General features: G+C 67.3%; 104 protein-coding genes, 1 other RNA gene, 1 pseudogene and 1 riboswitch (2 of these 107 running past the window's edge). Of the genes and pseudogenes, 61 read left to right on the forward strand and 45 right to left on the reverse strand.

All coding sequences use genetic code 11. The features are described 5' to 3' along the window. A protein-coding gene (gene waaA / locus HH110_RS03010; RefSeq protein ID WP_176988257.1) for a lipid IV(A) 3-deoxy-D-manno-octulosonic acid transferase crosses the window boundary here: on the forward strand, window positions 1-561 show its final stretch. The gene continues 738 nt to the left of window position 1, outside the view; the window shows 561 of its 1,299 coding nt (coding positions 739-1,299); its start codon lies beyond the left edge, outside the window; it ends in the stop codon at window positions 559-561. A 48-nt stretch (window positions 562-609) separates the two neighbouring features. Here the strand turns inward: waaA and mgtE are convergent, their stop codons facing one another. The 5 genes from mgtE to HH110_RS03035 all read right to left on the reverse strand — a co-directional run bounded on the left by mgtE (window position 610) and on the right by HH110_RS03035 (window position 6,030). Then, on the reverse strand, window positions 610-1,992 hold the full coding sequence (gene mgtE / locus HH110_RS03015) for a magnesium transporter (protein WP_176988258.1): 1,383 nt from the start codon (window positions 1,990-1,992) through the stop codon (window positions 610-612). An 87-nt stretch (window positions 1,993-2,079) separates the two neighbouring features. Further along, window positions 2,080-2,748 carry a hypothetical protein gene (locus HH110_RS03020; RefSeq protein WP_176988259.1) on the reverse strand — a complete coding sequence of 223 codons (669 nt, stop codon included), beginning with the start codon at window positions 2,746-2,748 and terminating at the stop codon, window positions 2,080-2,082. A 462-nt stretch (window positions 2,749-3,210) separates the two neighbouring features. Then, the gene (locus HH110_RS03025; RefSeq protein WP_176988260.1) at window positions 3,211-4,569 is read right to left on the reverse strand and encodes a TolC family outer membrane protein; all 1,359 of its coding nucleotides are present in this window, start codon (window positions 4,567-4,569) and stop codon (window positions 3,211-3,213) included. Between the two features lie 16 nt (window positions 4,570-4,585). Next, entirely contained in the window at window positions 4,586-5,233 is a 648-nt protein-coding gene (locus tag HH110_RS03030; protein ID WP_176988261.1) for a protein-L-isoaspartate O-methyltransferase, read from the reverse strand. Window positions 5,234-5,364: 131 nt separating this feature from the next. Beyond that, window positions 5,365-6,030: a TetR/AcrR family transcriptional regulator gene (locus HH110_RS03035; protein WP_176988262.1), complete on the reverse strand. Its 666-nt coding sequence runs from the start codon at window positions 6,028-6,030 to the stop codon at window positions 5,365-5,367. Between the two features lie 122 nt (window positions 6,031-6,152). Between HH110_RS03035 and HH110_RS03040 the strand changes: the two genes are divergently transcribed. From HH110_RS03040 to HH110_RS03050, 3 genes are all read left to right on the forward strand, one after another. Then, entirely contained in the window at window positions 6,153-7,289 is a 1,137-nt protein-coding gene (locus HH110_RS03040) for an efflux RND transporter periplasmic adaptor subunit (RefSeq protein ID WP_176988263.1), read from the forward strand. Between the two features lie 4 nt (window positions 7,290-7,293). After that, window positions 7,294-10,464, forward strand: a complete 3,171-nt coding sequence (locus tag HH110_RS03045; protein ID WP_176988264.1) for an efflux RND transporter permease subunit — start codon at window positions 7,294-7,296, stop codon at window positions 10,462-10,464. Between the two features lie 114 nt (window positions 10,465-10,578). Beyond that, window positions 10,579-11,622 carry a hypothetical protein gene (locus HH110_RS03050; RefSeq protein ID WP_176988265.1) on the forward strand — a complete coding sequence of 348 codons (1,044 nt, stop codon included), beginning with the start codon at window positions 10,579-10,581 and terminating at the stop codon, window positions 11,620-11,622. A gap of 27 nt (window positions 11,623-11,649) precedes the next feature. Here the strand turns inward: HH110_RS03050 and gdhA are convergent, their stop codons facing one another. The 9 genes from gdhA to ilvC all read right to left on the reverse strand — a co-directional run bounded on the left by gdhA (window position 11,650) and on the right by ilvC (window position 22,030). Beyond that, entirely contained in the window at window positions 11,650-12,993 is a 1,344-nt protein-coding gene (gene gdhA / locus HH110_RS03055) for an NADP-specific glutamate dehydrogenase (RefSeq protein ID WP_176988266.1), read from the reverse strand. A 108-nt stretch (window positions 12,994-13,101) separates the two neighbouring features. Continuing rightward, entirely contained in the window at window positions 13,102-14,163 is a 1,062-nt protein-coding gene (gene leuB / locus HH110_RS03060; protein WP_019183805.1) for a 3-isopropylmalate dehydrogenase, read from the reverse strand. After that, a complete protein-coding gene (gene leuD, locus HH110_RS03065) occupies window positions 14,153-14,731 on the reverse strand; it encodes a 3-isopropylmalate dehydratase small subunit (protein ID WP_176988267.1) in 579 nt (192 codons plus the stop codon). Before leuD ends, leuB begins: the two co-directional genes overlap by 11 nt. Then, the gene (leuC, locus tag HH110_RS03070) at window positions 14,731-16,152 is read right to left on the reverse strand and encodes a 3-isopropylmalate dehydratase large subunit (protein ID WP_176988268.1); all 1,422 of its coding nucleotides are present in this window, start codon (window positions 16,150-16,152) and stop codon (window positions 14,731-14,733) included. Before leuC ends, leuD begins: the two co-directional genes overlap by 1 nt. A gap of 39 nt (window positions 16,153-16,191) precedes the next feature. Then, entirely contained in the window at window positions 16,192-17,739 is a 1,548-nt protein-coding gene (locus HH110_RS03075; protein WP_176988269.1) for a 2-isopropylmalate synthase, read from the reverse strand. Window positions 17,740-17,741: 2 nt separating this feature from the next. Next, on the reverse strand, window positions 17,742-18,839 hold the full coding sequence (locus HH110_RS03080; RefSeq protein WP_176988490.1) for a threonine dehydratase: 1,098 nt from the start codon (window positions 18,837-18,839) through the stop codon (window positions 17,742-17,744). A 204-nt stretch (window positions 18,840-19,043) separates the two neighbouring features. After that, window positions 19,044-19,298, reverse strand: coding sequence for an ACT domain-containing protein (locus tag HH110_RS03085; RefSeq protein ID WP_019183810.1), 255 nt, complete (start codon window positions 19,296-19,298; stop codon window positions 19,044-19,046). Continuing rightward, a complete protein-coding gene (gene ilvG / locus HH110_RS03090) occupies window positions 19,282-21,015 on the reverse strand; it encodes an acetolactate synthase 2 catalytic subunit (RefSeq protein WP_176988270.1) in 1,734 nt (577 codons plus the stop codon). The genes HH110_RS03085 and ilvG overlap by 17 nt, the downstream gene beginning before the upstream one ends. A 40-nt stretch (window positions 21,016-21,055) precedes the next feature. Continuing rightward, window positions 21,056-22,030 carry a ketol-acid reductoisomerase gene (gene ilvC / locus HH110_RS03095; protein WP_070473592.1) on the reverse strand — a complete coding sequence of 325 codons (975 nt, stop codon included), beginning with the start codon at window positions 22,028-22,030 and terminating at the stop codon, window positions 21,056-21,058. 659 nt (window positions 22,031-22,689) lie between these two features. Here ilvC and ggt point away from each other — a divergent pair. Beyond that, the gene (gene ggt, locus HH110_RS03100) at window positions 22,690-24,408 is read left to right on the forward strand and encodes a gamma-glutamyltransferase (protein ID WP_176988271.1); all 1,719 of its coding nucleotides are present in this window, start codon (window positions 22,690-22,692) and stop codon (window positions 24,406-24,408) included. A 645-nt stretch (window positions 24,409-25,053) separates the two neighbouring features. On the opposite strand, the gene HH110_RS03105 is transcribed toward ggt, so the two are convergent. Beyond that, complete coding sequence (locus tag HH110_RS03105) at window positions 25,054-26,622, reverse strand: BCCT family transporter (RefSeq protein ID WP_102788207.1); 1,569 nt, start codon at window positions 26,620-26,622, stop codon at window positions 25,054-25,056. Window positions 26,623-26,914: 292 nt separating this feature from the next. Continuing rightward, window positions 26,915-27,016, forward strand: a riboswitch (TPP riboswitch). A 141-nt stretch (window positions 27,017-27,157) separates the two neighbouring features. Between HH110_RS03105 and thiC the strand changes: the two genes are divergently transcribed. The 6 genes from thiC (at window position 27,158) to HH110_RS03135 (ending at window position 36,697) form a co-directional block, all read left to right on the forward strand. Then, window positions 27,158-29,035 (forward strand): phosphomethylpyrimidine synthase ThiC, encoded by a 1,878-nt coding sequence (gene thiC / locus HH110_RS03110; protein WP_176988272.1) that lies wholly within the window; start codon window positions 27,158-27,160, stop codon window positions 29,033-29,035. 97 nt (window positions 29,036-29,132) lie between these two features. Beyond that, on the forward strand, window positions 29,133-29,810 hold the full coding sequence (locus HH110_RS03115; protein ID WP_176988273.1) for an ion channel: 678 nt from the start codon (window positions 29,133-29,135) through the stop codon (window positions 29,808-29,810). A 250-nt stretch (window positions 29,811-30,060) separates the two neighbouring features. Then, window positions 30,061-32,400 carry a winged helix-turn-helix domain-containing protein gene (locus HH110_RS03120; protein ID WP_176988274.1) on the forward strand — a complete coding sequence of 780 codons (2,340 nt, stop codon included), beginning with the start codon at window positions 30,061-30,063 and terminating at the stop codon, window positions 32,398-32,400. A gap of 114 nt (window positions 32,401-32,514) precedes the next feature. Further along, window positions 32,515-33,396: a helix-turn-helix transcriptional regulator gene (locus HH110_RS03125; protein ID WP_176988275.1), complete on the forward strand. Its 882-nt coding sequence runs from the start codon at window positions 32,515-32,517 to the stop codon at window positions 33,394-33,396. 68 nt (window positions 33,397-33,464) lie between these two features. Continuing rightward, entirely contained in the window at window positions 33,465-36,317 is a 2,853-nt protein-coding gene (locus HH110_RS03130) for a TonB-dependent siderophore receptor (RefSeq protein WP_176988276.1), read from the forward strand. A gap of 173 nt (window positions 36,318-36,490) precedes the next feature. After that, on the forward strand, window positions 36,491-36,697 hold the full coding sequence (locus HH110_RS03135; RefSeq protein WP_176988277.1) for a hypothetical protein: 207 nt from the start codon (window positions 36,491-36,493) through the stop codon (window positions 36,695-36,697). Between the two features lie 55 nt (window positions 36,698-36,752). Here the strand turns inward: HH110_RS03135 and HH110_RS03140 are convergent, their stop codons facing one another. After that, window positions 36,753-37,871 (reverse strand): HDOD domain-containing protein, encoded by a 1,119-nt coding sequence (locus tag HH110_RS03140; protein WP_176988278.1) that lies wholly within the window; start codon window positions 37,869-37,871, stop codon window positions 36,753-36,755. Between the two features lie 153 nt (window positions 37,872-38,024). Continuing rightward, window positions 38,025-38,561 carry an inorganic diphosphatase gene (ppa, locus tag HH110_RS03145; protein ID WP_019183821.1) on the reverse strand — a complete coding sequence of 179 codons (537 nt, stop codon included), beginning with the start codon at window positions 38,559-38,561 and terminating at the stop codon, window positions 38,025-38,027. A 168-nt stretch (window positions 38,562-38,729) separates the two neighbouring features. Here ppa and HH110_RS03150 point away from each other — a divergent pair, with 168 nt between their 5' ends. The 5 genes from HH110_RS03150 to HH110_RS03170 all read left to right on the forward strand — a co-directional run bounded on the left by HH110_RS03150 (window position 38,730) and on the right by HH110_RS03170 (window position 44,599). Next, the gene (locus tag HH110_RS03150; RefSeq protein ID WP_241696374.1) at window positions 38,730-39,281 is read left to right on the forward strand and encodes a hypothetical protein; all 552 of its coding nucleotides are present in this window, start codon (window positions 38,730-38,732) and stop codon (window positions 39,279-39,281) included. A gap of 42 nt (window positions 39,282-39,323) precedes the next feature. After that, window positions 39,324-39,800 (forward strand): hypothetical protein, encoded by a 477-nt coding sequence (locus tag HH110_RS03155; RefSeq protein WP_176988279.1) that lies wholly within the window; start codon window positions 39,324-39,326, stop codon window positions 39,798-39,800. A 99-nt stretch (window positions 39,801-39,899) separates the two neighbouring features. Further along, window positions 39,900-40,400, forward strand: a complete 501-nt coding sequence (locus tag HH110_RS03160) for an RNA polymerase sigma factor (RefSeq protein ID WP_176988280.1) — start codon at window positions 39,900-39,902, stop codon at window positions 40,398-40,400. Window positions 40,401-40,535: 135 nt separating this feature from the next. Further along, window positions 40,536-41,492 carry a FecR family protein gene (locus tag HH110_RS03165; RefSeq protein WP_241696375.1) on the forward strand — a complete coding sequence of 319 codons (957 nt, stop codon included), beginning with the start codon at window positions 40,536-40,538 and terminating at the stop codon, window positions 41,490-41,492. 191 nt (window positions 41,493-41,683) lie between these two features. Beyond that, window positions 41,684-44,599 carry a TonB-dependent receptor gene (locus tag HH110_RS03170; RefSeq protein ID WP_176988282.1) on the forward strand — a complete coding sequence of 972 codons (2,916 nt, stop codon included), beginning with the start codon at window positions 41,684-41,686 and terminating at the stop codon, window positions 44,597-44,599. Between the two features lie 93 nt (window positions 44,600-44,692). On the opposite strand, the gene HH110_RS03175 is transcribed toward HH110_RS03170, so the two are convergent. Next, window positions 44,693-44,950 (reverse strand): DUF2789 domain-containing protein, encoded by a 258-nt coding sequence (locus HH110_RS03175; protein WP_176988283.1) that lies wholly within the window; start codon window positions 44,948-44,950, stop codon window positions 44,693-44,695. 163 nt (window positions 44,951-45,113) lie between these two features. Between HH110_RS03175 and HH110_RS03180 the strand changes: the two genes are divergently transcribed. The 6 genes from HH110_RS03180 to HH110_RS03205 all read left to right on the forward strand — a co-directional run bounded on the left by HH110_RS03180 (window position 45,114) and on the right by HH110_RS03205 (window position 49,125). Further along, window positions 45,114-45,701 carry a biliverdin-producing heme oxygenase gene (locus HH110_RS03180; RefSeq protein WP_176988284.1) on the forward strand — a complete coding sequence of 196 codons (588 nt, stop codon included), beginning with the start codon at window positions 45,114-45,116 and terminating at the stop codon, window positions 45,699-45,701. 49 nt (window positions 45,702-45,750) lie between these two features. Further along, window positions 45,751-46,143, forward strand: coding sequence for a YbaN family protein (locus HH110_RS03185; protein WP_176988285.1), 393 nt, complete (start codon window positions 45,751-45,753; stop codon window positions 46,141-46,143). Between the two features lie 124 nt (window positions 46,144-46,267). Beyond that, window positions 46,268-46,999, forward strand: coding sequence for a tonB-system energizer ExbB (gene exbB, locus HH110_RS03190; RefSeq protein WP_176988286.1), 732 nt, complete (start codon window positions 46,268-46,270; stop codon window positions 46,997-46,999). A 9-nt stretch (window positions 47,000-47,008) separates the two neighbouring features. Beyond that, window positions 47,009-47,434 carry a TonB system transport protein ExbD gene (exbD, locus tag HH110_RS03195; RefSeq protein WP_176988287.1) on the forward strand — a complete coding sequence of 142 codons (426 nt, stop codon included), beginning with the start codon at window positions 47,009-47,011 and terminating at the stop codon, window positions 47,432-47,434. Continuing rightward, window positions 47,431-48,159, forward strand: a complete 729-nt coding sequence (locus HH110_RS03200; RefSeq protein WP_176988288.1) for an energy transducer TonB — start codon at window positions 47,431-47,433, stop codon at window positions 48,157-48,159. Before exbD ends, HH110_RS03200 begins: the two co-directional genes overlap by 4 nt. Before the next feature lie 156 nt (window positions 48,160-48,315). After that, complete coding sequence (locus HH110_RS03205; protein WP_176988289.1) at window positions 48,316-49,125, forward strand: DUF5694 domain-containing protein; 810 nt, start codon at window positions 48,316-48,318, stop codon at window positions 49,123-49,125. Between the two features lie 62 nt (window positions 49,126-49,187). Here the strand turns inward: HH110_RS03205 and HH110_RS03210 are convergent, their stop codons facing one another. After that, entirely contained in the window at window positions 49,188-51,215 is a 2,028-nt protein-coding gene (locus tag HH110_RS03210; RefSeq protein ID WP_176988290.1) for a sodium-translocating pyrophosphatase, read from the reverse strand. A gap of 362 nt (window positions 51,216-51,577) precedes the next feature. Between HH110_RS03210 and HH110_RS03215 the strand changes: the two genes are divergently transcribed. Next, window positions 51,578-52,081 carry a hypothetical protein gene (locus HH110_RS03215; RefSeq protein ID WP_176988291.1) on the forward strand — a complete coding sequence of 168 codons (504 nt, stop codon included), beginning with the start codon at window positions 51,578-51,580 and terminating at the stop codon, window positions 52,079-52,081. Between the two features lie 234 nt (window positions 52,082-52,315). On the opposite strand, the gene HH110_RS03220 is transcribed toward HH110_RS03215, so the two are convergent. Then, entirely contained in the window at window positions 52,316-53,572 is a 1,257-nt protein-coding gene (locus HH110_RS03220) for a 6-phosphofructokinase (RefSeq protein WP_176988292.1), read from the reverse strand. Window positions 53,573-53,713: 141 nt separating this feature from the next. Here HH110_RS03220 and HH110_RS03225 point away from each other — a divergent pair, with 141 nt between their 5' ends. The 3 genes from HH110_RS03225 to HH110_RS03235 all read left to right on the forward strand — a co-directional run bounded on the left by HH110_RS03225 (window position 53,714) and on the right by HH110_RS03235 (window position 56,567). Continuing rightward, entirely contained in the window at window positions 53,714-54,277 is a 564-nt protein-coding gene (locus HH110_RS03225; RefSeq protein ID WP_176988293.1) for an adenylate kinase, read from the forward strand. Window positions 54,278-54,611: 334 nt separating this feature from the next. Beyond that, window positions 54,612-55,976 (forward strand): UDP-N-acetylmuramate:L-alanyl-gamma-D-glutamyl-meso-diaminopimelate ligase, encoded by a 1,365-nt coding sequence (gene mpl, locus HH110_RS03230; RefSeq protein ID WP_176988294.1) that lies wholly within the window; start codon window positions 54,612-54,614, stop codon window positions 55,974-55,976. A gap of 12 nt (window positions 55,977-55,988) precedes the next feature. Beyond that, a complete protein-coding gene (locus HH110_RS03235) occupies window positions 55,989-56,567 on the forward strand; it encodes an LON peptidase substrate-binding domain-containing protein (protein WP_176988295.1) in 579 nt (192 codons plus the stop codon). 51 nt (window positions 56,568-56,618) lie between these two features. On the opposite strand, the gene HH110_RS03240 is transcribed toward HH110_RS03235, so the two are convergent. Further along, window positions 56,619-58,622, reverse strand: a complete 2,004-nt coding sequence (locus tag HH110_RS03240) for a bifunctional DedA family/phosphatase PAP2 family protein (protein ID WP_176988296.1) — start codon at window positions 58,620-58,622, stop codon at window positions 56,619-56,621. A gap of 102 nt (window positions 58,623-58,724) precedes the next feature. Between HH110_RS03240 and HH110_RS03245 the strand changes: the two genes are divergently transcribed. From HH110_RS03245 to HH110_RS03265, 5 genes and pseudogenes are all read left to right on the forward strand, one after another. Then, entirely contained in the window at window positions 58,725-59,387 is a 663-nt protein-coding gene (locus HH110_RS03245; protein WP_176988297.1) for a serine/threonine protein kinase, read from the forward strand. Next, a pseudogene (locus HH110_RS03250) lies at window positions 59,384-59,737 on the forward strand (DUF2867 domain-containing protein); the annotation flags it as partial. The gene HH110_RS03245 and the pseudogene HH110_RS03250, both read left to right, overlap by 4 nt. A 12-nt stretch (window positions 59,738-59,749) precedes the next feature. Further along, a complete protein-coding gene (locus HH110_RS03255) occupies window positions 59,750-60,235 on the forward strand; it encodes an Imm26 family immunity protein (protein WP_176988299.1) in 486 nt (161 codons plus the stop codon). Window positions 60,236-60,318: 83 nt separating this feature from the next. Next, window positions 60,319-60,822 (forward strand): hypothetical protein, encoded by a 504-nt coding sequence (locus HH110_RS03260; RefSeq protein ID WP_176988300.1) that lies wholly within the window; start codon window positions 60,319-60,321, stop codon window positions 60,820-60,822. 32 nt (window positions 60,823-60,854) lie between these two features. Continuing rightward, complete coding sequence (locus tag HH110_RS03265) at window positions 60,855-61,217, forward strand: DUF4288 domain-containing protein (protein WP_176988301.1); 363 nt, start codon at window positions 60,855-60,857, stop codon at window positions 61,215-61,217. Between the two features lie 32 nt (window positions 61,218-61,249). Here the strand turns inward: HH110_RS03265 and HH110_RS19350 are convergent, their stop codons facing one another. Beyond that, complete coding sequence (locus HH110_RS19350; protein ID WP_241696376.1) at window positions 61,250-61,765, reverse strand: hypothetical protein; 516 nt, start codon at window positions 61,763-61,765, stop codon at window positions 61,250-61,252. A gap of 33 nt (window positions 61,766-61,798) precedes the next feature. After that, window positions 61,799-61,993 (reverse strand): hypothetical protein, encoded by a 195-nt coding sequence (locus HH110_RS19355; protein WP_241696377.1) that lies wholly within the window; start codon window positions 61,991-61,993, stop codon window positions 61,799-61,801. An 84-nt stretch (window positions 61,994-62,077) separates the two neighbouring features. On the opposite strand from HH110_RS19355, the gene HH110_RS03275 reads away from it, so the two are divergent. Both HH110_RS03275 and HH110_RS03280 read left to right on the forward strand, forming a co-directional pair. Then, a complete protein-coding gene (locus HH110_RS03275) occupies window positions 62,078-62,920 on the forward strand; it encodes an NAD(P)-dependent oxidoreductase (RefSeq protein WP_176988302.1) in 843 nt (280 codons plus the stop codon). Between the two features lie 90 nt (window positions 62,921-63,010). Beyond that, window positions 63,011-63,976 carry a YiiG family protein gene (locus HH110_RS03280; protein ID WP_176988303.1) on the forward strand — a complete coding sequence of 322 codons (966 nt, stop codon included), beginning with the start codon at window positions 63,011-63,013 and terminating at the stop codon, window positions 63,974-63,976. A 42-nt stretch (window positions 63,977-64,018) separates the two neighbouring features. Here HH110_RS03280 and HH110_RS03285 read toward each other — a convergent pair whose 3' ends face one another. Then, on the reverse strand, window positions 64,019-64,891 hold the full coding sequence (locus tag HH110_RS03285) for an ion transporter (RefSeq protein ID WP_176988304.1): 873 nt from the start codon (window positions 64,889-64,891) through the stop codon (window positions 64,019-64,021). A 65-nt stretch (window positions 64,892-64,956) separates the two neighbouring features. On the opposite strand from HH110_RS03285, the gene HH110_RS03290 reads away from it, so the two are divergent. Then, the gene (locus tag HH110_RS03290; RefSeq protein WP_176988305.1) at window positions 64,957-66,186 is read left to right on the forward strand and encodes an acetylornithine transaminase; all 1,230 of its coding nucleotides are present in this window, start codon (window positions 64,957-64,959) and stop codon (window positions 66,184-66,186) included. Window positions 66,187-66,225: 39 nt separating this feature from the next. Here HH110_RS03290 and HH110_RS03295 read toward each other — a convergent pair whose 3' ends face one another. Then, window positions 66,226-66,837: an HAD-IA family hydrolase gene (locus tag HH110_RS03295; protein WP_176988306.1), complete on the reverse strand. Its 612-nt coding sequence runs from the start codon at window positions 66,835-66,837 to the stop codon at window positions 66,226-66,228. Between the two features lie 126 nt (window positions 66,838-66,963). On the opposite strand from HH110_RS03295, the gene azu reads away from it, so the two are divergent. Further along, on the forward strand, window positions 66,964-67,410 hold the full coding sequence (gene azu, locus HH110_RS03300; protein ID WP_176988307.1) for an azurin: 447 nt from the start codon (window positions 66,964-66,966) through the stop codon (window positions 67,408-67,410). Between the two features lie 47 nt (window positions 67,411-67,457). Here azu and hemL read toward each other — a convergent pair whose 3' ends face one another. Together hemL and thiE are read right to left on the reverse strand one after the other, a co-directional pair. Beyond that, entirely contained in the window at window positions 67,458-68,747 is a 1,290-nt protein-coding gene (hemL, locus tag HH110_RS03305) for a glutamate-1-semialdehyde 2,1-aminomutase (protein WP_176988308.1), read from the reverse strand. Then, window positions 68,744-69,388 (reverse strand): thiamine phosphate synthase, encoded by a 645-nt coding sequence (gene thiE, locus HH110_RS03310; protein ID WP_176988309.1) that lies wholly within the window; start codon window positions 69,386-69,388, stop codon window positions 68,744-68,746. The genes hemL and thiE overlap by 4 nt, the downstream gene beginning before the upstream one ends. A 72-nt stretch (window positions 69,389-69,460) precedes the next feature. Here thiE and HH110_RS03315 point away from each other — a divergent pair, with 72 nt between their 5' ends. Continuing rightward, window positions 69,461-69,652: a rubredoxin gene (locus HH110_RS03315; protein WP_037553342.1), complete on the forward strand. Its 192-nt coding sequence runs from the start codon at window positions 69,461-69,463 to the stop codon at window positions 69,650-69,652. Window positions 69,653-69,694: 42 nt separating this feature from the next. Here the strand turns inward: HH110_RS03315 and HH110_RS03320 are convergent, their stop codons facing one another. From HH110_RS03320 to HH110_RS03355, 8 genes are all read right to left on the reverse strand, one after another. Continuing rightward, the gene (locus HH110_RS03320; RefSeq protein ID WP_176988310.1) at window positions 69,695-70,540 is read right to left on the reverse strand and encodes a SirB1 family protein; all 846 of its coding nucleotides are present in this window, start codon (window positions 70,538-70,540) and stop codon (window positions 69,695-69,697) included. 62 nt (window positions 70,541-70,602) lie between these two features. Further along, complete coding sequence (locus HH110_RS03325; protein WP_176988311.1) at window positions 70,603-71,055, reverse strand: DUF192 domain-containing protein; 453 nt, start codon at window positions 71,053-71,055, stop codon at window positions 70,603-70,605. 46 nt (window positions 71,056-71,101) lie between these two features. Continuing rightward, on the reverse strand, window positions 71,102-71,749 hold the full coding sequence (rpiA, locus tag HH110_RS03330) for a ribose-5-phosphate isomerase RpiA (protein WP_176988312.1): 648 nt from the start codon (window positions 71,747-71,749) through the stop codon (window positions 71,102-71,104). A 27-nt stretch (window positions 71,750-71,776) separates the two neighbouring features. Next, entirely contained in the window at window positions 71,777-72,253 is a 477-nt protein-coding gene (locus tag HH110_RS03335; RefSeq protein ID WP_176988313.1) for an EVE domain-containing protein, read from the reverse strand. A 13-nt stretch (window positions 72,254-72,266) separates the two neighbouring features. Beyond that, window positions 72,267-72,866 (reverse strand): 5-formyltetrahydrofolate cyclo-ligase, encoded by a 600-nt coding sequence (locus HH110_RS03340; protein WP_176988314.1) that lies wholly within the window; start codon window positions 72,864-72,866, stop codon window positions 72,267-72,269. Window positions 72,867-72,945: 79 nt separating this feature from the next. Next, window positions 72,946-73,130, reverse strand: a non-coding RNA gene (ssrS, locus tag HH110_RS03345) — 6S RNA. A gap of 130 nt (window positions 73,131-73,260) precedes the next feature. After that, complete coding sequence (locus HH110_RS03350; RefSeq protein ID WP_176988315.1) at window positions 73,261-73,560, reverse strand: cell division protein ZapA; 300 nt, start codon at window positions 73,558-73,560, stop codon at window positions 73,261-73,263. Next, window positions 73,557-73,778, reverse strand: coding sequence for a TIGR02449 family protein (locus HH110_RS03355; RefSeq protein WP_019183857.1), 222 nt, complete (start codon window positions 73,776-73,778; stop codon window positions 73,557-73,559). Before HH110_RS03355 ends, HH110_RS03350 begins: the two co-directional genes overlap by 4 nt. 165 nt (window positions 73,779-73,943) lie before the next feature. Between HH110_RS03355 and HH110_RS03360 the strand changes: the two genes are divergently transcribed. Then, on the forward strand, window positions 73,944-74,492 hold the full coding sequence (locus HH110_RS03360; protein ID WP_176988316.1) for a UPF0149 family protein: 549 nt from the start codon (window positions 73,944-73,946) through the stop codon (window positions 74,490-74,492). A 7-nt stretch (window positions 74,493-74,499) separates the two neighbouring features. Next, a complete protein-coding gene (locus HH110_RS03365) occupies window positions 74,500-75,825 on the forward strand; it encodes an aminopeptidase P N-terminal domain-containing protein (protein WP_176988492.1) in 1,326 nt (441 codons plus the stop codon). 211 nt (window positions 75,826-76,036) lie between these two features. Here HH110_RS03365 and pepQ read toward each other — a convergent pair whose 3' ends face one another. The 7 genes from pepQ to rph all read right to left on the reverse strand — a co-directional run bounded on the left by pepQ (window position 76,037) and on the right by rph (window position 83,347). Next, entirely contained in the window at window positions 76,037-77,365 is a 1,329-nt protein-coding gene (gene pepQ, locus HH110_RS03370) for a Xaa-Pro dipeptidase (protein ID WP_176988317.1), read from the reverse strand. 82 nt (window positions 77,366-77,447) lie between these two features. After that, on the reverse strand, window positions 77,448-77,798 hold the full coding sequence (locus HH110_RS03375; RefSeq protein ID WP_176988318.1) for a PilZ domain-containing protein: 351 nt from the start codon (window positions 77,796-77,798) through the stop codon (window positions 77,448-77,450). Beyond that, window positions 77,795-80,296 (reverse strand): DUF1631 domain-containing protein, encoded by a 2,502-nt coding sequence (locus HH110_RS03380; protein WP_176988319.1) that lies wholly within the window; start codon window positions 80,294-80,296, stop codon window positions 77,795-77,797. The genes HH110_RS03375 and HH110_RS03380 overlap by 4 nt, the downstream gene beginning before the upstream one ends. Window positions 80,297-80,425: 129 nt before the next feature. Beyond that, a complete protein-coding gene (gene hemW / locus HH110_RS03385; RefSeq protein WP_241696378.1) occupies window positions 80,426-81,643 on the reverse strand; it encodes a radical SAM family heme chaperone HemW in 1,218 nt (405 codons plus the stop codon). Then, complete coding sequence (gene rdgB / locus HH110_RS03390) at window positions 81,643-82,236, reverse strand: RdgB/HAM1 family non-canonical purine NTP pyrophosphatase (protein WP_176988320.1); 594 nt, start codon at window positions 82,234-82,236, stop codon at window positions 81,643-81,645. Before rdgB ends, hemW begins: the two co-directional genes overlap by 1 nt. After that, window positions 82,233-82,622, reverse strand: coding sequence for a VOC family protein (locus HH110_RS03395; RefSeq protein WP_176988321.1), 390 nt, complete (start codon window positions 82,620-82,622; stop codon window positions 82,233-82,235). Before HH110_RS03395 ends, rdgB begins: the two co-directional genes overlap by 4 nt. Next, window positions 82,619-83,347: a ribonuclease PH gene (gene rph, locus HH110_RS03400; protein WP_176988322.1), complete on the reverse strand. Its 729-nt coding sequence runs from the start codon at window positions 83,345-83,347 to the stop codon at window positions 82,619-82,621. The genes HH110_RS03395 and rph overlap by 4 nt, the downstream gene beginning before the upstream one ends. A 121-nt stretch (window positions 83,348-83,468) precedes the next feature. Between rph and HH110_RS03405 the strand changes: the two genes are divergently transcribed. The 9 genes from HH110_RS03405 (at window position 83,469) to HH110_RS03445 (ending at window position 93,368) form a co-directional block, all read left to right on the forward strand. Further along, a complete protein-coding gene (locus tag HH110_RS03405; RefSeq protein WP_176988323.1) occupies window positions 83,469-84,329 on the forward strand; it encodes a YicC/YloC family endoribonuclease in 861 nt (286 codons plus the stop codon). Then, window positions 84,326-84,991, forward strand: a complete 666-nt coding sequence (gmk, locus tag HH110_RS03410; protein ID WP_176988324.1) for a guanylate kinase — start codon at window positions 84,326-84,328, stop codon at window positions 84,989-84,991. The genes HH110_RS03405 and gmk overlap by 4 nt, the downstream gene beginning before the upstream one ends. A 112-nt stretch (window positions 84,992-85,103) precedes the next feature. Beyond that, window positions 85,104-85,403: a DNA-directed RNA polymerase subunit omega gene (rpoZ, locus tag HH110_RS03415; protein WP_176988325.1), complete on the forward strand. Its 300-nt coding sequence runs from the start codon at window positions 85,104-85,106 to the stop codon at window positions 85,401-85,403. Window positions 85,404-85,560: 157 nt separating this feature from the next. Further along, entirely contained in the window at window positions 85,561-87,720 is a 2,160-nt protein-coding gene (locus HH110_RS03420; protein ID WP_176988326.1) for a bifunctional (p)ppGpp synthetase/guanosine-3',5'-bis(diphosphate) 3'-pyrophosphohydrolase, read from the forward strand. 151 nt (window positions 87,721-87,871) lie between these two features. After that, window positions 87,872-88,264: a RidA family protein gene (locus HH110_RS03425; RefSeq protein ID WP_176988327.1), complete on the forward strand. Its 393-nt coding sequence runs from the start codon at window positions 87,872-87,874 to the stop codon at window positions 88,262-88,264. A 1-nt stretch (window position 88,265) separates the two neighbouring features. Continuing rightward, the gene (gene recG / locus HH110_RS03430) at window positions 88,266-90,377 is read left to right on the forward strand and encodes an ATP-dependent DNA helicase RecG (protein WP_176988328.1); all 2,112 of its coding nucleotides are present in this window, start codon (window positions 88,266-88,268) and stop codon (window positions 90,375-90,377) included. An 88-nt stretch (window positions 90,378-90,465) separates the two neighbouring features. Further along, window positions 90,466-91,401, forward strand: a complete 936-nt coding sequence (locus tag HH110_RS03435) for a nucleoside hydrolase (RefSeq protein WP_176988329.1) — start codon at window positions 90,466-90,468, stop codon at window positions 91,399-91,401. A 112-nt stretch (window positions 91,402-91,513) separates the two neighbouring features. After that, the gene (locus HH110_RS03440; protein WP_176988330.1) at window positions 91,514-91,774 is read left to right on the forward strand and encodes a type B 50S ribosomal protein L31; all 261 of its coding nucleotides are present in this window, start codon (window positions 91,514-91,516) and stop codon (window positions 91,772-91,774) included. 316 nt (window positions 91,775-92,090) lie between these two features. After that, complete coding sequence (locus tag HH110_RS03445) at window positions 92,091-93,368, forward strand: citrate synthase (protein WP_088432680.1); 1,278 nt, start codon at window positions 92,091-92,093, stop codon at window positions 93,366-93,368. Between the two features lie 104 nt (window positions 93,369-93,472). Here the strand turns inward: HH110_RS03445 and HH110_RS03450 are convergent, their stop codons facing one another. Next, on the reverse strand, window positions 93,473-94,258 hold the full coding sequence (locus HH110_RS03450) for a helix-turn-helix domain-containing protein (protein WP_176988331.1): 786 nt from the start codon (window positions 94,256-94,258) through the stop codon (window positions 93,473-93,475). Window positions 94,259-94,354: 96 nt separating this feature from the next. Here HH110_RS03450 and HH110_RS03455 point away from each other — a divergent pair, with 96 nt between their 5' ends. Beyond that, window positions 94,355-95,119: an alpha/beta fold hydrolase gene (locus tag HH110_RS03455; RefSeq protein WP_176988332.1), complete on the forward strand. Its 765-nt coding sequence runs from the start codon at window positions 94,355-94,357 to the stop codon at window positions 95,117-95,119. Window positions 95,120-95,142: 23 nt separating this feature from the next. On the opposite strand, the gene HH110_RS03460 is transcribed toward HH110_RS03455, so the two are convergent. Together HH110_RS03460 and HH110_RS03465 are read right to left on the reverse strand one after the other, a co-directional pair. Next, window positions 95,143-95,790 (reverse strand): hypothetical protein, encoded by a 648-nt coding sequence (locus HH110_RS03460; RefSeq protein ID WP_176988333.1) that lies wholly within the window; start codon window positions 95,788-95,790, stop codon window positions 95,143-95,145. Window positions 95,791-96,023: 233 nt separating this feature from the next. Beyond that, window positions 96,024-98,456 carry a penicillin-binding protein 1A gene (locus HH110_RS03465; RefSeq protein WP_176988334.1) on the reverse strand — a complete coding sequence of 811 codons (2,433 nt, stop codon included), beginning with the start codon at window positions 98,454-98,456 and terminating at the stop codon, window positions 96,024-96,026. A gap of 223 nt (window positions 98,457-98,679) precedes the next feature. On the opposite strand from HH110_RS03465, the gene HH110_RS03470 reads away from it, so the two are divergent. The 13 genes from HH110_RS03470 to tkt form a co-directional block, all read left to right on the forward strand. Further along, window positions 98,680-99,738: a pilus assembly protein PilM gene (locus HH110_RS03470; protein WP_019183880.1), complete on the forward strand. Its 1,059-nt coding sequence runs from the start codon at window positions 98,680-98,682 to the stop codon at window positions 99,736-99,738. After that, window positions 99,738-100,544 carry a PilN domain-containing protein gene (locus HH110_RS03475; RefSeq protein ID WP_176988335.1) on the forward strand — a complete coding sequence of 269 codons (807 nt, stop codon included), beginning with the start codon at window positions 99,738-99,740 and terminating at the stop codon, window positions 100,542-100,544. The genes HH110_RS03470 and HH110_RS03475 overlap by 1 nt, the downstream gene beginning before the upstream one ends. Continuing rightward, window positions 100,541-101,215: a type 4a pilus biogenesis protein PilO gene (locus HH110_RS03480; RefSeq protein ID WP_176988336.1), complete on the forward strand. Its 675-nt coding sequence runs from the start codon at window positions 100,541-100,543 to the stop codon at window positions 101,213-101,215. Before HH110_RS03475 ends, HH110_RS03480 begins: the two co-directional genes overlap by 4 nt. Continuing rightward, window positions 101,212-101,748 carry a pilus assembly protein PilP gene (locus HH110_RS03485; protein ID WP_176988337.1) on the forward strand — a complete coding sequence of 179 codons (537 nt, stop codon included), beginning with the start codon at window positions 101,212-101,214 and terminating at the stop codon, window positions 101,746-101,748. Before HH110_RS03480 ends, HH110_RS03485 begins: the two co-directional genes overlap by 4 nt. Window positions 101,749-101,768: 20 nt before the next feature. After that, the gene (locus tag HH110_RS03490) at window positions 101,769-103,757 is read left to right on the forward strand and encodes a type IV pilus secretin PilQ (protein ID WP_176988338.1); all 1,989 of its coding nucleotides are present in this window, start codon (window positions 101,769-101,771) and stop codon (window positions 103,755-103,757) included. A 138-nt stretch (window positions 103,758-103,895) separates the two neighbouring features. Further along, window positions 103,896-104,918, forward strand: a complete 1,023-nt coding sequence (locus tag HH110_RS03495; protein ID WP_176988339.1) for a MoxR family ATPase — start codon at window positions 103,896-103,898, stop codon at window positions 104,916-104,918. Between the two features lie 5 nt (window positions 104,919-104,923). Continuing rightward, window positions 104,924-105,847 (forward strand): DUF58 domain-containing protein, encoded by a 924-nt coding sequence (locus HH110_RS03500; RefSeq protein ID WP_176988340.1) that lies wholly within the window; start codon window positions 104,924-104,926, stop codon window positions 105,845-105,847. Further along, a complete protein-coding gene (locus HH110_RS03505) occupies window positions 105,844-106,305 on the forward strand; it encodes a DUF4381 family protein (protein ID WP_176988341.1) in 462 nt (153 codons plus the stop codon). Before HH110_RS03500 ends, HH110_RS03505 begins: the two co-directional genes overlap by 4 nt. Next, a complete protein-coding gene (locus tag HH110_RS03510; RefSeq protein WP_176988342.1) occupies window positions 106,302-107,309 on the forward strand; it encodes a VWA domain-containing protein in 1,008 nt (335 codons plus the stop codon). Before HH110_RS03505 ends, HH110_RS03510 begins: the two co-directional genes overlap by 4 nt. After that, the gene (locus tag HH110_RS03515) at window positions 107,306-109,057 is read left to right on the forward strand and encodes a VWA domain-containing protein (RefSeq protein ID WP_176988494.1); all 1,752 of its coding nucleotides are present in this window, start codon (window positions 107,306-107,308) and stop codon (window positions 109,055-109,057) included. The genes HH110_RS03510 and HH110_RS03515 overlap by 4 nt, the downstream gene beginning before the upstream one ends. Further along, on the forward strand, window positions 109,054-110,757 hold the full coding sequence (locus HH110_RS03520; RefSeq protein WP_176988343.1) for a BatD family protein: 1,704 nt from the start codon (window positions 109,054-109,056) through the stop codon (window positions 110,755-110,757). Before HH110_RS03515 ends, HH110_RS03520 begins: the two co-directional genes overlap by 4 nt. 67 nt (window positions 110,758-110,824) lie before the next feature. After that, on the forward strand, window positions 110,825-112,174 hold the full coding sequence (locus tag HH110_RS03525) for a dicarboxylate/amino acid:cation symporter (protein WP_176988344.1): 1,350 nt from the start codon (window positions 110,825-110,827) through the stop codon (window positions 112,172-112,174). Window positions 112,175-112,325: 151 nt separating this feature from the next. After that, window positions 112,326-112,871, forward strand: the start of a protein-coding gene (tkt, locus tag HH110_RS03530) for a transketolase (protein WP_176988345.1). It continues 1,464 nt past the right edge of the window; 546 of the gene's 2,010 nt are visible here — the first part of the coding sequence; the start codon lies at window positions 112,326-112,328; its stop codon lies beyond the right edge, outside the window.

Genomic DNA, 112,871 nt, shown 5'->3' on the forward strand with positions numbered 1-112,871 from the left:
ACGCACGAGGGCGAGGAGCAGGCCACCATCGATCTGCACCGCCGCCTGCGCGAGGCGGTGCCGGGGCTGCTGCTGTTGTGGGCGCCACGGCATCCCGAGCGCTTCCCGCGGGTGGAGGCGCTGGCCCGCGAGCAGGGCTGGAAGGTCGCCACGCGCCGCCAGCAGCAATGGCCGCAGGCCGATACCGATGTGTTCGTGATCGATACCCTCGGTGAGCTGATGTCGTTCTATGGCTGCGCACAGGTGGCCTTCGTCGGTGGCAGCCTGCAGGCCATCGGCGGGCACAACCTGCTGGAACCGGCGGCGATGGGCACCGCTGCGGTCACCGGGCCGCACCTGCACAACTTCGCCGAGATTTCCCGGCGCATGCGCGAAGCAGGGGCCGTGGTGATCGCGGAGGATGCCAACGGTGTCGGCGACGCGTTGCTGACCCTGCTGCGCGATCCCCAGGCGCGCGAAGACATGGCCCGCGCCGGCTGTGCCCTGGTGAGCAACGGCCGTGGCGCGTTGAAGCGCACCGTGGCCCTGATCGCGCCGCAGCTGCCGCCGCCGGTGGCCTGACCGGCGCAGGCCTGATCGCCCTGCCGGGTGACCAGACCTGACCACGCCTCAGCCTGCCGCGACCAGCAGGTCGCCCAGGAAGGCGTACGCAAACCCGAAGTAGATGAACACCCCGATCAGATCCATGACCGAGGTGATCATCGGTGCCGACAGCGTGGCCGGGTCCGCGCCGATGCGGCGTGCGGCGAACGGCAGCAGCGCGCCGATGATGCCGCCCAGCGCGGTGCACACCAGCATGCTCGAGCCCACCACCAGCAGCACGTCCATGCCCACGCCTTTGCTGAAGTACGCCAGGATCGCTTCGAGCAGGGCGATGGTGATGCCCAGCGCCGCGGCCACCGGCAGTTCGCGCTTGATGACGAAGCCCACATCGCGCCAGCGCAGTTTCAGCTCGCCCAGCGCCATGCTGCGGATCACCAGCGTGGCCGACTGGCTGCCGGTGTTGCCGCCCATGTCCACGATCGGGGCGATGAAGGCGGCGAGCACGATCACCTGCGACAGCAGTTCCTCCTGCGCGGCGACAAAGGTGCTGGTGACGATGCCGAAGCAGGTCAGGATCGCCAGCCAGAACACACGCACCCGGAACATCTGCTTCAGCGGCGTGCTGCGCACGTCCAGATCGTTGCCATGCGCACTCACAGTGCCGCCGAAGCGGGCCAGCTGCGAAGCAGCCTGTTCCTTCTCGATGTCCATCGCATCGTCGACGGTGACGATGCCGATCATGCGATCGCCGCCGTTGGTCACCGGCAGGGCCAACAGATCGTAGCGGCGGATCAGCTCGGCGGCCTGCAGCCGTGGCCAGTGCGCCTGCGCGGACACCGGCTGCTTCTGCATGATCGAGGCGACCGTACTGTTCTCGTTGGCCAGTACCAGGTCGCGCAGCGCCACGGTACCGCGCAGGCGCAGCGTGCGGTCGAGCACGAACAGGGTGTTCACCGTTTCGCTGTGCAGCGCGGTGGCGCGGATATGCGTGAGAGCCTGCGCCACGGTCATTTCCGGAGATACCCAGACATAGTCGGAGGTGGTCGCCGAGCCGACCGTGCCTTCGGGATAGGACGCCATCTTGAGGATGTCATCGCGTTCCGCCTTGGTCAGCGCGGGCAGCAGTTTCTGCTTGGCGTCATCCCCCAGCCGGTTGAACAGATCGGCGCGATCATCCGATGGCATGTGCTCGAACAACTGCACCACCGCCTCGCGCGTCATCGCGGCCAGCAGCTGATCCTGGCGGATCTCGGCGAAGTGCGCGAACAGCTCGGCGCGTGCCTGGGGATCGAGCAGCATCAGCAATGGCAGTGTCTTCTCCACGCTCAGTGCATCGAATGCATCAACCAGATCGGAGGGGGGCGTGGTCGCGGCGATGCTGACGAAGCCAGCCGCGTCGAGGGAGAGCGAGAGGGTGCGGATCGAGAACAGGAGGTCTTCGCGGTTCATGGTGGTGCTCCAACAGGCGGCGCAGTGCAGTAGCGATGCGCGGTAAACACGGATGCGGTTGTGTCAGTCGATGAGGTCAGCCGGCAGTCACGGCGCAGCGGCGAGAGTGATGCCGAGCGTGATCCAGTGGCCGTCGCGCTGGTGATGGACGCGTCCAGCGAGCAGGTCCACGCTGGCACCCCGCCAGAGCGCATGGCGCACGCCGAACTGACTGCTGCGCTGGCGCGTGGCATCGCGCGCGGTTTCAGCCAGCAGCGACCACTGCGGGGCGGTGTTGATTTCCATGCCGATGCCCTCGGTGCGACCGCGTGCCGCGGCCGTGCGCGCCCAGCCCAGGTTGACGTGCAGCAGGGTGTGATCGCTGGCCCCGAGTGCGATGGTCAACGGCGCATTGATGCCCCAGTCGTCGCCACGCAGGCGGTGCCAGTCGTTGCCGACACCGGCACTGAGCGCCATGCCCCAGCGTCGCTGGTCGATGTCGCGCAGCACGCGCTTGGCACCCAGCGCCCATTGCGTGTCCGAAGCAGCGCGTTGATGGCTGACACCGAGCGACCATTCGGTATCGGCGAAGGTGCAGGCTGGTACGGCGGTCCACTCGGCCCCGGCATGGGTATGACGGCCCCAGCTTTCCAGCTGGCAACGACCGACATCGGTGATGGAGGCGTCGTCCACCATCAGGCTGGCGGCGGCGCGGGTGTCGAACGGAAGCATCGCCACGGCCACGAGCGGCAGGGCGAACAGACGGGAAGCGTGCATGGGCAATCTCCAGGCAATCGGAAACGCCAGCGGCACCCCTCTCTTGGGGTCGGATGGAACTGCGGTGCGGATGATGCGAGGCGGGCGAGCGTGTCAGCTGCGCCGGAAGGCCCCGTCCTGTGCGGACGGAACCGACCTTGGGGTCAGTGGGTCCGTCGGCTCAGGAGCAGCAACGAGATCGACTATGACTGTCCAAGGAGGGCGCCTCTGGAGGGAAAGGGAAGGTGGTGCGGGGCGGACCATAGTCGTCCCCCGCCGAAGGGTCAAGCCATTTTCCACGACAGGTGCCGGGCGGTGGACCGGTTCACGGCGGAGAGTGTGCACGGGCAGTCGTTGCACGCGGCATCCTGCGTGGCGTTGATCGCGTGTGCGCCGCGTGCGGTGTGTCGCGATCGGCATGTTGCACGCAAAAAAAAACCACCCGCAAGCGGGTGGTTTTTCTGTCTCGCCGTGCGCCGTCGATCAGTTGACGGTGGTGCTCGGCGTGGCGGCCTTCTGCGTCAGCAGGCGGTTGATGTCCTGCAGTTCGGCGATGTCCAGCGTGCCGACGGCCTGGCCCAGCTGCAGGCGGTTCTGCAGGAAGGTGTAGCGGGCGTTGGCGTAGTCCAGCTGCGCGGAGAACAGGATGCGCTGGTTCTGGATCACGTCCAGCACGGTACGCGTACCGACTTCCAGGCCGACCTGCGAGGCGTCATAGGCGCTCTGTGCCGAGACCACCGCCAGGCGACGCGCTTCCACTTCGCTGATGCCCGCGACCAGGGTCTGGTAGGCATTGCGGGTGTTGCGGTCCAAGGCACGCTTCTGCTGCTCGTAACCGTCCTGGGCGATGTCGCGCTGGGCCAGGGCCTGGCGCACGCCGGACTGGGTGGCGCCACCGGAGAAGATCGGCACGTTCAAGGTCAGGCCGACGCTGTTGGTGCGACGGTCCGGGCTGAAGCTGTCAGCGCCGACCACATCACCCCAGCTGGCCGACTTGCCGGCGGTGGCACCGAGCGACAGGGTCGGGTAGTGCGCGCCGCGGGCGGCCGAGACGCCGGATTCGGCGGCGTTGACCTTCAGTTCCTGCGCCTTCAGCGCCGGGTTCTGCGCGACGGCTTCGGACACCAGCGTATCGATGGTGGCGTACTTGGCCGGCAGCTCCGGACGGAAATCGGCGGGCAGGGCGCGCAGGTCGGTGACCGGCTGGCCGGTCAGCTCGGTCAGCGCCTGGTAGGCGTCGGCCAGCGTGTTCTGCGCGATGATCGTGTTGGCGCGTGCCTGGTCGTACTGGGCGCGGGCTTCGTGCACGTCGGTGATCGGGGCCAGGCCTACTTCCAGGCGCTTGTCGGCGAAGTCGAACTGCTTCTTCGCCGCCGCTTCGTTGGTCTGCGCGGCCGACAGCGATTCGATGCCCACCAGCACGTTGAAGTACGCCGCCGAGGTGCGCACGATCAGGTCGTCGTTGGCCGAATCCAGGGTGAAGTCGGCCGCCTGGCTCAGCTCGCGCTGCGAACGCAGGTTGGCGAACTGGGTGAAGTTGAAGACCGTCTGGCTGCCGTTGATCGTGTAGTTCCGGCTCTTGGTGGTGAACGAGCTGGAGGTCAGATCATGGTTCGGGTTGGTGCGGGTGCGGTTGAGCGAGGCCTCGCCGTTGAGCTGCGGCAGCAGGGCGGCACGCGCCTGCACGGCGCCTTCCTTGTCGTACAGGCGGGTCGACTCGGCAGCCGAGAGCTGCGGATCGCCATTGCGCGCCATTTCGTAGACCTGCAGCAGGTCGGCGGCAGAGGCGGTCATCGGCAGCAGGGCGGCGGCCAGCGCAAGGGCGAGGGATCGGCGGATCATTGCGGCTTCCTTGGACTCAGAGTTGGAACTGGGGTGCCGGGGCGGCACCGCGCAGGTAATCGATATCGGTTTCGAACAGCGATTCAGTGGTGCCGTCCGCCTTGACCAGCACCGCTTCCATGACCGGCGACAGGCCACGGATCACGAACAGTCGACCGCCGGGACGCAGCCACTGGGTGAAACGTGACGGGATGACATCCACCGCGCCGGTGACGCAGATCGTATCGAAGCGTCGCTCGGTGTCCCAGGTCAGTGCGTCGGCGGTTTCGATGCGGACGTTGTTGCCCAGGCCGGCCGCGTCCAGGCGCGCGCGCGCGGTCGTGGCCAGGTCGGCATCGATTTCCAGGCTCAGCACTTCGCGGGCCAGCTCGCCCATGCAGGCGCTCAGGTAGCCGCTGCCGGTGCCGATTTCCAGCACTTCATCACCCGGCTGCAGATCCAGCGCCTGCAGGGTGCGGCCTTCGATGACCGGCTTCATCATCTTCTGGCCGTTGCCCAGCGGCAGCTCGATATCGGCGTAGGCCAGGGCCCGGTGCGATTCAGCGACGAACGCCTCCCGCGGCAAGCGTGCAAGTACATCGAGCACGCGGATTTCCAGCACATCCCAGGGGCGGATCTGCTGTTCGACCATCAGTTCGCGGGCGTGGGAGTAATCGATCGTCATGAGGTTCTATATCCAGCGCAGTGGGCCGGCCATTTTACCGGTGCCGGGAGCCGGCGGCGCGCTGAGAGCATCGCTGCCGTCGCGCCGGGGTCGCAGTGCCGGAAGTCACCGCGACCTCCGGTCCATTCAGTTTAGTGCCGCCGGGCATACGCCCGCAGGAAAAACTCGACGCTGGCGCTCACGTGGGCGTCGGCATCGCACTCGGCCGGGGCCGGCCGCAACCCGCACATCATATGCGTATGCAGCTCGCCCTTGATCAAGGTCAGGAACTGGATCGCGGCGGTCGGGAAGTCGGTGATCTCCAGCTCGCCGCGGGCGGTACGGGCACGCAGGAACTCGGCCAGCGCATCGGTGGTCCGCTGCGGGCCGGCCAGCCAGAACATCTCGCGGATCCGGTCGTCGGTATCGGGCGACATCATCACCCGCTGCACCGCCACCGCCGCATCGGAGGTGATCAGGCCGAAAAAGGCGTGGCCAATGCCCATCAACTGGTCGCGCAGCGGGCCTTCGATGTCGGTGACGAACAGTTCGTCAGGCAGCATCTCGGCGCACTTGGACTGCACAGCTTCGGTGAACAAGGTCTCTTTGTCGCCGAAATGGCTGTAAACGGTCAGTTTGGAGACGCCTGCCTGGGCGGCGATGCTGTCCATGCTCACGCCGTTGTAGCCTTGGTCGACGAACAGGGATTTCGCTGCCTCGAGGATGGCCGCACGCTTGCCCAGATCCTTCGGGCGCCCCGGTCCGGCGGCCTTGGCGGCCGGCTTGGAGGGCGATGTGGAGGAGGTCGGATCAGTCATCCAATCAATACTAGACCAATCGGTTCGATATTTATACTATACCGGCTGGTTCAATATTGAAGCGTTTGGAACAGAGCGTTTCCAGCCGCTTTTCCCGGGTTACTTTTCAGGTCCAGGATCTCATGAACAACATGCGATGGATGGGTGGTGGGTTGCTGGCGATCGCGCTGGCAGCATGTGGCAAGCAGGACGCCGAGCCGGTGGCGCCGATCCCGGTGCTGGTGGTCCACCCCGGCACCGTGGCCGGACAGGAACTCGCCGCGTTTCCCGGTGAGATCCGGGCCCGCCAGGAGAGCCCGCTGTCGTTCCGGGTCGGGGGCAACCTGATCAAGCGTCATGTCGATGCCGGCCAGCGCGTGCGCAAGGGGCAGCTGCTGGCCGAGCTGGATGCCGCCGACTACGCCTCCCAGGCCAGTGCCTCGCAGGCCCAGCTCGCTGCCGCCGAAGCCGATCTGATCCGCGCCCGCGATGATCAGAAGCGTTACGCGACACTTGCCGAGCAGCAGCTGGTCAGCCAATCCGCGCTGGACAGCCAGACCGCCGCGTTCAAGGCCGCGCAGGGCCAGGCCAATGCCGCCCGCGCGAATCTGGCCGTGGCCCGCAACCAGGCCGAGTACGCGCAGCTGCGCGCGCCGGCCGACGGCGTGATCGCCAGCCGCCAGGCCGAAGCCGGGCAGGTGGTCAGCGCCGGGCAGACCGTGTTCACCCTGGCCGCTGATGGTGGACGCGAAGTCGTGATCGCCCTGCCGGAAAGCAACATCCGCGATTACGAGGTCGGCCAGCCGGTGCAGGTGGAACTGTGGAACCGCCCGGGCCAGCTGCTGGCCGGCACGATCCGTGAGATCGCCCCGGCCGCCGATGCGCAGGCGCGGACCTACGCCGCCCGCGTCAGCCTGGCGCCGGAAGCACTGACCGAAGTAGAGCTGGGCCAGAGCGCACGCGTGTTCGCCGCGGCCGGCCGCCAGGGCACGCTGCAGCTGCCGCTGGCGGCAGTACAGCGCGGCGCCGATGGACGCAGCAGTGTGTGGGTGGTCGATCCGGCCAAGCGCACGTTGAAGGCCACGCCGGTGACGGTCGGGGCGTATGCCGTGGAATCCGTTCCGGTGCTGAGCGGGGTGAACGCGAATGATTGGGTGGTGGCCGCCGGCGGCCACCTGCTGCGCGAGGGCCAGCCGGTGACGGCGGTGGACCGTCAGAACCGCCCGGTGCTGGCACCGGCCGCCCAGCCTGCCGCGCCTGCCACCGGCAAGGGGAACTGATCCCGTGCGCCGCTTCAATCTCTCCGAATGGGCGCTGGGCAACCGGCCACTGGTGCTGTTTGCGATGCTGGCCTTCGCGATCATCGGCGCGTGGTCGTACAAGCACCTGGGCCAGTCCGAGGATCCACCGTTCACCTTCAAAGTGATGGTGGTGCGCACGAATTGGCCTGGCGCGACCGCCGAACAGGTCTCACGCCAGGTCACCGAACCGATCGAAAAAGCCCTGCTGAACACCGGGCAGTACGAGTTCATCCGTTCCTACTCGCGCCCGGGCGAATCGCAGGTGATCTTCGTGGCGCGCGACAGCCTGCGTTCCAAGGCGATTCCCGACCTGTGGTACCAGGTGCGCAAACGCGTGGGCGACATCAAGCCGACCCTGCCGCGCGAAATCGTCGGACCGTTCTTCAACGACGAGTTCGGCGACACCTTCGGCAACATCTACGCGTTGACCGGGCAGGGCTTCGACTACGCGGTGATGCGCGACTACGCCGATCGCATCCAGCTGGAACTGCAGCGCGTGCCCGACGTGGGCAAGATCGAGCTGGAAGGCCTGCAGGACGAGAAGGTCTGGATCGAGCTGTCCAACACCAAGCTGGCCACCCTGGGCGTGTCGCTGCAGCAGGTGCAACAGGCATTGGCCGACCAGAATGCCATTGCCGCCACCAGCTTCTTTGAAACCCCGACCGACCGGGTGCAGCTGCGCGTCTCCGGCCAGTTCCAGAGCGTGGAGGAGATCCGCAGCTTCCCGATCCAGGCCGGCGACCGCACCGTGCACCTGGGCGACATCGCCGAGATCAAACGCGGTTTTGCCGATCCGGCGTCGCCGAAGATGCGCTTCATGGGTGAAGACGCGATCGGCATCGCCGTGGCGATGAAAGACGGCGGCGACATCCTGAAGCTGGGCAGTACCCTGGATGCCGAGTTCGAACGACTGCAGAAGACGCTGCCGGCCGGCATGCAGCTGCGCAAGGTCTCCGACCAGCCGCATGCGGTGGAGGAGTCCGTCGGCGAGTTCGTGCAGGTGCTGACCGAAGCGGTGGTGATCGTGCTGCTGGTGAGCTTCTTCTCGCTCGGCCTGCGCACCGGCCTGGTGGTGGGCGTGACCATTCCGCTGGTGCTGGCGATGACGTTCTTCGTCATGCATTACTTCGGCATCGGCCTGCACAAGATTTCCCTCGGCGCGCTGGTGCTGGCGCTGGGCCTGCTGGTGGACGATGCGATCATCGCGGTGGAGATGATGGCCACCAAGATGGAGCAGGGCTACGACCGCCTGCGTGCGGCCAGCTTCGCGTGGGAGTCGACCGCGTTCCCGATGCTGACCGGCACGCTGATCACCGCGGCCGGCTTCCTGCCGATCGCCACGGCCGCCTCCAGCACGGGCGAATACACCCGCTCGCTGTTCCAGGTGGTGACCATCGCGCTGGTGGTGTCGTGGATCGCCGCGGTGCTGTTCATCCCGTACCTGGGCGACAAGATGTTGCCGGACCTGTTCAACCCGCAGCTGCCCAAGCCGGACAGCCTGGCGGGGCGCTGGCACGCCCGTCGCCTCCGGTGGGCCGACCGCCATCCCGCGTTCGCGCGCTGGATCGCGCCGAAGGTGCATGCGCACGACCACGATCCGTACCAGCGTCCGTTCTACGTGCGCTTCCGCCGTTTCCTCGATGTCTGCCTGCGCCATCGCTGGTGGGTGATCGCTGCCACGGCCGCCCTGTTCGTGTTCTCGTTGCTGATCTTCCGCTTCGTGCCCCAGCAGTTCTTCCCGGATTCGACCCGCCCGGAACTGATGGTGGACATCGAACTGGCCGAGGGTGCCTCGTTGCAGGCGACCCAGGCCCAGGCGGCCAAGCTGGAAAAGCTGCTCAAAGACCGCGAGGGCATCAGCAACTATGTGGCCTACGTCGGCACCGGCTCGCCGCGCTTCTACCTGCCGTTGGACCAGCAGCTGCCGGCCACCAACTTCTCGCAGTTCGTGGTGCTGACTGAAGATGCCAAAGCCCGCGAAGCGACCCGCGACTGGCTGCTCAAGGACGTGATTCCGCAGTTCCCGGACGTGCAGATGCGCGTGACCCGCCTGGAGAACGGCCCGCCGGTCGGCTACCCGGTGCAGATGCGCATCTCCGGCGAGCATATCGCGCAGGTGCAGGCCATTGCCCGGCAGGTGGAAGCCAAGGTGCGCGCAAACCCGCACGTGATGAACGTCAACCTGGACTGGAGCGAGCCGAGCAAAGTGGTACGGCTGGTGATCGACCAGGACCGTGCACGCGCACTGGGTGTGAGCAGCGCGCAGGTGAGCCAGCTACTGGGCACCTCGTTGTCGGGCATGAGCGTGAGCACCTACCGGGAGGGCAACCGCCTGATCGAGATGCTGCTGCGTGGACCGGACAACGAGCGTGTGCGGCTGGACATGCTGGGCAGCCTGGCCATTCCGACCGCCAGCGGCACCTCGGTGACGCTGTCGCAGGTGGCGCGCCTGGAGTACGTGTTCGAGGACGGCATCATCTGGCACCGCAACCGCCTGCCGACGGTGACCGTGCGCGCCGACATTGCCGACGCGAAGCAGCCGCTGGACGTGGTGCAGCAGATCCTGCCGACACTGGAGGGCATCCGTGCCGAGCTGCCGTCCGGCTACCTGCTTGAAACCGGCGGCACGGTGGAGGATTCCACCCGCGGCCAGGATTCGATCAAGGCCGGCATGCCGCTGTTCCTGATCGTGGTGGCCACGCTGCTGATGCTGCAGCTGCGCAGCTTCTCGCGTGCGGCGATGGTGCTGGTCACCGCGCCGCTGGGCATCATCGGCGCGACCCTGTTCCTGCTGCTGTTCCGCGCGCCGTTCGGCTTCGTGGCGCTGCTGGGGACGATCGCGCTGGCCGGCATGATCATGCGCAACTCGGTGATCCTGATCGATCAGATCCAGCAGGACATCGATGCCGGGCATGATCGCTGGCACGCGATCATCGATGCCACCGTGCGCCGCTTCCGCCCGATCGTGCTGACCGCGCTGGCCGCGGTGCTGGCGATGATCCCGCTGTCGCGCAGTGCGTTCTACGGCTCGATGGCGATCTCGATCATGGGCGGCCTGATCGTCGGCACCGTGCTGACCCTGGTGTTCCTGCCGGCGCTGTATGCCGCGTGGTTCCGGGTAAAGCCGGACGAGGCGAAGACCAGCGAAGGCTGAGGGACGATGAAGCCGGCCGATGGCCGGCTTCATTCTTTCGGCGCGACGTGACTGCCTGCCGTCTTCGCGATAGTGGCAAGCGTAAAATGCACATCGGATTCTCTTCGGTCGCGCATGATGCTGCTACGTTTTTTCTCTCCGCTCGCTGCTGCCGCGGCCGTCGCCATGTCGATGGCCGGTGCGCCGCCAGCGCAGGCGAACACCGCTGCCAGCTTCCAGCGCGATCTTATCGAGCTGCTCGAATGCCGCGCCTCACCGGCGGCAATGCAGGCGGTGACGACGTCGCTGCGTGGCGCACTGTACGGAACGCCGCGGGAGCGTCCGGCCCATCTGCAGGGCTGGGGCTTCACGCGCAGCGGTGACGGGGACGACACGACGACTTTCATCGACATGCCGGACGCGTTGACGGTGCACGGCATCACAACGCACCGCGTGGTGGCCGATGACACGGGCTTCTCGATTCCCGTCGACGCCGGGCAGCGTGCGCGCATCGTCAGTGGGAACGGGCTGCGGCTGCGGTCGAGCAACCTGCGTGAGCCGTTCCAGGTCTGGTCGGCACCAGAGGCATCGGGCGATGCGTCATTGCCTGCCGCACTCGTGGTGCGCAGCGATGGGGAGGGCTATCGGGTGGGATGTGACTACCCCGGTCCGATGCGCGAGGCGCGTGTTCCCCCTCGATTGCGGGAGACTGCCTCGGCCAGTGATGTTGGCGCCGCGCTCGAATGTCGGGCGGACGACGCTGCCATGCAGCGCATCGCGAACACGTGGGAGCGTGTTTCGGAACTGTCGCCGCTGGCGTGGCCGGACAATGTCAGCGCGGTGGCCGAGCGTGAGTACGGTGTCGGCGGACAGACGATGTCTCTCCTCGCCGTCACGCTGGACCACCCTGTGATGCTGCAGGGGCTGCCCGTACAGTCGCTCGGCATCGCCCAAGGGGGCTATTTCGCGGCGGACATGGGCGATGCGCCGCTGAAGGCGGTGCTCGATGCCACGCGCCTGGGGGTGGCGGATCGACAGGTAGAGGGGTATTGGATGCGCGAAGCAACGCGGGAGGCGTCCTCCGGATACACGCGCGTGCGGGCATTCAGCGTGATACCCACCGACAGCGGTGCCGTGCTGGCCGGCTGCATGACGAGCGAGGTCCGCTCGGCGGACTGATCGCTGCGCCCGTTCATCGGTCTGCCCTCAGTAAACACCCTGCGCCAGCATCGCGTCGGCCACCTTCACGAAACCGGCGATATTGGCGCCGTCCACGTAGTTCACGCTGCCGTCGGCGCGCTTGCCGTGGCGCACGCAGTTGGCGTGGATGTCCTTCATGATCCCGTGCAGGCGCTCGTCGACATCGGCGTGATGCCAGGACAGGCGCTGCGCGTTCTGGCTCATTTCCAGCCCCGAGGTGGCCACGCCGCCGGCATTGCTGGCCTTGCCCGGTGCGTACAGGGTGCCGGACGCGAGGAAGACGTCCACCGCCTCCAGCGTGGCGGGCATGTTGGCGCCTTCGGCCACGCACAGCACACCGTTGTCGACCAGGGCGCGGGCATCGTCTTCGTCCAGTTCATTCTGGGTGGCGCAGGGCAGGGCGATCTCGGCCGGGATGTGCCAGGGACGCTTGCCCTCCAGGTACTCGAAGCGTTTGTCGTCGGCCAGCTCGGACAAGCAACCACGGCGCTCGTTGCGCAGTTCCACCACCTCCTGCAGCGCCGCTTCATCGAAGCCATCGCGGGCGTACAGCGTGCCGCCGGAATCGGAGAGCGTGAGCACTGTCGCGCCCAGCTCGATGGCCTTGATCGCGGCATGCTGGGCGACGTTGCCGGCGCCGGAAATCAACACCTTCGCGCCATCGGTATCGCGACGGGCATGGTGCAGCATCTGCTCGACGAAGTAGACGGTGCCGAAGCCGGTCGCTTCCGGACGCATCAGGCTGCCACCGTAGGAGAGGCCCTTGCCGGTGAACACGCAGGAGGCATCGTTGGTGATCTTCTTCATCATGCCGGTCATGTAGCCGACCTCGCGCGCGCCGACGCCGATGTCGCCGGCCGGCACGTCAGTATCGGCACCGAGGTGGCGGTGCAGTTCCAGCATCAAGGCCTGGCAGAAGCGCATCACTTCGGCATCGCTGCGGCCTTTCGGATTGAAATCCGCGCCGCCCTTGCCACCGCCCATCGGCAGAGTCGTCAGCGCGTTCTTCAGGGTCTGCTCGAAGGCAAGGAACTTCAGGATTGACTGGTTGACCGACGGATGGAAGCGCATGCCGCCCTTGAACGGGCCTATCGCCGAACTGTGCTGCACGCGCCAGCCGCGATTCACATGGGTCCTGCCGGCGTCATCAGCCCAGGCCACGCGGAACTGGATCACCCGCTCCGGCTCCACCAGCCGCTCCAGCAGCCCTTGTTCGAAGTAGCGGGGATGACGCTCCAGGAACGGCCACAGGCTCTGGATCACTTCTTTCACGGCCTGCAGGAATTCCGGCTGATGCGGATCGCGCTGGGCCACGTGGTTGAGAAATTCGGCAGCGGAACGAGAGTTCAAAGGCTTTCCTTGTTGGGGGCCAGCCGCTGGCAGCGACGTGGCCGACGGGACAGGGAGGCCGTGCGGGATGTACAGACAGGAACGCGGCCTCAGGCCGCGTTCGTACGATCATTGCAGCTTGGCAAGGACCGCGTCGGTGGCTGCGGCGGTACTCACCGCAAAACCCTTGGCGGCAAGATCGGCAGTGAATACGCCGTCATCCAGCACGGCATATACCGCTGCCTCGACCGTAGCAGCCTCTTCGTCCAGCCCCAGTGAATGGCGCAGCAGCATGGCCGCGCTGAAGATGGTGGCGTAGGGATTGGCGATGCCCTTGCCGGCGATGTCCGGCGCGGAGCCGTGGATAGGCTCGTAGATGCCGACCGCACCCGGTTCGCCCAGCGAGGCCGAGGGCAGCAGGCCGAGCGAGCCGGCCAGCATCGAGGCTTCGTCGGTGAGGATGTCGCCGAACATGTTCTCGGTCACGATCACGTCGTACTCGCGCGGCTTGGCCAGCAGGTGCATGGCCATCGAATCGACCAGCTGGTGCTCCAGCGCGATCTCCGGGAATTCTTCGCGGCCGATCCGCGCGGCGACGTCGCGCCACAGGCGCGAGGTTTCCAGCACGTTGGCCTTGTCCACCGAGGTGACCTTGCCGCGTCGGGTCTGTGCCAGCCGGAACGCGGTGCGCATGACGCGCTCGATCTCGCCCACGCTGTAGCTGCACAGGTCGCTGGCGGTGTCGGCGGTGCGGGTCTTCTCACCGAAATAGATGCCGCCGGTCAGTTCCCGCACGACGACGAAGTCCACGCCTTCCAGCAGTTCGGCCTTGATCGGCGAGGCGCCGAGCGCGGCCGCGTGCGTGCGTACCGGACGCAGGTTGGCGTACAGCCCCAGCGCCTTGCGGATCGCCAGCAGGCCTTGTTCCGGCCGGACCTTGGCGTTGGGATCGGACCACTTCGGCCCGCCCACCGCACCGAGCAGGATGGCGTCCGCCTTGCGGCAGGCCTCCAGCGTGGTGGCCGGCAGCGGCTCGCCGTGGCGATCGATGGCGATGCCACCGATGTCGTGTTCCTGGAACCCGAAGGTGTGCCCGAAACGGGTGGCGACGGCCTCCAGCACCGCCACGGCGGCGGCGGCGACTTCCGGACCGATGCCGTCACCCGGCAATACGACAATCTCAGCGTGCATGTTCACTCTCGTAACGTTCAATGTCTGGGGTACGGCCCAACAGATACCCCAATTGGTCCACGCCTTCCAGCAGGCAGGTCTGCGAGAAGCCATCCAGCGGGAAGACATACACGCGCCCATCGGGCGTGCGCAGTTCGCGCGCGGCCACATCGATGGTCAGTGCGTCATCCGGGCGCTGCATCAGCGTCTGCACATCGGCTTCGTCCAGCACGATCGGCAGCAGGCCGTTCTTCAGCGAATTGCCGCGGAAGATGTCGGCGATCTCGCTGCTGACGATGGCGCGCAGGCCCAGGTCGGTCAGTGCCCACGGTGCATGCTCACGCGACGAGCCGCAGCCGAAGTTGCGCCCGGCCAGCAGGATGCTGCGGCCGGCGTTGTGCGGCTGGTTGAAGGCGAACGCCGGGTTCGGCACGCCCTCGCTCTGCCAGCGCCAATCATTGAAGGCGTACTTGCCCAGGCCGACGCGTTCGGTGGTGGACAGAAAGCGCGCCGGAATGATCTGGTCGGTATCGATGTTGGTCTCGCGCAGCACCACGCTGGTCGAGGTCAGGGTACGGAAGCCGCTCATCAGGCCACCTCCAGCGTGGCATACAGTTCGCGTGGGTCGGCCACGCGGCCGTTCACCGCGGCCCAGGCGGCCGTCATCGGCGAGGCCAGCAGGGTGCGCGAACCGGGCCCTTGGCGGCCTTCGAAATTGCGGTTGCTGGTGCTGACCGCCAGTTGGCCCGGCGCGACCAGATCGCCGTTCATGGCGATGCACATCGAGCAGCCCGGCTCGCGCCATTCGGCACCGGCCGCGCGCACGATCACATCGATGCCTTCGGCTTCGGCCTGGCGCTTGACGATTTCCGAGCCCGGCACCACCAGCATGCGCACGCTCGGGGCGACGCGGCGGCCCTGCAGCACCTGCGCCACTTCGCGCATGTCGCTCAGGCGGCCGTTGGTGCAGGAGCCGACGAAGACCACATCCACCGGCGTGCCGGCCAGGGTCTGCCCGGCGTGGAAGTGCATGTAGTCCAGGCCCTTCTGCGCGGCAGCGTCGTTGGCGGCCGGAATCGGCTGGTCCACGGCGATGGCGGTACCGGGGTGGGTGCCCCAGGTCAGGGTCGGGCGGATGTCGGCGGCCTCGATGTGGACCTCCACGTCGAAGCGCGCACCGGCATCGCTGCGCAGCTGCGACCACGCGTTGACGGCGGCATCGAAGTCGGCGCCCTTGGGGCCACGCGGGGTGGCGGCCACCCAGTCGAAGGTGATCTGGTCGGGGGCGACCATGCCGGCACGCGCGCCAGCTTCGATGGACATGTTGCACAACGTCATGCGCTGCTCCATGTCCATCGCTTCGATCGCGCTGCCGCGGAACTCCAGCACATGACCGGTGCCGCCGTTGACGCCGATCACTCCGATGATGTGCAGCACCACATCCTTGGCACCGACGCCCTGGGCCAGCACGCCATCGACCGTGATGGCCATGGTCCTGGCTTTGCGCTGCAGCAGGCACTGGGTGGCCAGCACATGGCCGACCTCGCTGGTGCCGATACCAAAGGCCAGTGCGCCGAACGCCCCGTGCGTGGAGGTGTGGCTGTCGCCGCAGACGATGGTCATGCCCGGCTGGGTGAAGCCCTGCTCGGGGGCGATCACGTGCACGATGCCGCGGCTGGCCGACTGCAGGTCGAACAGTTCGATGCCATGTTCCGCGCAGTTGGCGGCCAGCATCGCCACCTGTGCTTCGGAGGCGGCGCTGGCGTAGGGCAGCTTGCCGTCGGCACCGGCCGGCAGGGTCGGGGTGGAGTGGTCCATCGTCGCCTTGGTCCGGTCCGGCCGGCGCGGGGAGAGGCCGCGCTCGCGCAGTTCGGTGAAGGCCTGCGGGGAGGTCACTTCATGGATCAGGTGCAGGTCGATGTACAGCACGGCGGGCGCGCTGTCGGTCTCGGGAACGACGACGTGGGCATCCCACAGTTTGTCGTACAGGGTGCGGGGAGCTGGGGTCATGGACTGGCCTTGCTGCGGTTCGGGGTGCTTCATGGGTGCTCAGGCCGCGGCGGTGGCCGCGGGCTGTTCGGTCGTCGCGTTGCGCTGGCGCAGCAGGCGGTTGGCCACTTCCAGCCACGCCAGCGCGGAGGCTTCGATGATGTCGCGGCTGGTGCCGGTGCCTTCGTACTCCACGCCCTCGTGGCGCACGCTCAGGTTGGCTTCGCCGCGCGCATCGGCGCCGATGCCCACACTGTGCACGTGGTAGCTGTCCAGCATCAACTGCACGCCGGTGGCGGCCGACAGTGCACCGAACAACGCATCGACCGGACCATCGCCCTGCGCCGTCTCGGCGACGCGGTTGCCCTCCGGGTCGGACAGCTCGACCAGGGCATTGGCGCGGCTGCCGACATCGCTGATCGTCATCGAGGCCAGGCGGTAGCCGTTCTGGGTGGCGCTGCCCTGCATCAGGGTCTGCAGGTCGGCATCGGTCACCACGCGCTGCTGCTCGCACAGCGCCTTGAACTGCTCGAAGACCAGCTTCAGTTCTTCCTCTTCCAGCCAGAAGCCCAGCGCACGCAGGCGCTGGTCGACCGCGGCGCGGCCACTGTGGCGGCCCAGCACCATCTGCGAGGACTCCCAGCCCACGTCCTCCGGACGCATGATTTCGTAGGTGCCACGGTGGCGCAGCATGCCGTGCTGGTGGATGCCCGACTCATGCGCGAAGGCGTTGGCGCCGACGATCGCCTTGTTGCGCTGGACCGGCATGCCGACCAGGCGCTGCAGCAGCTGCGAGGTGCCGACGATGCGCGGCGTATTGATCCGCGTGTCTTCTTCGTAGAAGGCGTTGCGTACCTTCAGCACCATGGCGATCTCTTCCAGCGAGCAGTTGCCCGCGCGCTCGCCGATGCCGTTGATGGTGCATTCGACCTGGCGCGCGCCGCCTTCGATGGCGGCCAGCGAGTTGGCCACGGCCAGGCCCAGATCGTTGTGGCAGTGCGCGCTGAAGATGATGCGGTCGCTGTCCGGCACGCCGGCGATCACGCGCTGGAACATCCCGCGGATCTCTTCCGGCGTGGTGAAGCCCACGGTATCGGGCAGGTTGATGGTGGTCGCGCCGGCGGCCACGGCCACGCGGGCGACCTCGATCAGGAAGTCCTCCTCGGTGCGCGTGGCGTCTTCCGCGGAAAACTCGACGTCATCCACATAGCCACGGGCCAGGCTGACGTGCCTGTGCACCGATTCCAGCACCTGCTCGCGGCTCATGCGCAGCTTGTGCTCGCGATGCAGCGGGCTGGTCGACAGGAAGACATGCAGGCGCGCGTTCGCCGCGGCCTCCAGCGCCTTGGCCGAGGTTTCGATGTCGGCGGCCAGGCAGCGCGACAGCACGGCCAAGGTCGGGCGGCGCACTTCGCGGGCGATCATCGCCATGGCTTCGCGGTCCGACTGGGAGCTGGCCGGGAAGCCGGTTTCCATGACATCCACGCCCAGTTCGTCCAGCGCGCGGGCCATCACCAGCTTCTGCTGCGGGCTCATGCTGCAGCCGGGCGATTGCTCGCCATCGCGCAGGGTGGTGTCGAAAATTCTAATTCGGGGGGAGTTGGGCATGGTCACCAGGAGGTCTCCTCGACAGCAATGTCGGATGGAATGGCAGAGGTAGGAATCGAAACGGATATCGGGGGTGTCGCGAGCACGGTGGGTAGGGGCGGGCGTGTTCGCTCGCTGGCGCGGCGGCGCGGTTTGCGCGGGGGACGGGGGCGGATGTCGGCCAGCAGCTGGGCCAGTACCAGTGCATCGATGTTGCCGCCGGAGACCACCGCGCACTTGCGTTTGCCGGCCACGCGGCGGCCGGCGGCCAGCGCCAGCGCACCAGCCCCTTCGGCGATCACGTGTTCTTCCAGCGCCAGCCGCACCAGGGTTTCGCGCAGCTCGGCTTCACGCACGATCACCACGTCGTCCAGCAGCGCACTGCAGAGCCGGCGGGTCAGGAAACCGGGGATCTTTACCTTGACGCCGTCGGCCAGGGTGGCGACCGGGGCGATCTCGCGTACGTCGCCGCGCATGGCGCGGGCCATCGAATCGACGCCCTCGACCTGCGCACCGACGATACGCACGCCCTGCGATTTCAGCGCCAGCGCCACGCCGGACGCCAATCCACCGCCGCCGATCGGCACGATCACCACGTCCGGTGCGTGCGGCGCCAGCTCGATGCCCAGGGTGCCCTGGCCGGCGATCACGTCGGGGTCGTCGAAGGCGGACAGGAAGCGGTAGCCATGCTGGTCGGCCAGCGCGCGGGCGAAGGCGTAAGCCTCGTCGTAGCTCTCCCCGTGCTGGCGGACGGTGGCGCCCCAATGCGCCACGCCGGCGATCTTGGTGGCCGGCGCGCCGTGCGGCATCACCGTGATCGCGGGGATGTTCAAGCGGTAGGCGGCCCAGGCCACGCCCTGGGCGTGGTTGCCGGCCGAGGCACAGATGACCGGGCGGTCATCGCCGCGTTCACGGCCGGCCAGCAGGGCGTTCAGTGCGCCGCGTACCTTGTAGGAGCCGGTGCGCTGCAGGTTCTCCAGCTTCAGCCACACGCCGAAGCGCTCGGCGTAATGCAGCGGCGTGGGCGGCAGGAAGCGGCGCAGCCGTGCCTGCGCGGCCAGCACATCGGCGACGCTTACGTCGCCTACATCCGGTTCCTGCGGGGTACGGCTAGCCGGCATCATGCACCCGGCCATGGTGATCGTCGCGGAGCGACGCGCGCTGCCACGGCGCACGGTGCGACGTCGTGCCTCCTGCAGCGCGGTGCGACGTTGTGCATCCTGCAGCGCGGTGCGACGTTGTGCATCCTGCACGCGCACCATTTGCACATCCATGTGCTGCAAGAAGACACCTCCGTACCGGCACCGATGCAACGGTGCGGGCGTTCATGCGGATACTCCGGGTTCCAGCGCGCTGATGCGCACCGAAACACAGTCGTAGATCTTCTCGATCTGGCGGCGCAGCGTTTCCGGCGGACGCGTGCTGTCCACCACCAGCTGCAGGTGCCAGCGGCCGTCATCGGCGGCATTGGGCGCACCGGCGATCGCGCGCGGCGCGAAGCCGCGGCGTTCGGCCATGCCGATCACGCGCAGCAGCGCGCCTTCGGCGGGGGTCAGCACCAGGTCAAGCCGGTATTGCATTGGGGAACTCCTGGGACTGATGGGCGGGGTTGCTTTCCAGCATCGTGCTGTTGGCGTTGTTGGGCGGCACCAGCGGCCACACGTTGGCACGCGCATCGATGGCGACATGCAGCAGCGCCGGGCCGGGCTGGGCCAGCATCGCGGCCAGGCCACCTTCGACATCGTCACGTGCTTCGATGCGCGTGGCCGGAATGCCGAACACCTGGGCCAGCGCGGCGAAGTCCGGGTTGTCGGACAGATCGATCTCGCTGTAGCGCTCGGCGAAGAACAGCTCCTGCCACTGGCGGACCATGCCCAGCGAGCTGTTGTCCAGCAGCACGATCTTCACCGGCAGGCGGCAGCGGGCGATGGTGACCAGCTCCTGCACGTTCATCATGAAACTGCCGTCACCGGAGACCAGCACCACGGTGCGGTCGGGGCAGGCGAACTGCGCGCCCATCGCCGCCGGCAGGCCAAAGCCCATGGTGCCCAGCGCGCCGCTGGTCAGGTGGTTGCGCGGGTGGTTGAAGCGGCAATGCTGGGCGACCCACATCTGATGCTGGCCGACATCGCAGGCGATGATCGCGTCGCTCGGCGCCAGCTCGCTCAGGCGCTTCAGCAGCGCCGGGGCGTAGATGTGCTTGCCCGGTGCGTCGTAGCGCGGGGCGAAGCGTTCACGATGGCCCTGGCAGCGCTGGCGCCAGGCGTCCTGCGCGGCCGGTACCGTGGCGGCCGCCGTCAGCGCACGCAATGCGGTGCCGACGTTGCCGGGCACCGCGATGTCGGCGGTGCGCAGTTTGGAGATCTCGTAGGCATCGGCATCGATGTGCACGACGCGCGCAAACGGGGCGAACTCGTTCAACTTTCCGGTGGCGCGGTCATCGAACCGCGCGCCGACCACGACCAGCAGATCGCTTTCCTGCACGGCCATGTTGGCCGCGCGGGTGCCGTGCATGCCCAGCATGCCCAGGTAATGCGGATGCTGCGGCGGCAGCGCACCCAGCCCGCGCAGGGTCAGCACGGTCGGAATACGGGTCGCCTCGACGAAGGCACGGAAGTCCTCCACCGCATCGCCCAGCGCCACCCCACCACCGGCATAGATCACCGGCTTCTCTGCCTCGGCGATCGCCGCGATGGTCTGCGCGATGGCCTCGTCCTGCGGTGCAGGCGGTGCCACCACGGTGGAGGGCACGTGGTCGGGCAGGTGCGACGCATCGGCCACCTGCACGTCCTTGGGCAGATCGATCAGCACCGGGCCGGGACGGCCCTCGCGGGCGATCCGGAACGCATCGGCAACCACCTGCGGCAGGTCTTCGACGCGGCGCACCAGCCAGCTGTGCTTGACGATCGGCAGGGTCAGCCCGAACACGTCCAGTTCCTGGAACGCGTCGGTGCCCAGCAGCGGGGTGGCGACCTGGCCGGTGATGCAGACCATCGGCACCGAATCCAGCATCGCGTCGGCGATGCCGGTGACCAGGTTGGAGGCGCCCGGGCCGGAAGTGGCGACGCAGACGCCGACCCGGCCACTGGCGCGGGCGAAGCCGTTGGCGGCCAGGGCCGCGCCCTGCTCGTGGCGGACCAGGATGTGCTTCAGCCCGGAATCCACCAGGGCGTCATAGAACGGCATGATGGTGCCGCCCGGATAGCCGAACAGCGTATGCACGCCCTCGGCTTCCAGGGCCTGCGTCAACCAGCGTGCGCCGTTGCGGGGCGCGGTGCTGTGGGCGGAGGTATTCATGCGGTGACCTTTACGAAAGCGGGTGGGGGAGCCGCGCGTTTTACGCGGCTTGACTTTGCAACCAGACCATCTTGGCGCGCAGTTCCTTGCCTACCTTCTCGATCGGGTGCTCCAGGTCGGCCTGCTTGAATTTGTTGTAGTTCGGCAGGCCCGCTTCGTATTCGGCGACCCAGTTCTTGGTGAAGGTGCCGTTCTGGATATCGGTCAGCACGTCCTTCATGCGCGCCTTGGTGCCGGCATCGATCACGCGCGGGCCACTGACGTAGTCGCCGTACTGCGCGGTCTCGGAGATGAATTCCAGCATGCGGGTGATGCCGCCTTCGTAGAACAGGTCCACGATCAGCTTCAGTTCGTGCAGCACTTCGTAGTAAGCGATCTCCGGCTGGTAGCCGGCTTCGACCAGGGTTTCGAAACCGGCCTGCACCAGGGCCGAGGCACCGCCGCACAGCACCGCCTGTTCGCCGAACAGATCGGTTTCGGTCTCTTCCTTGAAGGTGGTCTGGATCAGGTTGGCGCGGGCGCCACCCAGGCCACCGGCGTAGGCGAGGGCGAACTCGGCGGCCTTGCCGCTCTTGTCCTGGTAGACCGCCCAGATGCACGGCACGCCGCGGCCGATCTCGTACTCGCGACGGACCAGCGCACCCGGGCCCTTCGGCGCGACCAGCACCACGTCCAGATCCTCGCGCGGTTTGATCATGTCGAAATGCACGTTCAGGCCATGCGCGAACAGCAGCACCGCCCCCTGTTTCATGTTCGGCGCAAGCACGTCTTCGTAGAGCTTCTTCTGCACCATGTCCGGGGTCAGCACGGCGACCAGGTCGGCGTCCTTGACCGCTTCGGCCGGGGCTTTGACGGTGAAGCCGTCGGCCTGGGCCTTGACCTCGGTCGGACCGCCCGGGCGCAGCCCGACGACGACATCGAAGCCGGATTCACGCAGATTCAGCGCGTGCGCGCGGCCCTGGCTGCCGTAGCCGACAACAGCGATCTTGATCTGGGGCAGGTCGTTGGTGCTCATGGGGGAGGTCCTTTGGAGGCAAGAAAAAAAGAGGGCCGACGGTCAGCGACGCGTCGGCCCATCAGGGGAAGGGGGGGCGCCGGCCTGGCCGCGACCACACGCCAACGCACCCGCCGTGGGGGCGGTGGGCATCGGCTGGCTCGCGGTGGGCTGGCGGGTCATGGTGGAAGGCAGCTCGGAGGGGAGGATGGAAATCGAAGGGTTCTGAAACGAAAAAACCCGCACCTGGTCGGGTGCGGGTTTTGATGGATACCTGGCAGTCTTGCTTACACGCCGGTCCGTCCCGCACCTGTTGGTTGGGTAATAAGTACGAGGACGAGAAGCGAATGGACGGAGGCCGCGCCGTGGTCGGCGTGCTCGGTGGATTCGCGGGTGGCTGTGCGCTGCAACATGAGATCGAGAAAACCACACGGGTTTTGGCGGTGTCAACCCTGGGAACGCAATTTCCATCAGTTTCGCCTGCATCCACTGCAAGCCCCCGCCCTGCAAGGATGGTTGCGGTTGAAAGCGTTCGGGTGAACCGGAATTCAGCATTTTGGGGCGCCGTTCTGCGCGGATTTGAGGCCTCGTTACGCCGGCACATGACCATGGTGGGATGTCATCTGGGGGCATCTGCCGCCACCATCGGGGGGCTGCTACCACCCATCAGGAACCACCCCGTGTCCTCACGCCTTGCCCGCGGCCTGCTCGCCGCCGCCGTCCTGTGTACGCTGCCCGTCGCCGCGATCGCCGCCGACCGGATCACCGGCCACACCTTCGCCACCCGCTCGGAGGTGATCGCCCCGCACGCGATGGCCGCCACCTCCCAGCCCCTTGCCACGCAGATCGCGCTGGACGTGATGAAGTCCGGCGGCTCGGCGGTCGATGCCGCGATCGCCGCCAATGCCGCGCTCGGCTTGATGGAGCCGACCGGCAACGGCGTCGGCGGTGACCTGTTCGCGATCGTGTGGGACCCCAGGACGCAGAAGCTCTACGGTTACAACGGCTCGGGCCGCTCGCCGAAGTCGCTGACCCTGGCCGAGTTCCAGCGCCGCGGGCTCAAGGAGATCCCGGCCACGGGTCCGCTGCCGGTCTCGGTGCCCGGCGCGGTCGACGGCTGGTTCGCCCTGCACGAACGCTTCGGCCGCAAGCCGATGGCCGACAACCTCGCCCCGGCGATCCGCTACGCCCGCGAAGGCCACCCGGTCGCCGAGGTCATCGCCTACTACTGGGACCGCTCGGTCCCGCGGCTGTCCAAGTATCCCGGCTTCACCGAGCAGTTCACGATCGATGGCCATGCCCCGCGCAAGGGCGAGCTGTGGAAGAACCCGAACCTGGCGCACACCCTCGAGCAGATTGCCCAGGGCGGCCGCGACGCCTTCTACAAGGGTGACATTGCCCGCACCATCGGTACCTACTTCAAGGCCAACGGCGGCTACCTGAGCTACGACGACCTGGCCAGCCATCATGGCGAGTGGGTCGAGCCGGTGAGCAGCAATTACCGCGGCTACGATGTGTGGGAGCTGCCGCCGAACAGCCAGGGCATCGCCGCGCTGCAGATCCTCAACGTGCTGGAAGGCTACGACTTCTCGAAGATTCCCTTCGGTTCACCCGAACATGTGCATCTGTTCGTGGAGGCCAAGAAGCTGGCCTTCGCCGACCGTGCGCGCTTCTACACCGACCCGGCCTTCCATCCGGCGCCGGTCGATAGACTGATTTCCAAGGGTTACGCCGCCGAGCGCCGCAAACTGATTTCGATGGACAAGGCCCTGAGCGAAGTGCAGCCGGGCACGCCGAAGCAGCTGAAGGAGGGCGACACGATTTACCTGACCGTCGCCGATGCAGACGGCATGATGGTCTCGCTGATCCAGTCCAATTACCGCGGCATGGGCAGCGGCATGGCGCCCCCGGGCCTGGGCTTCATCCTGCAGGACCGCGGCGAGATGTTCGTGCTGCAGAAGGATCACCCGAATGGCTATGCCCCGGGCAAGCGGCCGTTCCAGACGATCATCCCGGGTTTCGTCACCAAGGATGGCAAGCCGTGGATGAGCTTCGGGGTGATGGGCGGTGCGATGCAGCCGCAGGGGCATGCGCAGATCGTGATGAACATGGTCGACTTCGGGATGAATCTGCAGGAAGCGGGTGACGCGCCGCGCATCCAGCATGAGGGGTCGACGGAGCCGACCGGGCAGGCGACGGCGATGAGCGACGGGGGCGAGGTGAATCTGGAAACCGGCTTCCCGTATGAGACGGTGCGCGCGCTGATGCGCAAGGGCCACCGGGTGGTGTTCGCGGATGGTCCGTACGGTGGGTATCAGGCGATCCTGCGTGATCCGGAGACCGGGGTGTACTACGGCGCTTCGGAGAGCCGCAAGGATGGGCAGGCTGCGGGGTACTGATTCTCTCGTGCTCCACAGCGCCGGCCGCCGGCCGCTGGTCGGCAGGAGCGCAGGGCAGTGCGCAGGGCAGAAGCGTAGAGCAGGGCGGAAGCGTAGAGCAGGGCGCGTTCGAGGGTGGGGGTAGTGGGCCGGCCTGGGTGGGTTTGCGGGACACGCCGTGAATCCATCCATGGAGGCTCATGTCGCCGCATCCATGCGGCTCATGGTCCCGCCGACCCACCCTGGCCGACCCACCCACAGTGGGTCGGTGCGCATGGCAAAAGCGGTAGAGCCACGCCATGCGTGGCTGCTCTTCTCGTGCAATGATCCGACGTAGAGCCACGCCATGCGTGGCTGCTCTTCTCGTGCAATGATCCGACGTAGAGCCACGCCATGCGTGGCTGCTTTTCCTCAACCAGGATCCAAGGCGTCAGATGCACGCTGCGACACCGAGCTTCGCCCGGCGGCTCTCCCCAACACCACCTTGAAACCGTGAGCGGGACGGGGCGGGTGGGTTGTCGGGACCATGAGCGCCATGGATGGCGCGACATGAGCCTCCAAGGACGGATTCACGGCGTGTCCCGCCAACCCACCCGTCCCGGCCCGCCCACCGATAGCCCGGGAAGCGTGCCGCTCTAGGCGACCAATCCGACCAACCCGACCACCCTAAGGCGCTCGAGCCGCCTCGTCGCGCGTCTCTTCCTGCGCCGCGATCTCCCGCTCGATCCACTCGTCCATCAACCGTCGCGCACGCTGCGCACGGCGGCGCTGCAACGCATGCTCCATGTCCAGCACCCGGTACAACGACCACATCACCGCCAGCATCAACAACGCGAACGGCAACGCCGCGATCGTGATCATCCCCTGCAGCGCATTGAGTCCGCCGGCCAACAACAGCACGCCCGCGATCAACGCAATCGCCACGCCCCACACCATCCGGCGCGCCAACGGCGGATCGCCGGCCTCCTCCGTCGACATCGTCGCCAGCACCAGCACCGCCGAATCGGCCGAGGTCACGAAGAAGATCATCAGCAATACCAGCGCGATCACCGACAACACCGTCGGCATCGGCAGGCTGTCGAACATCGTGAACAACACCGTCTCGTAGCCATTGCCCAGCGCCTGCGCCAGGTCCACGTGGCCGAAGATCTGCGACCACAGCGCCGTGCCGCCGAACACCGAGAACCACAGGAAGCCCAGCACGCTCGGTGCGATCACCACGCCCAGCACGAACTCGCGGATGCTGCGCCCTCGCGACACGCGCGCGATGAACGAGCCCACGAACGGCGCCCACGCGATCCACCAGGCCCAGTAGAAGATCGTCCAGTCGGCCACCCAGGTGCTGCCCGAGAACGGCGACATCCGCAGGCTCATCGTCACCAGCGAATTGAGGTACGAACCGATGGTCGTGGTGAAGGTATCGAAGATGAAGCCGGTCGGTCCCAGCACCAGGATCAGCGCCAGTAGCAATGCCGCCAGGCCGAGATTGAAGTTGGACAACCACTTGATGCCGCGGTGGACACCGCTGGTGGTGGAGGCCATGTACAGCACGAACGCCACCGCGATGATGGTCAGCTGCACCGGCACCGAGGCCTGGATGCCGAACACGCGCTCGAGACCGGCCGCGATCTGGATCGTGCCGAAGCCCAGCGTCGTTGCCACACCGATCGCCGTGGCGACGACTGCAGCGACGTTGACGACCGTGCCCATCCAGCCACGGTGATGCGCACCGATGATCGGCTGCAGCAGATCGCTGATCAGACCGCGGCCATTGCGGTTGAACTGGAACCACGCCATCGCCAGGCCGATCAACGCATAGATCGCCCACGGATGCAGGCCCCAATGGAAGAACGCATAGCGCATCGATGCGCGCGCCGCCTCCATGCTCTGCGGCGCCAACCCTTCCGGCGGTTTCACGAAGTGCGAGATCGGTTCGGCCGCGCCCCAGAACACCAGGCCGATGCCCATGCCCGCGGCGAACAGCATCGACATCCAGCTCGCATTGGAAAAATCGGGTTCGGCGTCTTCGCCGCCGATGCGCAGTGAACCGAAGCGGCCGAAGGCCAGGTACATCAGGAACGACAGGGTGATGAACACCACCAGCAGGTACAGCCAGCCAGTGCTGCGGATGATGGTGGACAGGCCGCTCTGGACGACCTCGTTGAAGGGGCCTGGCGCGAGGCCGGCGATCAGCACCAGCAGTGCGACCAGTGCGATGGAAATGCGGAACACCATGAAGGCGTGTCTCCGATCAGTAGGGGCGAGCCGAGGCTTGCAATCTCCAGCGGCACAGCGGCAACGACTGGGGCGGATCAAGCCGGTCGAGGCCGGTCAGTACGGACGTCAATGGCGTCGAGCAGTGCGTGGTGCGCGCACGATCCGGGGTGTTCACCCCGGTATCGCACCGCATACCGCGCCGCAGCATGGTAGTGCATCGGGTGTCGGCGCTTTGTTCACATCAAACCCATACCCGCCAGCGTGCGTCTTCGCCCGGGTGCCCCTCGCGCTTGCCTTTGTGGTCTAATTCGCCCCGAAGCGGGGGTACCGCGGCCCAGTGGCCAAGGTTGAGACAGTCCCTTCGAACCTGATCCGGTTGATACCGGCGTAGGGAAGCTTCGCATCTGCAGATGCATTGCGCCGTAGGGCCACCGCGCCCGGAGACCGCCCGCAATCCGTCCGTCGAGCGCCGCCGTTTCGTCCCTCCCATGCGAATCCCTCGCATAGAACCGCACAGTCCCTGTGCGGGGATTGAACCTAGGACGATGCCTCGATGAACGCACAGCTCTCCGCCCTGCAGCAACAGGCCCAGCAACTCTCCGAATCGGTCACACGGCCGATTCCCGGCTCGCACAAGATCCACGTGCAGGGCTCGCGCAGCGATCTGCAGGTGCCGATGCGCGAGATCACGCTGACCCGCACGCCCACCTTGTTCGGTGGCGAAGAGAATGCGCCGGTCACCGTCTACGACACCTCCGGCCCGTACACCGACCCGGGTGTCGCTATCGACCTCTCCGCCGGCCTGCCTGCGCTGCGGGCCGCCTGGGTGGCCGAACGTGGCGATACCGAGGTACTGGATGGCCTGAGCTCCGCGTTCGGCCGTTCTCGCGAAACCGATGCCCGGCTCGATGCGGTGCGCTTCCCATCGCGCCTGCAACCGCGACGCGCGTTGGCCGGCGCCAACGTCACCCAGATGCACTACGCACGCCGCGGCATCATCACGCCGGAGATGGAGTTCGTGGCCATCCGCGAGAACCAGCGCCTGGACGCGATCCGCGATGCCGCGCTGCTGAAGCAGCACCCCGGCGAGTCCTTCGGCGCCTCGATCCCGAGCATCATCACGCCCGAATTCGTCCGTGACGAAATCGCCCGCGGCCGCGCGGTGCTGCCCAACAACATCAACCACCCGGAAAGCGAGCCGATGATCATCGGCCGCAACTTCCTCACCAAGATAAACGCCAACATCGGCAACAGCGCGGTGTCCTCCGGCATCGCCGAGGAAGTGGAAAAGCTGGTCTGGGCGATCCGCTGGGGCGGCGACACCGTGATGGACCTGTCCACCGGCAAGCACATCCATGAAACGCGCGAATGGATCCTGCGCAACTCGCCGGTGGCGATCGGCACCGTGCCGATCTACCAGGCCCTGGAGAAGGTCGATGGCCGCGCCGAAGAACTGAACTGGGCGATCTTCCGCGACACCCTGATCGAGCAGGCCGAGCAGGGCGTGGATTACTTCACCATCCACGCCGGCGTGCTGCTGCGTTACGTGCCGCTGACCGCCAAGCGCGTGACCGGGATCGTCTCGCGCGGTGGTTCGATCATGGCCAAGTGGTGCCTGGCACACCACAAGGAGAACTTCCTCTACACGCACTTCGAGGACATCTGCGAGATCATGAAGGCCTACGACGTGACCTTCTCGCTGGGCGACGGCCTGCGTCCGGGCTGCATCGCCGACGCCAACGATGCCGCGCAGTTCGGCGAACTGGAAACCTTGGGCGAGCTGACCAGGATCGCGTGGAAACACGACGTGCAGACCATGATCGAAGGTCCCGGCCACGTGCCGATGCAGCTGATCAAGGAAAACATGGACAAACAGCTGCGCGAGTGCGGTGAAGCGCCGTTCTACACGCTCGGCCCGCTGACCACCGATATAGCGCCGGGTTACGACCACATCACCAGCGCGATCGGCGCGGCGATGATCGGCTGGTACGGCACCGCCATGCTCTGCTATGTGACGCCGAAGGAACACCTCGGCCTGCCCAACCGCCAGGACGTGCGCGACGGCATCATGGCCTACCGCATTGCCGCGCACGCCTCGGATCTGGCCAAGGGCCATCCCGGCGCGCAGGTGCGCGACAACGCATTGAGCAAGGCGCGTTTCGAGTTCCGCTGGGAGGACCAGTTCCACCTTGGGCTGGATCCGGAGAAGGCCAAGGAATTCCACGACGAGACGCTGCCCAAGGACGCGCACAAGCTCGCCCACTTCTGCTCGATGTGCGGCCCGCACTTCTGCTCGATGAAGATCACCCAGGACGTGCGCGACTATGCGGCGGGGCAGGGGTTGGATACGCACCAGGCGCTGGAAGCCGGCATGGCGGAGAAGTCCGCACAGTTCCGCGATCTGGGGGCCGAGGTGTATCGCCAGGAGTGAGGCAGCGGCCGGGGCGGTGTGCGCCGCCCCGGCCATCATCCAGTGCCCGCGCGATTCCGGCTAAGCTCGGCGCGACCAGGCAGGGGTGGGGACAACGATGGCGATAGCACGCAGCACCAAATGGTTGGCGATCGCGCGCCGGCATCCCTCGGCGTGGCTGCTGGCGGTGCAGCTGCTGGGCGTGCTGCTGTACCCGGCGATGGACGAGGCCGGCGCAAGCCGCGCGCTGTTCGGTGCGTTCGGGATCGCGGTGCTCGGTCTGGCCCTGTGGGTGGTACGCCGCAGCCCGTTGGGGATGTGGGTGGCGCTGGTGCTGGCGATCCCCTCGGTGGTGTTCTCGATCTCGGGGGCGCTGTTGGGGCGTCCGGCGCTGGTCACCACCGCCCAGCTGCTCGAATGCCTGCTGTACTTCTATACCGCCGGCAGCCTGATCGCCTACATGCTGCAGGACCACAAGGTCACCCGTGACGAGCTGTTCGCCGCGGGGGCCACCTTCACGCTGTTGGCCTGGGCATTCGCCTTCGCATTCGCGGTGTGCCAGCAGTGGTACCCGGGCAGTTTCGTGGCCACCAGCGAGAGCGAACTGCGCACCTGGATGGAGTTGCTTTATCTGAGCTTCAGCTTGCTCTCCGGGGTCGGACTGAGCGATGTGGTGCCCATCCATGCGCAGGCACGGGCGCTGGTGATGCTGGAACAGTTCGCCGGCGTGATGTACGTAGCGCTGGTGGTCTCGCGCCTGGTCGGGCTCACGATGATCCGTCGCATACAAAGCTGAATCGCGCATAAAAAATTCGCGCCCGAAGGCGCGAATGCTGAATCAATTTATGTGGATTCGTCGGCGAGAGAGAGCCTGGTGTTGGCCACACGCACAGGTGCGGTTAACCCACATAGGCTAGTATTCGCGCGCTTCAGTGTTTTTGCGCTTTGCGCTGATGCCTTGTGCGGAATCTGGCGGTTCGTTCGGTCGTTGTCGATTGTGATGAATGCTGCGTTCCAGTAGTCCTGCATTCACTCGTGTCACCGGAATGATCATCAACGACAGTGAGCGAACGTCAGCCGATGTAGTTCGAATCGGCGATTGCACCGTCATTCTTTCCTCGCGGGAAGTGATGGTGGTGGGCGTGCGTCGCCCGCGTCGGTTGACGCCCAAGGCGCTGGGCGTACTGAAGGCATTGATGCGCTCGCCGGGCGCCGTGGTGACCCGCGACGAACTGTTCGCCGAGGTCTGGCCGGATACGCTGCCCACCAACGACGTGCTGACCCAGGCCGTCACCCAGCTGCGCAAGGCCTTCGCCACCGACGAAGAGGCCGGTACCGCCTATATCGAAACCATCGCCAAGACCGGCTATCGCCTGCTCGTGCCCGTGAGTGCGGTCGAGGACGTGCGGGGCCTGGCGGCGATGGACGGCGTCGACCCGGATGCGCTGGAGGCCACCCCGGTGCTGCCCCCGGCCACCGCGCCGTCGCGCAGGCGTGTTGACGGCCCGCTGCGTCGGCAGTGGCGCCGCACCCGGCGTTACATCCTGCTCGCCATCGGCGTGGCGATGTTGATCGCCCTGCTGGTCATGGCGGCCCTGCTGGTACAGCGCGAACGGCCCGCCACGGCGGTGGACGCCGCGATCGAGGACGGCACCCGGGTGATCGGCAGCCCGCAGCGGCCGTACCGGCTGATCACCGCCACCTCGGGCTTCGAGACGTATCCCACGCTGTCCCCGGATGGTTCGCAGGTCGCCTACGAGGCCGATACGCCGGCACGCCAGGGCAGTGTCATCAAGGTGCAGACCTCCGGCAACGCGCCGGCACGCGTCCTGATGGATACGCCGGCCACGTATTCCGACCGGTTCCCGAACTGGTCGCCCAACGGGCGCGACATCGCCTTCGCCAGGTTCGGTCCGGACGGCAGCGGCAGCTGCGAGGTCATCATCGCCAGCGCCACCGGCGGTGCCCTGCGTCATGTCACCCGCTGCGATGGCACCGAGCTGCTCAGCTTCGACTGGACCTCGGACGGTCGCGGCCTGCTGTTCGGCTCACTGTCGGGCAAGTACGCGCATCGCGGCATCCGTACCCTGAACATCGCCAGCGGCAGCTGGACCGCGCTCGACTACACGATCGATGCGGACAGCTTCGAGTACGCGCCGCGCTATTCGCCCGACGGGCGCTGGATCGTGTTCGTGCGCAATCCGCAGGTCGGCGACCTGTGGCGGATCCCGGCAGAGGGCGGTACGCCGGAACAGCTCACCAACGATTCCGCCGAAATCCGCGGCTGGGCCTGGCGCAGCGACAGCCGCCACATCGTGTTCGGCCGCCGCGTGGACAGCGAAGCGCGCCTGTATGAACTGGACACGCGCACGCGCACGCTGCGCGACCTGGGGCTCGACGATGCGCAGGCGCCGGCGTTGTCGCGCAGCAACAACATGCTGGCCTTCATGCACCGCCGGGCGCAGTTCGGGCTGTTCAAAGTGCCGATCAACGCCGACGGCCCGGGCGCGCCCGAACGCCTGTTCGCCTCGGGCGGGCGCGATGCACAACCCATGATCGCGCCGGACGGCCGGCAGCTGGTCTTCAGCTCCAACCGCTCCGGCAGCTATGCGCTGTGGTGGGCGGACCTGCAGCGGCCTGAATCGCTGCGGCCGATCGAAGGCCTGCGCCCGGAAACCCGCCAGATTCCGGACTGGTCGCGCGACGCCCGCCATCTGCTGGTGCTGGGGCGTGATGAACACGCCAATCCGGCCATCTTCGAAGTGTCCCCGCGCGACGAGCAGACCGTGCGCCTGGCAGTGCCGGTGGCGCAGCCACTGCAGGCCCTGTATGGGCAGCGGCCGGAACAGCTGCTGGTGGTCGAGCGCGATCGCGACGAACGCATGCGTCTGTCGCTGTTCGATCGCACCGCCACGCCCTGGCGCTTGCTCGGCAGTATCGATGGCGTCTCCCAGGCACGCTATGACGTGGCGGGCGAACGCGTGCTGTTCACCCGCCTGTCGGCCAGTGGCCTGTGGTCGGCCGATGCCGCGCTGACGCCGCAGAGCATCCGCCAGGTCCGCAGCGATCAGCCCTCGCGATGGCGGTACCGCGCGTGGACGGTCTCCGGCACGGGGCAGATCGATTACCTCTCCAACCGCGCCGACTGCGCCACCGTGTTTGCCCGGCTCAGCGCGACCTCGGGCGACGGCGCGCACTGCCTGGACGCGGATCGGCTGGGCACCGGCAATGGATTCAGCGCAAGTCCGGACGGCAGTGCGGTGTATGTGGCCCTTGCCGTGGCCGATGGGTCCGACATCGGGGTCATGAGCCTGCCTGAAGCGACCTCGTCGTTCTTCCCGGCATTCTCCAACCTGCTGTTTATGAAGGGAAAAGACCCTTCGTAAGTTCTTCGTGAGGTTGTCGTGGCGAATTCGGATCAATCTCGCCAAGACGTCCTGAGGGCAGTCGCCTGATTTGGCAAAACTGCACGCCAGCAAAGGCAAACTCACGGTGCAGTCATGCGTCAGCTCTCCCTGGCCGATCGCGGTCAATCTCTTTCCCTGGACAAGGCCATCGACGATGGCGCGTTGCCGAACTGCCTGGGCGTTGCCCGGTTGGGCAGCCTGCAGACCGCCGGCACGACGTTCACGGTCTGGATGCAGGTGCGTGGCAGCGCATGGGTGGAATCCAAGGAGGGCAAGTTCCGTCTGCGCCAGCGTGAGTGGATCGCCTTCGAGAAGGACTCCAAGCCGATGGTGCAGGCCGGACGTGATGGCCTGTGCATCGGGTTGAGCCTGTCGCCGGACGCGCTGCGCGCGCTGGGCGAACTGGCCGACTGCAATCTCTACGCGGGCCGCGGCACGATGACGCGCGGCGAAATGCGCGTGGCGATGCGCCTGTGGCGTGACGCACTGACCAGCGACCGGCCGATGCAGGGCCTGCGCCCGGCGTTGCTGCACCTGGCTGCGCTGCAGCAGGGCATGGCCACCGGCGTGCAGCGTTGCCCGGGCCGTTCGCGCAGCCGCAAGCGCCAGGTGTTCGGGCGCATGCAGCGTGCGCGCCTCTATCTGGAAGGCAACAGCCACCGCGTGGTGCGCATCGGTGAACTGGCCGAGCTCACCAACTTTTCCAGCTGGTACCTGTCCAAGACCTTCCAGAGCCTGTACGCGGAGAGCCCGCAGTCGCTCTCGGCGCGCCTGCGTCTGGAGCGTGCGGCCGATCTGCTGCGTGATACCGACATGATGGTGGGCGAGGTGGCCGCGGCCAGCGGGTTTGACAACTGCTGCAGCTTCGCACGGGCGTTTCGGGCCCGTTTCGGGTTGTCCGCGTCACGCTACCGTGAGGCAGGTGCGAACCTGTCGCCAGAGTCGGCAAAGTCTTTGGTTGCATCACGCAAATAATTAGCTGCAACGCAATCGTAACTTTCCGAGGCGGTTTAACACGCTACTAACGTACCTCGGAGAGATAAATGAATTTTCGTACTCCTGCAGTGCGGCTGGGCCTTCTGCCCGCCGGCATTGCGCTCGCGCTCGTGCCGAGCTTTGCCTCGGCGCAGGAAGCTGCTGCCGGCACCACTGACCTGGACCGTATTTCGGTCACCGGCTCGCGCATCCGCGGCGCCAACATGGAGACCCAGCAGCCGATCCTGACGATGACCCGTGAAGCCCTGGAAAAGCAGGGTTTCTCGAGCGTCGCGGACGTGCTGAACAACCTGACCTCGGCCGGTTCCCCGGCCATCTCGCGTTCGGATTCGCTGTCCTCCGGCGAGAACGTGGGCGGCTACTACGTCGACATCCGTAACCTGGGCGCCCAGCGCACGCTGGTGCTGATGAACGGCAAGCGCCTCGGCGCGTCCACCTCCGGCCTGCAGGATCTGAGCCAGATCCCGATGTCGGCGGTCGAGCGCATCGAGATCCTGAAGGACGGCGCGTCCTCGATCTACGGTTCGGACGCCATCGCCGGCGTGGTCAACGTGATCACCCGCAAGAACATCGACGGCGGCGAAGCCAGCGTCCGTGTTGGCCAGTTCGGCAACGGCGACGGTGACGAGCAGCAGTACTCGATGACCCTCGGTGCAAAGGGCGAGCGCGGCAGCCTGACGCTGTCTGCCGAGTACTCCAAGCAGGATCCGGTGTGGGCCAAGGACCGCTGGTACAGCCGTGACGGCTCGCTGGGTCCGAACTCGACCAGCGAAGACTGGAGCCCGATCAGCCAGAATGGCAGCTGGTGCAACCCGACCCTGTTCGACTGCACCAAGGGCACTGCCGTGTGGCAGACCCTGAACGCGGGCGGCAACCCGAAGAACGCCGGCGATTACCACGAGCTGACCTCCGACGAATTCGCCAACGCCAATGAGCAGATGACCCTGCTGACCGGCGTCAAGCGCAAGTCGGTGTACATCAACGGCACCTACGACTTCACCGATTCCATCAGCCTGAACACCGACCTGCTCTACAACGAGCGTCAGACGTTCCAGCAGATTGCCGGTTACCCGTACCAGTCCGCTGCATCGAACATCAACACCCCGCTGTCCGGTTCCAGTGCGTTCAACCCGCTGAGCCAGGACATCAGCTTCCGCCGTCGCCTGTGGGAAATGCCGCGTACCAGCGAAAGCCAGCTGAAGACCCTGCGCTTCGCGCCGACCGTCAGCGGCTACTTCGAGCTGGCCGGCAAGACCTTTGACTGGGACGTGGGTGCCCTGTGGAACCGCAACGAGTCGATCGTGACCCAGCGCGGCGACATGAGCCTGATCGCTTCCCAGCAGGCCCTCGGCCCGTCGTTCGTCGACGCCGGTGGCGTTGCCCGTTGCGGCACCGCCGCCAACCCGATCCTGGGCGATTGCCGCCCGTGGAATCCGCTGCTGCCGTACGGCGTTGCGGGCCAGGGTTCGCTGGCTGACCAGGAACTGCAGGAATTCCTGTTCCCGACCTTCACCACCCGTGGCGTGACCAAGACCACCAGCTTCACCGCCAACCTGGCCGGTTCCATCGTGACCCTGCCGGCCGGCGACCTGGGCTTCGCCATGGGCGTGGAGCACCGCAAGGAAGAAGGCAACTATGTGCCGGACGCCTTCGCGCAGTCGGGCAAGTCCACCGGCCTGGGCCAGAAGCCGACCCAGGGTGAGTACGATCTGAACGAGGTCTACCTCGAACTGAACGTGCCGATCCTGGCCGACATGGCGTTTGCCAAGGAACTGACCTTCAACGTTGCCAGCCGTTATTCGGACTACAGCAACTTCGGTGGCACCACCAACAGCAAGTTCGGCCTGACCTGGCGTCCGATGGACGAGCTGCTGGTCCGCGGTACCTATGCGGAAGGCTTCCGCGCTCCGACCATCTCCGATCTGTACGGTGGCCTGAGCTCGAGCTTCGAGTCGTACATCGATCCGTGCGGCGTCACCGCGCCGGGCAGCGTTGCCGGCAACGGCCCGTGCTCGGCCGCTGGCGTTCCGGCCAACTACACCCAGATCGGCCAGGGCAACAAGGTCTGCTCGACCCTGCCGTGCCAGTCGGGTGACCAGTTCGTTTCGGGTGCCAACCCGAACCTGACCCCGGAAACCTCCAAGAGCAAGACCGTCGGTCTGGTCTGGAGCCCGCGTTGGGTGCAGGGCCTGGACGTCTCGCTGGATTGGTACCGCTACGAGATCAGCGACATGATCATCGAAGACAGCGTCGACCGCATCCTGCGTGACTGCTACGTGCTGGGCAACTCGGCCCGCTGCGAAGGCGTCGTTCGTGCACCGGACGGCCACGTGAGCGCGCTGACCTACGGCACCGCCAACCTCGGCAAGATGGAAACCGAAGGTTACGACCTGGGCATCAAGTACCGCCTGCCGGAGCTGGCCATCGGCCAGTTCAACATCGATTGGCAGACCAGCTACCTGTCCAAGTACGACGAAGCCGGTGAAAACAGCAACGGCGACCCGATCATGATCGGCATGGTCGGCCAGTCGGGTGACACCACGCTGTTCCGCGTGCGCTCGAACCTGGGCGTCAACTGGGCGATGGGTGACTTCGGTGTCAACTACACCGCGCGTTACTACTCGGGCCTGAGCGAGTCGTGCATCTCGATCGGCTGCACCGACCCGAACCGCTTCGCCAACGGTGAAGCCGCTCCGCTGCGCAAGACTGGCTCCAACACCTTCCACGACCTGCAGGTCAGCTGGCAGGCTCCGTGGGATGCCACCATCGCAGTGGGCGCCAACAACGTGTTCGACCACAAGGGCCCGCTGATGTACTCGGCACCGAACTCGAGCTTCGCCTACTACGGCGGTTTCGATATCGGCCGCTTCCTGTACATGAAGTACACCCAGCGCTTCTGATCCATCGAAGCAGTGGTGCAAAACAAAGGAGGGCGGACCGCAAGGTCCGCCCTCTTTTCATTGTGGGGTAAGAAAATTCTGAGTTTTAGCGGATGGTGATCTGCTTCACATTATTGGGTGAATTTCAGTTGATACCGTCAATCGGTCCAATGACGGACGATGGAGGGCTCGATATGAAAATGACGTTCGCTCAGAAACTCGCCGGCGTGTTCCTCGGCACACTGGCTGTGGCGGGAAGTGCATCGGCCGGCCTCATTGTCTGCAAGGGAGGCCGCTACTGCGACACGCTGCGCATCGAGTGCGTCAACTCTGGCGAACTGCCCGCCGCCTGCGAGCAGATGTGGCGCCTGTGCGTGCTGGACGCCTGTCCGCAGCGCTGAAGCGACGATGGCGCGCCATGACGGCGCGCCATCCTTTTTACATACCCTCGCGCGCTCAGGCGTCGCTGGCAACCAACCCCATCAATCCATTGGCGTGATCGCGCCACTGCGGCAGCTTGTTGAGCACGCCGGCGCGCTGCAGGTATTCCTCGTCGACCGGGTCGCCATTGATCAGCGCCAGCGCCACGTGCACCGCGCCGGTTACCCAGAAGCTGCGGGTGTTCGAGCGTTGCGGCTGCAGGTGGAAGGCCACGGCCTCGATGATCGGCATCGGTAGGCCCCACAGCCCCAGCAGATAGGCGCCCGCCTCGGCGTGGCCCGGGCGATCGTCGGCCGCGTCGTCCGGCGTGCGCTCGTTGCGCACACCCGGCAGCAGCAGGCCAATGTCCGCCAGCAGGGCGGCGGTGGCGCCGAGTTCCGCGCTGGAGTCGGGCAGCAGCTTGGCGGCCAGGCGCGAAGCCAGCAGCGCGCGCTGCTGCAGTGAGTTGCGCTCGGCCCCGGACAGTGGCTGGGCGGAAAACACTTCGCTGGCCAGTACCAGGTCGCGCAGCGTCGACAGCCCCAGGCGGGTCACCGCCGTGCGCAGGTCGGAGATGATCCGGCCATTGTTGAAGAAGGCGGAGTTGGACAACTGCAGCACCTTGGCCGCGATGGCCGGGTCGGCCGCGACCAGCTTGGCCACGTCGGCGGTATTGGTGTCGTCGTCGTGTTCCAGCGCCTGGGTGAGGGTCAGGTACAGATGCGGCGGGGAGGGCAGCTTCTCGATCCGGCCGATGGCGCTGCGCAGGCGCGCGCTGTCGAGCAGTTCGCGCAGCTCTTCCAGGCTGGTCAGGGCCTCGAGCAGTACTTCCGGGGCCAGCGGCATCGGCAGGAAGCGATGGGCCACGCCGATCAGGCGTGCCGGCGGCGGGCGGTTACCGTGCTCGGCATCCACCAGCGCGATGCGGATGGTCTCAGGGCGCAGCGTGCGGATCTGGCCGAGCAGCGTGGTGGCGTTGAGATCGGGCAACTGCGGGCACACGATCACCGCATCCACGGGCGAACCGGCGACGATGCCCATGGCGCTCTGGCCATCGGTAGCGGTCAGTGGTTGCCACTCTTCCCCAAGATCGGCAATGAATTCCAACAGCTCAGCCGACAGGCTGGCTTCGTCCCCAACAAGCAGAATGCGCACGACACGGTCCCCTGGCTGACCACGGTGAAACGCACCGTGGACGGTGTGAAGAGACGCAATGTACCCAATCCGGCACGAATAGTGATGTGCCGCATTGAAAAAACGTGATGCGCATCGCTCCGGCAGCGCTGTGCCGGAGCGACGGGGTCATTCTCAGGCGATGTTGCCGAGGTAGCGCTGGTGCGCTTCGACCAGGATCTTCTTGGCTTCGGCGGCGCCGCCCCAGCCGTCGAGCTTGACCCACTTGCCCTTTTCCAGGTCCTTGTAGTGCTCGAAGAAGTGGCCGATGCGCTCCAGCCAGTGGCTGGACACCTGCTCGATGTCCTCGACGTGGGCATAGCCACTGAACACCTTGGAGATCGGCACGGCCAGGATCTTCTCGTCGCTGCCGGCTTCATCGCTCATCTTGAGCACGCCGACCGGACGGCAACGCACCACCGAGCCCGGGACCAGCGGCAGCGGCAGCACCACCAGCACGTCGGCCGGATCGCCGTCGCCACACAGGGTGCTCGGCACGTAGCCGTAGTTGCACGGGTAGCGCATCGGGGTGGAGAGGATGCGGTCGACGAAGATCGCGCCGGTTTCCTTGTCCACTTCGTACTTCACCGGCTCGGAATCCTTCGGGATCTCGATGATGACGTTGATTTCTTCCGGCGGGTTCTTGCCCGGCGAAACGAGTTCCAGACCCATGGGTGTGCTCCAGCTGAGAGGGGGTAGGGCGCAAAGTCCGCCATTTTATGCCTTTGCCGGCCGCCGTGCAGCGGCCGGCGGCGCAAAGGGTGTTTCACCGACCCTGCCGCGGGCGGGAGAGCCGGCACCACTGCCTGAAATCCCCACCCAGCGGCGCGGTTGGCGCCGATGTCCCCGCCCGGCGCGGCCGCCGATCATGGCAGCCAACCCGTCTGGAGCCTGGTGATGATGCTGATGAACCCGCTGGCGACCGTATCGCTGGCTTTGGGACTGCTGCTGGCAACCGGCGCCTGTGGCGCCTCCGGCCGGCAGGACGCCTATGTCGACCTGGTCGACTTCCCGCACCAGGAGGCCAACTGGGATCGCTTCTATGCCCTCGAAGACCACCTGATCCGCGCATTCCACGATATCTGTGGCGACACCTACTGCGAGGGCGAGTACAGCAACCACATTGCGCTGCAGTTCCGCTGCTCGGTCCATGCGCCCAGCGGCACGGTCCATGCCTGCAGCCTGGTGATCGGCGCCGGCAACCTCGAGGTGGACGGCGGCACCGGCCAGGTAGTCCCTGACAGCCGGACCTGGGCCTGCGCCACGCCATTGGGGGCCAACACGCCGGTGGAGGCGCTGCATGCGGTCCTGGCGCTGGGCGACCCGTTGCGCAGACCGTTGCCCGGGTCGGGCCGATCCATGCACGACGCCCTGATCGACTGCCTCAACTGACCGGTTGGGGCGTCCCTCTCACTTCGTACAGGAAGACTGCCCATGAAGAGCTTCATTCCGCGCGTGCTGCTGGTGCTTGCCAGCTGTACTGCCGTCGCCACCGGCCATGCTGCTGGCCCCTACGTCGATGCCCGGGTATACCCGACCCAGTCCGAAGGCTGGGAACGCTTCCGTGCGGTGGAAGCGCGGCTGCTGCGCGGCTTCGATGACATCTGTGGCGACACCTTCTGCGAAGGCGAATACCACAACCTGCAGGCGTTGCGTTTCCGCTGTTCGGTGGAGGCCGACACGGGGCGGGTGGGGGAATGCCTGTGGACGTTTACCGGCAGCACCGCCCGCGTGGACACCGCCACCGGCCGCATCGCGGTCGACGCACGGACCTGGGCCTGCCGGGCACCGCTGCAGGTCGACACGCTGCTCCCGGTTCTGCTGCAGACCCTGGAGGCGGGCGACGCACTGCATGTCGCGTTGCCGGGAACCTCGGACAGCATCTATGACGGGCTGACCGAGTGCCTGTAGTGCCAAGCGCTCAAACGTGACGCATTCTCATTTGGGGAGTAACATGCCGCGCCTTACGGATGGCCGCCCTCCGGCGGTCCCGCTTCGTGCATCGGCCTCATGTCCTCCAACGCCACCACCCTCACCGAGCTGTTGATCCGCGAGCGCCCGGCCCTGCTGCGTCTGGTCCAGCGCATCCTGGGCAGTGACGGCGGCGCAGAGGATGTGATCCAGTCGATCTGGTTCAAGGCCCGCAGCGTGGACGGCGGCCAGTCGATCAGCAATCCCCGCGCCTACCTGTATCGGTTGGCGGCGAACCTGGCGACCGATCATGGCCGTGAGCGGACCCGGCGCTCGCGGCTGTTGGCCGACCACTATCTGTGGGGGCCGGACGAAGTGCTCTCGACCGAAGAGCAGGCGATGGCGCAGGACGAACTGCAACGCGTGCTGGAGGCGGCCGAGCATCTTCCCGAGCCCACCCGTACCATCTTCCGTCTCAACCGGTTGCAGGGCATGACCCAGGTCGAGGTCGCCAGACGCCAGGGCGTGTCGGTGACAACCGTCGAGAACCACGTGCGCAGCGCGCTGCAGCGGCTGGCCTGGGCACGCAGCGGGCGCTGAGCGTCATGCACGCGGGCTTGGGGAAGCCCGTTTCCCATCCGTCTTGATCATAATGCCGTCCCTTCCGGCATCTTCCCTCGTCCGCGCGCGACCGCGCGACTCCCGCCAGCCATGAGCCCGCACGAACCGCCTCCGATGTCCCGACCCTTGCCGCCGTCCGATCCTGCTGCCGTCCAGGCCCGTGCCTGGATTGCCTGGCTGGCCTCCGGGGCGGTCGAACCGACGCAGATGCAGGCGTTCGAGCAGTGGCTGGCCGAGCCGGACAACCGCCGCACCTTCGAATACGAGCGCCAGCTGTGGCGCAGCCTCGGGCCGCGCCCGGCATCGGCCCCGGCAGGGGCACGGTCGCGGCGTCGCGGGCGCTGGCCCGTCGCTGCGGCGGCCACCGCAGCGCTGCTCGCACTGACCTGGGTGGCACCGGAGGCGTGGCTGCGGCTGCAGGCGGATCACCGCAGCGGGACGGGCATCCAGTCCGTGGCGCTGCCCGATGGCAGCCGCGCCGTGCTCGATGCCGACAGCGCGATCGCGGTCCGCTACGACGGCCAGGTGCGCCGCATCGCGCTGCTGCGCGGGCAGGCCTGGTTCCAGGTGACGCCTGATCCGGCGCGTCCGTTCCAGGTGGATGCGCAGGGCGGCGTGATCGAAGACATCTCCACGGCGTTCGCGGTTGCGCGCGAAGACGATCACGTGGAGACGATCGTCGAACAGGGACGGGTTCGCGTCGCGGCGGCCGATCGCACTGGCTGGACCTACCTGGATGCCGGCCAGCGCGCGCGTTTCGCAGCGGGCGAGCGGGTGACGCGGCAGGAGGACGTGGCGCTGGACCGGATCGCCGCCTGGCGTGAGGGTGAACTGTTGATCGAGGCGGCCGGTGTCGAGGATGCGGTCCGGCGCATTGCGCGCTATCGGCCCGGCGCTACGTTCGTGCGCGGGGATCTGTCGACCCTGCCGTCGGTCAATGCGGCCTTCCGCATCGACCGGCCAGAGCAGGCCCTGGACGCGCTGGCGGTGAGCGCTGGACTGACCGTCACCCGGCTGCCGATGGGCGTGGCGATCGTCGCACCCGCCACGACTACGACTACGACGGAGTAATACCGCACGCGGTGCCGTCATGGCATCCGCGCGCCAGACACGTCACGCACGCGCATTGGTCTTGGGGCTGCGCCCCGTTCGTTCGTCTTATCCGGCATAACGTACCCGCCGCCGCCACGTACGTCCGCTGCATCCGCACCTGCGTGCGGGTGACCCGCCTCTGCGGCACTGATCCTCTGACAGGTTTTTCCATGCGCATTTCCACCCGCGCGGGCCATCGTCCGCGCCCGTCACGTCTCTGCATCGCCCTGCTCACTGCCGGCCTGGCGGCCGCGCCCGCACTCCCGGCACTGGCCCAGTCCGGCCCGACGTCCGCTGCGGCGACCCTGCGTTTCGACATTCCCGCCCAGCCGCTGTCCGATGCGCTGCGCGCCTACATGCGCCAGTCCGGGATGCAGGTCGCCTATCCCGCCGCGCTGGCCGAGGGTGTGATCTCCAGCCCGGTGACCGGGCAGATGGACGCCCCGGCGGCGTTGCTGCGCCTGCTGCAGGGCAGTGGGCTGAGCATGCGCCCGGTGGGCCCCGACGCGGTGACCCTGGAGCGCGCGGCGGTGGCGGCCAGTGGCGATGGCCTGATCGTCACCGACGCGCTGAGCGTGGCCGGTGACCGCATCGACGGCGGCAGCGATACCGAGCGCGCGCTGGATGTGTACCGCACCGCCGGCTCCAGCGCCTACATCGCGCGCGCCACCATCGAACGCTTCCGCGGCACCTCCACTGCGGACATCGTCAAGGGCGTCGCCGGCGTCACCGCGGGTGACCCGCGTACCGCCAACGCGCTGGACGTGAACATCCGCGGCATCCAGGGCCAGAGCCGCATCCCGGTGATCATCGATGGCGGGCAGTCGACCATGGACACCTACCGCGGTTACGCGGGGCAGTCGCAGCGCACGTATCTCGATCCGGACCTGATCTCCAACATCACCATCACCAAGGGCCCGAGCCTGGGCGTCAACGCCTCCGGCGGCATCGGTGGCGTGGTCGAGATGGAGACGCTGAAGATCGAGGACGTGCTGCGCGACGGCCGCGATGCCGGCCTGCGCGTGCGCACCGGCATGGCCAATGCCAGCGCCAACAACGTACCCGCCTACGACGCCGCACCGCGTACCGACCGCAGCGCGTTGGGCAGCCAGTTCTTCAACATCGCCACCGCCAAGCACCGGGATCGTTTCGACCTGGTGGCGGCCTACGCATGGCGCGAGAACGGCAACTATTTCTCGGGCAAGCACGGCTACGACGATTTCCCGCAGACCCGCCGCACCCTGGCGCCGTTGAATCCGCCGGACACCGAAGTGTTCAACACCTCCTCGCGCTCGGAGTCGTTCCTGCTGAAGGGCACCTGGCGCATCGACGACAACCAGACGCTGGAAGCCGGTTATCGCCGCTATGAAGGCACCGCCGGCGAGATCATGGCCTCGCAGATCATCCGCGTCGACCGCGACCGCGTGCCGCAGTGGGATCCGGGCCATGTCGACATGGATGCCTACAACCTGCGCTACCGCTTCAACCCGGACAACGAGCTGATCGATCTGAAGGCCAACCTCTGGTACACCGACGCCGACAGCCTGATGTACAACGGCCTGACCGGAATCACGCCGTGGTACTTCGATCGCCGCACCGAGTGGTACGACGGTCCGTCGTTCAACACCGATCCGGGCTACAAGGATGCTTATCGCAACGAGCTGACCCAGACCCGGCTCGGCTTCGACGTGGGCAACACCACGCACCTGGATTCCGGTGCCGGCCTGTTCACGCTGGACTACGGCCTGTCCTTCAGCGACGAGGACGTCGGCCCCGGCCCGCACTCGCCGGCGATGCACGACGACCTGGTCAACAACCGCTTCCTGCGCAACGCCGAGCGCAAGGAATACAGCGCGGTGGCCTCGATCAAATGGCAACCGGACGAGCATTGGGAAGTGGTGCTCGGCGGGCGCTACAACCGCGTCAACGTGCATGACCGCAACCGCCTGGCCACGCCGGATAGCTACGGCGTGATCGGTCAGTACCGCTACACCCAGCTGCTGGATGGCAACCCGAACCTGCCGGCATGGCGGGCCAAGCGCATCGCCATGCTGAACTGGTATCCGGATGCCAATGGCCAGTTCACCGAGGCCTCGCTGCTGGCCTCGCCGTACGAGAAGGGCACGGTCGGCGACATCACCGGCTGGAACTTCTACGATGCGGATGACGCCGAAGATCTGCGCGTGCCGGTCAGCTGGACCTGGTCGCAGCCGATCCGTCGCCGCGACAGTGCCTTCATGCCCAGCGCGAGTGTTGCCTACCGCTTCGACGAAGACACGATGGTGTATGTGAAGTACGCCGAAGGCGTGAAGCTGCCCAGCCTGTTCGAAACCACGCTGGGCCTGTTCACCGCGGCCAAGCCGACCGGTGAGCTCAAGCCGGAGCGGGCAGGGACCTGGGAAATCGGCGCGAGCACGGTGCGGCACGGCCTGTTCACCGAGGGCGACCAGGCCGGGTTCAAGCTGGCCTACTTCAATACGCGCATCGATGATCTGATCACCCGCGACTACCGCACCTTGTCGGCCGGCCTGATCCGCAACGTGGACCGCTTCAAGGTCTCCGGCGTGGAGTTCCAGTCCAGCTATGACAGCGGCACGGTGTTCGCCGATCTGTCCGCGCATTACTACATCGAGGCCAAGACCTGTGCGCCGGACATCGCCGCCGAGCGCCGCGCCTACGGTATCCAGCGGAAGATCGAGGAACTGAAGAACACGCCGGACTGTGTCGATGGTGGCTTCGAAGGGTCGTACAGCAACACCCAGAACCCGCCGCGCTACAACGTCAACCTGACCTTGGGTTCGCGGCTGTTCGACCAGCGCCTGAGCTTTGGCACCCGGGTGATCCACAACGCCGGCCCGATCAGCAGGCTGGACAAGGAATGGAACGTCGGCCTGTCGGCGATCCAGCAGCTGTACCGCCCGGCGACCATCGTCGACCTGTTCGCCAGCTGGCAGGCCAGCGAGCAGTTCGCGGTGGACCTCAACGTGGACAACCTGACCGATCGCTACTATCTCGATCCGCTGGCGCTGGGTGTGATGCCCGCACCGGGCCGGACCGTGCGGCTGGCGCTGACCTACCGCTACTGATGCCCGGACACGACAGGGGCCGGCATTGCCGGCCCCTGCGTGCATCCGGCCGGCACACACCGTGCCCGGCCGCTGTCAGCATCGCGCGACCGATCAGCCGGCGTTGGCCTGCTGGGTCGCATCGGCGTGCAGGGCTTCGCTGAGCTCATCGACCACGATCGCCCATTCCGCATCCGAGCGCAGCTGCTCGGTGAGGAACTGGCGCTGTCCGTCGTTCCAGTACGGCGCTTCGATCAGGCGGATGTCGTTGGAGAGCTGGTGGTCGCGGATGAAGGCCGCGATCGCCGCCTCGCTGGCGTCCAGCCCGAGCTGCAGGAACAGGTTGGTCATGCGCGGTTCGGTCGTGATCATCGTGTCATTCCAGTGGCAGGGCGTGGTCCGTATTATCGGGGCAACGCCGTGACGGTGGCATGTGACGGACGCAACACGGATCCACGCTAAACGGGCTTGGGGTTGCACCCGTGCCAGACGTCTTCAACAGAGAACCGCGCCCACTTCCCCTGCAAGCACTGCCATGATCGTCATCGATACTCCCGAAGCCACCCGCAGCCAACGCCTCAAGGCCGCCACCCGCGACAGCCATGGCGCGCTGGACAAGCGCATCATGGCCGGCGACATCTTCGCCAGCCGCGACCTGTTCGCAAAATTCCTGCGCGTGCAGTACCGCTTCCACCGCGATATCGATGCGCTCTACGGCAACCCCGCGCTGGACGCGCTGCTGCCCGATCTGGATGAGCGCCGCCGTCTGCCGCTGATCGCCCGCGATCTGGCCGACCTGGAACAGACCCTGCCGCTGCCGGCGTCGACGCGCCTGGATGGCGATCTGCCGCTGCCGGCCGCGCTGGGCTGGCTGTACGTGGCCGAAGGCTCCAACCTCGGTGGCACCGTGCTGTACAAGATGGCGGCCAGGCTTGGTCTGGACAGCGATTTTGGCGCGCGCCATCTGGCCGCGCACCCGGATGGCGCGGCCCGCCACTGGCGCGAGTTCACCGCCGCACTGGATGGTGTGGCGCTGACCGCCGCGCAGGAGCAGCAGGTGATCGATGCGGCCGATGCAGCCTTCCGCAGCGTGCACGGCCATGTCGAGGAAGAATTCGCATGATCGCCGCCCGCGCCACGCCCGCGGTGCCGGACCCCCACGGCCGCCCGTGATGCGCTGGCTCTGGTTCGGCCTGGGCTGGATCATGGTGGCGCTGGGCGTCATCGGCGCCCTGCTGCCGGTGATGCCGACCACGATCTTCCTGATCCTGGCCGTCAGCTGTTTCGCGCGCAGCTCGCCGACATTCGAACGCCGGCTGCTCGAGCATCCGCGTTACGGGCCCCCGCTGCGCCTGTGGCGCGAGCAGGGCGCCATCAGCCGCAAGGGCAAGGCCTTCGCCGGCGCCGGCATGGCGTTCGGCTTCGTCATGTTCTGCTGGGGCGCGCATCCGTCCTGGCCGCTGCTGCTTGGCGTCGGGGTGTTCTTCGCGGCCAGCGCGGCATATGTGCTGTCGCGGCCCGCGCCGCGGCCGCCCGGCGTGCCGGTTCCCCCGTCGGAGCGCTGAACGCGGTGCCTCGCCTGCGCGGATCCACACCGCAACACCCCGATACTTCTCCGCCTCCCTCTCGCCTCCCTCTCGCCTCCGGCGCTGCCCCGCGCCGCGACGCCCCTGACAGACGACCCTGCTGATGACCTTGCCGATCGATGTTCCTGCCGCCGTGGCGGCATTGCCGCATGACCTGACCCCCTGGGGCATGTACCAGGCCGCCGATGGCGTGGTGCAGACCGTGATGATCGGGCTGGCACTCGCCTCGATCGCCACCTGGACGGTGCTGGTCGCCAAGACCTGGGAGCTGGGCCGGCAGCGCACGCGACTGCGCCAGGCCCGCGCGCTGCTGCTGCAGTCGGCGCACCTGCCGGCGCCCCGGACGCATGCGCTGCTCGACGAGGGCGCGGCCCACGCGCTGATCGACGCGGCCCGCACCGAGCTGCGCCTGTCGCAGGACGCGCACGATCCGGTCGGCATCAAGGAGCGCGTCGCCTCGCGGCTGGAACGCATCGAACTGGCGCACGCGCGGCAGTTGCGCACCGGGGTCGGCCTGCTCGCCAGCATCGGCGCGATCGCGCCGTTCGTCGGCCTGTTCGGCACGGTGTGGGGGATCATGAACAGTTTCATCGGCATCGCCCACGCCAACACCACCAACCTGGCCGTGGTCGCCCCGGGCATCGCCGAGGCGCTGCTCGCGACCGCCCTGGGCCTGGTCGCGGCGATTCCCGCCGTGGTGATCTACAACCACTTCACCCGCGTGCTGGGCGGCATCCGCGGCCTGCTGGGCGATCTGTCCGCCGGGGTGCAGCAACTGGTGTCGCGCGATCTGGACCGGCGCGGCAACGCCCCTGCCGTGCGCGACGCGCGCTGAGGAGCGGCCATGGCCATCAAGACCGCCCGCCACGACGACGACGCGCTGGAAGAAAGCCACGAGATCAACGTCACCCCCTTCATCGATGTGATGCTGGTGCTGCTGATCATCTTCATGGTCGCCGCGCCGCTGGCCACGGTGGATACGCCGGTGGACCTGCCGGCCAGTACCGCAAAGCCGCAGCCGCGCGATGGGGAACCGGTGTTCCTCTCGGTGCGGGCCGATCTGTCGCTGAGCATCAATGACGTGCCGGTCGGCACGGACGGGCTGAACGCCACGCTGGAACGGCTGACCGCCGGTGATCACGAGCAGCGCATCTACCTGCGCGCCGACCAGGCCGTGCCCTATGGCGAGCTGATGCAGACCATGAACGCGCTGCGCGCCGCCGGGTATCGCCGGATCGCACTGGTTGGCGTCGAGCAGCGCAGCGAATGAGCCGCGACACCCCTGCATCGCTGCGTTGGGCGGGCAGCCTGGCCCTGGTGCTGGCCGCGCATGCGCTGCTGATCGGCGGCGCGGTGTGGTGGCAGCAGCGCGCGCCGGTGCTGGTCAGTGATATGCCGGTGGAAGCGGTGATGGTGGAGCTGGCGCCGGTCCCGGAGGCGCCGACCGCGCCACCGAAGGAGATGCCGCCCGGGCCGTTGCAGCAGGAGCAGCATCGGCCCGAGCCCACGCCGGTGCCCAAGGTCGATCTCCCGCCGGACGACACGCCGGACGCGCAGGACGTCCTGCGTCGCGAGACACCCCGCGAAGAAGAACCGACCGACCAGCGCAACGTGGAGCAGACGCTGGCACCGCCGGATGTGCCGGCGCGCCCGTCCGAGCGCTACGCCGCCACGCAGACCATTGCCGGCCGCCAGGGCCCTGCGGCCGTCACCTGGCAGGGCCTGCTGCTGGGCCATCTGGAACAGTACCGCCGCTACCCGCGCCAGGCCGAGCGCCTGCGCCAGCAGGGCGTGGCCTATGTGCGCTTCTCGGTGGACCGGCAGGGCAACGCCTCCAACATCCGGCTGGGACAGAGCAGCGGCCATGCGCTGCTGGATGAGGAGACCCTGGCCACGGTGCGCCGCGGCAGCCCGTTGCCACCGCCGCCCGCGGAGATCACCGGCGATCCGGTGGAGGTGATGGTGCCGGTGACGTTCTTCCTCCGGCGTCGTTGAGGCGTGTGTCACGTCGGCAATGACTTTCGACCCGCGTGCAAATGGTGACTGCGTTGCAACACTCGAGCAACACCGGTACGCCCTGATCAATAGCATGGAGCACGTCGTATGGCCTGGAGGCACACCGTCTTATCCCTCTTCGTAGCTGCCGCATTCATGAGCGGCGTGGCTCACGCGCAAAGCACTGACGGCCGTCCGATTGCCGACTACCTGCTGATCGGTAGTTATCACATGAGCAATCCTGGCCGTGATCTGCAGAACATGACGGCCGACGACGTGTTGGGCGAAAAGCGTCAACAGGAAATAGCCGAGGTCACCCGGCTGTTGGAACGCTATCGACCAACCAAGATCATGGTCGAGGTCGACTCAGCTCGCCAAGCTACGCTCCAGGACAACTTTGCCGCTTCCTGTGCCGGCGAACGCGCGCTGTCGCGCAGTGAATCCGAACAGCTGGGCTTTCGTATCGCCTGCGCGCGGGACTTGGACAAGGTGTATGCCGTGGACTGGAACGGGCAGGGGCCGATCACCGACAAGGCGCGCATCGACTACACCGCCGCAGCCGACACGTACGGCCAGCAGGAAGAGTACGCTGCCTTCAAGGCAATGTTGAAGGCGCAGGTAGACAAGGATCAACGCCTGCTCGACAACGGAACCGTGGCGGAGGCGCTGCGCCACTTCAATGGCGCGCCTTGGCTGAATTGGAACGCCACCACGTATTACCGTCTTGGCCTGCTGGGCACGCCGGAAGATCCGGCCGGTGCCAACTGGGTGCAGTCGTGGTACGGGCGCAATCTTATGATCTTCAATGCAATCGCGCGTGCTACCAACCCCGGTGATCGCGTGTTGGTGATCTATGGAGCGGGACATGGCAACTTGCTTCGCCAATTGGCGGAGGATTCGGGCCTTTACCGTGTCCACGATCCTGCCCGGTGGCTGTCGGACACGGGGCTGGCTGCATCGCCCTGACTGGAACGGCACGCACGCACCACACGGACGCGCTGGCATGAGGCCAGCGCGTCCGTCATTCCTCAGAGCAGCGGCACCAGCAGCAGGGCCACGATGTTGATGATCTTGATCAGCGGATTGATCGCCGGACCGGCGGTGTCCTTGTAAGGATCGCCGACGGTATCGCCGGTCACCGCGGCCTTGTGCGCCTCGCTGCCCTTGCCGCCGAAGTGGCCATCCTCGATGTACTTCTTGGCGTTGTCCCACGCGCCGCCGCCGGTGGTCATCGAGATCGCCACGAACAGGCCGGTGACGATGGTGCCGATCAGCAGGCCGCCGAGCGCACGCGGCCCGAGCAGCAGGCCGACCACCACCGGTACCGCGACCGGCAACAACGACGGGATGATCATTTCCCGGATCGCCGAGCGGGTCAGCAGGTCCACCGCGCGGTCGTACTGCGGCTTGCCGGTGCCGTCCATGATCCCGGGAATCTCGCGGAACTGGCGACGTACTTCCTCCACCACCGCCCCCGCCGCGCGACCCACCGCTTCCATCGCCATCGCGCCGAACAGATAGGGAATCAGGCCGCCGATCAGCAGGCCGATGATCACCTCATGGTTGGACAGGTCGAAGGCGAAGACCTCGCCGGGATTGGCGGCCTGCAGGTTGTGCGTGTAATCGGCGAACAGCACCAGCGCGGCCAGGGCGGCCGAGCCGATCGCATAGCCCTTGGTCACCGCCTTGGTGGTGTTGCCGACCGCATCCAGCGGATCGGTGATGTCGCGGATTTCCGGCGGCAGTTCGGCCATCTCGGCGATGCCACCGGCGTTGTCGGTGATCGGGCCGTAGGCATCCAGCGCCACGATCATGCCGGCCATCGAGAGCATCGCGGTCGCGGCGATGGCGATGCCGTACAGGCCACCGAAATAGTGCGCCAGCCAGATCGCCACGCACACCGCGATCACCGGCAGGGCAGTGGACTTCATCGAGACACCGAGGCCGGCGATGATGTTGGTGCCGTGCCCGGTGGTGGAGGCCTGCGCCACGTGCTGCACCGGCTTGTACTGGGTGCCGGTGTAGTACTCGGTGATCCACACGATCAGCCCGGTCAGCACCAGCCCGATCAAGGCGCAGAAATACAGGTTCAGCGCACCATGCGCGTTGTCCGGCATCAACTGCGTGGTGATCGGGTAGAACGCGATCGCCGCCAGCACGCCGGACACGATCACGCCCTTGTACAGCGCGCCCATGATCGAGCCGCCGGGCTTCACCTTGACGAACAGCGCGCCGACGATCGAGGCGATGATCGACACGCCTCCCAGCACCAGCGGATACAGCACCGCGTTGGCACCGGCCTCGGCGATCATCAGGTTGCCAAGCAGCATCGTCGCGATCACCGTGACCGCATAGGTTTCGAACAGGTCGGCGGCCATGCCGGCGCAGTCGCCGACGTTGTCGCCCACGTTGTCGGCGATCACCGCCGGGTTGCGCGGATCATCTTCGGGAATGCCGGCCTCGACCTTGCCCACCAGGTCCGCGCCGACGTCGGCGCCCTTGGTGAAGATGCCGCCGCCCAGTCGCGCGAAGATGGAAATCAGCGATGAGCCGAACGCCAGCCCGACCAGCGCATGCAGCGTCTGCGCCACATCCAGGCCCAGCTTCAGCAGCAGCGCGTAATACCCGGCCACGCCCAGCAGGCCGAGGCCGACCACCAGCATGCCGGTGATCGCACCGCCGCGGAAGGCGACGTCCATGGCCGCGCTCAGGCCGTTGCGGGCGGCTTCGGCCGTGCGCACGTTGGCACGCACGGACACGTTCATGCCGATGTAGCCGGCCGCGCCGGAGAGCACGGCCCCGATCGCGAAGCCGATCGCGGTGTACCAGCTGAGGAAGAAGCCGACCAGCACGAACAGCACGGCACCGGCGATGGCGATGGTCAGGTATTGACGGTTGAGATAGGCGCGCGCGCCTTCCTGGATGGCGGCGGCGATTTCCTGCATGCGGGCATTGCCAGCCGGTTGCCGGAGGATCCAGCGTGCCGACACGATGCCGTAGAGAATCGCGAGAATGGCGCAGAACAGCGCCAGAGAAAGCCCGTAACGTTCCAGCATGTCCCCTCCCGGGTGATGGAATGACATCCAGTGAACGGATGAACTTCTCCACGCGGGGGCACAACGGGCTGCAACCATGAACCAACCCGTTCAGACCGTGCCCGGTCTTCAAGCGTGTGGCGGTGTTCAGCAATCCCTGGTGACCCGAGTATGCGGGCAAATCCTCGATGCATGCCAGCAAGGATTGCAAACCGCGTGCGCGTGCCCGGATCGCCAACGACGGAGGTAGTGCCGGCCGCTGGCATCGGTAGTGGCGGCCGCTGGCCGGCAACCAAGCAGATCCGGACGAAGAGCCGCCTTTGCCACGCCGTTCAGCCACCCACTGGCAGCCTCGGCCCATCCCCAGCCGTTGGAGCCCTGCCATGTCCCCCCGTCATCTGTTGTGGCTGGCCCTGTTGCCCGCCGTGTCCTCTTTCGCCGCCGAGACCCCCGAACTGCAGCGCGCTGCGGGCACCCCGCAGGCGGTGGGCGCGGCCCACACCCTGCGCCAGATTCCCGAAGCCTGCGCGCGGCTGGAAGGCGTGTTCACCGGCGAAGCGGCCCAGCCATACAAATTCGCCGTGGTGCGCACCAGCGAGCAGTGCCAGCCGCGTGCCCGTTTCGTCGACTACGACAAGGCGCAGCCCAGCGAAGCCAAGGGCTGGAAACTCAACGATGTGATCCGCGTGCCGAATGCGTCGTGCCCGGCGCAGCAGGCCGTCGTCCGTGTGTGGCGCATGCCGGTCACCACCAAGCCCGAGCTGGATGGCCAGGGCCAGTCGCGCATCTATCTGGAAGACGCCAAGAAGCAGGCTGCGGCCGGCAAGATCGCCCAGGTGCCGATGTTCGCCGCGCAGATGATGGTCGAAGGCAAGGCCTGCAACTGACTTGACCACACACCGGTAGTGCCGGCCGCTGGCCGGCTCCACGCGGACCGTCAGATTCCTGATGAAACCGGCCACTGGCCGGCTCCACGGAGTCGTGGCGGACACCGCGATGCCGGCCAGCGGCCGGCACTACCCGAGCGCCGGACAGCCCCAAGGTGCCGGCCAGCGGCCGGCAGTACCCGAGCGCCGGACAGCCCCAAGGTACCGGCCAGCGGCCGGCACCACCGGGCTCGTTCATGCCTCGAAAGCAGGCAGCTTCTTCTTGACCGCCACGTTCTTCAGCGTCACGTACTTCGGCAGTCCATCGGGGCCGTACGGCAACGGCGCTTCCCCCTTGATCAGCGGAGCAAGGTAGGCGCGGGCCTTCTCGGTGATGCCGAAGCCATCGCGCCGGATGAAGCCGGCCGGCATCTTCTTCTCGTGATTGGCCACCTTGTGCAGCGGCGCGGCCTCGATCTTCCAGCGATACGGTGTATCGCTGGTGCGCACGATCACCGGCATCACCGCGTTCTGGCCTTTCAGCGCGAACTGCACCGCGGCCTTGCCGACCGCCTGCGCCTGCTCCCAGTCGGTCTTCGAGGCGATGTGCCGCGCCGAGCGCTGCAGGTAATCGGGCAGGGTCCAGTGGACCTTGTAGCCCAGCGCATCCTTGACCCGCGCCGCCAGCTGCGAAGCGACGCCGCCCAGCTGGGTATGCCCGAACGAATCGGTGCCGCCGCCCGCATCGGCGACGAAGCGCCCATCGGCGGTCTGGATGCCTTCGGAAGCCACCACCACGCAATAGCCCACGCGCTCGACCACCTGCTTCACCTTGGCCAGGAACGCGGCCTCGTCATAGGCGCGCTCGGGCAGCAGGATGATGTGCGGGGCGTCGTCGACGCCCTGGCCGGCCAGGCCCGCGGCGGCGGCGAGCCAGCCGGCGTGGCGGCCCATGGCCTCGTAGACGAACACCTTGGTCGAGGTCTCGGCCATCGCGGCCACGTCGAGCGCAGCTTCGCGCACGGAGACCGCGGTGTATTTGGCCGCCGAGCCGAAGCCCGGGCAGGTGTCGGTCACGGCCAGATCGTTGTCGATCGTCTTGGGCACGCCGATGCAGGTCAGGTCGTAGTCGAAGGCCTTGGCCAGCTGGGAGACCTTCCAGGCGGTATCGGCCGAATCGTTGCCGCCGTTGTAGAGGAACCAGCGCACGTCATGGGCGCGCAGCACCTCGAGCAGGCGCTCGTACTTGCCGCGGTCGGCCTCCAGCGACTTGAGCTTGTAGCGGCACGAGCCGAACGCACCGCCCGGGGTGTGGGCGAGGGCGGCGATGGCGGCGGCGGTCTCCCGGGAGGTGTCGATCAGGTCTTCGCGGAGCGCACCGAGGATGCCGTTGCGCGCGGCCAAGACCTTGATTCCTTTGGCCCTGGCCGTGCTGATGACCGCCGAGGCGGTGGCATTGATGACGGCGGTGACGCCGCCTGACTGGGCGTAGAGCAGGGTACCGTTGGGCATGGTGCGACCTTGGTCTGGGGGAAGGACATTGCAGAGACATTACCGGTATGGGGTAAAGTGCGCGTATTGCGGTGCAGCGTGATTGTGGACAATCCCGGGGCGCGCGCCCTTCCATTTTCTTACCAAGTTGGAGTCAGGTTGATGCGATTGGTTCTGTTGGGACCGCCCGGTTCGGGCAAGGGGACACAGGCGACGCGCCTGAAGGAACACCTGTCGATTGCGCACATTTCCACCGGCGACCTGCTGCGTGCCGAAGTGGCCGCCGGCACCGAGCTGGGCAAGCAGGCCAAGGCCGTGATGGATGCCGGTAACCTGGTGTCCGATGACATCCTGCTGGGCATGCTCGAGTCGCGCCTGGGCCAGGACGACGTGGCCAAGGGCTTCATCCTCGACGGTTACCCGCGCAACGTGGCCCAGGCCAACGCGCTGGACGCCCTGCTGGCCAAGATCGGCCAGCCGCTGGATGCCGTCGTGCAGCTGGACGTGCCGACCGAACTGCTGGTCGAGCGCATCGCCGGCCGCGCCGCCGAACAGGGCCGCGCCGATGACAACCCCGAATCCGTGCGCCAGCGCCTGCAGGTCTACAACGACCAGACCGCGCCGGTGGTGGATTTCTATGCCGGCCGCGGCACGCTCGCACGCGTGGATGGCGTGGGCGAACTGAACGATGTGGAAGCGCGCATCCGCGCCGCGATCCAGGCCTGAGCCGGTCGGTGCCGCTGCGGCGGCACCGTACCCGCGCCGGGTGTGCAGGATCCCTGAAACACACACGCCCGGCCCCCGAAGGGACCAGGCGCGTGGTTTGAAGGTGCCAGCGAGCGGGCTTGCTCAGAGCCCCGCAGCATGAGCCCCCCTGGGGATGGCCTCTTGGGGAGTAGGACCAATGGGGTACTGCGGCTGGCCACGCGAATTGTGTCCGTCTTCACAGTACGGCGCTATCGGGAATTCCCCGACACCCTGCTGGATTTTTCTGATAGTCGACTAGGAGTTGTCTGACGGCGATCTCCATCGACGCTGGTGATCGGCGACAATCGTACGCATGAGCACGATCCATATTCTTGGCATTGCAGGCACTTTCATGGGCGGCGTCGCCGCGCTGGCACGCGAGAAGGGCCATACGGTCCGCGGCAGCGACCAGGCGATCTATCCGCCGATGTCCACCCAGCTCGAACGCCTGGGCATCGCGCTGGATCCCGGCTACCGCGCCGACAGCGTGGCGCCCGACTGCGACGAGGTGGTGATCGGCAATGCCCTGTCGCGTGGCAATCCCGCCGTGGAAGCGGTGCTGGACACCGGTCAGCGCTACATCTCCGGCGCCCAGTGGCTGTCCGAGCAGGTGCTGCCGGGCCGCGACACGCTGGCCGTGGCCGGCACCCACGGCAAGACCACCACCACCACCATCCTGACCTGGCTGCTGCACAGCGCCGGGCGCGAACCGGGCTTTCTGATCGGCGGAGTGGCCGAGGATTTCGGCGTGTCCGCGCGCGTGGGCAGCGGCCGCGAGTTCGTGGTCGAGGCCGACGAGTACGACACCGCGTTCTTCGACAAGCGCAGCAAGTTCGTGCACTACCGGCCGCTGGTGGCGATCCTCAACAATCTCGAATACGACCACGCCGACATCTTCCCGGACGTGGCCGCGATCCAGCGCCAGTTCCACCACCTGATCCGTACCGTGCCCGCGCGCGGGCGCCTGATCGTCAATGGCGAAGATGCCTATCTCGCCGAGGTGCTGGCGATGGGCTGCTGGACCCCGGTGGAGCGCTTCGGATTCGATCCGTCGCTGGAATGGCACGCCGAACTGGTGGAAGCCGATGGCAGCGTGTTCGTCGTGCACCATCGCGGCGCACGGGTCGGTGAAGTGCGCTGGTCGCTGCTCGGCCGCCACAACGTCCTCAACGGCCTGGCCGCCCTGGCCGCCGCGCATGCGGTCGGCGTCGAGCTGGCCACGGTGATCCCGGCGCTGGCCGCGTTCCGCAGCGTCAAGCGCCGGTTGGAAGTGATCGGCCAGGCGCGCGATATCACCATCTACGACGATTTCGCGCACCACCCGACTGCGATACGCACCACGCTGGACGGCCTGCGTGCCAAGGTCGGCGATGCCCGCATCGTGGTGGCGATGGAGCCGCGCAGCAATTCAATGCGGCTGGGCGCACACGCGCAGGCCCTGGCGCCGTCGCTGGACGGGGCCGACGCGGTGGTGTTCCTGCATCGCCCCGAGCTGGCCTGGGATGCCGCCGCCGTGATCGCCGCCGTGCGGGGTGAGGCGCATGCGGTGGCGGACACCGATGCGCTGCTGGCCCAGCTGGGCGCGATCGCCGCGCCGGGCGACCATGTGGTGTTCATGTCCAACGGCGGGTTCGACGGCGCCCCGCGTCGTTTCCTGGCGCAGCTTCAGCAGCCCTGAGTGCCGCTGGCCATGACCGAGACCGCTTCGCTGCCCCTGTTCCCGCTGCACACCGTGCTGCTGCCCGGTGCGGCGCTGGGCCTGCGGGTGTTCGAGCGCCGCTATCTGGACATGCTGCGCGAATGCAGCCGGGCGGGCACCGCGTTCGGTGTCTGCCTGATCCTGGACGGCGAGGAGGTCGGTGCGCCGGCCTTGCCCGCCGCCTACGGGGTCGAGGCGCGCATCGAGGATTTCGACGTGGGTGCCGATGGCGTGCTGGTGCTGCGCCTGCGCGGCCAGCGCCGCTTCCATGTCGAACGGACCCGGGTGCGCGACAACGGCCTGATCATCGCCGAGGTGACCTGGTGCGCGCCCGACAGCGACGACGAGCTGCAGCCCGAGCACGCGCTGATGGCGACCGTGCTCGAGCACATCATCGAGCAGGCGGGCGCCGCGTTCGCCCCGGTCAGCCCGGCGCAGATGGAGCAGGCCAGCTGGGTCGGCTGGCGCCTGGCCGAACTGCTGCCGCTCCAGGATGCTCAGCGCCTGCAACTGCTGCAGCGCGATGATCCGCACCAGCGCCTGCAGGCGCTGCTGGACTGGATGCCGTAACGCGCGGCGTGGCTCCGCTCCACGATCGGCCGGGGATGCCCCGGCGCTGCCTCATTCCGCCGGGGGCATGCGCACGCGCAGTACCGGCATCTCCGTGTCCGGATGGGTATCGACCTGCTGCGGCAGGCCCTCCAAGGCCTGGCGGACCGCATTGAGCGACGGGTCGATGCCGCGCATCGGCCGCCACATCCCGATCAGCTTGAAGTGCTGCTGGTAATGCAGCGTCTGCGCACTGCCCAGCCACAGCGGTTCGTTGTCCGGCGCCGCCAGACGTGCCGGTGCCGGCCACAGGCGCAGCGCGAAGATCTCGTTGGGCGCATTGCCCGCGCGCAGCATCAGCAGCGACTCGACCTGCGTGTCCAGGGTGGCCGGCAGTACCGGCACGGTGTCCTTGTCGCCGGACTTGTCGAGCATCAACAGCGCCTGCTCCCAACCGGCCTGCGGCTGCACGCGCCAGCCCTGGCTTTCCAGCCGACGCTGCAGCGGCGCCAACGGACCGGCCACCTGCACATCCAGCGGCCAGCGCTGATCGTCATCGAACTCATTGCGGCGCGAGGGCAGGTTCTGCCATTCGGTTGTCCACCAGGCCTGTGCATCGAGCGGCGCCGGGGTCGGCTGGGCCGGCTCGAAACGCGCCAGCTTGACCGGGATGTTGCGCGGGGCATACCAGAGCGCGGCGATGGCGAAGGTGCCGTAGAACAGCCATGCCACCGGCTTGACCCAGAACGAGCGGTTGAAGCGCCGACGGTACGCGATGCCCAGCACCAGCAGCCAGAACAGACCGAACAGCATGCCGCCGATCACATCGCTCAGCCAATGCGCGCCGAGGTAGATGCGCGCGAAGCCGATCAGGCTGACGATGATGCCCGAGAGCAGGTAAGGCCAGACGCGCGTGCGGCCCGGCAGCTCGCGCGCGATCAGCACGGCGAAGAAGCCGAAGGTGATCGTGGCCATCGTCACCGAGACCGACGGGAAGCCGAAGCCGCTGCTCGCATCCGGCGGGCGGACCACGTCCACCGTCGCGCCGAGCAGCTTGCACAGTGCAAGGCCGAAGGCGAGCGCGGCCAGCCAGTGGGCCGCCGCCATCCAGCGCCGGCGCCAGACCAGGTAGCCCATGCCGGCGACGGTGGCTGGCAGCAGGACCTGCCACGCGCCCAGCGAGGCCAGGGCGGCCATCGGGTAATCGGCCAGCGGATTGCGCAGCGCCAGCATCGCGTGGTGCACGGCCAGGTCGACCATCAGCGGCTCGCCGTGGGCGACCACCGCCATCAACAACGCGAACCAGCCCCAGCCGAGCAGCAGCAGCATCACCGCCAGCATCGCCAACGGCACCGACTCCCGCCGCTGCGGGTCGAACACCGCCACCGAATAGCGGCCCAGGGTCGGGTGCCGCTGCGACCAGGCCAGCAGGCTGGCGAGCCAGCTGTCCATGCGCGAGGCCGACCAGCGGTAGCCGTACAGGACGATCGCCCAGACCAGGCCCATGATCACGCCGAGCAGGGCCAGCACCATCACCAGCCGGCCGGCGACCGCAGCCACTGCGTCATAGGCCTCGCCAAGCACCCAGCCGGGCGCGAGGAACAGCACTGCCCAGGACAGGCTGGCGATGCCGCTGGCCTGGATGTAGCGCGACAGCGGCATCTTCATCATGCCGGCGATGGCGGGCACGAACGGGCGGATCGCGCCGACATAGCGCGCGACCAGGATGCTCTTGAACGCATTGCGGCGGAACATCGTTTCGCCACGGTCGAGCAGCTGGGGGTATTTGCTGAAGGGCCAGAAACCCCGCAGGCGATCGCCCCAGCGCCGACCGATCCAGTAGCTGATGCCATCGCCGGCAAACGCGCCGAGGGCTGCGCAGGCCACCGCATACGGTCCGGAGATCTGGCCCAGGCCGATGAACACACCGACCGCGAACAGCAGCGGCAACGCGGGCACGATCGCGCCCAGCACGATGACCGCATCGCAGAACGCGATGAGGAAAATGACCGCACCGGCAAGCACGGGGTGAGCTGAGATCCACGCAAGCGTGGCATCGATCCATGACGAGTCCATCGGGGGATTATAGAGGGGGCAAAGTGACTGACTGCCCGCCAGGCGCCGGGAATATGCGGCATCTGCAGTGAATGAACGCGATCACCCGCCTAGAATGGCGGCATGACACGCCCCGCCGACGCCGCCCCGACCGCCCTCAAAGCCGACAGCTTCGGCCGCATCCTGCTGATGGAGCAGGACGGCCAGCGCTTCGTGCGCCGTGATCTGGAAGCCACCCCGTGGTGGCTGCGGCTGCCGGCATGGTGGCTGGCCCGGCGCGAGGCACGCGCGCTGGCGCATCTGGATGGCATGCCCGACACCCCGCGCCTGCTGGACTGGAACGGGCGCTGGCTGGACCGCAGCTTCATGGCCGGTGATGCCATGTACCAGCGTCCGCCGCAGGGCGACCTGGCGTACTTCCGTGCCGCCCGCCGATTGCTGCAGCAGGTGCACCGCCATGGCATCGCGCACAACGACCTGGCCAAGGAAGCCAACTGGCTGGTACGCGAAGACGGTTCGCCGGCGCTGATCGATTTCCAGCTGGCGGTGATCGGCAACCCGCGCTCGCGCTGGATGCGCTTGCTGGCCCGCGAAGACCTGCGCCATCTGCTCAAGCACAAGCGCATGTACTGCCGGCAGTACCTGACGCCGGTGGAGAAGCGGCTGCTCAAGCGCACCTCGTGGGTGCGCGATCTGTGGTTCCGCACCGGCAAGCCGGTCTACCGCTTCGTCACCCGGAAGATCCTGCACTGGGAAGACAACGAAGGGCAGGGGCCGAAGCCGTGACGGCAGCGCGGGTAGTGATCGCGCCGCCAAGCGCGGCCAGCGTGCTGTGCGCGCAGCTCCCCGGTGCCGACTTCGTGCATGCCTGCCAGGCCAGCACCCGCCGCAACGGCCGCAGCGTGCTGCAGGCCTACCGTGACATGGCCGCGACCATACCCGGCTGGTTCGATGGCCTGATGGCGCTGCGCAACCGCGGCATGTGCCTGCTCGGCATGAAGGACCTGGGTTCGTTGCGCGCCGTGCAGCAGGCCACCGCGCCGCAGCCGGGCCAGCGGCTGGGCATCTTCACCCTGCAGTCGCTGGATGAGGACGCCATCGTGCTGGAAGACAACGACCGCCATCTGCGCGTGCAGGAGGGGTAAGTGATGCCTATGCGTGCAAAGCAGAAGTGGGACATCGGAAGCGTTTTTCTGCTTCCGCTTGAGGATGGCGATTCGTGTGTTGGCCAGGTCATCGGGCGTGAGGCACACGTTCTGAATAGTGCCGTGATTGCTCTATTTGATTTCAAAGGAGATTGGGCCGGGATGGAGATCCCCTCTCTGGAAATGGGTGCATTGTTTTCGGCTGTTTTTGTAACCCGCGACCTACTGGGTTTGGGGCGTTGGAAGGTGGTCGATCGTCGTGATACTGGTGGCGTGGTCGAAGCTTCCCCATATGAGACGTTGCGCACGAGCGGATTCATCGGTGCCAAAGTTCGAGGCTCCGGTATTGTGGAAGAGTTTGTAAATGCCTTCTACGGTCTTGCGCCTTGGGATGATTGGTATGTGCCGGACTATCTTGATGCCTTTTTGATGTCGGCTAACAAGAAACCGTCTGATCGACTTGTGTACTCGGGAAGGCACTCGATGTAGCTCACGGTGGCATCGGATACACGATCTGTTTCGTAGCGTCGAGCCTGCTCGACTGCTTCTGGCATTGAATAGCAGGAGGCACCATGGAGGTTCATGTGAAATCAACGGATGTGGCTGCGATCCTGGCGATGTACAGGCGCCTGCTCGCCGATAGCCATGACGAGGCGCGTATCGCTGACTTCATGGTGTTCTGCTGGCAGACCCTTGATCAGGGGTATGTCGCAACCACGGATCTGCGCGGCGATCTGTTCGACACCTCCGCCGGGCAGCTCCGCGAACTTCTTCAGTCGGTCGAAAAAACCTGCAGGCCGTGGAGTGCGCCTGCCTTCTGGAAGCGCTACATCGAGTGGGCTGACTACGCGGCCATGTTCAGCATCGAAGATCAAAGGGAATTCGCTCGGCATGATCCGGGCTATATCGAGCCAGCGTTCTCAGTGTTCTCGTTCACCGGAGGGCAGCAGATGCGGGCAGAGGCGATGACAGTGCTCGCCGGTTGTGCGGCGTCCAGCACCATGCGGGCATCGTATGTGAGGTCCGTCGTCGAAAGCCGCCTTCGCGTTGAAGCATTTGCGGCCCGCTCGCGTTGATTTCAGCACCAGTCAATTGATCGGGGTGATCCATGTGGTACTGCGCGCACGCCATCTTCTACTACGAAAGCGAAGGCCAGGAGTCATTCCTGGTGCATGAGAACGTCTACCTCCTCAGAGCGGATAGCGAAGGGCAAGCTCTCGACAATGCGAAAGCGCTTGCTTCTGAGTACGAGGATCTGAGCGGCCTTCTGGTGGGTGATGACGGTAAGCCGTCCTTCTATCGATTCGCCGGAATCCGCAAGCTGATGTCAGTGGAGACTGACGAGCACACTGCTGAGGGACGCCTGCACTCCGGTGTGGAGGTAACGTACTCCGTCATGGCGGTGGATACGTTGGACCAGGTGCAGGGTCTTGCCCGCGGCGATGTCATCGACGTTCTGTACCAGGAATAGACCAAGACCGCCGGGCATGGCCCGGCGCTACCTCAAGGGCACGTTGCGGATCGGTAGCGCCGGGCCATGCCCGGAGGGCACGCAACGTTCCGGCACTGCGGCGCCGCCGGCACCACCTGCTGGCCGATGAAGTTGCGCTTGCCATCGAAGTCATAACCGATCTGCAACTGGCCGACATCCGGGCAGGCATGGCAGTCGCGCAGCGGCGTGCGGTACAGCAGGCGGATGCCGCCCCCATCAAGCGGTGCGGTACCTGCCGCCTGTGCGGGTGCGAACGGGGTGGCCTGCGGATGCGCGGCCAGTACGGCCTGAACGCCAGGATCGGCGCGCAGGGTGTCGTCCAGCTGCACCGCGTCCACATCGATGCGCTTGCCACCGGCATCCACCAGTCGCGTGCCTTCGTTGGTGTTGGCGCGGAACGGGTATTCCACCGTGGCCACGCCCAGGCCATCGTGTTCATGCCAGGCCGTCACGTAGGCCAGCTCGCCGCCGGTGGACAGCTGCTCGGCAGCGGCGACGGCATCGGCGCTGGCGCCGGCGGACTTCATCGTCTCAGCCAGGCATTCGCGCGTTGCGCTGTTCTACCCCTGGCGGCATGCGTTGAGGTCGCCATCCCAGACCACCGACTCGCTCCAGCGCAGTGAACCATCGGCCGCCTTGTCGGCGGCAGGCGCATCGCCCGTGGCGGGTTCGGTGCCGGGTTCAGGCGAACGGCCCTGGCAGGCGGTGAGCAGGGCCAGGCCCAAGGCAGGCAGCAGCAGGCGGGAACGGCGCATGGCGTGTACCTCGTGCGTGTTACCGGGGCGCCAGTATCGTCAACGCGCGGTGAACTCCACGTCGGCGCGGCATACTAGCGGTTCATGGCATACGCTGGAGTGTGGAACGTGGGCAGTCTGCAGGGCAAAACCCTTTTCATCACCGGTGCCTCGCGGGGCATCGGCCTGGCCATCGCACTGCGTGCGGCGCGCGACGGCGCCAACGTCGCGATCGCGGCCAAGTCCTCGGTGCCCAATCCCAAGCTGCCGGGCACCATCCACAGCGCGGCCGAGGCGGTGACTGCCGCGGGCGGGCAGGGGCTGGCGCTGAAGTGCGACATCCGCGAAGAGGACCAGGTGCGCGCGGCGGTGGCCGCCACGGTGGATACCTTTGGGGGCATCGACATCCTGGTCAACAACGCCAGCGCGATCTGGCTGCGCGGCACGCTGGATACGCCGATGAAGCGCTTCGACCTGATGCAGCAGGTCAACGCGCGCGGCAGCTTCCTGTGCGCGCAGGCCTGCGTGCCGCACCTGCTGCAGGCGCCCAATCCGCACATCCTCACCCTCGCGCCGCCGCCGAGCCTGGACCCGAAGTGGTGGGCCCCGCACACCGGCTACACGCTGGCGAAGATGGGCATGAGCTTCGTCACCCTCGGGCTGGCCGCCGAGTTCGGTCCGCAGGGCGTAGCAGTCAATGCGCTGTGGCCGCGCACCATCATCGCTACTGACGCGATCAACATGATTCCCGGCGTGGATCCGGCCGGGTGCCGCACCCCGCAGATCCTGGCCGATGCCGCGCACGCGGTGCTGACCCGGGAGGCCGCCGGTTTCAGTGGCCAGTTCCTGCTCGATGACGAGGTGCTGGCGCAGGCGGGCATCACCGATCTGAGCGGCTATGCCGTCGATCCATCGCAGCCGCTGCTGCCGGATCTGTTCCTGGATTGACCCGCGGCCGGGCCGCGCCGCCCGTGCGATGACAGATGCTGCACACCGCGGGCTGGTATGGTGCGTGCCCCTCTTTGTATGGACACTCGCATGTCATTTCGCACACGGACCCCGCCGCTTGCCGCCGCCATCGCCTTGATCAGCCTGCTCGGCGCCTGCAGCAAGGGCCCGGGCAGCGTCGCCGATACCCAGGGCGTGGAAAAGGTGAACGCCTACATCGCCTGCTTCAACGCCGTCGAACAGCCGATCCATGAAGGCTTCCAGCAGTACATCGGCTGGATGCAGGATCCGGAAGCCGGCCCGACCGGCAACGAGAAAAAGGTGCGTGGGCCGGGTACGGTGCTGTCGCATCGTGTGGACGCGTGCAACGCCCCGATGGTCGCTGCGCTCGCGATGACGCCGGCCGAGCCGGCACTGGATCCGGCGGCACGCAACTACCAGAAGACCTTCGTCGACCTGTATGCGTTGATCGAGCAGGCCGACCGTTACTACAGCCGTGAAGACTACCTGCGCGACGATCATGCCGGGATGCGCACCCAGCATGCGCCGCTGATGAAAGCCTATATGGCCTTCTTCGACGCAGGCACTGCACTGGATGCCGCGCTGGAAAAGCGCGAAGACGAACGTCGCGCGGAACAGCTCAAGGAGATTGAAGCCTCCGAAGGCCGCTCGCTGGCGTACTACCAGATCAAGATCCTCGGCGATGGCAAGCAGCTGACCCAGCTGCTCAACAGCGAGACCCCGGATCTGGCGGTCGCGCGCACCCAGCTCGCTGCGTTCCAGGCCCTGTTGCAGCAGGCGCAGGATGACAAGGTCGGCAAGGGCGATGCGATGTGGGGGCACGTGGAGCGTGCGGCCGATGCGCTGGCCCGCGATGCCGGTCGCCGCATCGAGCGCGTGGAATCCAGGAAGCCGTACACCCGCAGCGAGCAGATGCTGATCGAGAGCGGTGGGCGGGTCAACAACCCGCAGGGCTCGGCCGAAGCGCTGCTGGTCAGCTACAACGACCTGGTCGACATGAGCAACCGCCTGGCACAGTCCAGCGGCGCACGCTGAGCGGTCACGCGGCGGGCTGCCTGGCGGCCCGCCGCGCGCTGATCAGACGTTGAACACCGGGGGCAGTTTGTCGCCGCAATGGCGACAGTGCACGGCATCCGGTTCGTGGCCTTCCAGGCCACAGTGCGGGCAGCCGCGTGCATCCCGGCGCGCGGCATGCTCGGCATCGCGCATGGTATTGGCCAGTTCGGCGGTGTAGATGCCGGTCGGCACCGCGATGATGCTGTAGCCGATCAGGATCAGCACCGAGGTGACGAAGCGGCCGAGCACGGTCTGCGGCACGATGTCGCCGAAGCCCACCGTGGCCATGGTCACCACCGCCCAGTACATGCTGCTGGGGATGCTGGTGAAGCCGTGGTTGGGGCCTTCGATCACGTACATCATGGTGCCGGCGATGATGGTGATGGTGATCACCGTGAACAGGAACAGCAGCACTTTGCGGCGGCTGCGCCACAGCGACTCCATCAGCACGCCGCTCTCTTCGATGTAGCGGGTCAGCTTGAGGATGCGGAACACCCGCAGGATGCGCAGCGCGCGCACCACCAGCAGGCTCTGCGCGCCGGGGATGAACAGCGACAGGTAGGTCGGCAGGATCGAGGCCACGTCGATGATGCCCCAGATGCTGAATGCGTAGCGCAGCGGGCGTTTGACCACCACCAGCCGCAGCAGGTATTCGCCGGTGAACAGGATCGTGAAGCCCCATTCGAGCACGTACAGCCAGTCGGCATAGGCCGCGTGGAAGCGCTGCACGCTGTCGAACATGACCACCACCACGCTGGCGATGATCGCGTAGACCAGCAGCAGGTCGAAATTGCGCGAGGGCCGGGTGTCGTGGCGGTAGATGATGTCGAACCACTGGCGGCGCCAGCCGGACTCGGTGGCGGGGTTGAGCTGGGGGGCGGTGAACGGTCGCATGGCCCGCATTGTGCCCCACCGGCCCAAAGCGCGAGAATGGGATCTTTCCCGAGCCCCTGACCGCCATGACCGCCGCTGCCACCGATCCGCTGTTGTCCCTGTCGCATTACTACCTGCCGGTCTACAAACCGCGCCAGGTGGTGCTCGAGCGCGGCCAGGGCGCCCGCGTCTGGGACACCCAGGGCCGCGAGTTCATCGACCTGGCCGCCGGCATCGCCGTGTGCGGCCTGGGCCACCACGATCCGGACCTGACCGCGGCGCTGATCGAGCAGGCCGGCAAGCTGTGGCACACCAGCAACGTGTTCTACAGCGAACCGCCGCTGCGCCTGGCCGAAGAGCTGGTCACCGTCTCGCGCTTCGCCGAGCGCGTGTTCCTGTGCAATTCCGGCGCCGAAGCGAACGAAGTGGCGATCAAGCTGGTCCGCAAGTGGGCCTCCTCGCTGGGCCGCCCGGCGCACCAGCGCGTGATCGTGACCTTCCGCGGCAGCTTCCACGGGCGCACCCTGGCCGCGGTGACCGCCACCGCCCAGCCGAAGTACCAGGAAGGCTACGAGCCGCTGCCCGGTGGCTTCCGCTATGTCGATTTCAACGATGAGGTGCAGCTGGAAACCGCGATGGCCGCCGGTGATGTCGCCGCGGTGATGCTCGAGCCGATCCAGGGCGAGGGCGGCGTGATGCCGGCCAAGCCGGGCTTCCTGAAGCGCGTGCGCGAGCTGTGCGACCAGCACAATGCCCTGGTCGTGCTCGATGAGATCCAGGTCGGCATGGGCCGCACCGGAACCCTGTTCGCGCACTGGCAGGACAACATCACCCCCGACATCGTCACCCTGGCCAAGGCGCTGGGCGGCGGCTTCCCGATCGGCGCGATGCTGGCCGGCCCGAAGGTCGCCGAGGTGATGCAGTTCGGCGCGCACGGTACCACCTTCGGCGGCAACCCGCTGGCGGCTGCGGTGGCCCGCGTGGCGCTGCGCAAGCTGTCCTCGCCCGAGATCGCGCACAACGTCAGCCGCCAGTCGCAGGCGCTGCGCGATGGCTTGGGCAGGATCAACGACGAGTTCAAGGTGTTCAGCCAGGTCCGCGGCCGCGGCCTGATGCTGGGCGCGGTGCTGGACAAGGACTTCGCCGGCCAGGCCGGGCCCATCCTCGACCACGCCGCCGACCACGGCCTGCTGACCCTGCAGGCCGGCCCGGACGTGCTGCGCTTCGTGCCGTCGCTGAACATCACCGATGAAGAAATCGCCGAAGGCCTGAAGCGGCTTCGCGCAGCGGTCGCTTCGTTCATCGCGTCGCGCTGATCGACGTCCCCGGCAGGTAGAGCCGACCGTTGGTCGGCTCTACCGCAGGGTGTACCGTTTCATGACCTTGCCGAACGCGCGGCTGTCCGTCGCGGTCTCGGCCTGCAGGCCTGCCTGTCGCGCACCGCGCACGTTGACGAACAGGTCATCGACGAACAGCGTGCGCTCGGCGCGCGCGCCCAGCCGTTCCACTGACTGGGTGAATATCGCCGGGTCCGGCTTGCGCCCGCCAAGTGCACCGCTGCACAGGATGCGGCCGTGCAGGGCATCGGCCAGGGTCGGCAGCAGCTGCGGAATCGTCCGTGCCATCAATTCGCCGTTGTTGGTCAGGATCGCGATCGGCAACGTCCGGGCGATCCGTGCCACACGCTCGATGACGCCTGATTCCGGTGCGCACGCCGCGATGCGCGCCGCCTGCCACTGCGCGATGCTGATCGTGGTCTGCAGCGCGTCACCCAGTTGCTGAAGGTACGCGTCCGTCGCCATGCCGCTGTCGTAGGCGCGCTCCAGCCCACTGTCGAACAGCGCCGCCTGCACCTGCGCCGCACTGCAGCCGATGCTCGCGGCGAGATGGCGCACGCGCAGATGCCGTGCATAGCGCACCAGCACGCCATCGAAATCCAGCAGCAGGCACTCGATCGCAGGGGGCATCGGGGAAGTCTCGTCCAGGTCCAAGGCTGACCGTAACCCAGCCGGGGGCTGCGCTGCGACATCGCGTCGCACGTCGCCTGCACGGGCGGTCACTAGAATCGCGGGGACTGCTCGATGGAGATCGCCTTGAAACTGCTTGCCCCCGTGTTGCTCGCCGGCCTGATGCTGGCCCCGGCCGCCCATGCGCGTGTCTGCGCGATCGCCCTCGACAGCACCGACCAGATGAGCTTCAGCCAGAAGGAACTCAAGGTTGCAGCGGACTGCACCCAGGTGAAGCTGACGCTGCGCCACACCGGCAAGCTCGCCGCGACCGCGATGGGCCACAACTGGGTGCTGACCCGCACGGCCGATTACCAGCCGGTGGCGATGGCCGGCATGCGCGCGACGTTGGCCGACAGCTACCTGCCCAAGGGCGATGCACGCGTGCTGGCGCATACGCCGGTGATCGGCGGTGGGCAGACCACCAGCGTCACCTTCTCCACCGCCAAGCTGACCAAAGGCGGCGACTACACGTTCTTCTGCTCGTTCCCGGGCCACTTCGCGATGATGAAGGGCCGTCTCGTGTTCGGTTGAATAACAGGGACGGAGGTGGTTATTAATTACCTCCGTCCCCGTTTTTGTCAGCCTTTCACGACCTTGAAGGCTTCGCGCGCTGCCTCCAGCGTCGCATCGATGATGGCGTCGTCGTGGGCGCTGGACAGGAACCCGGCCTCATAGGCCGACGGCGCCAGGAACACGCCGCGCTCCAGCATCGCGTGGAAGAAGGTGTTGAACGCGGCGATGTCGCAGGCGATTGCCTGGGCGTAGGTCTCCACCTTCTGATCGGTGAAGAACAGGCCGAACATCGCGCCGACCTGGGTCGTGGTCACCGCAACCCCGGCCTCGGCGGCGGCGGTTTCCAGCCCAGCGCACAGGCGTGCCGCCGCGGCGCCCAGGCGATCATGGAAGCCCGGTTCCTGCACCAGCTCCAGCATCGCCAGGCCCGCGGCCATCGCCACCGGATTGCCACTCAGGGTGCCGGCCTGATAGATCGGGCCCGCCGGGGAAATCTGCGACATCAGCTCGCGGCGACCGCCGTAAGCGCCCACCGGCATGCCGCCACCGATGATCTTGCCGAAGGTGGTCAGGTCCGGGGTCACGCCGTAATGCGCCTGCGCGCCACCGAGGGCCACGCGGAAGCCGGTCATCACTTCATCGAAGATCAGCACCGTGCCGTACTGCGTGCACAGCGCGCGCAGGTGCTGCAGATAGCCCTCGCGCGGGGGAATGCAGTTGGCGTTGCCGACCACCGGTTCGATGATCAGGCCGGCGATGTGTTCGCCCTGTTCGGCGAACAGCGCCGTGGCCGCATCGAAATCGTTGTACGGCAGGGTCAGGGTGAGTTCGCTCAGGCCCGCGGGAACGCCCGGCGAGGTCGGTACGCCCAGGGTCAGCATGCCGCTGCCGGCCTTGACCAGGAACGAGTCGCCGTGGCCGTGGTAGCAGCCTTCGAACTTGACGATGCGGCTGCGGCCGGTGGCGCCACGTGCCAGCCGGATCGCCGACAGCGTGGCCTCGGTCCCGGAGTTGACCATGCGCACCATCTCGCAGGAGGGCACCAGCCGGGTCAGGGTCTCGGCCATGGTCACTTCGGCTTCGCAGGGCGCGCCGAACGACAGACCGTTACCGATCGCCTGCTTGACCGCCTGGCGCACGGCCGTGTGGTTGTGGCCGACGATCATCGGGCCCCAGGAGCCGACGTAATCGATGTAGCGGTTGCCGTCCACGTCATACAGGTACGGGCCATCGGCGCGCTGCACGAAGAACGGCTCGCCACCGACCGATTTGAACGCGCGCACCGGCGAGTTGACGCCGCCCGGGAGCAGCTTCTGGGCGCGGGTGAACAGGGTGTGGGACTGGTCGTGGTTCATGCGGTCGATTCCTGGAAGCAAGCAAGGTAGGCGTGCAGCGTGGCGACCGGGTCGGGCGCGGCGTACACGCTGCTGATGACGGCGACCAGATCGGCGCCGGCAGCGATGAGCAGTCCCACATTGTCCGGGGTCAGCCCCCCGATCGCCACCCGCGGTACGCCCAGTGCGGCGCTTTGCCGCAGCAGGTCCGGTGGCGCCCGGCGGGTGGTGGCCTTGCTGGTGCTGGGGAAGAAGGCCCCGAAGGCGACGTAGCTGGCACCTGCGGCAACCGCGCGCTCGGCCAGCGCCAGCGTGTCATAGCAGGACGCGCCGATGATGGCATCCGGGCCAAGCAGGGCGCGGGCGTTGGCGATATCGCCATCGTCCTCGCCCAGGTGCACGCCGGCCGCACCGACGGCCTGGGCCAGGGCCACGTCGTCATTGATGATCAACGGCACCGCGTAGCGCTCGCACAGACCCTGCAGCGCTGCCGCCTGTGCGCGGCGCAACGCGGTGTCAGCGGTCTTGTTGCGGTACTGCAGCCAGGTCGCGCCCGCCGCCAGCAGCGGCGCGGTGCGCGCCAGCAGCCGCGCGGTATCGGGCTCGTCGGGGGTGATGAGGTAGACGCCGCGGGGCGGCGTGGGGGCTGAAGCGTGATTCATCAATGGCTACCGGTAGCGCAACGGGAGTGGGACAATGACCACTGTCAGCTCTTGTCCCGCCGTGATTATCCGATGACCGACGCTACCGCCACCACCTTCCGCACCTGGATGTGCGTTGTCTGCGGCTTCCTGTACCGGGAAGAAGACGGGCTGCCGGAAGAGGGCATCGCCCCCGGCACGCGCTGGGAGGACATTCCCGATACCTGGACCTGCCCGGACTGCGGCGTGACCAAGGATGATTTCGAGATGGTCGAAGTCGACTGAGGCACGACCCGGCGTCGTCGGCTGGCGGCCGTCACGGCGCGCTCAGTGCAGGCGCGGCACCGCACCACCCAGCCCGACCAGCTTCTCGCGCACGAACTGCGCGTCGCTGGCCTTGGCATTGCGCTTGAGGTACAGCCCCAGGTCGCTGCGCGCGCCGGCCTCGTAATCCAGCTGCAGGTAGGCCATGCCGCGATCGCGGAGGGCGTCGTCCTGCTCGGGCGCGAGCTTCAGCAGGCGGTCGGCACTGCGCGCGGCGCGGTCCCATTCCCCCCGTTCGACGTACACGCCATGCAGGTTGCGCAGCATCCGCATCAGGATCGCGCGCGCCGGGGCCGGGTCGAGGATCTGCGCCAGCACGTCGTCGTCGGGCACTTCACCGCCCAGGTGCGAGCGCGCGCGTTCGCGCAGTTCTTCCACCCCCAGCGGGCGGCCCCCGTTGAACGGGTCCATCACCAGCACGCCGTCGTTGAGCGGCAGGCGCACCAGGAAGTGGCCGGGGAAGGACACCCCGTCCAGCGGGATGCCGAGCCGGCGCGAGACTTCCATCTGCACCAGTGCCAGCGAGATCGGGTTGCCCAGGCGGCGTTCGAAGACCTGGTTCAGATAGCTGTTGCGCGGATCGTAGTACTCGCCGTGGTCGCCGCTGTAGCCCAGCTCGTCGAACAGGTGGCGATTGACCGCGGCGATCTTCAGCGGCCACATGTCGATCGTGGCGATCTCGGTGCGCAGGTGGTCGGCGTGGCTCTGCAGGACCGCGTCGTAGACGGCAGGGTCCAGGTCCGGGTATTCGTCCCGGGCGATCAGCAGCGCGGTCGGCAACAGAGGCAGCGCCTCGTCGTCCAGCTCGGCCAGTGATTCCCACGTCGGCAATGTGATCTGCCCCTGCATGGGACAAGACTGGCGACAAACGCGCCGCGATTCAAGGGCGCGGCGCGTTTATCAGACTGGTTCTACTTGTCGTCGGCGATGCCGGGGCCGAACTTCAGTTCGGTGCCGTCCTTCAGCGCCATCTTCTCGGCCTGCCCGGCGTTGAGTTCCAGCACGTAACGGGCCGGCTCGCTGCTGGGGTAGGGCGGGCAACGATCGCCCGCCGAGCACGGCGGCACGTCGCGCTGCTGGCTGACCAGGCGACGCTGCGCATCGAAGTACAGGATGTCCAGGGCGATCTTGGTGTTCTTCATCCAGTACGCCTGCAGCTCTTCGCGTTCGTGGATGAACAGCATGCCGTGGTCGTCCGGCATCTGGTCGCGGAACATCAGGCCGCGGGCGCGGGTGTCATCGTTGGTGGCCAGTTCAACGTGGTAACGGTTGCCGTCCAGTTCCACCCAGTGACGGGCGTTGGTGCTGGCGCAGCCGGCGAGGGTCAGCAGCAGGAGCAGGGGCAGCAGGCGCAGCAGGGACATGGGAGTGCCTCGTTGGGGCGGCCGTCGCGGGGCGACGGCCAAGGGATCAGATCACGATCGGCGGCTCACCGCCCACGATCACCACATCGGCCGGACGGCGTGCGAACAGGCCCACGCTCACCACGCCCGGCAGCTGGTTGAGCTCGCGCTCCAGCTTCACCGGATCGGTGATTTCCAGGTGGTGGATGTCCAGGATCACATTGCCGTTGTCGGTGACCACGCCCTCACGCCACGCCGGCTGGCCGCCGGTCATGTCCATGATGCGGCGGGCGACCAGGCTGCGCGCCATCGGGATCACTTCCACCGGCAGCGGGAATTTGCCCAGCACCTTCACCTGCTTGCTCGGGTCGATGATGCACACGAAGCGCTCGCTGGCCTCGGCGATGATCTTCTCGCGGGTCAGCGCGGCGCCGCCGCCCTTGATCAGGTTCTTGTTGCCGTCGCACTCGTCGGCGCCATCCACGTACAGCGACAGGGTGCCGGTGTGGTTGAGCTCGAACACCTCGATGCCGTGCTGCTTCAGGCGTGCGGTGCTCTGGTCCGAGCTGGACACGGTGCCCTTGATGCGGTGCTGGATCTTGGCCAGGGCGTCGATGAAGTAGGCGACGGTGGAGCCGGTACCGACCCCGACGATCATGCCGTCTTCGACGTATTCAATGGCTTTTTCAGCGGCCAGGCGCTTGGCTTCGGACATGGCGGGCAACTCTTGGAGGAAAGGGGGTCAGTGCTTTTCCAGCGACAGCAGCAGCTTCCACTGCGCGGCGGTCACCGGGAGGATGGAGAGGCGGTTGCCGCGCGCGGTCAACGGGAACCCTTCGCCCAGCGCATCGGCGTGCAGCTTGATCTGGTCCAGCGAAATGGTGTCGCGCAGTTTGCGCTCGAAGGCGACGTCCACCAGCATCCAGCGCGGTTCTTCACGGGTCGCCTTGGGATCGTAATAGTCCGATTTGGGATCGAACTGGGTGTCGTCCGGGTAGGCCTCGCTGGCCACCGTGGCCAGCCCGACGATGCCCGGCACCTTGGTGTTGGAGTGGTAGAACATCACCCCGTCGCCGACCTTCATGCCGTCGCGCATGAAGTTGCGCGCCTGGTAGTTGCGCACGCCGTTCCAGGGCTCGCGGCCTACGCGCTGCAGATCATCGATGGAAAAGGCGTCCGGTTCGGACTTCATCAGCCAGTAGCGCTTGCGTGCGGTCATGCGGAGTCTTTGATTACTGTAGGTGCCGACCATCGGTCGGTACGCAGACAAGGGTGGAGACGTCGGTGCAGATCGCATCCACCGCGACGTCCCACGGTTGTACCGGCAGGCCATCGACCTGCTGGACCGAGAAGCCGACCCCGACCAGCCACGGCGGCGCCGGGCGCTGGTGGCGGAATGCGAAGCTGCGATCATACCAGCCGCCTCCCATGCCCAGCCGGCGGCCCTGTGCGTCGAAACCGACCAGCGGCGCCACGACCAAGGCCATCTGTTCCGGCGCGAGCGTGTCCTCCAGCGCAACCTCGGGTTCGGGGATGCCGAAGCGGTTGGCGGTCAGCGCCTGGCCTGGGCGCCACGGCGCGAAGCGCAGCGTCTTCTCATGCAGCACCGGCAGGCAGTAGGTGAGCCCGGCGGGCAACTGCATCTGCCAGCGGTGCAGCGCGATCTCGCCATCCATCGCCCAGTAGCCGGCGACGTGGCCCTGGGTGGGCGCGAAAGGAAGGGAAAGCAGACCATCAGCCAAGTGTTCGGCGGCGGCCAGGCGCACGGCGGCGGGGAGATCACGGCGGCGTTGGCGCAGCTGCTGGCGCAGTGCGGAGCGCGGGTCGGTCATGCCTGGGTCCGGAGCGTGCGGGGGAAGCGGATAAAACAAGAGCGACGTCCCAAGGGAACGCCGCTCTTGCTGGAATATTGCATTCTCCGCCGTGACGATGCATGCGAAACGACCTTGAACCCGGGGTTCAAGTGGGTACGCTGGGGTTCCATTGGGCTTCCCGCTACAAGGCGGACTTGCACTCCCGGCGCCGTCGCGCACCCGTGGTCGTAATTAAGGGACAAGGCGAATGTTTGCACACGCCGTCGTTCACAGCAGAGAACGCGACGAGGATTATAGCCCTCTTGTGCGATTCGACCAGTCCGTTCGTCGGTCGGATTGCACGTCAATTCAGATCGATGAAGGCCATGCGATGTACTTGTGCAATCGGCCATCGCGTGGAACCCGTCGTGGATCACCCTGCGCCGTCGAAGGCGCGATCCAGACGGCGGTTCAGATCGCCCAGGGTCTGCTGCAGCGCGATCGCCTGGCGGGCGTGCTCATCGCGCAGCTGCTGAAGTTCGTGGGCCAGGTTCAGCGCGGCCAGTACCGCGACCCGGTCGACCGCGGCCATCCGGTTGCTGCCGCGGATCTCGCGCATCTTGGCGTCCAGCAGCCGGGCGGCGGCGGTCAGGCTCTCGCGTTCCTCCGCGCCCACGCCCACCGTGTATTCACGATCCAGGATGCGGACACTGACCGGTTCGGTCTGGCTCATGTGTGCTGCTCCAGGGATTTGAGGCGGGTGATCATCGCTTCGACCCGGGAGCGGGCCTGTTCGTTCTTGGCCAGCAGCTGGGAGCGTTCGGCGACCAGCTGTTCCTGCTGGTGGCGCAGGCTGCGGTTCTCGTCGGCCAGGCGCTGGTTGCGCTCCAGCAACGCCTCCACCCGGGCGGCGAAGGCCTGCAGTTGGGCGATGGCATCGGCGGGTTCCATGTCCGGCACGATAGGCAAGGGCGGATGGGGCGGTCAAGCGAATATTGACGGGGCCTGCGGGCGGTTGGCCCCTGGGCACCGGGGCGGGGCCCGGTGCCGGCCACCGCAACCCGGTGGACACGGGTGGATTGCTACACTGTGGCGCTCACAAACCGTAGCCCCAAGATGACCGAACTCCCGAGTGTCGACGACGTAAACCAGGCCAGCCAGGCCCTGGGCCTGGGCGCCAGCGCCGCTGAACTGCACGGCGGCCTGTGCGGCTGGCTGTCCGCCGGCGGTGCGCCGGTGCGTGAATGGCCGGCCCGCGTGCTGGCCGATGACAACCTGCCGACCCCGGCCGAAGGCGACGCGCTGTCGCGGCTGCTCGATGCCAGCGTGGCGCAGCTGGAAGACCGTGACTTCGCGTTCGAGCTGCTGCTGAGCGATGCCAGCGACACCGCTCAGCAGGCCGATGCGCTGTTCACCTGGGCGCGCGCGTTCCTCGGGGGCTTCGGGCTCGGCTCGGGCCAGAACCGCCCGGCGCTGTCCGAAGAGGGCGACGAGGCCCTGACCGATCTGGCCAAGCTGGCCCAGGCCTCCAGCGAAGACTTCGAAAGCGGCAACGACGATGACGAAGACGCACTGGCCGAGATCGAGGAGTTCATCCGCGTGGCGGTGCTGCTGCTGCACGGTGACTGCGTCATGGCCGCGCGCCATCGGCAGCGCCTGAACTGAGATGGATATCCGGCAGCTGACCGGCATCTCCGCCGCCGAATACACGCGTCGTCGCCAGCAATTGATGGAAATGGCCGGCGATGACGCGATCCTGGTGCTGCCGGCCGCGTCCGAGCGGGTGCGCAGCCTGGATACGCATTATCCGTTCCGCCAGGACTCGGACTTCTGGTACCTCAGTGGCTTCCCGGAACCGGAGGCCGTGCTGGTCCTGATTCCGGGCCGCCGCCATGGCGAGGTGATCCTGTTCTGCCGCGAGCGCGACGCCGACCGCGAAGCTTGGGATGGCGCGCGCGCCGGCCAGGAAGGTGCGGTGTCGCAGTACGGCATGGACGACGCCTACCCGATCGACGACCTCGACGACATCCTGCCCGGTCTGCTGGAAGGGCGCTCGCGGGTGTACTACCACTTCGGTCGCGATGCCGAGTTCGATCTCAAGCTGATCGGCTGGGTCAACCGGGTGCGCTCGCAGGTGCGCCATGGTGCGCAGCCGCCGCATGAATTCCTGGAGCTGGGCCACCTGCTGCACGAGCAGCGGCTGTTCAAATCGACCGCGGAAATCGCGGTGATGCAGCGCGCCGCCGACATCAGCGTGCAGGCCCACCGTGCCGCGATGCACGTGGCGCGGCCGGGCATCCACGAGTACGAACTGCAGGCCGACCTGGAGCGTGTGTTCCGTGCCAATGATGCGTGCGCGGCCTACAGCAGCATCGTCGGTGCCGGTGCCAACGGCTGCATCCTGCACTACCGCGACAACAACGCGCGCTCGCACGATGGCGATCTGGTCCTGATCGATGCCGGTGCCGAGTACCGCGGCTACGCCAGTGATATCACCCGTACCTTCCCGGTCAACGGCCGCTTCACCGCCGAGCAACGCGCGCTGCATGACCTGGTCGGTGCGGCGCAGGCGGCGGCGCTGGCCCAGGCCCGCCCGGGCAATGCCTATGAAGCCGGCCACCTGGCTGCGGTGGAGACCCTGACCGAGGGCCTGCTGCGGCTGGGCCTGCTCAAGGGCACGCTGGAAGAGAACATCGCCGAAGCGCATTACCAGCGGTTCTACCGGCACAAGACCGGGCACTGGCTCGGCCTGGACGTGCACGACGTCGGCGATTACCGGCTGGCCGGCGATTCGCGGATGCTGGAGCCGGGCATGGTGTTCACGATCGAGCCGGGCCTCTATGTCTCACCGGACGACCGCAGCGTGGAAGCGCGCTGGCGTGGCATCGGCATCCGCACCGAAGACGACGTGCTGATCACCGAGGACGGCCATCAGGTGCTGACCGCTGCGTTGGCACGCAGTGCCGATGAGATCGAAGAAGAAATGGCGAAGCGCTGATCCGCTTCACGGTAGAGCCACCCCATGGGTGGCTGCGGGGTGCGTGACGAAGGCACCGGTGGCCGTGCGGCGCATCACACCGGTAGTGCCGGCCGCTGGCCGGCTCCTCATGGAATCCAGGCATCGTGAGGAGCCGGCCAGCGGCCGGCACTACCGCGATGTCGGGATTGTCGGGGTGGTGCCGACCGTGGGCCGGCACCCGCATTCCCCCTCAGCTGGCCGCCGCGAACACCGGCCGGGTCAGGTTGTCGGCATCGCCTTCGGTGCACAGCACTTCATCCTCGATGCGCACGCCGCCATACGGACGGAAGAAGTCCACGCGGTCCCAGTTGATGCTGGCGCCGTTGCCGGCCTGCTTCACTTCGTCCAGCAGCATGTCGATGAAGTACACGCCCGGCTCGATGGTGACCACCATGCCCGGCTCCAGTGCGCGGGTCATGCGCAGGTACGGGTGGCCCTGCGGACGCTCGATGCGGCCACCGCGGTCACTGGCGGCAAAGCCGGCCACGTCGTGCACCTGCAGCCCGATCAGATGGCCGAGGCCATGCGGGAAGAACGCCGCGCTCACGCCGGTGGCCAGCGCGGCTTCCGGCGAGACGGTGAGCACACCGAAGTCCTTGAGGATGCCCATCAGCGACAGGTGCGCGTCGATGTGCAGTTGCTTGTAGTCCACCCCGGCGCGCACGCCGGCACCCATCTGCTGCTGCGCCGCGTCGACCGCGTCGATCAGCGCCTGGAATTCGTCATGGCCGCTGGCGGCATAGGTGCGGGTGATGTCGCTGGCATAGCCATGGGCACTGGCGCCGGCGTCGATCAGGAAACTGCGCAGCGGGGTCGGCGCGCTTCGGCCCAGGTCGGTGTAGTGCAGCACGGCGGCATGTTCGTTGAGGCCGATGATGTTGCCGTACGGCAGTTCATTGGCGTCCTGGCCGACCGCGCGGCAATACGCCATGTGGATCTCGAATTCACTGGCACCGGCGCGGAACGCGGCTTCGGCAGCGCGGTGGCCGCGCACGCCCAGCCGCTGCGCTTCGCGCATCAAGGCGATTTCATACGGGGTCTTGTAGCCGCGCTGCCAGTCCAGGTAGTCGATGACCGGTGCCGGATTGTTCGGCACGAACGCGCCCAGCGCGCTCTGCGGCTCGCCGAGAATGGCGCAGCGGGTGGGATCCTTGGGCAGCAGTGCCAGCGCAGCGTCCGGTGTGCGGATGATCTCGATGTCGACATGCTCGACCCACCAGCCGTTCGGCGCATCCGGCACCACGTGCCAGTAATCGAAGGGCTGGTAGAAGATCAGCGTGGGCCGCTGGCCCGGCGTGTAAACCAGCCAGCTGTTGGGCAGCTTGGTCAGCGGCAGCCAGGCCTTGAAGTTCGGGTTGACCGCATACGGGTAATCGCGATCATCGAATGCCTGGTAATGCTGGGTGCCGCTGGGAATCACCAGATGATCGAAGCCGCCACGGGCCAGTGCTTCGTCGGCGCGCTGGCGCATCACGCTGGCATGGTGGGAATACAGGGCGCCGAGGTCTGGATGGTTCATGGCATGAGGCTCGCTGACAGTGCGGAATGCAGCCCTAGATTCTGCCGCAATCGGGCCCTCGGCGCTGTGCCGGAACCGGCGCTCAGACTGCCGAAGTTTCCTCGGCGATCCACTGCCGCAGCTGCTCGCGCGATTCGCGCGCCAGGGTCAGGAAGCGGAAGCCCACCCAAGCCTGGCCGGGTGCATGGGTCTGCTCGCTCCACAGCAGATGCACACCGACATCGATCAGCAGAGGCTGCCCCTGCGGGCCGGTGATTGTGAACTGCAGCTGGTAGAGCGCGTCGTCCTGCATCGGCACCGACGCCAGCATCAGCATGCCGGTTTCGGAGACATTGCCCAGCCGACCGATCACGGTCTCGGCCATCCGGTCGGTCACCTGGACCAACTCGGCCACCTGGCGGCGGGGTGCGCGTCGGGTATCGGGCGAGGTCATTCGGCGTTCTCCGCAGGGGTACCCGCCAGCGAACGCAGCGTGCGCAGCGTCGCCTGCCAGGCGCGGTCGATCAGCCGACCCTTGTCTTCAGTGACGATCCGCACCTGGCCGTGCGCCATCAGCCGTGCCAGTGCGTCCAGGGAATGTTCGCCGACCTTCTGTCCGCGCTGATTGACGAACAGGGCGTTGTCGGTGATCAGGCTGTACCAGGACAGCCGCTGCCGGCGGATATCCCCCTGCTGGTTGGTGGTGAACTCGAACCAGGTGCCGAATGGCAGCGTGCGCAGCTGGCGATAGCAGTCGTCCTCGGCGGTGCTGCGGGCCAGCGGGGCGACCCTGCGTGGATCGCTGGCCTCGGCCTGTTCGCCCAAGCGCGTGCGTGCACGCAGGCGGGCAGTGAGTTCGGTGCGCGAGCTGCTGTCGTCCGCGCCGCCGGGCGTGGACAGCCGGCGTGCGATCGCGGCCGCTTCGTCCTGGTGGTAGCCGACCTGCAGCAACGCGGACTCGACCCGGGTGCCCAGTGCCTCGTCGCGTTCGGCCGCACCCGGCGCCAGGCAGGTGACCTCGGCGATCCGGGTGGTTTCCTGCTGGCGCTGCTGCCACTGCGGCGAAGTCTCGCCGTTGCGCAGCAGGGTGAGCGTGAGTACATCCGACCACGCCTGTTTCAGCAGCGCCTGCACGAAGCGGGGTGGCGCGGCCTGCGTGCAGAGCTGCTCGATGCTGGCGCTGGCCTGCTGCTTGGCCGCTTCCAGCCGCTCCTTGCCGCGGGCCGCTTCGACATGACGGCGCTCGGCCAGTTCGGCCTTGTGGGCGAGGGCGCGGAAGTGCTGCTGGATTTCTTCGTTGGCGGTGTCGAACACGGCGACGTCGCCGTCGTATTCGTTGACCACCTGATCCACGGCATGCCCCAGCTTCTGCACCAGCTGCGGATCCACGTCCTCCTCGCCCAGCCAGTTGGCGCCGGCCTCGGCCACCGCATTGAGCAGTTCGCGCGCAGGGTGCTGGTCGCGGACGAAGAAGGCCGGGTCGGACAAGGCCGCGCGGGCCACGGGGACCTGCAGACGGGTCAGCAGGTCGGCGGCCACGGCCTCGGGCCGGACCTCGCGCTGGATCTGCCCGTACAGCATGTCGAGCAGGTCGAAGGTGTCGCTGTCCTTGACCGTCAGGGCAGCGTGCGCGCCATGGTCGGCGCGGACCTGGGCGAGCAGGGCGTTGTGCAGGTCGGCCATGCTGCGGCGGGCACCCCCCGGAGCGACGGCCTGGCTCTGCAGCCTGGCCAGCGTGGCGTGCACGGCTTCGGCGGGCACGGCCTGTGCGGCGGGGGATTCGGGGGCGAGAAACGCACTGTCGGTCGGCTGCCCGGACTGCCCGGACTGCCCGGGCAGCTCGCTGGTCGCCGCGACGGCCTGCACCGCCATCGCGTCGCCGCCCGGCACCGTGCCGGCGGCATGCGCCTGGCGGGCGGCGCCGAGCAACTGGTGCAGGGCCGACATCGCCGGGGCGCCGAGGTCCGCCGTCGCAGGCGCGGCGTTGCTGGCCGGCGCAGAGGCGGACGACGATGCAGGTGCAGGTGCAGGTGCAGCGCCAGCGTCACCGCCGGGCGCGCTCCAGGCCGGGCCGGCGGCCGGGGCCGCCATCGCCATGGCCTCCTGGGTCATCGCCGCCCAGCCGGCGCTCGGCGCGCCGCCGTTCCAGCCGGTCAGCGGCCGCGCGGCGGCACCTCCGCGTGCGCCGGGCAGGCCGCGCTCGGGCCCGGTGATGATCCGGCGCGTGGTCGCCGAGCGCGCCAGGTAGGGGGTGTACACCAGCCCGGGCAGCACGCCCTCGTGCGCGAGCAGGATGTTGGCGCGTTCCAGCAGTTCGCCGAGCCGCTCCAGCAGTTGCCGGTCGAATACGCGGTACAGCGCCAGCTGCGTTTCCAGCCCCAGCGCGAACTGTTCGCCGAGCTCGCGCACGATCCGGCACAGCGCCTGCGGGCCGAACGGCAGGTCATCGGCATCGAAGGCGGGCCCGGCGGCGAGCACGCCGAAGCGCTGGCCAAGCAACTGCAGGGCACTGGCCGAACGCTGGGCTTCGCGGCGGATGATGTCCACCAGCACGATGTCGCGGTCCACGTCGGTGTCGTTGACGAGGGTCAGCGCGGTCGCCGGGACGGAGACGTCGGTCGGCACGATGCGCTGGGTATGGCGTGGGCCGCGCAGCGTGGCCAGGCTGTCGGCCAGCGCGTCCAGGAAGCGCGGGCCGAACTGCGCGTTGACCTCGTGCAGCTGGCGGGCCTGGGCAAAAATGTCGGCCTGGATCTGGCTGTTGCGCGCGCGTTCGGCGTCGCGGAACAGTTCGCGTTCGAGCTCCACGATGGTCAGCTTGAGCGGGGCGGTGAGGGTCTGCACCGCCAGCCCGTGCAGCGCGGCCAGCAGGCGGCGCACGCGCGGCGGTGCGGCCACGTCCGCGAAGCGGGTCATGTCGGGCTGGGACGACGAAGGTGCGGGCGCAGACATCCGATGTTCTTCCAGCTCCCCTGAGAACACGGAATCTAACGGTTTCGCGGGGAGCCCGCCATAACGGACGGTCGGGATGTCTGTAGCCGGCCAGCGGCCGGCACTACCGTTGAGGCAGGCGCCGTGCCTTCAGGGCAGGAACAGCTCGACGACGTCGTTGGTGAAGCGTCGGCCCAGTTCGGTCGGCGTAGCGCGGTCGCCGCTGACGGTCATCCAGCCGTTGGCCACGGCCACGCCCAGCGGCGCGGCGATCTGCGCGCGGTCCAGGCCGGTGCGCGATTCGAAATCCTTCAGGCCGAACCCCTCATGCAGGCGCAGCAGGTTGAGCATGTACTCGAACGGCAGGCGATCGGCACTGATCACATCGTCGCCGCCGATCGAGGCCGCGGTACCGGCGGTGTCCATGAAGGTCTGCGGGTGCTTGTGCTTCCAGCGGCGCAGCACGTGCTGTTCGGCACCGCTGCTGATCTTGCCGTGCGCGCCGGCGCCGATGCCCAGGTAGTCGCCGAAGCGCCAGTAATTGAGGTTGTGCTGGCTCTGCCGGCCGGGCCTGGCGTAGGCACTGACCTCGTACTGCGCGTAGCCGGCGTCGGCCAGCATCTGCTGGCAGTGCTCCTGGATGTCCCACGCCGAATCCTCGTCGGGGATGCCCTGCGGCGGCCGCGCGAAGAACACGGTGTTCGGTTCCAGCGTGAGCTGGTAATGCGACATGTGCGTGGGCTGCAGCGCGAAGGCGCGCTCCAGGTCATGCTCGGCCTGCGCCAGCGTCTGCTGCGGCAGCGCGTACATCAGGTCGATGTTGAAGTTGTCGTAGCCGGCGTCCTGCGCCAGTTTCACCGCACGCTCGGCCTCGTTGCTGTCGTGGATGCGGCCCAGGCGCTTGAGCGCCTCGTCGTTGAAGGTCTGGATGCCGAAGCTGATCCGGTTCACCCCGGCCGCGCGGTAACGGTCGAAACGCCCGTGCTCGGCGGTGCCCGGGTTGGTCTCCAGGGTCACTTCCAGGTTCGGCGCGAAGCGCAGCCGGGCCGAGGCGGCCTGCAGGAAGCGGTCGATCGCCTCCGGCGGGAACAGGCTGGGCGTGCCGCCACCGAAGAACACACTGCTCACCACCCGGCCCCAGACCAGCGGCAGGTCCTGGTCGAGGTCGCGGATCAGCGCGTCGATGTAGGCCTCGAACGGCAGCTCGCCCTTGGCCGCATGCGAGTTGAAATCGCAGTACGGGCATTTGCGTACGCACCAGGGCAGGTGCACGTACAGCGCCAGCGGCGGTGGCACCAGCCGCGGGGCGTGGTCGTGGTCCCCCGAACAGGCTTCGCCGGGCAGGTGGGAGCAGGAGGCGTGGGGCATCACAGCAGCTCGGGCAGCTTCTGCTTGAGCAGCTGCAGCGCCTTGGCACGGTGGCTCATCGCGTTCTTCAGGTCCGGCGCCATTTCCGCGGCGGTCTGTGCCAGCACCGGGTCCAGGAACAGTGGGTTGTAGCCGAAGCCGTGGCTGCCGCGCAGTTCATCGACGATCACGCCTTCCCAGCTGCCTTCGCAGATCAGCGGCTGCGGGTCATTGGCATGGCGCAACAGCACGATCACCGCGTAGAAGCGGGCGCTGCGGCGCTCGGCCGGCACGTCGCGCATCGCCTCGAGCAGCTTGGCGTTGTTGGCCGCATCGTTGGTGGGGCTGCCGGCATAGCGCGCGCTGTACAGGCCGGGCGCGCCGTCGAGCGCATCCACGATCAGGCCCGAATCGTCGGCCAGCGCGGGCAGGCCGGTGCTCTGGCAGGCATGGCGTGCCTTGATCAGCGCGTTCTCGACGAAGGTCAGGCCGGTTTCCGGCACGTCGCTGACGCCCAGTTCGCCCTGCGCCACGATCTCCAGCGGCAGGCCGCTGAGCATGGCCTGCAGTTCCTTCAGTTTGCCGGCGTTGCCGCTGGCCAGGACCAGTTTCATTGCTTGGGCTCCAGCAGATCCCACGTATTGCCGTACAGGTCGCGGAACACCGCGACCGTTGCGTAGACCTCCTCGCGTGGGGTTTCGAGGAAGGTCACGCCACGCGCGGTCATCGCCGCGTGGTCGCGCCAGAAATCATCGGTGTTCAGGAAGAAGCCGACCCGGCCGCCGGTCTGGTTGCCGATCCGCGCGCGCTGTTCGTCGTTGCTGGCGCGCGCCAGCAACAGGGCGGCCGCGCTGCCGTCGGTCGGCCCGACCACCACCCAGCGCTTGTCGCCCTGGTCGATGTCATCGATCAGGGTGAAGCCCAGCGCGCCGGTGTACCAGGCGATCGCTTCGTCGTAGTCGGCCACCACCAGGGTGGTCAGGGCGATGCGACGGTTCATGCCTGGGCCAGGGCCGCCTGCTGCGCGGCGAACAGATCCTTGATGCCCTTCTCGGCCAGTGCCAGCAGCGCATCCAGCTCATCGCGGCGGAAGGCATGGCCTTCGGCGGTGCCCTGCAGCTCGATGAAGCCGCCGCCGTCGTTCATCACGACGTTCATGTCGGTATCGCAATCGCTGTCTTCGGCGTAATCCAGATCCAGCACCGGGGTGCCGCGGTAGATGCCGACCGAGACGGCGGCAACCGCACCGAAGATCGGGTTGCGCTTGATGTCGCCGCGCTTGATGAGGAAGTTCACCGCGTCGACCAGGGCCACGTACGCACCGGTGATCGCGGCGGTACGGGTGCCGCCATCGGCCTGCAGCACATCGCAGTCGAGCGTGATGGTGCGCTCGCCGAGCGCGCCGCGATCGATGCAGGCGCGCAGGGTGCGGCCGATCAGGCGCTGGATCTCCAGCGTGCGGCCCCCCTGCTTGCCGCGGGCGGCTTCGCGATCGTTACGGGTGTGGGTCGAACGCGGCAGCATGCCGTACTCGGCGGTCACCCAGCCTTCGCCCTTGCCACGCAGGAAGCCCGGCACGCGGTTTTCCACGCTGGCCGTGCACAGCACGCGGGTCTCACCGAAGCTGACCAGGACCGAGCCCTCGGCGTGACGGGTGAAGGCGCGCTCGATGCGCACTTCGCGCAGCTGGTCGGCCTGGCGGCCGCTGGGACGGGAATCAGTCATGCTCAAGTTCCGGTAAGACGGGGGGATGCGGGGCCACGCCCGGGCCGGGGACCGGCGGGCGAGGAGGCTCTGAGGAGACCGCTAGGGTACCATTTGCACTTTGAGAGCACCGGAAACCCGCATGATTCGAAGCATGACCGCCTATGCCAACGGCGAGCGCGCCACCCGCTGGGGCACGCTGGCCTGCGAGCTGCGCTCGGTCAACCACCGGTTCCTGGAGGTCGGCGTGCGCCTGCCCGAAGAACTGCGTGCGTTGGAGCCGCACCTGCGCGAGCGCGTCGCTTCGCGCTGCAGCCGCGGCAAGATCGATCTGGTCATGCGCCTGCGCGCGCCGGAGGTCACCGGTGCCCTGGTGGTCAACGATGCGCTGCTCGGCCAGCTCGGCGAGCTGGCGAGCCGGTTGTCCTCGGGCTTCCCGAGCCTGCAGGTGAGTTTCACCGAGCTGCTGCAGATGCCGGGCGTGATGCAGGGTGAGGCGGTCGATGCCGCCGCGCTGCATGCCGAAGCCCTGGCCCTGCTGGATACCGCGCTGGACGGCTTCGTCGCCGCGCGTGAACGTGAGGGCGACAAGCTCGCCACCGCGATCCAGGAGCGCGTGGACAGCATCGAGCGCATCGCCGCCGAGGTCACCACCCTGATCCCGCTGATCCGCGAAGGCCAGCGCACCAAGCTGGCCGCCCGCCTGGCCGACCTGCCGCACCCGGTCGATCCCGGCCGCGCCGAGCAGGAGCTGGTGATGTGGCTGCAGAAGCTGGACGTGGATGAGGAGCTGGACCGCCTGGGCAGCCACATCGCCGAGATCCGCCGCGTCTTCACGCAGCGCGAGCCGGTCGGCCGCCGCCTGGACTTCCTGCTGCAGGAGTTCAACCGCGAGGCCAACACGCTGGGCTCCAAGTCGGTGGACAGCCGCACCTCCAATGCCGCCGTCGAGCTGAAGGTGCTGATCGACCAGATCCGCGAACAGGTGCAGAACATCGAATGAGCAGCCAGACCCCGCCCGTCGGTGCGCCTGCACGCGGCACCCTGTACATCGTGGCCGCGCCCTCCGGCGCCGGCAAGAGCAGCATCGTCAACGCCACCCTGGCCCGCGACCCGCAGATCGCCCTGTCGATCTCGTTCACCTCGCGCGCCACCCGCCCGGGTGAAATCAACGGCGAGCACTACCACTTCGTCAGCGCCGAGGAATTCGAATCGATGATCGCCGCCGGCGACTTCTTCGAGCATGCCTGGGTGCATGGCGACTGGAAGGGCACCGCGCGGCAGTCGGTCGAGCCGCAGCTGTCGGCCGGCCAGGACGTGCTGCTGGAGATCGACTGGCAGGGCGCCCAGCAGGTCCGCCAGCTGGTGCCGGGCACGGTCACGGTGTTCATCCTGCCGCCGTCCAAGCAGGCACTGCAGGACCGGATGCGCAAGCGCGGGCAGGACAGCGAGGCGGTGATCGCCCAGCGCCTGGCCGCCGCGCGTGAAGAAATGCTGCACTTCAACGACTTCGACTACGTGATCGTCAACGAAGTCTTCGAGACCGCGGTGGATGAACTCTGCGCGATCTTCACGGCCAGCCGCCTGCGCCGCGAGGCCCAGAAGGTCCGCCACGCGGGCCTCATCCAGGCCCTGCTGACCCAGGACCCGCCCACAAACGACTGATTCCAAACGGGGTGCTAGCCGGTTGGCTTGATTTTGTCCAGCCCTCACGGGTACAATCCGTCCCCTTTCCCTCATTCGATTGAGCAGCCCTCACCGGCTGCCGGGAGCCCGCATGGCCCGCATCACCGTAGAAGATTGTCTGGAAGTCGTGAACAACCGTTTCGAACTGGTCATGATGGCGTCCAAGCGCGCCCGTCAGCTGGCCAATGGCGTCCAGGCCACCCTGGACAACAGCGAAACCGAAGACAAGCCGACCGTGCTGGCGCTGCGCGAAATTGCCGCCCGCAAGATCGACAACGCCCTGATCGACGAAGTCGAGAAGTCCGAGCGCGAGCGTGCCGAGCGTGAAGCACTGGAATGGGCCGCTGCCGAAGTCGTCGCCGACGAAGACATGTCCAAGAACGACGACTGATCGCCTCGCGCGTCCGTTGTTGTTGCTGCGAACAGCCCGCCTTTTGGCGGGCTGTTTCGTTTGTGCCGGCAGTGGCCGCGGCCGGAGCGTGTTGTTGCAGGTGAAACTCCCTGTTCAGGGATTTGCCGATATCACGCCGCTGGCATAGTCTTTGAGCATGAACCCAGGCCCCACTGCCAAGGTCGCCACGCCCGCCGGCGCGGCCGTACCCGACTATGTCCTCCAGCTTGAGCGCGCAGCGCACTATCTGCCGCCCGATCAACTGCCGCTGCTGCGCCGCGCCTGGGAAGTAGGCGCTGCCGCGCATGCCGGCCAGACCCGCAAGTCGGGCGAGCCCTATATCACCCACCCGGTCGCCGTGGCCCAGGTGCTGGCCGAGCTCGGCCTGGACGTGGAGGCGTTGATCGCCGCGATCCTGCACGACACCATCGAAGACACGCCGCTGACCCGCGAGGAGCTGGCCGCCGAGTTCGGCGAAGCCGTGGCCGAGCTGGTCGATGGCGTCACCAAGCTGGACAAGCTGAAGTTCCGCGACCGCCAGGAAGCGGCGGCGGAGAGCTTCCGCAAGATGCTGCTGGCGATGTCGCGCGACCTGCGCGTGATCATGATCAAGCTGGCCGACCGCCTGCACAACATGCGCACGCTCGGCGCGCAGAGCCGCGAGGCGCGCGGCCGGATCGCACGCGAGACGCTGGAGATCTACGCCCCGATCGCGCAGCGGCTGGGCATGAGCCTGGTCAAGAGCGAGCTGCAGAACCTGGGCTTCAAGGCGCTGTACCCGTGGCGCCACGCGATCCTGGAAAAACACATCCGCAGCCAGCCGGTGGTCCGCCGCGAGGCGATGGCGCAGGTGGAGGTACAGCTGAGCCAGCGCCTGGCCAAGGAAGGGCTGGAACACCGCCTGGTCAGCCGCATCAAGACGCCGTGGAGCATCTACAACAAGATGTGCGACGAGAACAAATCCTTCGATCAGGTGATGGATGTGTTCGGGTTCCGGTTGGTGGTGCGCAACGTGCCCAACTGCTATCACGCGCTGGGTTCGGTGCATGCCACGTTCAAACCGCTGGATGGGCGCTTCCGCGATTTCATCGCGATCCCCAAGGCCAACGGCTACCAGTCGCTGCATACGGTGTTGTTCGGGCCGTACGGCTCACCGATCGAGGTGCAGATCCGCACCGAAGAGATGGACCTGATCGCCGAGCGTGGCGTGGCGGCGCACTGGACGTACAAGTTCGGTGGCGATTCACCCAACAGCGCGCAGAGCCGCGCACATGCGTGGATCGTGGAGTTGATCGATTCGCAGCGGGCCGCCGGCTCGTCGCTGGAGTTCCTGGACAACGTCAAGGTGGACCTGTTCCCGGACGAGGTCTATCTGTTCACGCCCAAGGGCAAGATCCTGGCCTTGCCGCGCAATTCCACCGCGCTCGATTTCGCGTATGCGGTGCATACCGACGTGGGCAACATGGCGGTGGCTTCGCGGGTCGACAAGAAGCTGGTCCCGCTGCGCACGAAACTGGTCAGCGGGCAGACGGTGGAAGTGATCACCGCCCGTTCGGCCACGCCGAAGCCGCAGTGGCTGGAGTTCGTGGTCAGTTCGAAGGCGCGTACCGCGATCCGTCACCAGCTCAAGCAGCTGGAACACGAGGACGCCGTGCAGTTGGGCCACCGGATGCTGGACCGCGCGCTGGAGGCGATGGACAGCTCGCTGGAGCGCCTGCCGAAGGGGCGCCTGGATGCCTTCCTGGCCGAACACCGGTACCCGCGCCTGGAGGCGCTGCTGGCCGAGGTGGCACTGGGCAACTGGATGCCGAACCAGGCCGCGCAGGCACTGATGGCGTATGCGGAGCTGCGCGGCGGGGCGCATTCCAAGCATTCGCAGGAAAAGATCCTGATCAACGGCAGCGAGCGCGGGGTGGTGAGCTTCGCGAACTGCTGCCAGCCGATCCCGGGCGACGACATCATGGGGTACCACACGGCCGGCAAGGGCATCGTGGTGCACCGGCTGGATTGCCCGAACCTGGCGGAACTGCGCAAGTCGCCGGAGCGCTGGATGCCGATCGGGTGGGATACGACGGTGTCGGGCGACTACGATACGTCGCTGATCGTGGAGGTCGAGAACGGGACCGGCGTGCTGGCACAGTTGGCGGCGGCGATCGCGCAGAGCCATTCGAACATCGAGCGCGTGGATTATCTGGATCGCGATTTCAATGCGGCGGTGCTGTGCTTCAACGTGCAGGTGCGTGATCGGAACCATCTGGCGGAAGTGATGCGCAGGCTGCGGCGTTTGTCCGTGGTGCAGTCGGTACGGCGGCAATGATTGCCCCGGTGGCCGGCCGGATGACAGCATTCCGGTAGATCCACGCCATGCGTGGATGCTCTCCGTTCCGGCACCGCGAAGCCACGCATGGCGTGGTGCTACCCGTTCCGGCGGTACAATTGCGTTCCCCCTTTTGAACCGTGGAGCTCCCATGTCCCGTCAGATCATCACCAGTGCCAAGGCCCCGGCCGCCATCGGTCCGTATTCGCAGGCCGTGCGTGCGGGCAATACCGTGTATTTCTCGGGCCAGATTCCGCTGGATCCGGCCACCGGTGAGATCGTCGGTGTGGGCGATATCGAGGCGCAGGCGCGCCGTGCGTTCGACAACCTGAAGGCCGTGGCCGAAGAAGCCGGTGGTTCGCTGGATCAGATCGTCCGTCTGGGCCTGTACCTCACCGATCTGGGCGAGTTCGCCAAGGTCAATGCGGTCATGCAGGACTACTTCAAGGCGCCGTTCCCGGCCCGCTCCACCATCGAAGTCGCGGGTCTGCCGAAGGCCGCCAACTTCGAAGTCGATGCGGTGATGGTGCTCGACCAGGCCTGACGTGGCGCGGTCACGGGCTCCTGCACCGGCGCTGGCCGCGGCCGGGGAGGCATCGTTGTCGATGCTCTCCGGTATCGGGCCGGCGGTGGCGATCAAGCTGGCCGCCCGTGGCCTGTCTTCGCTGCAGGACCTGTGGCTGCATCTGCCGCTGCGCTATGAGGACCGGACCCGGCTGACCACCATCGCGGCGCTGCAGCCGGGGGTGGCGGCACAGGTGGAGGGGCGGGTGAGCGCGGTCGAGCGCGGCTTCCGCTATCGGCCGGTGCTCAAGGTGGCGATCGAGGATGATTCGTACGGCACGCTGGTGCTGCGGTTCTTCCATTTCCGCGCCCAGCAGGTGTCGCAGTTCGCCGTGGGCACGCGGATCCGCTGCTTTGGCACCGCCAAGCCCGGCCATCACGGGCTGGAGATCGTCCATCCCAGTTACCGGGTGATGGGCGGCAGTGAAGATGATGCGCTGGGCGACAGCCTCGATCCGGTCTATCCGGCGGTCGAAGGCGTGGGCCCGGCGACGATGCGGAAGTTCATCGGGCTGGCGCTGGACAGGTTGCCCGAAGAATCGACGCTGGAATTGTTGCCCGCTGGCTGGTTGTCCGGCCTGGGCCTGCCATCGCTGCGCAGTGCGCTGTTGACCGTGCACCGGCCACCGCCGGACGCGGATCTTGCCGCGCTGGCCGCAGGCCGGCATCCGGCGCAACGCCGGCTGGCCATCGAGGAATTGTTGGCCCACCACCTGAGCCTGCGCCGCCAGCGCATGGCGTTGCAGGCGCACCACGCGCCGTCGCTGCGCGGGCAGGGCCTGCTGGTGGCGCAGCTGCGCGACAGCCTGCCGTTCCAGTTGACCGGTGCGCAGCAGCGCGTGTTCGAGCAGATCCGCAAGGACCTGGCCAAGGCGCATCCGATGCTGCGGCTGGTGCAGGGCGATGTCGGCTCCGGCAAGACCGTGGTCGCCGCGTTGGCGGCGATGCTGGCGGTGGAGCGGGGCAAGCAGGTCGCATTGGCCGCACCCACCGAGCTGCTGGCCGAGCAGCACATGAACAATCTGCGCGCCTGGCTGGAGCCGCTGGGCGTGCGCACGGCGTGGCTGGCCGGCAAGGTCACCGGCAGGGCGCGCACCAGGGTCCTGGCCGAGGTCGCCTCGGGCGAGGCCCAGGTGGTGGTCGGGACGCATGCGCTGATGCAGGACAGCGTGGTGTTCAAGGACCTGGCACTGGCCATCGTCGATGAGCAGCACCGTTTCGGCGTGCACCAGCGGCTGGCACTGCGCGACAAGGGCGCGGACGGGCGCAGCGTGCCGCACCAGCTGGTGATGACCGCCACCCCGATTCCGCGCACGCTGGCGATGTCCGAGTATGCCGATCTGGATGTCTCGGCGATCGATGAGCTGCCGCCCGGGCGTACGCCGGTGCAGACCGTGGCACTCAACAATGATCGCCGTCCGGAGCTGATCGAACGCATCTCGGTGGCCTGCCGCGAAGGCCAGCAGGTGTACTGGGTCTGCACGCTGATCGAGGAAAGCGAAGAGCTGGACGCCACCCCGGCGCAGGCCACGTTCGAGTCGCTGCAGGCGCTGTTGCCGGGCGTGCGGGTGGGGCTGGTGCATGGGCGGCTGAAGGCGAGCGAGAAGCTGGCCACGATGGTCGCCTTCAAGGCCGGTGAGATCGATCTGCTGGTGGCCACCACGGTCATCGAGGTCGGCGTGGACGTGCCGAATGCGTCGTTGATGATCATCGAGAACGCCGAGCGCCTCGGCTTGGCCCAGCTGCACCAGCTGCGCGGCCGGGTAGGGCGCGGCTCCGCGGTGTCGCGCTGCGTGCTGCTGTACCAGGCGCCGTTGTCGAACATGGCGCGTGAGCGGCTGGAAACGATGCGGCAGACCAACGATGGCTTCCTGATCGCCGAGAAGGATCTGGAGCTGCGTGGCCCCGGCGAGCTGCTGGGCACGCGGCAGACCGGCCTGGCCGGGTTCCGCATGGCCGATCTGGCCCGCGATGCGGATCTGCTGCCGGGCGTGCACGCGCTTGCCGAGCGGCTGCTGGTGGAGGCGCCCGAGGTGGCCGATCAGGTGGTGCGGCGCTGGATCGGCACGGCCGTGCGGTACGCGTCGGCATAGCGCGCCGCCAAGCGGAGTGGGCGGGCACCGCCTTGTATTTGTCATGGCAGGGTGCGAAAGTCCCTTGCCGATTATCAAGACGGCAACGATGAGCAAGAAGATTCCGCTGTTGATCGACACCGACCCGGGTGTCGATGATGCCCTGGCCCTGTTGATGGCCTTCGCCGATGAGCGCCACGATATCGTTGGCCTGACCATCGCCGCCGGCAACGTTGGCCTGGACCACACGGTCCGCAATGCCCTGAAACTGTGCGAAGTGGCTGGCCGCGAAGACGTGCCGGTCTACGCCGGTACCGCCGATCCGCTGCTGCACCCCTCGGTCGATGCCGCCCATGTGCACGGCGCCGATGGTTTTGGCGACGTCAACCTGCCGGCCGCCAAGCGCCAGGCCGAGGCCGAGCACGCCGCGCTGGCGATCCTGCGCCTGTCGCACGAATACGCCGGCGAACTGTTCCTGGTCGCACTCGGTCCGCTGACCAACCTGGCCCTGGCCCTGAAGCTCGACCCGACCCTGCCGCAGCGCGTGAAGCGCTTCCTGGTGATGGGCGGGGCGGTGACCTGCCACGGCAACATCACCCCGGCCGCCGAGTTCAACATCGCGTTCGATCCGGAGGCGGCGCACATCGTGTTCACCGGCTTCCCGCACATCGAAGTGGCGGATTGGGAAGCCACCGTGGCCCATGGCCTGCTGCATGCCGATGTGGAGCAGTGGCTGGCCGCGGACAGCGACAAGGCCCGTTTCTACGAGCTGATCTCGCGCCAGACCCGCCTGTGGTCCGAAGACAGCCGGGGCGAGCGCTGGTACGCCGCCGATGCCCTGGCGATGGCCTGGGCGCTGCAGCCGGAAGGCGCGCTGCGGGTCGAATCGCGTCCCCTGAACGTGGAACTGGCCGGTGTGCACAGCCGGGGTGCTACCATTGTCGACTGGAACCGCCAGACCGGGCAGCCGGACAACACCCAGCTGCTGATGGCCTACGACCAGGGTCGATTCGAGACCCAGGTGAGGGCGGCACTCGGCGTCTGACGACGCCGCTGCGGCGGACCTTTCGCACGGTTGATGGACCCGGCTTGCCCTTTGCGGCGGCCGGGACTATAATGCCGCTCTTGACCACCAGCCCTTATTACGGTGCGCGCCCATGAAGGCCGATATTCATCCTGCTTACCGCGACGTGGTTTTCCACGACGTTACCTCTGATTTCAAGATCCTGACCCGTTCGACCATGTCCACCAAGGACACGATCAAGTGGGAAGACGGCAACGATTACCCGCTCGTCAAGGTTGAAATCTCCTCGGCTTCGCATCCGTTCTACACGGGCAAGCACAAGGTGATCGACACCAGCGGCCGTATCGACAAGTTCCAGAAGCGTTTCGGCAAGCCGGCGCCGACCGCAGCCTGATCTGTCGACGCAGCTGCTTGAAAACAACGGTCGCCTTAGCGGCCGTTGTTTTTTGTTGTTTCCGGATTGCTGAACGCCAGGTGAGGCCCACATGCCCCGCCGACGGAACGCTGTGTCCGTGACGCCGCGCCAGCCCTTGTGCGCGCTGTGATGACGCCTTCCGCGCGATCCGGAACCTGCGTCTACGACTTCCGTCCTAGGGCGTCGAAAATGTTGCTGTGCGATAATGGCGGGATCCACGATAACGATCGTGGACTTCCTTCACGTGCCTGACCCATGCGCTTGGGCGGGCGCCTTCCCTCGAGGAGCGCACACAGTGTCCGATCTTGATCAGGTCACGCTCAACGCCGGCGACAAGTCGGTTGTTCTGCCAGTCATCAAACCCACGCTCGGCAACGATTGCGTCGATATCTCGAAGCTGACCAAGGAAACCGGTCTCTTCACTTACGACTCCGGCTTCACCGCCACCGCCAGCTGCAAGTCCGCCATCACCTACATCGACGGTGACAAGGGCGTGCTGCTGTATCGCGGCTATCCCATCGAGCAGCTCTCGGAAAAGTCGAGCTACGTCGAAGTGGCCTACCTGCTGATCAACGGCGAGCGTCCGAGCGCCGAGCAGCTGAAGGCCTTCACCGACGAGCTGGCGGCCGAAGCCGATGTGGATCCGTCGATCAACACGCTGATCGGCAGCTTCGCCAAGGATGCCCATCCGATGGCCATCCTGACCGCCGCCATCGCGCAGTTGTCGGGCATCTACCACGCCTCGCTGGACCTGTCCGACGCCGAACAGCGTCGCCACGCCGCGGTGCGCCTGATCGCCAAGGTGCCGACCCTGTCGGCCCTGATCTACCGCCACGGCAAGGGCCTGCCGGCCAACAAGCCGGACACCTCGCTGGATTACGTCAGCCGCTTCCTGAAGCAGACCTTCGAGTCCGCCGATGGCCAGTACGAGCTGAACCAGGACGTGGTCAAGGCGCTGGACCTGCTGTTCATCCTGCACGCCGATCACGAGCAGAACGCCTCGACCTCGACCGTGCGCCTGGTCGGTTCGACCGGTGCCAACCCGTACGCGTCGGTCGCCGCTGGCGTCACCGCGCTGTGGGGTCCGGCCCACGGCGGTGCCAACGAAGCCGTGCTGAAGATGCTGGAAGAGATCGGTTCGGCCGACAACGTCGAGTCCGCCGTGCTCAAGGCCAAGGACAAGACCTCCGGCTTCCGCCTGATGGGCTTCGGCCACCGCGTGTACAAGAACTTCGACCCGCGCGCCAAGGTCATCGGTGAGATGACCGGCAAGGTGCTCAAGCAGCTGGGCGTGCAGGATCCGCTGCTGGACGTCGCCGTCAAGCTGGAGCAGGCCGCGCTGCAGGACGACTACTTCGTCGCCCGCAAGCTGTACCCGAACGTCGATTTCTACAGCGGCATCATCTACAAGGCGCTGCAGATCCCGACCGAAATGTTCACCGTCATGTTCGCCCTGGGCCGTACTTCCGGCTGGGTCGCACATTGGCTGGAACAGCAGGTCGATCCGGAAATGAAGATCGGCCGTCCGCGCCAGGTCTACACCGGCAGCGACGTGCGCGACTACCAGGGCTGATCGCTCCGGCAGGTCGTGATGAAAACGCCCCGCATCGCGGGGCGTTTTTTTTGCCTGTCCCTTCCTGCGCGGGCAACCGGCCTTACCAGTTGGCCGTGCGGTTTCTACGTCGTCCGCCGGGTCTCCAGATAGCGGCTGGGCGATTCCCCCACTGCACGCCGGAACGCCGCCGAAAACGCGCTGGGGCTGGTGTATCCGAGGTCCAGCGCCACCCGGGTGACCGGCTGCCCGGCACCCAGGCGTTCGATCGCGGCGAGCAGGCAGACCTGCTGGCGCCATTCGGCAAATCCCACCCCGGTGTCCGCGCGGAACTGGCGGGTGAACGTGCGTCGGCTCATGCCTGCCTCGGCGGCCACCGCATCGAGCGTGGAGGCGATCGAGGGCGCGTCGAACACCTGCTGGCAGGCACGCGCAAGGCGTGGGTCGCGGGGCAACGGCGCATGCAGTGACAGGCGTGGCATCACCGCGATCTCTGCGACCAGCAACTGCATCAGCCGGCCGGCACGACCGTCCTGGTCGTACATCGCCGGCAGGTCGGCCGCATCGTCCATCAGGTGCCGCAGCAACGCCGATACGGCATGTACGCCGCAGCGCGCTGGCAACCGGGCCGCCGCCACTTCCTCCGCCGCCACGAACACATTGAGCATCGTGACCGGGCCACGCATCGCCATGGCGTGGGCGACGCCTGCGGGCACCCAGCACGCACGCTGCGGTGGCACCAACCAGTGTCCCTCGGGCGTGGTGAGGCTGATGGTGCCGCGCGAGGCAAACGCGAACTGACCGCGCCGATGCGCGTGGTCAGGGAAGACGGATCCGGCGGCGTAGTCGTTGGCGGTGACCACCACGGCGCGGGGCAGATCTTCATAGGGATCGAGCAGGGTATTGCGCATGGCCCGGATTCTATCGCCATCGGCCTGATATCGACGGCGGGCCACGCGCCGCCACCCTAACATCGCGGCCCAACCCCACACCCGCACGGTGCAGCCATGCCCACTACCTTTCATCGCGTCGGCACCGGCGCACATCCCGTGCTGGTGCTGCACGGCTGGTTCGGCGACGCGCACGCCTTCGAACCGATCGAGCCGTGGCTGTCCGGTGGAATCTTCAGCTACGTCTTCATGGACTGTCGCGGCTACGGTGGCATGCGCGCCGCACGCGGTGATTACACGATCGACGAGATCGCCAACGATGCGCTGACCCTGGCCGACACGCTGGGCATCGAGACCTTCAGCCTGATCGGTCATTCGATGGGCGGCATGGCCATCGAGCGGATCGCGGTCCTCGCCCCGGATCGCGTGCGCGCGCTGGTGGCCGTCGCGCCCGTGCCCTGTGGTGGCATTGCCTATGATCCGCCGACGCGGCAGCTGCTTGAAGCGGCCGCGGGCAGCGCGGACATCCGCCGGGGAATCATTGATCGCAGCACCGGCGGACGACTTCCCGCCGCGTGGCTGGACTGGAAGGCGCGGTACTCGATGGAGCACGCCTGCCCGGAGGCCTTCGCAGCCTATTTCACGGCATGGGCCGACACCGACTTCAGCACGGAGATCGTCGGCCGGCACCCGGTGAAGGTGCTGGTCGGCGAGCACGATCCGATCTTCCATCGCGCGCTGATGGAACAGACCTACCTGCGCCGCTACGCGCACGCGTCCGTGGAGGTGATCGGCAACGCAGGGCACTACCCCATGAACGAAACGCCGCTGGCACTGGTGGCCGCCATCGAGGCGTTCCTCGCGCCGTTCGGTGATCGCTGAGCGGCGTCGAACGCGCGGCGGCCTCAGCGGCTGCCCAGGTAGCCTTCGATCTCGCTCTCGGCCAGCAGCTCACGCACCTGCGCGGCCGACGCGCGCCGCATCGGCTTCTCATCGATGGCCGACAGCGGTGGCTGGCGCAGGCCGTCGTAGGGGAGCACGGCGATGTCGAAGGTCAGGTCCTCGGCGCTGAATACCCACACCGGTGCGTCCAGGGTGCGCTCGCGGTCCAGCCGCAGCCGCCGCGTGCGCGATTCGGCCGGAATGGCGTGTTCCTCGAGATGGCGCTGCACCGCATCGGCGTCATCGCTGTGCACCTGCAGCTGCACGGGGCTGTTGGCGTCGGCGGTGCCATCGAGCACCGGGCCGCACAGCCGCGGCGAGAAGGCCTGCAGAAAGTCCATCGCACGCAGGGCCGCTTCACGGCGCAGGCGCAGCTGCGCGCCATGGTCGGCACCGGCAAACAGCCGCTGGTACTCGCGCAGCGCGTCTTCGATCTCGGTGTTGCGGGGCAGGGAGGCATCGTCGTGGATGCCGAGCCGGGTGGCGGCCTTGAGCTTGGCCTGGTGGTAGTCGCGGATGCCGCCCTCGGCCATCAGGCGGGCGGCCTCGTGCGCCAGCTGGTGGCGGCGCTCCCGGGTCTGCGTGGCTGCATGCTGGCGGGCTCGATGCATGACCGGAACTCCTTGGCGACCTGCACGGCAATGTACACCGGCGATGTGACAGGCGGGTAGAGCCACGCCATGCGTGGCTGTGCCTGCGATCAGGGATGCGTGCAGCCACCCATGGGGTGGCTCTACCGGGGCGGTGGGGCGGACGATACGCAGGAGGGGGGGCGAACAAAAAAAGGCCGGGCAGTGCCCGGCCTGTGTTCCATCGCGGCGCCGGGCGTACCCGGCGCACGCGGTCAGAAGATATCGAACGCGGCGTCGTCGGCCTGCGGGGTGTGGCTGTTGAAGTCGTACTCCTCCAGCTTCTCCATGTCCTCCACCTTGACCCACTCGGTCGCGCCGTTGAGCGTGGCCTGGACCATGCCCGACGGCGGCTCGTTCTGCGCGATCGGGGTGTCCTTCAGCGCGACGCGCATGTACTCGATCCAGATCGGCAGGGCGGCGCGGCCGCCATACTCGCGGTAGCCGAGCGAGCGGAAGTCGTCGCGGCCCACCCACACGGTGGTCGCGTACGGGCCACCGAAACCGGAGAACCAGGCATCGCGGTGATCGTTGGTCGAGCCGGTCTTGCCGCCCACGTCTTCGCGGCCGAGCACCTTGGCCGCCGTACCGGTACCGCGCTGGACCACGTCGCGCATCATCGAGTTGAGCTGGTACGCCGTGCGGGCATCGATCGCGCGCGGGGCGACCTTGGCGTCCGGGTTGACCGGGGCCGGGGCTTCTTCCACGGCGGCCGTGGCGGCGGCCTGCTGCGGCTTGGCCGGTGCGGCGTTGGCCGCGGGCGCGGAGCCGAAGTTGAAGCCGTCCACGACCTGGCTGACCGGCATGCCGCTGGTGCCGGCGCAATCGCGGCAGGCGATGGCCGGGTTTTCCTTGAACACTTCCACGCCATCGCGGTCGGTGACCCGGTCGATCAGCCAGGTGTCCACGCGCGAGCCGCCGTTGGCGAACACGGCATAGCCGCGCGCCACCGAGAGCGGGGTCAGCGAGGCGGTGCCCAGCGACATCGACAGGTTCGGCGGCAGCTCGGCCTCGGCGAAGCCGAACTCGCTGATGTACTTGCGCGCGTAATCCACGCCCATGCCATCGAGCAGGCGCACCGAGACCAGGTTGCGCGACTGCACCAGCGCTTCACGCAGGCGCATCGGGCCACGGAAGCCGCCGCCGTCGTTCTGCGGCGACCAGGTCTTGCCGCGGCGGTCGCGGAACACGACCGGGGCGTCGAGCACGATGGAGGCCGGGTTGAAGCCCTTGTCGAAGGCGGCCGCATAGATGAACGGCTTGAAGCTCGAGCCCGGCTGGCGGCGGGCCTGGGTGGCACGGTTGAACTTGTTGCCGGAGAAGCTGAAGCCGCCGACCAGCGCCCTCAATGCGCCGTTTTCCGCGTCCAGCGAAACCAGAGCGGCCTGGCCGCGCGGGATCTGGTCGAGCAGCCACTCGCCCTCCTTCTCGCCGGCCCGCACGCGCACGATATCGCCGCGGGTCACCAGCTTGGCCGGGGTCTTGTTGGTCCAGCGGGCGGCGCTGGCGGGCAGCACCACTTCGCTGCGGTTGCCCAGCACCACGGTCGCGCTGCCATCGGCGGCGGTCGCAGCCACGATCGCCGGCAGCAGGCCGGTCTGTGCGGGAATGCCGGACAGCTTGGTGGCCAGCGCGGCGGCATCGGCGTCGGCCGGGACCTCCACGTGCTGCTCCACGCCGTGCCAGCCGTGGCGGTGGTCGTAGGCCAGCAGGCCATCGCGCACCGACAGGTTGGCCGCGGTCTGCAGCTCGGCGTTGATCGTGGTGGTCACGTGGTAGCCCTTGTTGACCACGTCGCCGCCGAAGCGGGCGATCATTTCCTGGCGGACCAGTTCGGCCACGTAGGGGGCTTCCACCTGCAGCGGCGGCTCATGTGCGGTGGCGTGCATCGGCACGGCCTTGGCCGCGTCGGCCTCGGCCTGGGAGATGAAGCCCAGGCTGGCCATGCGCTGCAGCACATAGTAGTCGCGGCGCTCGCGGGCGCGCTCGGGGTTGCTGATCGGGTTGCCGGAGGAGGGGAACTTGGGGATGCCGGCCAGCGAGGCCATCTCGTCGAGGTCCAGCTCGCCCAGCTTCTTGCCGTAATAGAACTCGGCCGCGGCGGCCACGCCATAGGCGCGGTTGCCGAAGAAGCTCTTGTTGAGGTACAGCTCGAAGATCTCGTCCTTGCTCAGCTCGCTCTCGATCTTGCGCGCCAGCAGGATCTCGGCCAGCTTGCGGGTGTAGCTGTACTCCGAGCTCAGGAAGAACTGGCGGGCGACCTGCTGGGTGATGGTCGAACCGCCGGGCACGCGCTTGTCGTTGGTGGTGGCCAGCAGCCAGACCGCGCGGCCGATGCCCTTGTAGTCCACGCCGCCGTGCTCGTAGAAGCGCGCGTCCTCGGTGGCCAGGAAGGCCTGCTTGAGGCGCTCGGGGACGTCCTTCATGGTGATGGGAGTGCGCCGGGTCTCGCCGAACACCGCCATCAGCTTGCCATCGCTGGCATAGACGTACATGGGCTCCTGCATCTCCACGTCGCGCAGGGTCTGCACGTCCGGGAGCTTGGAGGAGACGGCGTAGTACAGGCCACCGGCAACCGCGGCGCCGATCAATGCCAGGACCAGGAACGCGACCAGCATCCAGCGCAGCCAACGGCGAAGACGTGTCATCAGTGACAGATTCCGATTGCGAATTTCGTGGTCGCAGAGTATAGATTACGCAAGGGAACGGCTGGGGTTGTTCCTGGGGAGAGCAGTCGATCACCGTCTGGGGACGCGTGAAACGAGCACTGGTGCTCGTTTTACAGCTTGACGGTTGCGATTTGCAAAAAAAACGTTATTAATGCGCGGTCGCAGGTTCTGCGTCCAAGTGCCCATCGGCAGGGGAGAAACCGTGGGGCTTATCCCAAAAAGCCAGTCGCCTCTTATCGGCGTCGATATCAGCTCGACTGCAGTAAAGCTGTTGCAGCTATCCCGCAGCGGCAATCGTTTTCGCGTGGAACATTACGCCGTGGAACCACTTCCGCCGAATGCGGTGGTGGAGAAGAACATCGTGGAGGTCGAAGCGGTCGGGGAGGCCATTCGACGCGCCGTGAACCGCTCCGGAACCAAGGCTCGGCATGCCGCCGCCGCCGTGGCCGGCTCGGCCGTGATCACCAAGCTGATCCCGATGCCCGCCGATCTGGACGAGAACGACATGGAAGCCCAGGTCGAGCTCGAGGCGGTCAATTACATCCCGTACCCGATCGAGGAAGTGAACCTCGATTTCGAAGTGCTGGGTGCGATTCCGAACAATCCGGAAATGGTCCAAGTGCTGTTGGCCGCCTCGCGGTCGGAGAACGTCGAGCTGCGCCAGTCGGCGCTGGAGCTGGGCGGGCTGGTGGCGCGGGTGATGGACGTGGAGGCCTTCGCGGTCGAGAACGCCTTCGCCCTGGTCGCCAGCGAGCTGCCGGTGGCCAGTGATGGCGTGGTCGCGCTGGTGGACATCGGCGCCACCATGACCACCCTGAACGTCCTGCGCGGCGGGCGCAGCCTGTACAGCCGCGAACAGGTGTTCGGCGGCAAGCAGCTGACCGACGAAGTGATGCGCCGGTACGGGCTGACCTACGAAGAGGCCGGCCTGGCCAAGCGCCAGGGCGGACTGCCGGAAAGCTACGAGATGGAAGTGCTGGAGCCGTTCAAGGAGGCGACGGTCCAGCAGATCAGCCGCCTGCTGCAGTTCTTCTATGCGGGCAGCGAGTTCAACCGGGTCGACCACATCGTGCTCGCCGGCGGTTGCGCGGCCCTGACCGGCCTGCCGGACATGGTGGAAGAGCAGCTGGGCGTGGCTACCGTGGTGGCCAACCCGCTGGCACAGATGACGCTGGGCCCGAAGGTGCAGGCACACGCCCTGGCCCAGGATGCCCCGGCGCTGATGATCGCCACTGGTCTGGCCCTGAGGAGCTTTGACTGATGGCGCGCATCAATTTATTGCCCTGGCGCGCCGAGCGGCGCAAGCAACGCCAGCGCGACTTCTACGCCATGCTCGGTGCGGCCGCCATCGGCGGCCTGCTGCTGTCGCTGTTGATCTGGTTCTACTACGACCGCCAGGTCAGCGGACAGGGCGATCGCAACACCTTCCTGCAGGCCGAGATCGACAAGGTCAAGGAGCAGAACAAGGAGATCGAGCGCCTGGACCGCCAGAAGGATCGCCTGCTGGCGCGCAAGGCCGTGATCGAGGAACTGCAGGCCAAGCGCTCGCAGATGGTGCATCTGTTCGATGCGCTGGTGCGGACGATCCCCGACGGGGTGGTGCTGACCACGCTCAAGCAGGAGGGCGACGTGCTGACCCTGGAAGGTCGCACCCAGTCCAATGCGCGCGTCAGTGCCTACATGCGCAACCTGGAAAGCTCGGGCTGGATGACCAACCCGGAGCTGTCGATCATCGAAGCCAAGGCGCCGGACAAGGAAAAAACGTCCACTGCGACCGGCCCATTGCTGGACATCAAGTCCTTGCCGTACATGTTCGTGGTGAAGGTAAACCTGCCGGCGCAGAGCGACGCGGTCGCCGCCGATGGGAGCGTGATCGAGCCAGCCGCCGATCCCGCACCGCCGGGTACGCCCCCGGTGGCGCCGGTTGTCCCGCTGTCGCCGGCACCGTCGCCGGCCCCACCGGCCTCGCCCGACGCCGCCGATCCGGCCAAGCCCGCAGCCAGCCGGATCGTGCCGCCTGCATCTCCGCCGGCTCCTGCCAACGGGCAGGAGGGGAGCCAGCAATGAGCCAGAAGATCAATCTCAAAGAGCTGGACTTCAACAACATCGGCAACTGGCCGCAGCAGGCCAAGGTCGTGTTCTGCGTGCTGCTGGCGCTGTTCATCATGATCATGGCTTGGTTCCTGCTGATCAGCGGCAAGCGCGATGAGCTTTCGTCGCTGGTGAGCAAGGAAACCGAGCTGCGCGCCGAGTTCGAAAAGGAACAAGGTCGTGCGGTCAACCTGGAACCGCTCAAGCAGCAGCTGACCCAGATGGAGCAGGTGCTGCAGCAGATGCTGCGCCAGCTGCCCAGCAAGACCGAGATGCCGGACCTGATCATCGACATCTCGCAGACCGCGTTGTCCAGCGGCCTGTCCAACGAGCTGTTCCAGCCTGGTGCGGAGCAGCCCAAGGAGTTCTACGCCGAGAAGCCGATCGCCCTGCGCATGGTGGGCAGTTACCACCAGTTTGGTGCGTTCGTCAGTGGCGTCGCCTCGCTGCCGCGCGTGGTCATCCTGACCATGCACGACATCAACCTGAAGCCTAAGGATCCCAAGACCGGCATCACCGCCCGCAGCGGTGCGCTGGAGTTGTCCGGAACGGTCAAGACGTACCGTTACCTGGACGACGTGGAGATGGAGGCCCAGGAGAAGGCTGCCGCCGAGCAGGAAAAGGCCGCCAAGGGAGGTCGGAAATGAGCCGCCTGACCTCGACCGCACGGGTATCCGGCCTGTTCATGGTGCTGCTGCTGGCCGGTTGCGCCCGCGGTGTGACCAGCACCCCCGGCGACGCACCGAACCTGGAAAAGTGGGTGGCCGACGTGCGTGCACGTCCGGCACCGCCGCTCGAGCCGCTGCCGGTGATGCAGCAGTTCGAGACGTTTGAATATTCCGCGCAGGGGATGCGCGACCCGTTTACCGACGCCTGGACCAATCCGCAAGGGGGATCGGGGCTGCGTCCGGATCCGAACCGCCGCAAGGAGCCGCTGGAGGATTTCCCGCTGGACAGCCTGGACATGGTGGGTTCGATCGGCCGTGGGGGCGGACTCGTCGTGCTGGTGATGGCGCCGGACAAGGTCACCTATCGGGTGCGTCCGGGCGTCTATCTGGGGCAGAGCGACGGGCGGGTGACCGGGGTCTTCGAGGACCGGATTGAGCTGATTGAACTGGTGCCGGATGGCGCGGGTGGCTGGCTGGAACGGCCGGCAACGCTCGCGCTTGAAGATCAATGAATGATTATGGGGATAGCACGATGACCTTTTCCAACGCCCTGCGGCTGCGTTCCGTCCGGCGCCAGAAGTTGCTCCACCTGTGCGCGCTGGGAGTCGCGCTCATGGTGGCCAACGGCACGCTGATGGCGGCTACGCCCAGCGGCGCCGTGCCGAAACCGGTGGTCTCCACCGCCCCGGCGACCGCACCAGCCTCGCTGTCGGTGTCCAAGATCGATTTCAAGCGCGGTGACGATGGCGCCGGCCGGTTGATCCTGCAGTTCGACGGTCAGGGCGCCAGCCCGGACCTGCGCAGCCAGGGCAACAGCGTCGTCATCGACGTCGGTAACGCACGCCTGCCGGAGAACCTGCAGAAGCCGATCAACGTGACCGACTTCGCCACGCCGGTGCAGCGTATCGACGCCAAGCCGTCTGGTGGTGGCACTCAGTTGGTGCTCAGCACCAACACGGCCTTCGAGTCGCTGGCCTACCAGAGCGGCAACGAATACGTGGTCGAGATCAGCCCGCGGCAGGGCACCCCGGCGACCGGTGCGATTACGGCTACGACCGTGAGCCAGGCGGCGGCGTCCGTCGCCCAGCGCGGCTACAGCGGCAAGCCGGTGACCTTCAACTTCCAGGATGTGCCGGTACGCACCGTGCTGCAGCTGGTCGCCGAGGAATCCAACCTCAACGTGGTCGCGTCCGACAGTGTGCAGGGCAACGTGACCCTGCGCCTGATCAACGTGCCGTGGGACCAGGCGCTGGATATCGTGCTGCGGGCCAAAGGCCTGGACAAGCGCCGCGATGGCGGCGTGATCTGGGTCGCGCCGCAACCGGAGCTGGCCAAGTTCGAGCAGGACAAGGAAGACGCTCGCATCGCGATCGAGAACCGCGAGGATCTGGTCACCGACTACATCCAGATCAACTACCACAATGCCGCAGTGATCTTCAAAGCCCTGACCGAAGCCAAGGGCATCGGCGGCGGCAACGGGGGCAGCGGCGGCAATGGCGGTGGCAGCAACTCGCAGGAAGAAAGCGGGTTCCTGTCCTCGCGCGGCCGCATCGTGGCGGATGAGCGCACCAATACATTGATGATCAGCGACATCCCGAAGAAGATCGCGCGGATGCGTGAACTGATCAATGTGATCGATCGCCCGGTCGACCAGGTGCTGATCGAGAGCCGCATCGTAATCGCCACTGATACTTTCGCGCGCGAGCTTGGCGCAAAGTTCGGCATCAGTGGCAGCCGCGACAACGTGTACTTCAGCGGCGACCTGGGCCAGAACGGCAAGAACATCAACGATCGTGCGGACAAGGATTTCGCGTACCAGAAGGCGATCAACGACTGGGTGGCCGGTGGCCGCACCGGGTCGATCCCGGTCCGTGCGCCGTCCACGATCAACAGCGGGCTGAACTGGAACCTGCCGGTCGACGCGCTCAAGAGCCCCGGCTCGCTGGCGCTGTCGATCCTCAATGCCGGCTATCTGCTGGACGTCGAGCTGTCAGCGATGCAGGAAGAATCGCGCGGCGAAGTGATCTCCAACCCGCGCGTGGTGACCACCAACCAGCGCGAAGCGGTGATCAAGCAGGGTAAGGAAATCGGCTACGTCACCATCAGTGGTGGCGGTGCCGGCGGCGTGGCCCAGGCCAACGTGCAGTTCAAGGAAGTGGTGTTGGAGTTGAAGGTCACCCCGACCATCACCAACGACAACCGCGTGTTCCTGAACATGGCGGTCAAGAAGGACGAAGTGGAAAGCTACATCGTCCTCGATGGCTATGGCACCGTGCCCACCATCAACCGCCGTGAAGTGAACACTGCCGTGCTGGTCGATGATGGACAGACCGTTGTTATCGGCGGCGTGTATGAGTTCACCGACCGGAACAGCGTCAACAAGGTGCCGTTCCTGGGCGACGTGCCGTTCCTGGGCAATCTGTTCAAGAAGCGCAGCCGCAACAAGGACAAGGCCGAACTGCTGGTGTTCGTGACCCCCAAGGTGCTGCGCGTGTCCCGGAACGCCCCGGCCGTCAACTGACGGGCGCTGTATCGCAGTGAAGAAAGGGCCGCCCTGTGCGGCCCTTTCTGCGTTCAGCCAATCTTGATGTCGTAACCGCCACTGTCCTGCCATCATGGCGATGGAACCTCTGCCCACCGTGGAGGTCACATGGATGCCATGAATCTGCCGCCCCCCATGCCCGATACCCCGACGCCCGCTCCGGTGGAGCACGACCGCCTGCACGATGCCTTCCGCGCGCTGCGCGACGGCCTGTCATCCGAGATCGTCGGCCAGAGTGCGCTCGTCGAGCGCCTGCTGACCGCGCTGCTCGCCGATGGCCACCTGCTGGTGGAGGGCGCCCCCGGGCTGGCCAAGACCACCGCGATCCGCGCGCTGGCCGCCCGACTGGATGCGGATTTCTCGCGCGTGCAGTTCACCCCGGACCTGCTGCCGGCCGACCTGACCGGCACCGAGATCTGGCGCCCGCAGGAAGGGCGGTTCGAATTCGTGCCCGGCCCGATCTTCCATCCGATCCTGCTCGCCGACGAAATCAATCGTGCGCCGGCCAAGGTGCAGTCGGCCCTGCTCGAAGCCATGGGCGAGCGCCAGGTCACGGTGGGCCGCCATACCTATCCGCTGCCCTCGCTGTTCCTGGTGATGGCCACGCAGAATCCGATCGAGCAGGAAGGCACCTTCCCGCTGCCCGAAGCGCAGCTGGACCGTTTCCTGATGCATGTGCGGATCGGCTATCCCGATTCGGAGGCGGAAACCGAAATCCTGCGGCTGGCGCGCGAGCGCGCCCGTGAAGCGCTGTCCACCCCGGCTGCCGCGCCGGCGCGCATGCCGCTGAGCGATGTGTTCGCCGCCCGCAAGGCGGTCCTGTCGCTGCATGTCGCGCCGGCGCTGGAACGCTACCTCATCGAAATCGTGCTGGCCTCGCGCGATGCCGCGCGCTACGACCCGGCGCTGGCGCGGCGCATCGCCTGGGGCGCCAGCCCGCGTGGCTCGATCGCGCTGGAGCGCTGTGCGCGGGCGCGCGCCTGGCTGGCCGGGCGCGACTTCGTCACCCCGGAGGATGTGCGCAACGTCGCGCCCGATGTGCTGCGCCATCGCGTGCTGCCCAGCTATGAAGCCACCGCCGAAGGCTGGGATGGCGAACGCCTGGTCGCCGAGCTGCTGGCCCGCGTGCCGGCGCCCTGAGCGCGATGGACACCCCCGCGCAGAGCGCCACGCCGCTGGAGGGCGATGGCCTGCGGCCGAGTCTGGCCGAGCTGGTGGCGTTGCGCCGCAGTGCGCACCGCGCACCGCCGGCGCGGCGTGGCCGGCTGGGTCATGCCGGCAGTGCGCCGTCGCCCGCACGCGGACGCGGCATGGAGTACGCCGAGTCCCGGGATTACGTGCCCGGCGATGACGCGCGGCATATCGACTGGCGTGTGACAGCCCGCACCGGACGCGCACATACCAAGCTGTTCCAGGCCGAACGCGAGCGGCTGACGCTGCTGGTCGCCGATACCGATCCGGTGCTGTATTTCGGCACCCGGGTCCGCTTCAAATCCGTACAGGCCGCGCGCGTCGGCGCGGTGGCAGCGTGGCTGGCGCAGCGCCAGGGTGACCGCCTTGCGGCCGTGCGCGGCAGCACCCAGGAACCGCCGATCGCACCGGCCGGTGGCACCCGCGGCGTGTTGCGCGTGCTCGATGCGCTGACCCGCTGGTACGCCGAACCGCCCGCCGAGGATGCCGGGCTGGACCGCGCGCTGGAGCAGGCGGCACGGCTGCTGCGCCCCGGTGCGCGCGTGGTGGTGCTGGCCGATCCGGCGCGTGCCGCCACGATCGGCAGTGCGCGCTGGGCCGCGCTGGCCATGCACCACGAAGTGGTGGTGATGCTGCTGGTCGATCCCCTTGAACTGGCGCCCCCGGCCGACGCGCTGCCGTTTCTCTCGCAGGGCCGTCGCGTGCTGCTCGATCTGGGCAGCACTGCGGTGCGCGAGCACTGGCGCGAGCGGTTCGTGGCGCCGCTGGAGACGCTGCAGAACAGTCTGGCCGCGCGCCGCATCCAGGTGCATGTGGTGGCCACCGACGACGCCAGCGACAGCTGGTTGAGTCCGCTGCCGACCGCGGTGGTGGCATGAGCGCCGCCGCCTCGCTGCCGCTGCGCGATGTGCAGTTGCCGCCCTCACCGCCGTGGTGGCCGCCGGCGCCCGGGTGGTGGCTGGTGTTTGCGGCCCTAGCGCTGGTGGTGGCCGCGATCTGGGCCTGGCAGTGGCGTCGGCGGCGTACGCGCCAGCGGTGGCTGGCGTTGTTCGATGCCCAGGTGACCCAAGCCGGCTCGCCGGTCGCCGAGATCGCGGCGATCGCCGACCTGCTGCGCCGCGCGGCGCGCCAGCATCAACCCGGCGCCGAACGGCTGCAGGGCAGTGAATGGCTGGCCTTCCTGGATGAGAAGAACAGCCGCGCTTTCTCCGATGGCGATGGCGCGCTGCTGCTCGACGGCAGCTACCGCCCAAGTGCCGACGCCGAAGCGGTGCAGCGTCTGCGCGTCCTTGCACGCCGCCGTTATCTGTCGCTGCTCACGGAGCGGCGCCGATGATCGCGATCACCCTGCCGACGTGGTTGAGCTGGCTCGACAGCCTGGCCTGGCCGTGGATGCTGCTGGCGCTGCCATTGCCGATCCTGATGCGCTGGTGGCCGTCACGGCCCGGCGCGGGCGCCGCACTGCGCGTGCCCTACGCGGCCGATCAACTGCAGTCGCTGGGCGCTGCCGCGGGCGGTGCGGGCCCACGCCTGGGCCGCGCGCTGCTGTGGCTGGCGTGGGCCTGCCTGTGCGTGGCGGCTGCGCGACCGCAGCAGCTCGGTGACGCGGTGACACCGCCGCAGCAGGGCCGCCAGATGATGCTCGCGGTGGACGTGTCAGGCAGCATGAGCGAGGCGGACATGATGCTCGGCAACCAGGTGGTCGAGCGACTGACCGCGGCCAAGGCCGTGCTTGCCGACTTCCTTGATCGTCGCGTCGGTGATCGCGTCGGCCTGCTGATCTTCGGCGAGCGCGCCTACACGTTGACCCCGTTGACCGCCGACCTCACCAGCGTGCGCGATCAGCTGCGCGACAGCGTGGTCGGCCTGGCCGGGCGCGAGACCGCGATCGGCGACGCGATCGCGCTGGCGGTCAAGCGCCTGCGCGAACAACCCGAAGGCCAGCGCGTGCTGATCCTGCTGACCGACGGCGTCAGCAACGCCGGTGTGCTCGAACCGCTGCGTGCGGCCGAACTGGCCCAGGCCGAAGGGGTCCGCGTCTACACCGTGGCGTTTGGCGGCGACGGCGGCATCAGCCTGTTCGGCGTGCAGATCGCGCCCGGCGAAGATCCGGTCGACGAAGCCACGTTGAACAAGATCGCCGAGCTCACCGGCGGCCGCTCTTTCCGGGCGCGCAATACCGATGAGCTTGCCGGCATCTACGCCGAGCTGGAACGCCTGGAGCCGGTCAGGTCGGCCGGGCCGGCAGTGCGGCCGCGGATCGAGCGTTACGCAGTGCCGCTGGCGTTGGCACTGCTGCTGGCCGGACTGGCGTGGCTGTTGCCGAGGCGCTGGACATGACCGCAAGCTGGAACGCCCTGCATTTCATCCGTCCCGATGCGTTGTGGGCGCTGCTCGTGCTGCCGCTGCTGGTGGCGATCTGGTGGCTGCGCCGGCGTCGCGCCAATGTCTGGCGCCAGACGGTGGATGCGCATCTGCTGCGCCATCTCCTGGTAGGCCGCGACCGTCGCGCCTGGGGTGGGCTGCTCCTGTTGCTGCTGGGCACGGCCATCGCGATCGTGGCGCTGGCCGGCCCCTCATGGCGGCAAGTCGCACAGCCGTTGTGGCAGACGCCGTCGCCGCTGGTGGTCGCACTGGACCTGTCCTCGCGGGTCACCGCGACGGATCTGCCGCCGTCGCGCCTGCTGCAGGCACGCGCGAAGCTCGCCACGCTGCTGCGCGAGCGCCAGGGTGGCGAAGTCGCCCTGCTGGTGTACGCCGACGATGCCTATACCGTGGCGCCATTGACCGACGACATGGCCAATGTCGCGCTGTACCTGGATGCGTTGGCCCCCGATGTGATGCCCCGCGATGGCCAGCGCGCCGACCGCGCGCTGGAAACGGCAGTCAAGTTGCTGCAGCAGTCCGGCGCGCGCGGCGGCGACATCCTCCTGCTCACCGACCGCGCCGATGCCGATGCCGAACAGGCGGCAGCCGCGGCACGCGCGCAGGGCTTCGTGGTCTCCGTGCTCGGGCTGGGTACGCCGCAGGGCGCGGCCTATCGCAACCGCGAGGGTCAGATCGTCCCGGCGCGCCTGGAGGAGGGCTCGCTGCGCAGCGTCGCCAGCCGCGGTGGCGGTCGCTATGCGCGCGTGGCCAGCGATGACAAGGACCTCGCCGCGCTCGACGTGTTGACCCCGCGCGTCAGTGCCGATGACAGCCGTGAAGGGCAGGGCCGCACCTGGCGCGATGAAGGCTTCTGGCTGCTGCCGCCGCTGATGCTGCTGGCGCTGTTCGCGTTCCGTCGGCGCGGGGCCCTGGCGCTGCTGGTGATGATCGCAGCGCTGCCGATGGCGATGCCGATGCCGGCGCACGCCGCCGAAGGCACATGGTGGCAACGCGCCGACCAGCTCGATCAGCAACGCCTGTCCACCGGGGTGGATGCGTACCGCAAAGGCGATTTCAAGGCCGCGCAGCAGCAGTTCGAGGGCATCGATACCGATGCCGGCTGGTACAACCTGGGCAACGCGCTGGCGCGCCAGGGACAGTACGATGCCGCCATCGAGGCCTACGACCGCGCGCTCAAGAAGCACCCGGGCATGGCCGATGCGGTCGCCAATCGCGCGGCAGTCGATGCCGCCCGCAAGCGCAGACCGCCGCAGAACAACGACCAGAACAACGATCAGAAAGACGGGAAGCAACCGCCATCCGACACGTCCGACCCCGGCAAGAACCCGGGCCAGGGCCAGAGCGGTGACGCTGCGCCACCGCAGGACAAGAGCCAGCAGGGCCAGTCACCGCCGCCCACGTCCGGTGAGCCGAAGGACGGCCAGTCCAAGGACGGGAAGTCGCCGCCGCAGGCCGCCGACAGCCAGGCGCAGGCCGAGGCCGACGCCGCCCAGCGCGAACGCATGCAGCAGGCCATGCAGCGCCAGGGGCAGGGCGACGGCAACGACAAGGCGCAGGGCAAGGTCAGCGGCACGCCGCAGCAGCGCGAGCAGCAGCAGGCGGTCGAAGCCTGGATGCGCCGCGTGCCGGATGACCCGGGCAGCCTGCTGCGGGCCAAGTTCCAGCTGGAAAACGAACGCAGGAAACGGGAAGGGCGATGACACATTCCACGATACAGCGCTGGTTGCGCGCCGGGCTCGCCCTGCTGCTGTGCGCGAGCATGGCCGCGCACGCGCAGACCCGCGCGTGGCTCGACCGCGAGCAGATCACCGACGGCGACACGGTCACCCTCAACATCGAATCCGATGCCGGTGGCGGTGCACCGGACTACGCGCCGCTGCGGGCCGATTTCGACCTCAGCAGCCAGACCAGCAGCCGCCAGATGCAGTGGAGTAACGGCGCGACGACCTCGCGCGCGCTGTATGCCGTCGCACTCACCCCGAAGCGCGTCGGCACCCTGCAGATTCCGGCGCTGCAGGTCGGCAGCAGCCGGACCCAGCCGCTGACCCTGCAGGTCGGCGCCAGCACCGCGTCCGCGCCGGCGGCGGCCGCGGGCAATGCCGCCGTGTTCCTGGAAACCGAGGTCGACGATTCCTCGCCGTATGTGCAGCAGAGCGTCGGCGTGGTGGTGCGCCTGTTCTACGCCGCACAGCTGCTCAGTGGTGAATTGGTGCTCGATACGCCTGCCGGTGCGTCATTGCAGCGCGTCGGCGAAGACCGCACCCAGGTGCGCGAGGTCAACGGCCGCCGCTACAACGTGGTGGAGCGGCGCTTCCTGCTGATCCCCGAGCGCAGCGGTCCTCTGGCGCTGCCGGCGGCGCAGTTCAACGGGCGCAGCGCGGGCGGCTTCTTCGATGACATGTTCGGCGGCGATGGCCGCCTGCGCGCGGCCTCCGCGCCGCGCACCCTGCAGGTCCAGGCGCAACCGGCCTCGGCACCGCAACCGTGGCTGCCGCTGCATGGGCTGCGCCTGCGCTATACCGCTGCGCCCACCACCGGCCGTGCCGGTGAAGCGGCCACCGTGGTGGTGGAGGCCGTGGCCGAGGGCGCGACCAAGGCGCAGTTCCCGGAACTTCCAGTGCCCGACGTGGGCCCGGGCGCCCAGGTATTCGCCGAGCCGCCGCAGTTCGATGAAACCTTCAATGGCAGCACGCCGCAGCTCACGCTGACCCGTCGCTTCGCGATCGTGCCGCGCCAGACCGGGTCGCTGACCGTCCCGGGCCTGCGCATGGCGTGGTGGGACGTGGCGGCCGGCCAGGCGCGCACGGCCAGCCTGCCGGACCTGCGGCTGGCGATCACTGCCGGTGTGGCCGGCAGCGCCACGCCGACCCTGCCGGTGGACACCACCTCGGCGCTGCCGGGCGAACCGGCGGCCGCCTCCCCGGACCTGCAGCTGGCACCGACGCAGGCCGCAGCGCGCCCGTGGGGCTGGATCGCGCTGTCGGCCGGCCTGGCGGTGCTGTGGCTGCTGACCCTCGCCTGGGGCTGGCGCCGACGCGCTCGTCCGCGGGTCGTGCGGGGCGGCGAGGGCACGGCGTCCTTGGCTCCATCAGCGGGCACGTACACCCGCGCCGACCTGCGCCGGGCCATGGAAGCCGGTGGGTTCGACGAGATCATCGTCGTGCTGGCCGGGATGGGCGGTGTGCAGACCCTGGAGCAGGTGCTGGAGCGCCTCGACGACGCTCAACAGCGCGACACGTTGATCCGGATGCAGCAGGTCCGCTGGGGCGGGCAGGGCGGCGATGTCGGCGAGGCGCGGCAGGCGCTGCGGCGGGCCTTCCATGACGGACCGCACTGGCGGGCGTCTGCGGCCGCAACCGACAATGGTCTCGCGCCGTTGTACCCGCCTGCGCATTCATAAAAAGGCGTGTCGGTCAGGGCGGCCGGCTTTGCTAAGCTGATTTCATTTTTTCGAGGAACGCCGCTCCATGACTGAGGCCGCAACGACCCGGCAGAAACTGCCTTTGCACTGGAAAATGGGCATCGGCTTCATCATCGGCCTGGTCCTCGGGCTGACCGTCCATGCACTCGGTGGCAGCATCGACGGCCTGCATACCGGTGCCAAGTGGGTGATGGATTACATCACCACCCCGGCCTCGGGCCTGTTCCTCAATCTGATCTTCATGCTGATCGTGCCGCTGATCTTCTCGGCGCTGATCATGGGCGTGTCGGAGATGGGTGACATCCGCGCCCTCGGCCGCATCGGCTGGAAGACCCTGGCCTACACGATCCTGCTCTCCGGCATCGCCGTGGGCATCGGCCTGGTGCTGGTCAACGTGCTCAAGCCGGGCGTGGGCGTGGACCCGGTCGTGGCCGCGCAGATGCTCACCGAGAATGCCGAGCGCAGCAAGGAAATCGTCGCCGGCATCCATGGCGTGCCAAAGGGCATGGACATGCTGCTGTCGATCGTGCCGAGCAACGTGGTCGAGGCGGCCTCCAGCAACGGCGCGATCCTCTCGCTGATGTTCTTCGCGTTGATGTTCGGCATCGGCATGGTGCTGACCGATGAGGCGAAGGTCGCCCCGCTGCGTCGCGCCATCGAAGGCATCTTCGAAATCTCGATGACCCTGATCAACCTGGTCATCCGGCTGGCCCCGTACGCGGTGGCCTGCTTCATGTTCAACCTGGCGGCCCTGTTCGGCTTCGAGCTGATCATCCGCCTGGGCGCCTACGTGGGCGTGGTGGTGCTGGCGCTTGGGCTGCACATGGTGGTGACCTACGGCGTCGCCGTGTGGCTGTCCGGCCGTTCGCCGCTGGCGTTCTTCCGCGATACCCAGGAAGCCACCGTGATGGCCTTCTCGACCGCCTCCAGCAACGCCACCCTGCCGACCGCGCTGCGCGTGGCCGACCAGATGGGCCTGCCGCAGAAGGTGTCGCGCTTCGTGCTGACCGTGGGTGCGACCGCCAACCAGAACGGCACCGCGCTGTTCGAGGGCGTGACCGTGATCTTCCTGGCGCAGTTCTTCGGGGTGGACCTGAGCATCGGCCAGCAGATCATGGTGATGGCGGTCTGCATCCTGGGCGGCATCGGCACCGCCGGCGTGCCCTCCGGCTCGCTGCCGGTGGTGGCGATGATCTGCGCCATGGTCGGCGTGAATCCGCTGGGCATCGGCCTGATCCTGGGCGTGAACCACTTCCTGGACATGTGCCGTACCGCGCTGAACGTGACCGGCGATCTGGCCCTGACCACCCTGGTGGCCAAGGGCGAGGTGGACGAGGGCCCGGTCGTGGCCGCAGTGGCCCCGGCCTCGGCACCCGCTCCGGCCCCGCGCGACTGAGCCTGCGCAGGCCTGCGGGTTCCCGACGCCCCGCCTTGTGCGGGGCGTTGTCGTTAAGGGCCTGGCCTGTCTCCGGCCTGACCCCGCCGATCACCTGTGGGACAATGGGCTGCCCGCAGCTCCGCGGGAGCCTCCCGACTCCGACAGAACCATGACGCAGCCTACCCGCCGCCAGTTGGCCAATGCCATCCGCTTCCTCGCCGCTGATGCGGTCGAAACCGCCAAGTCCGGTCATCCCGGCATGCCGATGGGCATGGCCGACATCGCCGAAGTGCTCTGGAACGACTACCTCCGTCACAACCCGAAGAATCCGAAGTGGTTCAACCGCGACCGCTTCGTGCTGTCCAACGGCCACGGCTCGATGCTGCAGTACGCGCTGCTGCACCTGAGCGGCTACGACCTGCCGATCGAGCAGCTCAAGCAGTTCCGCCAGCTGGGCAGCAAGACCGCCGGCCATCCGGAACACCATGAAACCCCCGGCGTGGAGACGACCACCGGTCCGCTGGGTCAGGGTCTGGCCAATGCCGTGGGCTTCGCCCTGGCCGAGAAGCTGCTGGCACAGCGCTACAACCGCCCGGAACACGAGATCGTCGACCACCGCACCTGGGTGTTCCTGGGCGATGGCTGCCTGATGGAAGGCATCTCGCATGAAGCCGCCTCGCTGGCCGGCACCTGGGGCCTGTCCAAGCTGGTCTGC

The sequence above is a fragment of the Stenotrophomonas sp. SAM-B genome (assembly GCF_013387485.1).
Lineage (GTDB): Bacteria > Pseudomonadota > Gammaproteobacteria > Xanthomonadales > Xanthomonadaceae > Stenotrophomonas > Stenotrophomonas maltophilia_AA.

What these genes read in the sequence shown, in the direction of transcription:
- mgtE (WP_176988258.1), bottom strand. Translation starts at nt 1,992, where the DNA reads ATGAACCGCGAAGACCTCCTGTTCTCGATCCGCACCCTCTCGCTCTCC.
- HH110_RS03020 (WP_176988259.1), bottom strand. Translation starts at nt 2,748, where the DNA reads ATGCACGCTTCCCGTCTGTTCGCCCTGCCGCTCGTGGCCGTGGCGATG.
- HH110_RS03025 (WP_176988260.1), bottom strand. Translation starts at nt 4,569, where the DNA reads ATGATCCGCCGATCCCTCGCCCTTGCGCTGGCCGCCGCCCTGCTGCCG.
- HH110_RS03030 (WP_176988261.1), bottom strand. Translation starts at nt 5,233, where the DNA reads ATGACGATCGATTACTCCCACGCCCGCGAACTGATGGTCGAACAGCAG.
- HH110_RS03035 (WP_176988262.1), bottom strand. Translation starts at nt 6,030, where the DNA reads ATGACTGATCCGACCTCCTCCACATCGCCCTCCAAGCCGGCCGCCAAG.
- HH110_RS03040 (WP_176988263.1), top strand. Translation starts at nt 6,153, where the DNA reads ATGAACAACATGCGATGGATGGGTGGTGGGTTGCTGGCGATCGCGCTG.
- HH110_RS03050 (WP_176988265.1), top strand. Translation starts at nt 10,579, where the DNA reads ATGATGCTGCTACGTTTTTTCTCTCCGCTCGCTGCTGCCGCGGCCGTC.
- leuB (WP_019183805.1), bottom strand. Translation starts at nt 14,163, where the DNA reads ATGCACGCTGAGATTGTCGTATTGCCGGGTGACGGCATCGGTCCGGAA.
- leuD (WP_176988267.1), bottom strand. Translation starts at nt 14,731, where the DNA reads ATGAGCGGCTTCCGTACCCTGACCTCGACCAGCGTGGTGCTGCGCGAG.
- leuC (WP_176988268.1), bottom strand. Translation starts at nt 16,152, where the DNA reads ATGACCCCAGCTCCCCGCACCCTGTACGACAAACTGTGGGATGCCCAC.
- HH110_RS03075 (WP_176988269.1), bottom strand. Translation starts at nt 17,739, where the DNA reads ATGCCCAACTCCCCCCGAATTAGAATTTTCGACACCACCCTGCGCGAT.
- HH110_RS03080 (WP_176988490.1), bottom strand. Translation starts at nt 18,839, where the DNA reads ATGCCGGCTAGCCGTACCCCGCAGGAACCGGATGTAGGCGACGTAAGC.
- HH110_RS03085 (WP_019183810.1), bottom strand. Translation starts at nt 19,298, where the DNA reads ATGCAATACCGGCTTGACCTGGTGCTGACCCCCGCCGAAGGCGCGCTG.
- ilvG (WP_176988270.1), bottom strand. Translation starts at nt 21,015, where the DNA reads ATGAATACCTCCGCCCACAGCACCGCGCCCCGCAACGGCGCACGCTGG.
- ilvC (WP_070473592.1), bottom strand. Translation starts at nt 22,030, where the DNA reads ATGAGCACCAACGACCTGCCCCAGATCAAGATCGCTGTTGTCGGCTAC.
- HH110_RS03105 (WP_102788207.1), bottom strand. Translation starts at nt 26,622, where the DNA reads ATGGTGTTCCGCATTTCCATCGCACTGGTCGCACTGCTGGTGCTGATC.
- thiC (WP_176988272.1), top strand. Translation starts at nt 27,158, where the DNA reads ATGAACGCACAGCTCTCCGCCCTGCAGCAACAGGCCCAGCAACTCTCC.
- HH110_RS03115 (WP_176988273.1), top strand. Translation starts at nt 29,133, where the DNA reads ATGGCGATAGCACGCAGCACCAAATGGTTGGCGATCGCGCGCCGGCAT.
- HH110_RS03120 (WP_176988274.1), top strand. Translation starts at nt 30,061, where the DNA reads ATGATCATCAACGACAGTGAGCGAACGTCAGCCGATGTAGTTCGAATC.
- HH110_RS03125 (WP_176988275.1), top strand. Translation starts at nt 32,515, where the DNA reads ATGCGTCAGCTCTCCCTGGCCGATCGCGGTCAATCTCTTTCCCTGGAC.
- HH110_RS03130 (WP_176988276.1), top strand. Translation starts at nt 33,465, where the DNA reads ATGAATTTTCGTACTCCTGCAGTGCGGCTGGGCCTTCTGCCCGCCGGC.
- HH110_RS03135 (WP_176988277.1), top strand. Translation starts at nt 36,491, where the DNA reads ATGAAAATGACGTTCGCTCAGAAACTCGCCGGCGTGTTCCTCGGCACA.
- ppa (WP_019183821.1), bottom strand. Translation starts at nt 38,561, where the DNA reads ATGGGTCTGGAACTCGTTTCGCCGGGCAAGAACCCGCCGGAAGAAATC.
- HH110_RS03150 (WP_241696374.1), top strand. Translation starts at nt 38,730, where the DNA reads ATGTCCCCGCCCGGCGCGGCCGCCGATCATGGCAGCCAACCCGTCTGG.
- HH110_RS03155 (WP_176988279.1), top strand. Translation starts at nt 39,324, where the DNA reads ATGAAGAGCTTCATTCCGCGCGTGCTGCTGGTGCTTGCCAGCTGTACT.
- HH110_RS03160 (WP_176988280.1), top strand. Translation starts at nt 39,900, where the DNA reads ATGTCCTCCAACGCCACCACCCTCACCGAGCTGTTGATCCGCGAGCGC.
- HH110_RS03165 (WP_241696375.1), top strand. Translation starts at nt 40,536, where the DNA reads ATGTCCCGACCCTTGCCGCCGTCCGATCCTGCTGCCGTCCAGGCCCGT.
- HH110_RS03170 (WP_176988282.1), top strand. Translation starts at nt 41,684, where the DNA reads ATGCGCATTTCCACCCGCGCGGGCCATCGTCCGCGCCCGTCACGTCTC.
- HH110_RS03175 (WP_176988283.1), bottom strand. Translation starts at nt 44,950, where the DNA reads ATGATCACGACCGAACCGCGCATGACCAACCTGTTCCTGCAGCTCGGG.
- HH110_RS03180 (WP_176988284.1), top strand. Translation starts at nt 45,114, where the DNA reads ATGATCGTCATCGATACTCCCGAAGCCACCCGCAGCCAACGCCTCAAG.
- HH110_RS03185 (WP_176988285.1), top strand. Translation starts at nt 45,751, where the DNA reads ATGCGCTGGCTCTGGTTCGGCCTGGGCTGGATCATGGTGGCGCTGGGC.
- exbB (WP_176988286.1), top strand. Translation starts at nt 46,268, where the DNA reads ATGACCTTGCCGATCGATGTTCCTGCCGCCGTGGCGGCATTGCCGCAT.
- exbD (WP_176988287.1), top strand. Translation starts at nt 47,009, where the DNA reads ATGGCCATCAAGACCGCCCGCCACGACGACGACGCGCTGGAAGAAAGC.
- HH110_RS03200 (WP_176988288.1), top strand. Translation starts at nt 47,431, where the DNA reads ATGAGCCGCGACACCCCTGCATCGCTGCGTTGGGCGGGCAGCCTGGCC.
- HH110_RS03205 (WP_176988289.1), top strand. Translation starts at nt 48,316, where the DNA reads ATGAGCGGCGTGGCTCACGCGCAAAGCACTGACGGCCGTCCGATTGCC.
- HH110_RS03210 (WP_176988290.1), bottom strand. Translation starts at nt 51,215, where the DNA reads ATGCTGGAACGTTACGGGCTTTCTCTGGCGCTGTTCTGCGCCATTCTC.
- HH110_RS03215 (WP_176988291.1), top strand. Translation starts at nt 51,578, where the DNA reads ATGTCCCCCCGTCATCTGTTGTGGCTGGCCCTGTTGCCCGCCGTGTCC.
- HH110_RS03220 (WP_176988292.1), bottom strand. Translation starts at nt 53,572, where the DNA reads ATGCCCAACGGTACCCTGCTCTACGCCCAGTCAGGCGGCGTCACCGCC.
- HH110_RS03225 (WP_176988293.1), top strand. Translation starts at nt 53,714, where the DNA reads ATGCGATTGGTTCTGTTGGGACCGCCCGGTTCGGGCAAGGGGACACAG.
- mpl (WP_176988294.1), top strand. Translation starts at nt 54,612, where the DNA reads ATGAGCACGATCCATATTCTTGGCATTGCAGGCACTTTCATGGGCGGC.
- HH110_RS03235 (WP_176988295.1), top strand. Translation starts at nt 55,989, where the DNA reads ATGACCGAGACCGCTTCGCTGCCCCTGTTCCCGCTGCACACCGTGCTG.
- HH110_RS03240 (WP_176988296.1), bottom strand. Translation starts at nt 58,622, where the DNA reads ATGGACTCGTCATGGATCGATGCCACGCTTGCGTGGATCTCAGCTCAC.
- HH110_RS03245 (WP_176988297.1), top strand. Translation starts at nt 58,725, where the DNA reads ATGACACGCCCCGCCGACGCCGCCCCGACCGCCCTCAAAGCCGACAGC.
- HH110_RS03255 (WP_176988299.1), top strand. Translation starts at nt 59,750, where the DNA reads ATGCCTATGCGTGCAAAGCAGAAGTGGGACATCGGAAGCGTTTTTCTG.
- HH110_RS03260 (WP_176988300.1), top strand. Translation starts at nt 60,319, where the DNA reads ATGGAGGTTCATGTGAAATCAACGGATGTGGCTGCGATCCTGGCGATG.
- HH110_RS03265 (WP_176988301.1), top strand. Translation starts at nt 60,855, where the DNA reads ATGTGGTACTGCGCGCACGCCATCTTCTACTACGAAAGCGAAGGCCAG.
- HH110_RS19350 (WP_241696376.1), bottom strand. Translation starts at nt 61,765, where the DNA reads ATGAAGTCCGCCGGCGCCAGCGCCGATGCCGTCGCCGCTGCCGAGCAG.
- HH110_RS19355 (WP_241696377.1), bottom strand. Translation starts at nt 61,993, where the DNA reads ATGCGCCGTTCCCGCCTGCTGCTGCCTGCCTTGGGCCTGGCCCTGCTC.
- HH110_RS03275 (WP_176988302.1), top strand. Translation starts at nt 62,078, where the DNA reads ATGGCATACGCTGGAGTGTGGAACGTGGGCAGTCTGCAGGGCAAAACC.
- HH110_RS03280 (WP_176988303.1), top strand. Translation starts at nt 63,011, where the DNA reads ATGTCATTTCGCACACGGACCCCGCCGCTTGCCGCCGCCATCGCCTTG.
- HH110_RS03285 (WP_176988304.1), bottom strand. Translation starts at nt 64,891, where the DNA reads ATGCGACCGTTCACCGCCCCCCAGCTCAACCCCGCCACCGAGTCCGGC.
- HH110_RS03290 (WP_176988305.1), top strand. Translation starts at nt 64,957, where the DNA reads ATGACCGCCGCTGCCACCGATCCGCTGTTGTCCCTGTCGCATTACTAC.
- HH110_RS03295 (WP_176988306.1), bottom strand. Translation starts at nt 66,837, where the DNA reads ATGCCCCCTGCGATCGAGTGCCTGCTGCTGGATTTCGATGGCGTGCTG.
- hemL (WP_176988308.1), bottom strand. Translation starts at nt 68,747, where the DNA reads ATGAACCACGACCAGTCCCACACCCTGTTCACCCGCGCCCAGAAGCTG.
- thiE (WP_176988309.1), bottom strand. Translation starts at nt 69,388, where the DNA reads ATGAATCACGCTTCAGCCCCCACGCCGCCCCGCGGCGTCTACCTCATC.
- HH110_RS03315 (WP_037553342.1), top strand. Translation starts at nt 69,461, where the DNA reads ATGACCGACGCTACCGCCACCACCTTCCGCACCTGGATGTGCGTTGTC.
- HH110_RS03320 (WP_176988310.1), bottom strand. Translation starts at nt 70,540, where the DNA reads ATGCAGGGGCAGATCACATTGCCGACGTGGGAATCACTGGCCGAGCTG.
- HH110_RS03325 (WP_176988311.1), bottom strand. Translation starts at nt 71,055, where the DNA reads ATGTCCCTGCTGCGCCTGCTGCCCCTGCTCCTGCTGCTGACCCTCGCC.
- rpiA (WP_176988312.1), bottom strand. Translation starts at nt 71,749, where the DNA reads ATGTCCGAAGCCAAGCGCCTGGCCGCTGAAAAAGCCATTGAATACGTC.
- HH110_RS03335 (WP_176988313.1), bottom strand. Translation starts at nt 72,253, where the DNA reads ATGACCGCACGCAAGCGCTACTGGCTGATGAAGTCCGAACCGGACGCC.
- HH110_RS03340 (WP_176988314.1), bottom strand. Translation starts at nt 72,866, where the DNA reads ATGACCGACCCGCGCTCCGCACTGCGCCAGCAGCTGCGCCAACGCCGC.
- HH110_RS03350 (WP_176988315.1), bottom strand. Translation starts at nt 73,560, where the DNA reads ATGAGCCAGACCGAACCGGTCAGTGTCCGCATCCTGGATCGTGAATAC.
- HH110_RS03355 (WP_019183857.1), bottom strand. Translation starts at nt 73,778, where the DNA reads ATGGAACCCGCCGATGCCATCGCCCAACTGCAGGCCTTCGCCGCCCGG.
- HH110_RS03360 (WP_176988316.1), top strand. Translation starts at nt 73,944, where the DNA reads ATGACCGAACTCCCGAGTGTCGACGACGTAAACCAGGCCAGCCAGGCC.
- pepQ (WP_176988317.1), bottom strand. Translation starts at nt 77,365, where the DNA reads ATGAACCATCCAGACCTCGGCGCCCTGTATTCCCACCATGCCAGCGTG.
- HH110_RS03375 (WP_176988318.1), bottom strand. Translation starts at nt 77,798, where the DNA reads ATGACCTCGCCCGATACCCGACGCGCACCCCGCCGCCAGGTGGCCGAG.
- HH110_RS03380 (WP_176988319.1), bottom strand. Translation starts at nt 80,296, where the DNA reads ATGTCTGCGCCCGCACCTTCGTCGTCCCAGCCCGACATGACCCGCTTC.
- hemW (WP_241696378.1), bottom strand. Translation starts at nt 81,643, where the DNA reads ATGCCCCACGCCTCCTGCTCCCACCTGCCCGGCGAAGCCTGTTCGGGG.
- rdgB (WP_176988320.1), bottom strand. Translation starts at nt 82,236, where the DNA reads ATGAAACTGGTCCTGGCCAGCGGCAACGCCGGCAAACTGAAGGAACTG.
- HH110_RS03395 (WP_176988321.1), bottom strand. Translation starts at nt 82,622, where the DNA reads ATGAACCGTCGCATCGCCCTGACCACCCTGGTGGTGGCCGACTACGAC.
- rph (WP_176988322.1), bottom strand. Translation starts at nt 83,347, where the DNA reads ATGACTGATTCCCGTCCCAGCGGCCGCCAGGCCGACCAGCTGCGCGAA.
- HH110_RS03405 (WP_176988323.1), top strand. Translation starts at nt 83,469, where the DNA reads ATGATTCGAAGCATGACCGCCTATGCCAACGGCGAGCGCGCCACCCGC.
- gmk (WP_176988324.1), top strand. Translation starts at nt 84,326, where the DNA reads ATGAGCAGCCAGACCCCGCCCGTCGGTGCGCCTGCACGCGGCACCCTG.
- rpoZ (WP_176988325.1), top strand. Translation starts at nt 85,104, where the DNA reads ATGGCCCGCATCACCGTAGAAGATTGTCTGGAAGTCGTGAACAACCGT.
- HH110_RS03420 (WP_176988326.1), top strand. Translation starts at nt 85,561, where the DNA reads ATGAACCCAGGCCCCACTGCCAAGGTCGCCACGCCCGCCGGCGCGGCC.
- HH110_RS03425 (WP_176988327.1), top strand. Translation starts at nt 87,872, where the DNA reads ATGTCCCGTCAGATCATCACCAGTGCCAAGGCCCCGGCCGCCATCGGT.
- HH110_RS03435 (WP_176988329.1), top strand. Translation starts at nt 90,466, where the DNA reads ATGAGCAAGAAGATTCCGCTGTTGATCGACACCGACCCGGGTGTCGAT.
- HH110_RS03440 (WP_176988330.1), top strand. Translation starts at nt 91,514, where the DNA reads ATGAAGGCCGATATTCATCCTGCTTACCGCGACGTGGTTTTCCACGAC.
- HH110_RS03450 (WP_176988331.1), bottom strand. Translation starts at nt 94,258, where the DNA reads ATGCGCAATACCCTGCTCGATCCCTATGAAGATCTGCCCCGCGCCGTG.
- HH110_RS03455 (WP_176988332.1), top strand. Translation starts at nt 94,355, where the DNA reads ATGCCCACTACCTTTCATCGCGTCGGCACCGGCGCACATCCCGTGCTG.
- HH110_RS03460 (WP_176988333.1), bottom strand. Translation starts at nt 95,790, where the DNA reads ATGCATCGAGCCCGCCAGCATGCAGCCACGCAGACCCGGGAGCGCCGC.
- HH110_RS03465 (WP_176988334.1), bottom strand. Translation starts at nt 98,456, where the DNA reads ATGACACGTCTTCGCCGTTGGCTGCGCTGGATGCTGGTCGCGTTCCTG.
- HH110_RS03475 (WP_176988335.1), top strand. Translation starts at nt 99,738, where the DNA reads ATGGCGCGCATCAATTTATTGCCCTGGCGCGCCGAGCGGCGCAAGCAA.
- HH110_RS03480 (WP_176988336.1), top strand. Translation starts at nt 100,541, where the DNA reads ATGAGCCAGAAGATCAATCTCAAAGAGCTGGACTTCAACAACATCGGC.
- HH110_RS03485 (WP_176988337.1), top strand. Translation starts at nt 101,212, where the DNA reads ATGAGCCGCCTGACCTCGACCGCACGGGTATCCGGCCTGTTCATGGTG.
- HH110_RS03490 (WP_176988338.1), top strand. Translation starts at nt 101,769, where the DNA reads ATGACCTTTTCCAACGCCCTGCGGCTGCGTTCCGTCCGGCGCCAGAAG.
- HH110_RS03495 (WP_176988339.1), top strand. Translation starts at nt 103,896, where the DNA reads ATGAATCTGCCGCCCCCCATGCCCGATACCCCGACGCCCGCTCCGGTG.
- HH110_RS03500 (WP_176988340.1), top strand. Translation starts at nt 104,924, where the DNA reads ATGGACACCCCCGCGCAGAGCGCCACGCCGCTGGAGGGCGATGGCCTG.
- HH110_RS03505 (WP_176988341.1), top strand. Translation starts at nt 105,844, where the DNA reads ATGAGCGCCGCCGCCTCGCTGCCGCTGCGCGATGTGCAGTTGCCGCCC.
- HH110_RS03510 (WP_176988342.1), top strand. Translation starts at nt 106,302, where the DNA reads ATGATCGCGATCACCCTGCCGACGTGGTTGAGCTGGCTCGACAGCCTG.
- HH110_RS03515 (WP_176988494.1), top strand. Translation starts at nt 107,306, where the DNA reads ATGACCGCAAGCTGGAACGCCCTGCATTTCATCCGTCCCGATGCGTTG.
- HH110_RS03520 (WP_176988343.1), top strand. Translation starts at nt 109,054, where the DNA reads ATGACACATTCCACGATACAGCGCTGGTTGCGCGCCGGGCTCGCCCTG.
- HH110_RS03525 (WP_176988344.1), top strand. Translation starts at nt 110,825, where the DNA reads ATGACTGAGGCCGCAACGACCCGGCAGAAACTGCCTTTGCACTGGAAA.